The 115,343-nt window shown below is 43.4% G+C and carries 109 protein-coding genes, 4 pseudogenes and 1 riboswitch (1 of these 114 running past the window's edge); of the genes and pseudogenes, 62 read left to right on the top strand and 51 right to left on the bottom strand.

The window, feature by feature from the left end; genetic code table 11:
* The 6 genes from DXC10_RS08985 to DXC10_RS08965 form a co-directional block, all read left to right on the top strand.
* Positions 1-1,028, top strand: partial view of an MATE family efflux transporter gene (locus DXC10_RS08985; RefSeq protein WP_117737709.1) — the 3' portion only. It extends 394 nt beyond the left edge of the window; the window shows 1,028 of its 1,422 coding nt (coding positions 395-1,422); the start codon falls outside the window, past its left edge; it ends in the stop codon at positions 1,026-1,028.
* A 116-nt stretch (positions 1,029-1,144) separates the two neighbouring features.
* The gene (locus DXC10_RS08980; RefSeq protein WP_117737708.1) at positions 1,145-2,206 is read left to right on the top strand and encodes an alpha/beta hydrolase; all 1,062 of its coding nucleotides are present in this window, start codon (positions 1,145-1,147) and stop codon (positions 2,204-2,206) included.
* A 109-nt stretch (positions 2,207-2,315) separates the two neighbouring features.
* Positions 2,316-2,447 carry a hypothetical protein gene (locus tag DXC10_RS16635; protein WP_255419794.1) on the top strand — a complete coding sequence of 44 codons (132 nt, stop codon included), beginning with the start codon at positions 2,316-2,318 and terminating at the stop codon, positions 2,445-2,447.
* Between the two features lie 113 nt (positions 2,448-2,560).
* Positions 2,561-3,097 (top strand): cyclophilin-like fold protein, encoded by a 537-nt coding sequence (locus DXC10_RS08975; protein ID WP_187120676.1) that lies wholly within the window; start codon positions 2,561-2,563, stop codon positions 3,095-3,097.
* A gap of 13 nt (positions 3,098-3,110) precedes the next feature.
* Positions 3,111-3,977 carry a DUF3737 family protein gene (locus tag DXC10_RS08970; RefSeq protein WP_101545197.1) on the top strand — a complete coding sequence of 289 codons (867 nt, stop codon included), beginning with the start codon at positions 3,111-3,113 and terminating at the stop codon, positions 3,975-3,977.
* A gap of 11 nt (positions 3,978-3,988) precedes the next feature.
* Positions 3,989-5,176, top strand: coding sequence for a MalY/PatB family protein (locus DXC10_RS08965; protein WP_101545199.1), 1,188 nt, complete (start codon positions 3,989-3,991; stop codon positions 5,174-5,176).
* A gap of 655 nt (positions 5,177-5,831) precedes the next feature.
* Here DXC10_RS08965 and DXC10_RS08960 read toward each other — a convergent pair.
* The 3 genes from DXC10_RS08960 to DXC10_RS08950 all read right to left on the bottom strand — a co-directional run bounded on the left by DXC10_RS08960 (position 5,832) and on the right by DXC10_RS08950 (position 8,849).
* Positions 5,832-6,842: a GGGtGRT protein gene (locus DXC10_RS08960; protein ID WP_101545202.1), complete on the bottom strand. Its 1,011-nt coding sequence runs from the start codon at positions 6,840-6,842 to the stop codon at positions 5,832-5,834.
* 18 nt (positions 6,843-6,860) lie between these two features.
* On the bottom strand, positions 6,861-7,562 hold the full coding sequence (locus DXC10_RS08955) for an iron-sulfur cluster assembly scaffold protein (RefSeq protein ID WP_101545204.1): 702 nt from the start codon (positions 7,560-7,562) through the stop codon (positions 6,861-6,863).
* Positions 7,563-7,733: 171 nt separating this feature from the next.
* Complete coding sequence (locus DXC10_RS08950; protein WP_117737706.1) at positions 7,734-8,849, bottom strand: polysaccharide lyase family 1 protein; 1,116 nt, start codon at positions 8,847-8,849, stop codon at positions 7,734-7,736.
* A gap of 128 nt (positions 8,850-8,977) precedes the next feature.
* Here DXC10_RS08950 and DXC10_RS08945 point away from each other — a divergent pair, with 128 nt between their 5' ends.
* The 5 genes from DXC10_RS08945 (at position 8,978) to metH (ending at position 14,290) form a co-directional block, all read left to right on the top strand.
* Complete coding sequence (locus tag DXC10_RS08945; protein WP_117737705.1) at positions 8,978-9,478, top strand: DMP19 family protein; 501 nt, start codon at positions 8,978-8,980, stop codon at positions 9,476-9,478.
* Positions 9,479-9,562: 84 nt separating this feature from the next.
* Complete coding sequence (locus DXC10_RS08940; protein ID WP_117737704.1) at positions 9,563-10,357, top strand: hypothetical protein; 795 nt, start codon at positions 9,563-9,565, stop codon at positions 10,355-10,357.
* A gap of 3 nt (positions 10,358-10,360) precedes the next feature.
* Positions 10,361-10,936, top strand: a complete 576-nt coding sequence (locus tag DXC10_RS08935) for a Yip1 family protein (RefSeq protein WP_101545212.1) — start codon at positions 10,361-10,363, stop codon at positions 10,934-10,936.
* A 7-nt stretch (positions 10,937-10,943) separates the two neighbouring features.
* Positions 10,944-11,396, top strand: a complete 453-nt coding sequence (smpB, locus tag DXC10_RS08930; protein WP_101545214.1) for an SsrA-binding protein — start codon at positions 10,944-10,946, stop codon at positions 11,394-11,396.
* A gap of 119 nt (positions 11,397-11,515) precedes the next feature.
* A complete protein-coding gene (gene metH / locus DXC10_RS08925; RefSeq protein ID WP_101545216.1) occupies positions 11,516-14,290 on the top strand; it encodes a methionine synthase in 2,775 nt (924 codons plus the stop codon).
* Positions 14,291-14,549: 259 nt separating this feature from the next.
* Here metH and DXC10_RS08920 read toward each other — a convergent pair whose 3' ends face one another.
* Both DXC10_RS08920 and udk read right to left on the bottom strand, forming a co-directional pair.
* Complete coding sequence (locus tag DXC10_RS08920) at positions 14,550-15,905, bottom strand: transglycosylase SLT domain-containing protein (protein WP_370448212.1); 1,356 nt, start codon at positions 15,903-15,905, stop codon at positions 14,550-14,552.
* Between the two features lie 67 nt (positions 15,906-15,972).
* Complete coding sequence (udk, locus tag DXC10_RS08915) at positions 15,973-16,581, bottom strand: uridine kinase (protein WP_101545222.1); 609 nt, start codon at positions 16,579-16,581, stop codon at positions 15,973-15,975.
* Between the two features lie 103 nt (positions 16,582-16,684).
* Between udk and DXC10_RS08910 the strand changes: the two genes are divergently transcribed.
* From DXC10_RS08910 to DXC10_RS08895, 4 genes are all read left to right on the top strand, one after another.
* Positions 16,685-16,984, top strand: coding sequence for a Dabb family protein (locus DXC10_RS08910; protein WP_101545225.1), 300 nt, complete (start codon positions 16,685-16,687; stop codon positions 16,982-16,984).
* Between the two features lie 29 nt (positions 16,985-17,013).
* Complete coding sequence (locus DXC10_RS08905; protein WP_101545506.1) at positions 17,014-19,068, top strand: cytochrome c biogenesis protein CcdA; 2,055 nt, start codon at positions 17,014-17,016, stop codon at positions 19,066-19,068.
* Entirely contained in the window at positions 19,065-19,724 is a 660-nt protein-coding gene (locus DXC10_RS08900) for a chloramphenicol acetyltransferase (RefSeq protein ID WP_101545227.1), read from the top strand. Before DXC10_RS08905 ends, DXC10_RS08900 begins: the two co-directional genes overlap by 4 nt.
* Before the next feature lie 189 nt (positions 19,725-19,913).
* Positions 19,914-20,525: a DUF2490 domain-containing protein gene (locus DXC10_RS08895; protein ID WP_370448211.1), complete on the top strand. Its 612-nt coding sequence runs from the start codon at positions 19,914-19,916 to the stop codon at positions 20,523-20,525.
* Here the strand turns inward: DXC10_RS08895 and DXC10_RS08890 are convergent.
* Complete coding sequence (locus DXC10_RS08890) at positions 20,522-21,637, bottom strand: DUF4421 domain-containing protein (protein ID WP_117737703.1); 1,116 nt, start codon at positions 21,635-21,637, stop codon at positions 20,522-20,524. The two genes, DXC10_RS08895 and DXC10_RS08890, sit on opposite strands and share 4 nt — an antisense overlap.
* A gap of 110 nt (positions 21,638-21,747) precedes the next feature.
* Here DXC10_RS08890 and DXC10_RS08885 point away from each other — a divergent pair.
* From DXC10_RS08885 to DXC10_RS08840, 10 genes and pseudogenes are all read left to right on the top strand, one after another.
* Positions 21,748-21,969 (top strand): annotated as a pseudogene (locus DXC10_RS08885) (YecH family metal-binding protein); the annotation flags it as partial.
* Between the two features lie 159 nt (positions 21,970-22,128).
* Complete coding sequence (locus DXC10_RS08880; RefSeq protein WP_101545513.1) at positions 22,129-23,028, top strand: glycerophosphodiester phosphodiesterase family protein; 900 nt, start codon at positions 22,129-22,131, stop codon at positions 23,026-23,028.
* Positions 23,029-23,093: 65 nt separating this feature from the next.
* The gene (locus DXC10_RS08875) at positions 23,094-23,585 is read left to right on the top strand and encodes a PaaI family thioesterase (RefSeq protein ID WP_117737701.1); all 492 of its coding nucleotides are present in this window, start codon (positions 23,094-23,096) and stop codon (positions 23,583-23,585) included.
* A 279-nt stretch (positions 23,586-23,864) separates the two neighbouring features.
* Positions 23,865-24,716: an ATP phosphoribosyltransferase gene (gene hisG, locus DXC10_RS08870; RefSeq protein ID WP_101545235.1), complete on the top strand. Its 852-nt coding sequence runs from the start codon at positions 23,865-23,867 to the stop codon at positions 24,714-24,716.
* Positions 24,717-24,776: 60 nt separating this feature from the next.
* A complete protein-coding gene (gene hisD, locus DXC10_RS08865) occupies positions 24,777-26,069 on the top strand; it encodes a histidinol dehydrogenase (RefSeq protein ID WP_117737804.1) in 1,293 nt (430 codons plus the stop codon).
* 23 nt (positions 26,070-26,092) lie between these two features.
* Complete coding sequence (gene hisC / locus DXC10_RS08860; protein WP_101545522.1) at positions 26,093-27,133, top strand: histidinol-phosphate transaminase; 1,041 nt, start codon at positions 26,093-26,095, stop codon at positions 27,131-27,133.
* Positions 27,130-28,278 (top strand): bifunctional histidinol-phosphatase/imidazoleglycerol-phosphate dehydratase HisB, encoded by a 1,149-nt coding sequence (gene hisB, locus DXC10_RS08855; protein WP_117737700.1) that lies wholly within the window; start codon positions 27,130-27,132, stop codon positions 28,276-28,278. The genes hisC and hisB overlap by 4 nt, the downstream gene beginning before the upstream one ends.
* A gap of 128 nt (positions 28,279-28,406) precedes the next feature.
* On the top strand, positions 28,407-29,894 hold the full coding sequence (locus DXC10_RS08850) for a TolC family protein (protein ID WP_117737699.1): 1,488 nt from the start codon (positions 28,407-28,409) through the stop codon (positions 29,892-29,894).
* Positions 29,895-30,014: 120 nt separating this feature from the next.
* A complete protein-coding gene (locus DXC10_RS08845) occupies positions 30,015-31,367 on the top strand; it encodes a sigma-54 dependent transcriptional regulator (RefSeq protein WP_101545242.1) in 1,353 nt (450 codons plus the stop codon).
* A 4-nt stretch (positions 31,368-31,371) separates the two neighbouring features.
* Positions 31,372-32,688 carry a PAS domain-containing sensor histidine kinase gene (locus tag DXC10_RS08840; RefSeq protein WP_101545244.1) on the top strand — a complete coding sequence of 439 codons (1,317 nt, stop codon included), beginning with the start codon at positions 31,372-31,374 and terminating at the stop codon, positions 32,686-32,688.
* Here the strand turns inward: DXC10_RS08840 and aspD are convergent, their stop codons facing one another.
* Together aspD and aspT are read right to left on the bottom strand one after the other, a co-directional pair.
* Entirely contained in the window at positions 32,689-34,299 is a 1,611-nt protein-coding gene (gene aspD / locus DXC10_RS08835; protein WP_101545245.1) for an aspartate 4-decarboxylase, read from the bottom strand. It lies immediately after the preceding gene.
* Positions 34,300-34,416: 117 nt separating this feature from the next.
* Positions 34,417-36,111, bottom strand: coding sequence for an aspartate-alanine antiporter (gene aspT / locus DXC10_RS08830; protein ID WP_117737698.1), 1,695 nt, complete (start codon positions 36,109-36,111; stop codon positions 34,417-34,419).
* Positions 36,112-36,335: 224 nt separating this feature from the next.
* On the opposite strand from aspT, the gene DXC10_RS08825 reads away from it, so the two are divergent.
* From DXC10_RS08825 to DXC10_RS08790, 8 genes are all read left to right on the top strand, one after another.
* Positions 36,336-38,873 (top strand): DUF5686 and carboxypeptidase-like regulatory domain-containing protein, encoded by a 2,538-nt coding sequence (locus DXC10_RS08825; RefSeq protein ID WP_117737697.1) that lies wholly within the window; start codon positions 36,336-36,338, stop codon positions 38,871-38,873.
* Between the two features lie 107 nt (positions 38,874-38,980).
* Positions 38,981-40,270 carry an inositol-3-phosphate synthase gene (locus DXC10_RS08820; RefSeq protein ID WP_101545525.1) on the top strand — a complete coding sequence of 430 codons (1,290 nt, stop codon included), beginning with the start codon at positions 38,981-38,983 and terminating at the stop codon, positions 40,268-40,270.
* A 131-nt stretch (positions 40,271-40,401) separates the two neighbouring features.
* Positions 40,402-40,875, top strand: coding sequence for a phosphatidylglycerophosphatase A (locus tag DXC10_RS08815; protein ID WP_101545251.1), 474 nt, complete (start codon positions 40,402-40,404; stop codon positions 40,873-40,875).
* Positions 40,860-41,387, top strand: coding sequence for a GtrA family protein (locus tag DXC10_RS08810; protein ID WP_101545253.1), 528 nt, complete (start codon positions 40,860-40,862; stop codon positions 41,385-41,387). Before DXC10_RS08815 ends, DXC10_RS08810 begins: the two co-directional genes overlap by 16 nt.
* A complete protein-coding gene (locus DXC10_RS08805) occupies positions 41,377-42,048 on the top strand; it encodes a CDP-alcohol phosphatidyltransferase family protein (RefSeq protein WP_101545255.1) in 672 nt (223 codons plus the stop codon). Before DXC10_RS08810 ends, DXC10_RS08805 begins: the two co-directional genes overlap by 11 nt.
* Positions 42,049-42,070: 22 nt before the next feature.
* Positions 42,071-43,006 (top strand): phosphatase PAP2 family protein, encoded by a 936-nt coding sequence (locus DXC10_RS08800; protein ID WP_370448208.1) that lies wholly within the window; start codon positions 42,071-42,073, stop codon positions 43,004-43,006.
* A gap of 85 nt (positions 43,007-43,091) precedes the next feature.
* Positions 43,092-45,218 (top strand): polysaccharide lyase family 8 super-sandwich domain-containing protein, encoded by a 2,127-nt coding sequence (locus DXC10_RS08795; protein ID WP_158557838.1) that lies wholly within the window; start codon positions 43,092-43,094, stop codon positions 45,216-45,218.
* Positions 45,219-45,340: 122 nt separating this feature from the next.
* Complete coding sequence (locus tag DXC10_RS08790; protein WP_101545259.1) at positions 45,341-46,513, top strand: iron-containing alcohol dehydrogenase; 1,173 nt, start codon at positions 45,341-45,343, stop codon at positions 46,511-46,513.
* A 109-nt stretch (positions 46,514-46,622) separates the two neighbouring features.
* Here DXC10_RS08790 and DXC10_RS08785 read toward each other — a convergent pair whose 3' ends face one another.
* Together DXC10_RS08785 and DXC10_RS08780 are read right to left on the bottom strand one after the other, a co-directional pair.
* Positions 46,623-48,197, bottom strand: a complete 1,575-nt coding sequence (locus tag DXC10_RS08785) for an Rne/Rng family ribonuclease (RefSeq protein ID WP_101545261.1) — start codon at positions 48,195-48,197, stop codon at positions 46,623-46,625.
* Positions 48,198-48,480: 283 nt separating this feature from the next.
* Positions 48,481-48,756 carry an HU family DNA-binding protein gene (locus DXC10_RS08780; protein WP_101545263.1) on the bottom strand — a complete coding sequence of 92 codons (276 nt, stop codon included), beginning with the start codon at positions 48,754-48,756 and terminating at the stop codon, positions 48,481-48,483.
* Between the two features lie 175 nt (positions 48,757-48,931).
* Between DXC10_RS08780 and mutY the strand changes: the two genes are divergently transcribed.
* From mutY to DXC10_RS08760, 4 genes are all read left to right on the top strand, one after another.
* On the top strand, positions 48,932-49,972 hold the full coding sequence (gene mutY / locus DXC10_RS08775) for an A/G-specific adenine glycosylase (protein ID WP_117737695.1): 1,041 nt from the start codon (positions 48,932-48,934) through the stop codon (positions 49,970-49,972).
* A gap of 70 nt (positions 49,973-50,042) precedes the next feature.
* Positions 50,043-50,504: a single-stranded DNA-binding protein gene (locus tag DXC10_RS08770; RefSeq protein WP_101545267.1), complete on the top strand. Its 462-nt coding sequence runs from the start codon at positions 50,043-50,045 to the stop codon at positions 50,502-50,504.
* A gap of 23 nt (positions 50,505-50,527) precedes the next feature.
* Positions 50,528-51,859 (top strand): gliding motility-associated protein GldE, encoded by a 1,332-nt coding sequence (locus DXC10_RS08765; protein WP_101545269.1) that lies wholly within the window; start codon positions 50,528-50,530, stop codon positions 51,857-51,859.
* Between the two features lie 4 nt (positions 51,860-51,863).
* Positions 51,864-52,493, top strand: coding sequence for a 4'-phosphopantetheinyl transferase superfamily protein (locus DXC10_RS08760; RefSeq protein ID WP_101545531.1), 630 nt, complete (start codon positions 51,864-51,866; stop codon positions 52,491-52,493).
* A 9-nt stretch (positions 52,494-52,502) separates the two neighbouring features.
* On the opposite strand, the gene DXC10_RS08755 is transcribed toward DXC10_RS08760, so the two are convergent.
* From DXC10_RS08755 to DXC10_RS08745, 3 genes are all read right to left on the bottom strand, one after another.
* Complete coding sequence (locus DXC10_RS08755; protein WP_101545271.1) at positions 52,503-53,876, bottom strand: tryptophanase; 1,374 nt, start codon at positions 53,874-53,876, stop codon at positions 52,503-52,505.
* A gap of 274 nt (positions 53,877-54,150) precedes the next feature.
* Positions 54,151-54,357, bottom strand: a riboswitch (cobalamin riboswitch).
* A 321-nt stretch (positions 54,358-54,678) separates the two neighbouring features.
* Positions 54,679-56,478, bottom strand: coding sequence for an ATP-binding protein (locus DXC10_RS08750; RefSeq protein WP_101545273.1), 1,800 nt, complete (start codon positions 56,476-56,478; stop codon positions 54,679-54,681).
* Positions 56,453-57,142 (bottom strand): response regulator transcription factor, encoded by a 690-nt coding sequence (locus DXC10_RS08745; RefSeq protein ID WP_101545275.1) that lies wholly within the window; start codon positions 57,140-57,142, stop codon positions 56,453-56,455. The genes DXC10_RS08750 and DXC10_RS08745 overlap by 26 nt, the downstream gene beginning before the upstream one ends.
* Before the next feature lie 211 nt (positions 57,143-57,353).
* Between DXC10_RS08745 and DXC10_RS08740 the strand changes: the two genes are divergently transcribed.
* The 9 genes and pseudogenes from DXC10_RS08740 (at position 57,354) to DXC10_RS08705 (ending at position 66,283) form a co-directional block, all read left to right on the top strand.
* Positions 57,354-58,475 carry a hypothetical protein gene (locus DXC10_RS08740; protein ID WP_158557836.1) on the top strand — a complete coding sequence of 374 codons (1,122 nt, stop codon included), beginning with the start codon at positions 57,354-57,356 and terminating at the stop codon, positions 58,473-58,475.
* A gap of 206 nt (positions 58,476-58,681) precedes the next feature.
* Positions 58,682-58,807: pseudogene (locus tag DXC10_RS16710) on the top strand (hypothetical protein); the annotation flags it as partial.
* 292 nt (positions 58,808-59,099) lie between these two features.
* Complete coding sequence (locus DXC10_RS08735) at positions 59,100-59,411, top strand: hypothetical protein (protein ID WP_117737693.1); 312 nt, start codon at positions 59,100-59,102, stop codon at positions 59,409-59,411.
* Positions 59,412-59,487: 76 nt separating this feature from the next.
* The gene (locus DXC10_RS08730) at positions 59,488-60,645 is read left to right on the top strand and encodes a 6-bladed beta-propeller (RefSeq protein ID WP_117737692.1); all 1,158 of its coding nucleotides are present in this window, start codon (positions 59,488-59,490) and stop codon (positions 60,643-60,645) included.
* 5 nt (positions 60,646-60,650) lie between these two features.
* Entirely contained in the window at positions 60,651-61,277 is a 627-nt protein-coding gene (locus DXC10_RS08725) for a hypothetical protein (protein WP_117737691.1), read from the top strand.
* A 138-nt stretch (positions 61,278-61,415) separates the two neighbouring features.
* Complete coding sequence (locus tag DXC10_RS08720; RefSeq protein WP_370448210.1) at positions 61,416-62,597, top strand: hypothetical protein; 1,182 nt, start codon at positions 61,416-61,418, stop codon at positions 62,595-62,597.
* Between the two features lie 100 nt (positions 62,598-62,697).
* Positions 62,698-63,507, top strand: a complete 810-nt coding sequence (locus DXC10_RS08715; RefSeq protein ID WP_117737803.1) for a DUF3805 domain-containing protein — start codon at positions 62,698-62,700, stop codon at positions 63,505-63,507.
* 41 nt (positions 63,508-63,548) lie between these two features.
* Entirely contained in the window at positions 63,549-65,429 is a 1,881-nt protein-coding gene (locus DXC10_RS08710; protein ID WP_117737690.1) for an ABC-F family ATP-binding cassette domain-containing protein, read from the top strand.
* 17 nt (positions 65,430-65,446) lie between these two features.
* On the top strand, positions 65,447-66,283 hold the full coding sequence (locus tag DXC10_RS08705) for a histidinol-phosphatase (protein ID WP_117737689.1): 837 nt from the start codon (positions 65,447-65,449) through the stop codon (positions 66,281-66,283).
* A 120-nt stretch (positions 66,284-66,403) separates the two neighbouring features.
* Here the strand turns inward: DXC10_RS08705 and DXC10_RS08700 are convergent, their stop codons facing one another.
* The 5 genes from DXC10_RS08700 to DXC10_RS08680 form a co-directional block, all read right to left on the bottom strand.
* Positions 66,404-66,871 carry a thioredoxin domain-containing protein gene (locus DXC10_RS08700; protein WP_101545292.1) on the bottom strand — a complete coding sequence of 156 codons (468 nt, stop codon included), beginning with the start codon at positions 66,869-66,871 and terminating at the stop codon, positions 66,404-66,406.
* Positions 66,872-66,880: 9 nt separating this feature from the next.
* On the bottom strand, positions 66,881-67,177 hold the full coding sequence (gene trxA / locus DXC10_RS08695) for a thioredoxin (protein WP_101545294.1): 297 nt from the start codon (positions 67,175-67,177) through the stop codon (positions 66,881-66,883).
* 68 nt (positions 67,178-67,245) lie between these two features.
* Positions 67,246-69,408: a S46 family peptidase gene (locus DXC10_RS08690; RefSeq protein WP_101545296.1), complete on the bottom strand. Its 2,163-nt coding sequence runs from the start codon at positions 69,406-69,408 to the stop codon at positions 67,246-67,248.
* A gap of 158 nt (positions 69,409-69,566) precedes the next feature.
* Positions 69,567-71,732 (bottom strand): S46 family peptidase, encoded by a 2,166-nt coding sequence (locus DXC10_RS08685; RefSeq protein ID WP_101545298.1) that lies wholly within the window; start codon positions 71,730-71,732, stop codon positions 69,567-69,569.
* A gap of 44 nt (positions 71,733-71,776) precedes the next feature.
* Entirely contained in the window at positions 71,777-73,009 is a 1,233-nt protein-coding gene (locus DXC10_RS08680; protein WP_117737688.1) for an anaerobic sulfatase-maturation protein, read from the bottom strand.
* 133 nt (positions 73,010-73,142) lie between these two features.
* On the opposite strand from DXC10_RS08680, the gene DXC10_RS08675 reads away from it, so the two are divergent.
* Entirely contained in the window at positions 73,143-73,895 is a 753-nt protein-coding gene (locus DXC10_RS08675; protein ID WP_101545305.1) for a DUF4369 domain-containing protein, read from the top strand.
* A gap of 38 nt (positions 73,896-73,933) precedes the next feature.
* Here the strand turns inward: DXC10_RS08675 and DXC10_RS08670 are convergent, their stop codons facing one another.
* From DXC10_RS08670 to DXC10_RS16705, 8 genes are all read right to left on the bottom strand, one after another.
* Positions 73,934-74,692 carry a 1-acyl-sn-glycerol-3-phosphate acyltransferase gene (locus DXC10_RS08670; protein ID WP_101545308.1) on the bottom strand — a complete coding sequence of 253 codons (759 nt, stop codon included), beginning with the start codon at positions 74,690-74,692 and terminating at the stop codon, positions 73,934-73,936.
* Between the two features lie 47 nt (positions 74,693-74,739).
* A complete protein-coding gene (locus DXC10_RS08665) occupies positions 74,740-75,969 on the bottom strand; it encodes a metallophosphoesterase (RefSeq protein WP_117737687.1) in 1,230 nt (409 codons plus the stop codon).
* Complete coding sequence (locus tag DXC10_RS08660; protein WP_117737686.1) at positions 75,957-76,586, bottom strand: hypothetical protein; 630 nt, start codon at positions 76,584-76,586, stop codon at positions 75,957-75,959. The genes DXC10_RS08665 and DXC10_RS08660 overlap by 13 nt, the downstream gene beginning before the upstream one ends.
* Before the next feature lie 4 nt (positions 76,587-76,590).
* Complete coding sequence (locus tag DXC10_RS08655; RefSeq protein WP_101545313.1) at positions 76,591-77,076, bottom strand: RNA polymerase sigma factor; 486 nt, start codon at positions 77,074-77,076, stop codon at positions 76,591-76,593.
* Between the two features lie 85 nt (positions 77,077-77,161).
* A complete protein-coding gene (locus DXC10_RS08650; RefSeq protein ID WP_101545315.1) occupies positions 77,162-78,052 on the bottom strand; it encodes a vitamin B12 dependent-methionine synthase activation domain-containing protein in 891 nt (296 codons plus the stop codon).
* A gap of 11 nt (positions 78,053-78,063) precedes the next feature.
* Positions 78,064-79,416: a dihydroorotase gene (locus tag DXC10_RS08645; RefSeq protein WP_101545316.1), complete on the bottom strand. Its 1,353-nt coding sequence runs from the start codon at positions 79,414-79,416 to the stop codon at positions 78,064-78,066.
* 36 nt (positions 79,417-79,452) lie between these two features.
* Positions 79,453-80,205 (bottom strand): polyprenol monophosphomannose synthase, encoded by a 753-nt coding sequence (locus DXC10_RS08640; protein WP_101545318.1) that lies wholly within the window; start codon positions 80,203-80,205, stop codon positions 79,453-79,455.
* 219 nt (positions 80,206-80,424) lie between these two features.
* Positions 80,425-80,637 (bottom strand): hypothetical protein, encoded by a 213-nt coding sequence (locus tag DXC10_RS16705; RefSeq protein WP_007567577.1) that lies wholly within the window; start codon positions 80,635-80,637, stop codon positions 80,425-80,427.
* Positions 80,638-80,743: 106 nt separating this feature from the next.
* Between DXC10_RS16705 and DXC10_RS08630 the strand changes: the two genes are divergently transcribed.
* The 9 genes from DXC10_RS08630 (at position 80,744) to DXC10_RS08585 (ending at position 84,661) form a co-directional block, all read left to right on the top strand.
* Complete coding sequence (locus DXC10_RS08630; protein WP_004291538.1) at positions 80,744-81,154, top strand: hypothetical protein; 411 nt, start codon at positions 80,744-80,746, stop codon at positions 81,152-81,154.
* Positions 81,155-81,315: 161 nt separating this feature from the next.
* A complete protein-coding gene (locus tag DXC10_RS08620) occupies positions 81,316-81,531 on the top strand; it encodes a hypothetical protein (protein ID WP_004291535.1) in 216 nt (71 codons plus the stop codon).
* An 11-nt stretch (positions 81,532-81,542) separates the two neighbouring features.
* The gene (locus tag DXC10_RS08615) at positions 81,543-81,764 is read left to right on the top strand and encodes a hypothetical protein (protein ID WP_004291534.1); all 222 of its coding nucleotides are present in this window, start codon (positions 81,543-81,545) and stop codon (positions 81,762-81,764) included.
* A 13-nt stretch (positions 81,765-81,777) separates the two neighbouring features.
* Complete coding sequence (locus DXC10_RS08610) at positions 81,778-82,194, top strand: PcfK-like family protein (RefSeq protein ID WP_004291533.1); 417 nt, start codon at positions 81,778-81,780, stop codon at positions 82,192-82,194.
* Complete coding sequence (locus DXC10_RS08605) at positions 82,191-83,522, top strand: PcfJ domain-containing protein (protein ID WP_004291532.1); 1,332 nt, start codon at positions 82,191-82,193, stop codon at positions 83,520-83,522. Before DXC10_RS08610 ends, DXC10_RS08605 begins: the two co-directional genes overlap by 4 nt.
* A 24-nt stretch (positions 83,523-83,546) precedes the next feature.
* Entirely contained in the window at positions 83,547-83,804 is a 258-nt protein-coding gene (locus DXC10_RS08600) for a hypothetical protein (protein ID WP_004291531.1), read from the top strand.
* Between the two features lie 19 nt (positions 83,805-83,823).
* Positions 83,824-84,057 (top strand): DUF3873 domain-containing protein, encoded by a 234-nt coding sequence (locus tag DXC10_RS08595; RefSeq protein WP_004304291.1) that lies wholly within the window; start codon positions 83,824-83,826, stop codon positions 84,055-84,057.
* Positions 83,997-84,299, top strand: a complete 303-nt coding sequence (locus DXC10_RS08590; RefSeq protein WP_005783104.1) for a hypothetical protein — start codon at positions 83,997-83,999, stop codon at positions 84,297-84,299. Before DXC10_RS08595 ends, DXC10_RS08590 begins: the two co-directional genes overlap by 61 nt.
* A gap of 53 nt (positions 84,300-84,352) precedes the next feature.
* Complete coding sequence (locus tag DXC10_RS08585; RefSeq protein WP_004304290.1) at positions 84,353-84,661, top strand: hypothetical protein; 309 nt, start codon at positions 84,353-84,355, stop codon at positions 84,659-84,661.
* A 33-nt stretch (positions 84,662-84,694) separates the two neighbouring features.
* On the opposite strand, the gene DXC10_RS16700 is transcribed toward DXC10_RS08585, so the two are convergent.
* The 19 genes from DXC10_RS16700 to DXC10_RS08490 all read right to left on the bottom strand — a co-directional run bounded on the left by DXC10_RS16700 (position 84,695) and on the right by DXC10_RS08490 (position 98,900).
* Positions 84,695-85,084 (bottom strand): hypothetical protein, encoded by a 390-nt coding sequence (locus tag DXC10_RS16700; RefSeq protein WP_004291527.1) that lies wholly within the window; start codon positions 85,082-85,084, stop codon positions 84,695-84,697.
* Between the two features lie 64 nt (positions 85,085-85,148).
* On the bottom strand, positions 85,149-85,676 hold the full coding sequence (locus DXC10_RS08575; RefSeq protein ID WP_004291526.1) for a hypothetical protein: 528 nt from the start codon (positions 85,674-85,676) through the stop codon (positions 85,149-85,151).
* The gene (locus DXC10_RS08570) at positions 85,673-86,176 is read right to left on the bottom strand and encodes a DUF3872 domain-containing protein (protein WP_004291525.1); all 504 of its coding nucleotides are present in this window, start codon (positions 86,174-86,176) and stop codon (positions 85,673-85,675) included. Before DXC10_RS08570 ends, DXC10_RS08575 begins: the two co-directional genes overlap by 4 nt.
* On the bottom strand, positions 86,173-87,075 hold the full coding sequence (locus DXC10_RS08565; RefSeq protein ID WP_004291524.1) for a toprim domain-containing protein: 903 nt from the start codon (positions 87,073-87,075) through the stop codon (positions 86,173-86,175). The genes DXC10_RS08570 and DXC10_RS08565 overlap by 4 nt, the downstream gene beginning before the upstream one ends.
* A gap of 7 nt (positions 87,076-87,082) precedes the next feature.
* A complete protein-coding gene (locus tag DXC10_RS08560; protein ID WP_004291523.1) occupies positions 87,083-87,658 on the bottom strand; it encodes a conjugal transfer protein TraO in 576 nt (191 codons plus the stop codon).
* Positions 87,659-87,660: 2 nt separating this feature from the next.
* On the bottom strand, positions 87,661-88,647 hold the full coding sequence (gene traN, locus DXC10_RS08555; RefSeq protein WP_004291522.1) for a conjugative transposon protein TraN: 987 nt from the start codon (positions 88,645-88,647) through the stop codon (positions 87,661-87,663).
* 34 nt (positions 88,648-88,681) lie between these two features.
* Positions 88,682-90,034: a conjugative transposon protein TraM gene (gene traM, locus DXC10_RS08550; protein ID WP_004291521.1), complete on the bottom strand. Its 1,353-nt coding sequence runs from the start codon at positions 90,032-90,034 to the stop codon at positions 88,682-88,684.
* Positions 90,015-90,323 carry a TraL conjugative transposon family protein gene (locus tag DXC10_RS08545; RefSeq protein WP_004291520.1) on the bottom strand — a complete coding sequence of 103 codons (309 nt, stop codon included), beginning with the start codon at positions 90,321-90,323 and terminating at the stop codon, positions 90,015-90,017. The genes traM and DXC10_RS08545 overlap by 20 nt, the downstream gene beginning before the upstream one ends.
* A gap of 6 nt (positions 90,324-90,329) precedes the next feature.
* Entirely contained in the window at positions 90,330-90,953 is a 624-nt protein-coding gene (gene traK, locus DXC10_RS08540) for a conjugative transposon protein TraK (protein WP_004291519.1), read from the bottom strand.
* Between the two features lie 31 nt (positions 90,954-90,984).
* The gene (gene traJ, locus DXC10_RS08535) at positions 90,985-91,989 is read right to left on the bottom strand and encodes a conjugative transposon protein TraJ (protein WP_004291518.1); all 1,005 of its coding nucleotides are present in this window, start codon (positions 91,987-91,989) and stop codon (positions 90,985-90,987) included.
* Positions 91,990-91,992: 3 nt separating this feature from the next.
* Entirely contained in the window at positions 91,993-92,622 is a 630-nt protein-coding gene (locus DXC10_RS08530) for a DUF4141 domain-containing protein (RefSeq protein ID WP_004304283.1), read from the bottom strand.
* Positions 92,623-92,645: 23 nt separating this feature from the next.
* Positions 92,646-93,026, bottom strand: coding sequence for a DUF3876 domain-containing protein (locus DXC10_RS08525; RefSeq protein ID WP_004291516.1), 381 nt, complete (start codon positions 93,024-93,026; stop codon positions 92,646-92,648).
* 40 nt (positions 93,027-93,066) lie between these two features.
* Positions 93,067-95,571 carry a TraG family conjugative transposon ATPase gene (locus tag DXC10_RS08520; protein ID WP_004291515.1) on the bottom strand — a complete coding sequence of 835 codons (2,505 nt, stop codon included), beginning with the start codon at positions 95,569-95,571 and terminating at the stop codon, positions 93,067-93,069.
* Positions 95,568-95,900 carry a DUF4133 domain-containing protein gene (locus tag DXC10_RS08515; protein WP_004291514.1) on the bottom strand — a complete coding sequence of 111 codons (333 nt, stop codon included), beginning with the start codon at positions 95,898-95,900 and terminating at the stop codon, positions 95,568-95,570. Before DXC10_RS08515 ends, DXC10_RS08520 begins: the two co-directional genes overlap by 4 nt.
* 10 nt (positions 95,901-95,910) lie before the next feature.
* Positions 95,911-96,228 carry a DUF4134 domain-containing protein gene (locus tag DXC10_RS08510; RefSeq protein WP_002560983.1) on the bottom strand — a complete coding sequence of 106 codons (318 nt, stop codon included), beginning with the start codon at positions 96,226-96,228 and terminating at the stop codon, positions 95,911-95,913.
* Between the two features lie 201 nt (positions 96,229-96,429).
* Positions 96,430-97,158: a hypothetical protein gene (locus DXC10_RS08505; RefSeq protein ID WP_004304280.1), complete on the bottom strand. Its 729-nt coding sequence runs from the start codon at positions 97,156-97,158 to the stop codon at positions 96,430-96,432.
* 16 nt (positions 97,159-97,174) lie between these two features.
* Positions 97,175-97,528, bottom strand: a complete 354-nt coding sequence (locus tag DXC10_RS08500; protein WP_004291505.1) for a DUF3408 domain-containing protein — start codon at positions 97,526-97,528, stop codon at positions 97,175-97,177.
* Between the two features lie 2 nt (positions 97,529-97,530).
* A complete protein-coding gene (locus tag DXC10_RS08495) occupies positions 97,531-97,971 on the bottom strand; it encodes a DUF3408 domain-containing protein (protein ID WP_004291503.1) in 441 nt (146 codons plus the stop codon).
* 2 nt (positions 97,972-97,973) lie between these two features.
* Positions 97,974-98,900 carry a ParA family protein gene (locus tag DXC10_RS08490; RefSeq protein WP_005783105.1) on the bottom strand — a complete coding sequence of 309 codons (927 nt, stop codon included), beginning with the start codon at positions 98,898-98,900 and terminating at the stop codon, positions 97,974-97,976.
* On the opposite strand from DXC10_RS08490, the gene DXC10_RS16515 reads away from it, so the two are divergent.
* The 6 genes and pseudogenes from DXC10_RS16515 to DXC10_RS08455 all read left to right on the top strand — a co-directional run bounded on the left by DXC10_RS16515 (position 98,899) and on the right by DXC10_RS08455 (position 105,565).
* A complete protein-coding gene (locus DXC10_RS16515) occupies positions 98,899-99,063 on the top strand; it encodes a hypothetical protein (protein ID WP_196029218.1) in 165 nt (54 codons plus the stop codon). The genes DXC10_RS08490 and DXC10_RS16515 overlap by 2 nt on opposite strands.
* Positions 99,064-99,444: 381 nt before the next feature.
* Positions 99,445-99,873, top strand: coding sequence for a conjugal transfer protein MobA (gene mobA, locus DXC10_RS08475; RefSeq protein ID WP_004291488.1), 429 nt, complete (start codon positions 99,445-99,447; stop codon positions 99,871-99,873).
* Positions 99,852-101,099: a conjugal transfer protein MobB gene (gene mobB, locus DXC10_RS08470; RefSeq protein WP_004291483.1), complete on the top strand. Its 1,248-nt coding sequence runs from the start codon at positions 99,852-99,854 to the stop codon at positions 101,097-101,099. Before mobA ends, mobB begins: the two co-directional genes overlap by 22 nt.
* Before the next feature lie 30 nt (positions 101,100-101,129).
* Positions 101,130-102,053: pseudogene (locus tag DXC10_RS08465) on the top strand (YWFCY domain-containing protein); the annotation flags it as partial.
* Between the two features lie 640 nt (positions 102,054-102,693).
* Entirely contained in the window at positions 102,694-104,346 is a 1,653-nt protein-coding gene (ltrA, locus tag DXC10_RS08460; protein WP_117578997.1) for a group II intron reverse transcriptase/maturase, read from the top strand.
* 4 nt (positions 104,347-104,350) lie between these two features.
* Positions 104,351-105,565, top strand: coding sequence for a TraM recognition domain-containing protein (locus DXC10_RS08455; RefSeq protein WP_080693086.1), 1,215 nt, complete (start codon positions 104,351-104,353; stop codon positions 105,563-105,565).
* Between the two features lie 131 nt (positions 105,566-105,696).
* Here DXC10_RS08455 and DXC10_RS08450 read toward each other — a convergent pair.
* From DXC10_RS08450 to DXC10_RS08425, 6 genes and pseudogenes are all read right to left on the bottom strand, one after another.
* Positions 105,697-108,951, bottom strand: a pseudogene (locus tag DXC10_RS08450) (P-loop NTPase fold protein).
* 16 nt (positions 108,952-108,967) lie between these two features.
* Positions 108,968-110,098 carry an ATP-binding protein gene (locus DXC10_RS08445; RefSeq protein WP_004291480.1) on the bottom strand — a complete coding sequence of 377 codons (1,131 nt, stop codon included), beginning with the start codon at positions 110,096-110,098 and terminating at the stop codon, positions 108,968-108,970.
* Positions 110,099-110,399: 301 nt separating this feature from the next.
* Positions 110,400-111,005 (bottom strand): RteC domain-containing protein, encoded by a 606-nt coding sequence (locus DXC10_RS08440; RefSeq protein WP_004304269.1) that lies wholly within the window; start codon positions 111,003-111,005, stop codon positions 110,400-110,402.
* 238 nt (positions 111,006-111,243) lie between these two features.
* Entirely contained in the window at positions 111,244-111,666 is a 423-nt protein-coding gene (locus tag DXC10_RS08435) for a dihydrofolate reductase family protein (protein WP_004291474.1), read from the bottom strand.
* Positions 111,667-111,945: 279 nt separating this feature from the next.
* A complete protein-coding gene (locus tag DXC10_RS08430; protein WP_004291471.1) occupies positions 111,946-113,268 on the bottom strand; it encodes a sigma-54 dependent transcriptional regulator in 1,323 nt (440 codons plus the stop codon).
* A partial coding sequence (locus tag DXC10_RS08425) for an ATP-binding protein (RefSeq protein WP_233514943.1) occupies positions 113,261-115,343 on the bottom strand: 2,083 nt, incomplete at its 5' end. The genes DXC10_RS08425 and DXC10_RS08430, both read right to left, overlap by 8 nt.

Genomic DNA, 115,343 nt, shown 5'->3' with positions numbered 1-115,343 from the left:
TTCCCCATTGGTTGGGAGGCGATGTTTCCATACGCCGGGACTCGTCGCTCTATTTCTTCATCTTCTCCCTCTTCCTTCCTGCTTTGCAGATGAATTTCCTTGCAGGTGGCATGTTGCGTTGTAGCGGAAATATGCACGTGCCAAGTCTGTTGGGGGTGGCGATGTGCATACTGGATGTTATTTTTAATTTTTTTCTGATTTTCCCTTCGCGGGAATGGCATGTGGCGGGTATCTCTTTCAGGATGCCGGGTGCAGGATTGGGTGTGGAGGGTGCAGCACTGGGTACGGCTGCTGCCGAAGCGGTGGTTGCCGGGATATTATTGTGGTATCTTTGGACCCGTTCCGATGAATTGAAGTTGAGGGGAGAGCAAGGGAGTTTCCGCCCAGAGACAACAACCTTGAGAAAAGCTCTTCGTATAGGGATTCCTATGGGGATAGAGCATTTCGTGATTTGTGGTGCGCAAATCATGACGACTGTTATCGTGGCACCGCTGGGTGTCTTCGCCATCGCGGCCAATTCGTTTGCCATCACAGCTGAGAGTCTTTGCTATATGCCCGGTTATGGGATTGCTGATGCTGCCACTACATTGGTCGGGCAGAGTATCGGTGCCGGTCGCCGGGGACTGACCCGAAGTTTCGCCAGCATCACCGTACTTATGGGAATGGGAATCATGGGGTTGATGGGCGTACTCATGTATGTGTTCGCACCCCAGATTATCGGTTTGATGACTCCCGTCGGGGAGATCCGGGAATTGGGCGTGATGGCTTTGCGTATCGAAGCGTTCGCCGAACCGATGTTTGCGGCTTCGATTGTCGCTTACGGTGTCTTCGTCGGAGCGGCCGACACGCTTGTGCCGTGCCTGATGAATTTCTTCAGCATCTGGGCGGTGCGTTTGGCACTGGCCATTTTACTCGCTCCGTCATTAGGACTGAAAGGAGTATGGATTGCCATGTGTGTCGAACTGTGTTTCCGGGGTCTGATTTTCCTTGTCCGCCTGAAACGGGAACGATGGATGAAAAAAGTATAAAATGATGTCTGTAATTGGGGTTATGCAATCTGTAATCCATCTACCGGCTTTCTCTGTAATCTGCTGTAACTTTGCAATGTGAAAAGAAAACAAGAAACATTAAAATCACAGCGATTATGAAACGAATTACAATTTTAATTGCCGCTTTTTTCAACCTCTTTGGTCTGACGGAAAGTCTGGCGCAAAACACTCAAAGTAACAGAAATATGGAACAGTTAAATCTGACACAGGAATGGGACAAGACGTTCCCGAAGAGCGACAAGGTGAATCACAAGAAAGTGACCTTTATAAACCGTTATGGTATCACGCTCGCCGCCGACTTGTATGTACCGAAAACGACCGCTGTAGGAAAACTGCCGGCCATCGCTGTCAGTGGTCCGTTCGGGGCTGTAAAGGAACAGTCGTCGGGGTTGTATGCTCAGACACTTGCCGAACGAGGATTCCTGACGATTGCTTTCGATCCTTCGTTCACAGGAGAAAGCGGCGGACAGCCTCGTAGCGTGGCTTCGCCGGACATCAACATCGAAGACTTCTCGGCTGCGGTAGATTACCTTGCGACACGTCCGGATGTGGATGTCGAGCGTATCGGTATCATTGGTATTTGTGGCTGGGGTGGATTTGCCATCAACGCGGCTGCGGGTGACACACGCATCAAAGCGACGGTGGCTTCCACGATGTACGACATTAGCCGCTGTACGGCAAACGGTTATTTCGATGCCGCCGACAATGCGGATGCACGCTACAAAATGCGTCAGGAATTCAACGCCCAACGCACGGAAGACTATCGTACAGGCACTTATCTCCGTACCGTGATGAACCCGAAACCTGCTGACGACGCGCCGCAGTTCATGAAGGATTATTACGACTATTACAAGACTGAACGAGGCTATCATTCCCGTTCCATCAACTCCGGTCTGGGCTGGAACAAGACCTCAAATCTTGCATTTCTCAACACACCTATCCTTTCGTATGCCGATGAAATCCGTAGTGCTGTGTTACTTATTCATGGCGAGAAAGCCCACTCCCGTTATTTTAGTGAAGATACTTTCAAGAAGTTGAAAGGCAACAATAAGGAACTGATGATTATTCCTGGTGCCGTACATACGGATTTGTATGACCGGACGGATATTATTCCGTTCGACAAACTGGAGGAATTTTTCAAAGAGTACTTGAAATAGAGAGAAACTTCCAATATAAAGTAAACCGGAAGAAGATCCTCGTCCCACGATAATTGAGACAATATGTCAGGGTAACGGGAAAAATGTTCTTGTGCTGATGAGTGTCGGTATGCGACAAGATAACACAGACTGTCTGACCTATGCCTGTATCAAAAGGTTGTCCGAGAAAGGACACACCGTGACGAAAGTGTATCTGGGTAGTATGCGTATGCTGGGATGCTGGGGATATAGGGCTTGCTAGCTCAAATTGCACCTGAACATCTTGAAAAAGTCTGTAAAATGGGATTGGAATTGTAAGATCTTACAATAGAATAAGATATGAACAAGTATTTGATTATAATGGTCTTAGCGTCTATGACAGCTATATTTGTATTGACTGTATGCAGTCCGGATGATGAACTTATAACGGAGACTTCTGTCGTGCCCGTTCTTGATCCTGAAGAACCGGGAGACGATGACAATTCTGGAAACGGAAGTGACAATAACGGGAATAATGGTGACGAAAATAATGGAGGGGAAAACGAAATGAACAGAAACATTACAGTCCGTGTGGGCGACTATAGCTTTTCTGTCACACTTGAGGACAATGCTACGGCACGCGCTTTTACCGCTTTGCTGCCTATGACGGTGACGATGAATGAAATGAACGGTAACGAAAAATATCATTATCTGTCGGAAAATCTGCCCACAGACAGCTACCGACCCGGCACAATCCGTAATGGAGACCTGATGCTCTACGGTTCCAGTTGTGTTGTTCTCTTTTATGAAACCTTCTCGTCGTCTTACAGCTACACCCATATAGGACGGCTCGATAATCCGTCAGGGCTGGCTTCGGCTCTCGGAAGAGGCAATGTGAACGTGACTTTTGAAATCAATATGACTGATAACTAAAATAATATTCTAAATGAAACTGATTAAAGATACTGAATTCGGGGGCGAGCGTCCCTTATTCGAGTCCCATGATCTCCGTTTGGAGAATGTGATTATCCGTGCCGGTGAATCGGCCATCAAAGAGTGTAGCAATATCGAAGCTGTAGCTTGTCGTTTCGAGGGTAACTATCCCTTCTGGCATGTACACGGTTTCAAAATCGACCACTGTTATTTCGATGTCGGAGGGCGTTCGGCCTTGTGGTACTCCGACCACCTGAAGATGACCGACACGATTATCGATGCACCGAAGATGTTCCGTGAGATGGACGAAATAAACATTGAGAACGTAACAATGAACGATGCCGATGAAGTGTTCTGGCGTTGCAATGGCATCCGCATCAAGAATCTCAAACTTCATGGCGGTACCTATCCTTTCATGTTCAGCAACGATATTTATGTGGACGGATTAGAGAGTGACAGCAAATATGTGTTTCAGTACGTGAAGAATGTGGAAATTCATCATGCCAAGATCACGACGAAGGATGCGTTCTGGGAAGTGGAGAATGTGACCATCTACGATTCTGATCTCAACGGTGAGTACCTCGGCTGGCACTCGAAGAACCTGCGACTGGTCAATTGCCATATTACCGGTGAGCAACCACTCTGCTATGCACACGACCTCATACTTGAGAACTGTACCTTCGGACCGGATTGTGACCGTGCATTCGAGTACAGCACGTTGCAGGCCGATATTCGAGGAACCATCACGAATATCAAGAACCCGATGTCGGGACGTATTGTGGCCGACGAGTTCGGTTCCATAACTATAGACGAGAATATCAAGGCTCCTGCTGATTGTGAAATCCGTCTCAGGGACGAGCGTACCTGTTTCACCGATTAAGACGAAGACACATGAAATACGACTTCGATGAACGAATTTCGCGACGGGGAACTGATTCCTATAAATGGGACAGTGCCGAGAATGAAAATGTATTGCCGATGTGGGTGGCTGATATGGATTTCCGTACAGCCCCTGTCATCATCGATGCTTTGCGTCGACGTGTAGAACACGGTATCTTCGGTTATACCCGTGTGCCTGACAGCTATTATGAAGCTGTTACGAGTTGGTTCGCACGCCGTCACGATTGGAAGATTGACCGCGAATGGATAATTTACACACCGGGTGTAGTCCCAGCCATATCGGCAGTTATCAAGGCTTTGACCGTGCCTGGTGACAAGGTGCTGGCGCAGACTCCCGTCTATAATTGTTTCTTTTCATCTATCCGTAACAATGGGTGTGAAATGGTCTCTTCGCCGTTGGTCTTTGCAGGTAATACTTACACGATTGATTATGAAGATCTGGAACGTAAAGTCGCCGATCCAAAAGTGAAGGTAATGTTGCTGTGCAATCCTCATAATCCTACCGGAAAGGTATGGAGACGTGAGGAACTGGTACGTATCGGAGAAATCTGTATCCGTTACGGCGTTACGGTCGTTTCGGACGAAATCCATTGCGAGTTGGTTTTCCCAGGACACCGTTACACGCCGTTTGCTTCTATCTCAGAAAATTTCCTACGGCATTCCGTTACCTGCATATCCCCCAGTAAGGCGTTCAATATCGCCGGGTTGCAGATTGCGAACATTGTCTGCTCCGATGCCGAGTACCGGGCGAAAATCGATCGTGCTATCAACGATAACGAGGTATGCGATGTCAATCCGTTCGGTATAATTACTACCCAAGCAGCTTACAATGAAGGGGAAGAGTGGCTGAACCAACTCATCGAGTATCTGCATGCCAATTATCTCTATATGCGGGGGTTCTGTCGTGAACATTTGCCGGGATTTCCTATCACGGTCTTGGAGGGAACCTATCTCATCTGGATGGACTGCCGCAAACTCGGCATATCCTCGGATGAACTCGAACGGAGATTGGTTGCCGAAGCCCGATTGTGGCTCAATGCTGGAACGATGTACGGCGCAGAGGGTGAAGGGTTCATGCGTTGGAATATCGCCTGCCCACGTACTACACTGACAGAAGGATTGAAGCGTTTTAGCCGTTTTATACATAGTAATCATATTGGCGATAAACACTATACGTAACAGGTATATTTATTCCTGTACATACTGTTTGTGAGAATAATGTACTACTTTCTTGAATATTTTGCTGAAACTCTGTGTGCTTTGGAACCCATCAATGTTTCAGTCCGAAAGTCTGGTAGAGATTGAGGAGGAATTCAGAGGTGAAATTCACTTTCAATGTTACATAGCCAAATCTGACTTCTCATAGGTGGAGCCTTCTTAGTAAGTCTCATATCGTATAGAATTAATCTGATACGAAGTTAGTTATATTGTAGAGGGAAACTAATGTAAACTAAATGTTTTTGATTTTGAAGGTAGAGGTGTAAATTAAATAATATAAAGTTGTATGATTGAAGCGATTTCGTCATATGTCATTAATAATATAAGAGTAAGAGGGGTTTAATATGATATGTGTTAATACATAGCTATTTATGAATATTTTACCTTGCTGTGACGGTATAGATACCTCGTCACAAGTAACGTCATAGAATTAGCAATAATGTGGCAATTTGTAGAGAATTTATAGAGTATAATATAGGACACCGTCACAATTGATAAGGTGATGATACTAAATGATAGACAAAGGTGAGTAGAGCAAGGATAGCGTGGAAGTCTGTTAAAACAAGAAGAGCCTTCCCTAAGGAAAGCTCTTCGTTATAATTTGTATATCAGATGATTACTTACTAAGAGCAGTAGCTACGTCAACCGCACAAGCCACTGTACATCCTACCATCGGGTTGTTACCAATTCCCAGGAATCCCATCATTTCTACGTGAGCAGGAACTGATGAAGAACCAGCGAACTGAGCGTCTGAGTGCATACGGCCCATAGTGTCTGTCATGCCGTATGAAGCAGGACCAGCAGCCATGTTATCCGGATGAAGCGTACGCCCCGTACCACCACCTGATGCTACTGAAAAGTAAGGCTTACCAGCAAGAACGCGTTCTTTCTTGTAAGTACCAGCAACCGGATGTTGGAAACGAGTCGGATTGGTAGAGTTACCTGTGATAGATACATCTACGCCTTCTTTCCACATGATGGCTACACCTTCGCGAACGTCATCGGCACCATAGCATTTTACTTTAGCACGAGGACCGTCGCTGTATGCAATTTCCTTCACTACTTTTAATTCACCTGTATAATAGTCGAATTGAGTCTGAACGTATGTAAAACCATTGATACGAGAGATAATCTGTGCAGCATCTTTACCGAGACCGTTCAAGATACAACGTAATGGCTCTTTACGTACCTTGTCTGCTTTAGCGGCAATCTTGATTGCGCCTTCAGCTGCTGCAAATGACTCGTGACCTGCCAAAAAAGCAAAGCACTTGGTTTCTTCACGAAGCAACATAGCTGCCAGATTACCGTGGCCGATGCCAACTTTACGGTCGTCGGCTACAGAACCCGGAATACAGAATGCTTGCAAACCGATACCGATGGCTTCAGCAGCTTCGGCAGCGTTTTTGCAACCTTTCTTAATAGCGATAGCACAACCTACCACGTATGCCCATTTTGCATTCTCAAAGCAAATAGGCTGGGTTTCTTCACACGTCATATAAGGATCAAGTCCATGAGCTTCACAGATAGCGTTAGCTTCTTCGATGTCTTTGATGCCGTTAGCGTTTAAAGCAGCGATAATCTGCTTGATGCGACGGTCTTGACTTTCAAATTTCACTTCTCTAATCATATTCTTTTCCTCCTTATATTATTCGTGACGTGGGTCAATGTGTTTAACTGCTCCCTGTTCGGCTGTTACGCGTCCGTAGGTACCGGTAACTTTCTTCAAAGCTTCGTTTGCGTCAGTTCCCTTCTTGATCTCATCCATGAACTTGCCCAGGTGAACAAATTCGTATCCGCAAATTTGGTCGTCTTTATCCAGGAAAATATTTTTGATGTAGCCTTCTGCCATTTCCAGGTAACGGGGACCCTTAGCCAAAGTACCATACAATGTACCTACTTGACTACGCAAACCTTTACCCAAATCTTCCAAACCGGCGCCAATAATCAAACCACCTTCTGAGAAGGCTGATTGAGTACGTCCATAAACGATTTGCAGAAAGAGTTCACGCATAGCTGTATTGATAGCATCACAGACAAGGTCAGTATTCAATGCTTCGAGGATAGTCTTACCCGGGAGGATTTCAGATGCCATAGCAGCTGAATGTGTCATACCAGAACAACCGATAGTCTCAACTAATGCTTCTTGAATAACACCTTCCTTTACATTGAGGGTTAATTTACATGCACCTTGCTGAGGAGCACACCAACCAATACCGTGTGTCAAACCAGAGATGTCAACAATTTCTTTAGCTTTTACCCATTTACCTTCTTCGGGAATAGGAGCTGGTCCATGGTTAGGCCCTTTCTTTACAACACACATGTGTTCCACTTCGTGTGAATAAGTCATAATTAGCTCTTTTTTAAGTTATAATTAAAAAAACGTAGTTCTACTTTTTCAAATCGGTCACAAAGTTAGTCCTTTTCTTGGTTTCTGCCAACCGTACAGTTTGACTTTTTTATTAAAAATAAGTAATAATAAGTTGTAACTCTGTGGAATGTAAAGTAGAGTTTGCAGTTACTACGGTTCTTTTATTGTCAGAGTGGCACCTGCATTACCTTTTACAACTTCTTCTACTTTTGAGGCATCAATGGTTATTAAGGTATAGGGAGGAGTGAAGCTGCTTCCTGTACCGTTTGTTTCGTTACCGCTGAATGGTGAGATACATTGGTTCAGATATACTTTGGCATCATCGGTATAAGTTTTGTAGATTTTGTCCTTTTTAAATCCTGTGAAGACCGATTTTTCCACATAAATATCTGCTTCCTTACCTGCACCGATACAATGACTGCTGACAGTGCTACTGTAAAGGCAGTTGGCTATGTGTATTTGGGCAAAACGTACGCGTGGCATACGGTCGCGGCAACCTTCATCCCACCAACAGAATTGGAAAGTGGTGTTCAGATGACCACGATCTTCTGTATGGTTGTCACTGTTTCCCCAAAGATTACTGAAACAATGTGCGTCATTTCCACCCGGTCCTCCTGCTAAGGGAGCAATAAGATAACGGAAACGACACCAGGTTACAGCAATATTGTCGGATACATTTTTACAGTCGAAGTTACCATCTACACCATCCTGAAAATCGCAATGATCTACCCAAATATTGGTGGTTCCGTCTATACATAGATTATCCCATCCGTCTACGTCGTATGCACCAGCACTTTTGAATGTAATATTACGTAAGATGAGATTGTTGGATCCTTTTTTGAAATAAAGGATACCTGAACCGTCTCTCGTACGGTTGGGATTGATCAATATAGACCCCGGAAGCCCGAGTAGAGTTTTGTTAGTGGCAAGGACAGAAATGACTTTTTCTATAGTAATAGTACCTTTTATATAAATAATGAGTTTCTCTGTTTTTTTCAATGCATTCGCCAGTTCGGTTGCCGTAGTGACAATAATATTGTTTCCGCCTTTACCTCCGGTAGGGGGAGTGGCCATAGTAGCGAATCCGACGGGGGAGTTGGTGTCATAAATAGAAGTTCCGTAGCTTTCATCATCGGTAGGCTTTTCATCCGACGGAGTTGTAGAATCGGTTGTATCTTCCGGTGTATTAGGTGGAATATCTTGGATAGGGGTAGAAGAGCAATTACATAACAAGATAAACATCAGGAAAATAAAAATCTTATTCATAGTGATATCTTTTGATTATGCAAGCAAAGATAGAGGGCTTTTGAAAGGTTTTTGTCGATATTCTGTTTTTCTATGTGGAAGTTTTGGTGTAAAGTGTTAACTTTGTGGCATAATCAATCGTGGTAATTATGATAGAAGTAACAGATGCTGCATTACGTCAAGCTGCCAATGAGGGAATGGATATCTTTATTCAAGTGTTTACCAATGCTTATAAAAAGGTGATAGGCGGAGAACTTACCGCAGTGACAATGCCTTTACTCACTGCTGAACAACATTCGTTGTTGGCTTATCAGATATTTCGGGATGAAGTGATGGACGGTGGTTTCTGCCAGTTGATCCAGAATGGTTATGGCGGATATATCTTTGCTAATCCTTTTGCCAAGGTAATGCGGCTTTGGAAAATTGGTGATTTGAGTAAATTGGTATATGCAGCTAAGAAGATATATGATGGACATCGTGAAGATTTGGAGTGTGAACGTACGGATGAAGAGTTTATGGCGATGTACGAGCAATACGAAGTTTTTGATGATTTGGAAGATGAATTTTTGGAAAAAGAAGAAGAATATACAACGTTGGTTGCCAATTATGTAGATGAACATTTAGATTTATTTGCAAAAATAATAAAGTAAGTGTTGCAGTATTTTTTTAGTTACTGCATTTATATTATGTAAAATGGATTTTATATCTTTGCAAACTCTAAAAAATAAATGTTTATGAAACAATTGAAATTCTTGATGGTGGCCTTAACCTTATTAATGGGCATTTCTTTAACTTCATGTATGGGAGATAGCGATCCTACTGTAGGGGGGACTTTTATTATGAAGACGGTAAGTACGTATCCCTATACGTTTAGATTTACTAATAGTGAGGTCAATTATGTAGCTGCAAATAGTAGTGAATTAATGGCAAATACAAATTTAAAGTTGAGTACAGGTGATATTGTACAGATAGCATGGTCATATAATTCAGAAGAACAGCCTGTAACTGAAGCTACCAAAGAAGTGAAAGTACAAGTTTCAGGAATCCAAAATTTAAGTACAAGTGCTGAGTGTTGGTCTCTTGAAGATGATGGTGCAGAATCCGGATATCAGAATGCAACAATAACTAAAATAGGTTTTATTAATGATTATGGAATGAGCGATAATAATGGTATCGGTTTCTTTGATAAAAATATTATAGTAATACCGGTTGTATTCTTGGCTAAGTCTACAGACATAAGTAAATACAACTTTACGTTGATATTTGATAGGTCTCAGGCTAAAGCGGAAGATACAGAAATGGCTTTGTATTTGCGTTATAGAACAGAAGAAGAAAAGCCATCAGATGTGGCTAATATATATAAAGCTTTTGATATATCATCTGCATTGAATGATTTTGAGGGTCTAACCGATAAAAAACCGACTAAGATTAAGATTTATGCATTTGAATCTACCAAGTCCGGTTCAAATAGTTTGGAAGATGGTAAGTTATCTGAGCCCTACGAAGTGGAATATAAATTTGACGAATAGTAATTGAACTACAAAGAATTAATTCATATAGCAATTCAATTGATTTCCTCTCCGGTTCGTGCTTGGGAGGAAATTCGTTTGCAAGAGGATAGGCGGAAAGTATTTACAGCTTTTGTCTATCCTATGATTGGTTTATGCGGGTTGTCCGTTTTCATCGGTTCATTGTTGGTGAAGGGATGGGATGGTCCGGAAAGTTTTCAATATGCCATGACGCAATGTTGTGCGGTGGCTGTATCTTTATTTGGAGGATATTTTTTAGCTGCTTATCTTATCAATGGGTTGTGCGTTCGTATGTTTCAGATGAACAATGATATGCTTTTGACGCAACAGTTTGCGGGATATGCGTTGGTGGTGCCTTTTTTGCTCCAAATTATTATCGGTGTACTACCGGATTTTAATATTATAGCGTTGTTGCTTCAATTTTACATTGTCTATGTGGTGTGGGAAGGAAGTATTGTTTTGATGGATGTAACGGAAAAAGACCGTTTACGTTTCACAATTCTTTCCTCTATTTTGTTAATAGCTTGTCCGGTAGTGATACAATTCGTCTTTAATAAGCTGACGGTAATGTTAAATTGATTGGTTTATGAAACAAGCTCCTGTAAATATTAAAAATAAGCGTGCTACATTTGACTATGAACTGGTAGATACTTATACTGCGGGTATTGTACTCACAGGTACGGAAATCAAATCTATTCGGTTGGGCAAAGCGAGCTTGGTAGATACATTCTGCTATTTTGCTAATGGCGAACTGTGGGTGAAGAATATGCATATTGCCGAGTATTTTTACGGTTCGTACAATAATCATAATGCGCGTAGGGAGCGCAAACTTTTGTTGAATAAGAAAGAATTGGGAAAGCTGATGCGTGGAACAAAAGATCCCGGTTTTACCATTGTACCTGTGCGTTTGTTTATCAATGAAAAAGGATTGGCAAAAGTTGTTGTAGCTCTTGCCAAAGGTAAGAAGCAATATGACAAACGAGAATCCCTTAAAGAAAAAGATGACAAGCGTGACATGGCACGTATGTTCAAGCGGTAAGACAAAATTTGAAGTATAAGTGTGAAGCATAAGGTATATAATATCACATTATATCTTATAATATTGTTGCTTATATCTTATGCTTCACACTTATACTTTATATTTTATACCTTATAACAGTGGCTTCTATTGAAAAGTTGGTGCGTGAGCGCATCTTGATTTTAGATGGTGCGATGGGCACCATGATACAACAATATAACTTAACGGAGGAAGACTTCCGTGGTGAGTATTTTGCTCATGTCTCAGGGCAATTGAAGGGTAATAATGATTTACTTTGTCTGACCCGCCCCGATATAGTACAGGATATCCATCGTAAATATTTAGTGGCAGGTGCTGATATTATTGAAACGAATACTTTCAGTTCTACTCGTGTTAGCATGGCTGATTATCATGTGCAGGAATATGTGCGTGAAATAAATAGTACTGCCGTAAAATTGGCACGTGAAGTAGCCGATGAATTTACTGCTCTTACTCCTGATAAACCACGCTTTGTGGCTGGTTCCATCGGCCCTACCAATAAAACCTGTTCTATGAGTCCTGATGTAAATAACCCGGCATTCCGCGCTTTGAGTTATGATGAACTGGCTACTGCCTATCGTGAACAGATGGAGATTATGCTTGAAACAGGTATAGATGCTCTGTTGATAGAAACTATTTTTGATACGTTGAATGCGAAAGCGGCTATTTATGCTGCCGAACAGGCGATGGATTTTACCGGTATTCATGTTCCTTTGATGCTATCGGTTACAGTTTCCGATACTGGAGGACGTACTCTTTCAGGGCAAACTTTAGAAGCTTTTCTGGCTTCTGTACAACATGCGGATATTTTCTCTGTCGGTCTGAACTGTTCTTTCGGTGCACATCAGTTGAAACCTTTTCTCGAACAGCTTGCTGTACGTGCTCCTTATTATATAAGTGCTTATCCCAATGCCGGCTTGCCGAATGGCTTAGGAACATACGATCAGACTCCTATCGAAATGGCCAATGAAATTGGAGAGTATATTCATGAAGGGTTAGTAAATATTATTGGTGGATGTTGTGGTACTACTGACGAATATATTGCCGAATATTCGGCTCTGATTGTCGATGTTGCTCCACATATACCTGTTCCAAAAACAGATAATCTTTGGCTGTCGGGTTTGGAACTTTTGGAAGTGAAACCTGAAAACAACTTTATAAATGTAGGTGAACGTTGTAATGTTGCCGGTTCGCGTAAGTTTCTGCGATTGATAAACGAGAAAAAGTACGATGAAGCTCTGAGTATTGCCCGCCAGCAAGTGGAAGATGGTGCACAGGTCATTGATATCAATATGGATGATGGTTTGCTGGATGCCAAGGAAGAAATGACTATTTTCCTAAATCTTATTGCTTCCGAACCGGAAATTGCGCGTGTTCCTGTGATGATAGACTCTTCCAAATGGGAAGTGATTGTTGCTGGTTTGAAATGCCTGCAAGGAAAATCCATCGTTAATTCTATTTCTTTGAAAGAAGGGGAAAAAAAATTTCTGGAGCATGCCCGTCTCATAAAACAATATGGTGCAGCTGTTGTGGTAATGGCATTTGATGAGAAAGGACAGGCGGATACTTTTGAACGCAAGATTGAAGTTTGTGAACGGGCTTATCACCTTTTGGTGGATAAGATAGGTTTTAATCCTCATGATATTATTTTTGATCCGAATGTGCTTGCAGTAGCTACAGGTATGGAGGAACATAATAATTATGCGGTCGACTTTATTCGTGCTGCAGGTTGGATACGGAAAAATCTATTTGGTGCACATGTGAGTGGAGGTGTCAGTAACCTTTCGTTCTCATTTCGTGGTAATAATTATATCCGTGAGGCGATGCATGCCGTATTCCTTTATTATGCAATCCGTGAGGGGATGGATATGGGTATTGTAAATCCCGCGACTTCTGTGATTTATACGGATATCTCTGCTGATATTTTAGAACGTATCGAGGATGTGGTTCTCAATCGCCGACCGGATGCTGCCGAGCGATTGATTGAGGTTGCTGAGCGTCTGAAAATAGAGATGGAAGCTGCGAAAAAAACAGATTCGAATGATAGCTCTCGGCATTCAACTTTCAATTCTCAACTTGCTTGGCGTGAGGGGACCACATTGGAAGAACGTTTAAAATATGCTTTGACGAAAGGTATCGGTGATTATTTGGAAGAAGACCTTACTGAGGCTTTGGATAAGTACCCTAAAGCTGTGGATATTATCGAGGGACCATTAATGGAGGGTATGAAACATGTCGGTGATTTATTTGGTATCGGTAAGATGTTTCTTCCACAAGTAGTGAAGACTGCTCGTATCATGAAGAAAGCGGTTGCCATTTTGCAACCGATCATTGAATCGGAAAAGCAGGAAGATGCCACTTCTGCTGGCAAAGTTTTGCTTGCAACCGTAAAAGGTGATGTACACGATATCGGTAAGAATATAGTTGCAGTCGTGATGGCTTGTAATGGTTACGAGATAATCGACTTGGGAGTAATGGTGCCTGCTGAAACCATTGTACAACGTGCAATAGATGAAAAAGTAGATATGATTGGATTGAGTGGTTTGATTACTCCTTCATTGGACGAAATGGTACATGTGGCTTTTGAGTTGGAAAAAGCCGGAGCCGATATACCTTTATTGATAGGAGGGGCTACTACATCTCCTTTGCATACTGCACTGAAGATAGCTCCCGTTTATCATGCTCCGGTGATTCATCTGAAAGATGCCTCTCAGAATGCGACTGTGGCGGCACGCTTGATGAACCCAAAGCAGAAAGCAAAGTTAGTAGAAGATTTATCGATGAAATATCAACAATTACGTGAGAAAAACGAGGAGAGACAGGTTGATACAGTTTCTTTGGAAAAAGCTAAAAAAAATAAGTTGAACCTGTTTTGATTGATGAAAGCAAGAATTAAATAAATGGGCATTTAGTAGTTGTATTTGCTAAATGTCCATTTTTTCTCCAAATAATATCCATTAACAGCTCTTCCGTTTTTGATAGGTTCATAGTTTATATGATTTTCTACATTTAAGTTTACTTATTCTATAAATGTAGAAAATCTATGAACATATATTCTAAATGATATTTATTTAGATAAGTTTAATGAAATTAGAGTGTTTAGATACTGATTTCTTGAGATGTACTGTCTTATCTTTACTCCTTAATTTTTTTCTTATACTGTTCAAATCGTAATGTTATATCCCTGACGAAATTATATGTTTCTATTCCACGGAAATAACCATTTTTACAGACAGGATCAGTAAAATACTCTTCGTTGCTTTTCAGCAGGATGAAATTTTCTACATTATCGCGCCAAACATATTTGTTCTTTCCGTATTTCTCAGCCAGAGCCATAGCATCCAATACGTGTCCAATACCGGAGTTGTAAGATGCCAATACGAAGTTCAGTCTCTCCTCTGGGGGAACTGCAGAAAAACTTCTGGCAGTGGCAGCGATATATTTTACTGCTGCTTTGATGTTTTCTTCAGGGTTATGTTCTTTGCCCGGCGGTACTCCCATGGCTCGTGCGGTAGTCGGCATCAGTTGCATCAGTCCTTTGGCGCCTGCCCATGATACTGCCGTAGAATCGAAATTGGATTCTGTATAGGCCAACGATGCCAATAGACGCCAATCCCAATTGATTTCAGGGGCATATTTCTTGAATAAATGATCGTAATGAGAGATTTTTCCTTCTCGTAAGGATAAGATAGGAGAGTGAGGAATAGCTTTGCTGATTTCAAAATAACGTTTCATACTTGCTGTATAAGCAGGCGAAGTCATATTTTCTTCATGCCATTTGTTAGCTGCTGCTGCCAGTTGTGGACAGTTCCTTCTTACAGCCCATGAAGCACGTTGATCAAAACTTATAGAAAGGCTAATGTTTAGGTGGGGATAATAAGTCGTATTTAATTGTGCTACATCATTGTCGGCTACAGTATAAGATATCTTTCCTTGTGAAACCTGAGTAATCAAATCTTCCACAGTAATACTATCGTTGGTTACTTTATGAATATTTATTCCTCCTCCAAGTTCTTTGTCAAGGTTCACTAAACGATCGTAATACTTACCTGGTTTTACATATATGTCTTTCCCGATAAGTTCTGTAACGTCTTTCAGAGGTTTAGTACGTCCATCGGTACGTTGTACAATAACTTGATGAGTAATTACTTCTTCACCACAGTAAATCAGACTGTCTTTCCATTCCTTTGTAATGGGTAGGTTATAAGCAATAAGATCACCTTCACCTGTAAGGAGTTTTTCTATGAGATCATGTACGTTTTTGGCAACCTTAATTTTTAGATTTATCCCAAGACTTTTGGCAAATTGCTCACTTAATTCGTATTGAAAACCCATGTCTTGTCCACGGTAAATAAAATAGGAAGTAGAACTGTATAATGTCAATACTATCAACTCTCCACTATCCTTTATTTGTTGCAAGTCATCACCACTTTCTTCTACAGCGGCATTATGACTACCACGGCATCCTGAAATGCAACATATTATCATCATTGACAATATCGTCCATAATCCGCTTCTCTTTTTCATGGTACAGCAATTAATATCTGATACTTAATATCTATCTTAAGTGTTTCTTAATATACATCGTGAGTATATCAATTGCCACTTGGTTGTTACCACCTTCCGGAACAATGAGGTCAGCATACCTCTTACAGGGCTCAATGAATTGCAAATGCATTGGTTTTAGAATACGGGTATAACGTTCCATTACAGCCTCGGCGGTACGTCCACGTTCAATCACGTCCCGTTGGATAACGCGGATAAGGCGTTCATCGGGATCTGCATCTACAAAAATCTTGAGATCCATCATGCTACGAAGTTTTTTGTCGCATAAAGCAAGGATACCTTCAATGATAATCACTTCACGTGGTTCGATATGGATGGTTTCGGGCTGACGGGTACATGTCAGATACGAATAAGTGGGTTGTTCGATGCTTTTACCATCGCGCAACATGGAAACGTGTTTGGACAGAAGATTCCATTCGAATGCATCGGGATGGTCGAAATTGATATTCTGCCGTTCTTCCACAGGTACGTGGCTACTGTCTTTATAGTAAGAATCTTGCGGCAATAATACCACTTCACCTACAGGGAGACTTTCAATAATTTTACGTACGACGGTGGTCTTTCCCGAACCTGTTCCGCCTGCAATTCCTATTATTAACATCCGTTTAAGTGTATATTTGAAACAAAACCAGTATTTTTGCAGTTGTTAAATACAGCCGCTTCGGCTGACAAATATAGATATAAATCATTTAAATAACAAAGTTATGGTCAAGCACATTGTTTTATTTAAGCTGAAAGATGAGGCTTCGGCTGAGGAAAAGTTAGCGGCAATGAATAATTTTAAGGAAGCTATTGAAGCGCTTCCTGCTAAAATTTCCGTTATTCGTAAGATTGAAGTTGGATTAAATATCAATCCTGCTGAAGCTTGGAGTATTGCTTTGTATAGTGAGTTTGACACATTGGATGATGTGAAGTTCTATGCTACACATCCCGAACATGTGGCTGCTGGTAAACTTATTGCAGGTGTGAAAGAAAGTCGTGCTTGCGTAGATTACGAAGATTAAATTAGCAATAAATGAACCAAAAATTAGAAATGAAGAAAATATTATTCTCTACTTTTTTGTTGCTTCTCGCTATTGTGGTGCAAGCGCAGATACACGAACCTGTTAAATTCAAATCGGAGTTGAAAACTTTACCAGCAGGTGAAGCCGAAATTGTGTTTACCGGTGTGATTGATAAAGGTTGGCATGTTTACTCTACCGATCTGGGTGATGGGGGACCTATTTCGGCCACTTTTAATACTGAGAAACTTTTTGGTGTTGAGTTGGTAGGTAAGCTGAAACCCGTTGGAAAGGAAATATCCGCGTTCGATAAGTTGTTTGAAATGAAGGTGCGTTATTTTGAGAATACAGCACAATTTGTTCAGCAGTTGAAATTGACAGGGGGTATTTACGAAATAGATGGTTATTTGGAATATGGTGCATGTAATGATGAGAATTGTTTACCACCTACTCAAGTGCCATTCAACTTTTCCGGTAAGGCTGAAGGTGAGACTTCTAAGGAAATTTTAGTCGCTCCACAAACAGAGAGTCAGCCTGTGACACAACAAGTTATTACGAAAACTGTTGCGGATACCGCTTCTGTTGTAGCTATCGGTGGGGGGGATGGAATTACTGGAATAAATGTTTCCGATGGAGATATTGATCTTTGGAAACCGGTTATCAATGATTTACATATGTTGGGAGAAACTACTTCCCAGGAGAATATGTCATGGATTTATATCTTCATTACTGGTTTTCTCGGTGGATTGTTAGCGTTGTTCACTCCCTGTGTATGGCCTATCATACCGATGACGGTGAGCTTCTTCTTGAAACGTAGTAAAGACAAGAAAAAAGGTGTTCGTGATGCGTGGACATATGGTGCGTCCATCGTAGTGATATACGTTACCTTAGGACTAGCTATTACGTTGATCTTTGGTGCTAGTGCACTGAATGCGCTTTCAACGAATGCAGTTTTCAATATCCTGTTTTGTTTGATGTTGGTAGTGTTTGCTGCTTCTTTTTTCGGAGCGTTTGAAATAACTCTTCCCTCCAAATGGAGTAACGCAGTAGATAGCAAGGCTGAAAAAACAAGTGGCTTGCTCAGTATTTTCCTGATGGCATTCACGCTCTCATTAGTATCTTTTTCTTGTACAGGTCCTATTATCGGTTTCTTGTTGGTACAAGTTTCTACGACTGGTAGTGTGGTAGCTCCGGCTATTGGTATGTTGGGTTTTGCTATCGCATTGGCATTGCCGTTCACATTGTTTGCATTATTCCCGTCATGGTTGAAGTCTATGCCTAAGTCAGGAGGTTGGATGAATGTTATTAAAGTGACACTCGGTTTCCTTGAACTTGCATTTGCGTTGAAGTTCCTTTCTGTTGCCGATTTGGCTTATGGCTGGCGTATCCTTGACCGTGAAACGTTTCTTGCTTTATGGATTGTACTGTTTGCTCTGCTCGGTTTCTATTTGTTGGGTAAAATTAAGTTTCCGCACGATGATGACGATAATAAGGTCAGTGTGCCGCGTTTTTTCATGGCTTTGACTTCTTTGGCATTTGCTGTTTATATGGTTCCCGGTTTATGGGGAGCACCGTTGAAGGCAGTCAGTGCTTTTGCGCCGCCTATGCAGACACAGGATTTCAATCTGTACAATAATGAGGTACATGCCCAGTTTGATGATTATGATCTTGGTATGGAGTATGCTCGTTTGCATGGCAAGCCCGTAATGCTGGATTTCACTGGTTATGGTTGTGTGAATTGCCGAAAGATGGAACTTGCTGTATGGACAGATCCGAAGGTGAGCGATATCATCAATAACGATTATGTGCTTATCACGCTTTATGTAGACAATAAAACTCCGCTCACTTCTCCTGTGAAGATTATGGAAAACGGAAAAGAACGTACTTTACGTACAGTAGGCGATAAGTGGAGTTATTTGCAACGAGTTAAGTTCGGTGCCAATGCACAACCGTTCTATGTGCTGATTGACAATGAAGGCAGACCACTTAATAAGTCATATTCTTATGATGAGGATATTCCCAAATATATAGAATTCTTGCAAACAGGTTTGGAAAATTATAAGAAAGAGAAAGTTAATCAAGAATGAAACATATTGTAGATATCGATACGTGGGAACGCCGGGATAATTTCGGTTTTTTCCGGAGTTTCGTAAATTCCTGGTATTCCATTACCACTGAAATTGATTGTACTGAAGCACGTTCCGCAGCAAAAATTGCGGGACGTTCCTTTTTTCTCTACTACTTATATGCTGTGCTTCGTGCCGCCAATGAGGTAGTAGAGCTCCGTTATCGTATAGATAAGGAAGGTCGGGTTATCTATCACGATCAAGTTGATATTATTTCTCCGATAGCAGTTCCCGGAAAGACTTTTTATACGGTTCGTATCCCTTATCACGAAGATTTTGAGAGCTTTTATACAGAGGCTTATGCTCTGATAACGAATATCCCGGAAGACGGTGATCCTTATGGGGCGGAGAAAACTTTGATAAAACATGGAGACTATGATGTAGTGCATCTGAGTGCAGTTCCCAAAATGTTCTTTACTGCCACTACTTATACGCTTGCCGAAGTTGGAAACGGATGTAACTACCCTTTGATGACAGCAGGTAAGGCCGTTCTTCGTGAAGGTAGGTTGGTATTTCCTTTATCTATTTATGTGAATCATGCTTTTGTAGACGGTTCGCATTTAAGTACATTCTTTGAAAAAATCGAACAATATCTTAGGGAAATTTCACGTGGATAATCTCTATAGAAACAAGTTTACCGCTTGTAAAAAGTAGAAAATAACGTTTAATTCAGCGTATTACAGATTTATTACAGAATTTATCTTTAGCTTTGTAGTCATAACTAATAGCCAATGATGAATTTGATTAATAAGAATGTAGAAATAAAGAAAAATAATTTTCGAAGGAAAATTGTTTCTGTATTCGTTATGTTATGCGTTACGTCCCAATTTTTGCAGGCACAGGAAGAGGATTTTACCAGTTGGCTTAATGCTGGTTTCGAATATAAAGTGAAACCAGCATTTGTTATATCTACTGATTTAGAGTGGCGTACTAAGAATGATTTAAATAGAACAGATCGTTGGGGAATAGGAGTAGGGGGAGAGTATCTTTTTTTACCTTTCTTGAAATTTGGTGCCGGATATGAACTGCATTATCGTAACCGGGGTGAAAGTGGATGGGAATTTCGTCATCGTTATCGTGTGGATGGAACGCTTTCTACGCATTTGCAGCATCTCAAGTTATCATTACGGGAACGTTTGCAGCATACCTTTGATGGAGAAAATGATGAATTCCGTCTGCGTTCACGTTTCAAATTAGCTTATGATATACCGAAATGTAAGCTGGAACCTTATGTCTCGGTAGAAATATATAACGGGTTAAATTTTGGAGAACATTTTAATGTACAGCGTATGCGTTATCGGACAGGATTGAGCTTTGAGGTAACAGACAATTGGGATACAGAGGTTTTCTATTGTCGTCAGTGGCAACGTGACAGACAGAAAAATATAGTAGGGATAGAATGTTCGTATAGTTTTTAGAATGTGTCTCGTCTTTCGGATTTCTTCTTCCGATACTCTTTTTTAAGATAGAAATTGAAGCCGGCATATACCTGTAATGTACCGAAGCCATTGTTCAGTGAGAAGTTCTTCCGATAGTAATCGTATGTTCTACCTACAAACGAGCTACCCACGAAATATTTACTATTATTATATACTATTCCGGCTCTTACAATGAAGTCAATATTGATATTTTTGTACCATTCGTTTTTTTCTCCTTCTGCTTTTTCAATCCGGGATGTTTTATATGCCACAGCAGGATTGATTGATAGACATGCAAGACAATTTCGTGCAAATACCCAGTTGTAGGCATAACCGAAATTGAGACTGAGATTGGTGTACTTTATGTGCTTTACTTTCATACCCGAATTCATCGTTTCTCGGATAATTTCCGGTAATAAGGTATAGTCAAAGTTCAGATTATGCGTAGATACCGATAGTCCCGCGATAAATGATCCGGCATTTCTGCGTTGGTTGGTAGATTGGCTGAAAGCTGCTGGATAAGAGAAACGTCGGTTATTGAAAATATAGTATAAATTTAATCCCTTCATATCTACTTTCAATCCTCTGAAATCTTCTGAGTAGTCCGAAGGGATATTTGAAAAGCCGGTTACTTTATGTATTTTATAATCATTACCTGTACGACGGTAGAAAATGTCTACTCCTAACTTTGAACTGTAAAGGCTGAGGTCAAATTCTGTTCCTTTCTTTTTCCCACTTTTTTTTCCGAGAAGTGCTTCTGTGTCTACTGACCATCCCAGGAATATCCAGCGCCATCCGAAATAAACACCGATCTTGTTATGAGGTTTAGGAGAGAGGCGTAATCGTTGAGGTTCAGGAATGATGCTTGATATTGAGTAATATTCATAATTTGTGAAGTGGTCGAGCATCAGAGCATAATTATATCGGTTAGGACTGATATAGGTCGTATCGAAATTACTGAAATTAAGGAATTTCTTAATACCCTTTTTGAACCTTTTCTGATGTGTTTCCGGTTGGATACTATCGTTTGCAACGAGAACACTAACTTCATTCTGAGCAAATAAAGGTAGCGGTAACAGTATCCATAAACAGAAAATAAATCTTTTCAGCATCATTTCCAGTCAGTGTAAAATTTTCTTGTAGACGAAGATAGGTAAAAACACTCTATTAGACAAGTATCCTTTTCTATTTCTCGAATTTTACATACGTTTATGATATTGTAATGGTACGTCATGAAGTCCTTCACATGATGGAAGGAAATAGTTATTCTGAGATTTCGTTGAAAGAAGCAATTATTAAGAAGTTTGGTAAACATCGGCGTTTTTATATTTGTTCGATAGAAGATATGGATACTGATACTCTTATTGGGTTTCTTAAAGAAGAAGGAAAATTTATGTCGTCTGATGATGGCTTCGCGGTTAATATAACGAAAATGTGCAATCATTCATTGGGTTGTTGCAATGAAAGATTGCTTTTATTTCTCATTGCAACTTTTTTATTCTATTGAAAGAATATGCAATTGTTCTTTTTATATTTGTTGCCGAAAACATAAATACAAATGATTGTTACTTTAGAAAACAAACAATTTCAAACACGTTATAATATGAAAAAACTACGTTTAATTTTATTCTTATTTTGTTGTTCCTTGTGCTTATGGGGACAAGACCGGGTAACAGTGATACAAAATGATTTTTTAGGTAATAATCCTCACCGGATTTTAGTAGTCTCTCATCGTGCTGACTGGCGTAATGCACCGGAAAATTCTTTGCAAGCTATCCGGAACAGTATTGCTATGGGGGTAGATATGGTAGAAATAGATTTAAAAAAGACTAAAGATGGATATTTGGTTTTAATGCACGATAACTCAATAAATCGTACGATGACTGGGAAAGGTGCGGTTGAAGATTATACTTTGGCCGAACTGAAAACAATGCGGTTGAAGAATGGGGCGGGATGTAAAACGCGGCATCAGATACCTACTTTTGAGGAAGTGATGGAATTATGTAAAGGTAAGGTTATGGTGAATGTAGACAAAGGATATGATTATTTTAAAGAAGCTTACGAGATATTGAAAAAGACCGGGACGGTAAATCAATGTGTTATGAAAGCCTCGTTACCTTATGAACGGGTAAAGGCGGAAAATGGAGATGTTTTGGATAAAATGATTTTTATGCCTGTCATCAATGTAAGTAGAAAAGGTGCGGAAGCTGTTATTGATAGTTATATAACTCATTTAAAACCAAAAGCATTTGAATTGATTTTTAATGATGATGGTCCAGAAGTACAACGCTTAATAAAGAAAGTCTACGATAGTGGTGCTAAGATTTTTATTAATACCCTTTGGCCGGAACTTTGCGGAGGACATGATGATGACCGTGCGGTAGAACTGCAACAACCTGATGAAAGTTGGGGCTGGGTTATAGAACAAGGTGTTAAGCTAATTCAGACAGATCGTCCGGTATTATTATTGCAATATTTGAAAGAAAAAGGATTGCACGAATAAGTGTAGGAAATAAAGGTTGTTATTTTGAAGATTTGTTATCTTTGCTCCATAAAATTAAAGATAGTATGAAGAAGATTATCAATCCATGGAAAAATATGGAAGGTTACAACTGTTTCGGTTGCTCTCCTGATAATGAAGCTGGTGTAAGAATGGAGTTTTATGAAGATGGTGACGAGGTGGTGAGTATTTGGAAGCCGCGTCCGGAATACCAGGGCTGGTTGAATACGCTTCATGGAGGTATCCAGTCGGTATTGTTGGATGAAATATGTGGTTGGGTGGTATTTCGTAAATTGCAAACCGGAGGAGTGACGTCAAAGATGGAAACTCGTTTTCGTAAATCCATATCCACTAATGATACACATGTAGTACTGCGCGCTTTTCTTAAGGAACAAAAGCGTAATATCGCTATTATAGAAGCGAGGCTTTACAACAGTGTGGGAGAACTTTGTACAGAAGCTACGTGTACATATTTTACTTTTCCACAGGAAAAAGCGGAAACAGAAATGTATTTCCATCATTGCGATGTGGAATCAGAAGAGATTTTGCCACTAATTTGAAAGAAAAAACAATTTTTTTGTGATAAATCTTTGGATATTACGATGGGATACTTTACTTTTGTCGCATTGAAATAAAAAACATGAAGAATATCGTTGCACATCATCACCATCATCATCCTGACGAATAATTCGGTGGGCGTATGAGTGTATGTGTATAACGTAGAACATAGATAACGAGGCTTACCGGATATTGGTAAGTCTCGTTTTTTATTTTCAAGTATTTAGGAAAATAATTTGAATACTATATTTAGTAAATAATTAAATTATAAATAAATAGTTATGTTAAGAATTGCCGTGCAAGCTAAAGGTCGTCTTTATGAGGAGACGATGTCTTTCCTGGAAGAATCGGATATAAAATTGAGTGCAACTAAACGTACGTTGCTGGTACAGTCTTCTAATTTTCCTATCGAAGTGTTGTTCCTTCGGGATGATGACATTCCACAAACAGTGGCGACAGGGGTTGCGGACATTGGTATAGTCGGTGAAAATGAGTTTATGGAGAGAAATGAAGATGCTGAAATTATCAAGCGTCTGGGTTTTAGTAAATGTCGTCTCTCATTGGCTATGCCCAAGGATATTGAATATCCCGGCATAAAATGGTTTGATGGGAAAAAAATAGCAACATCCTATCCCGGTATACTTTCCAGCTATCTGAAAGAGCAAGGGGTAAAAGCTGAGATACATGTGATTACAGGTTCTGTAGAGGTTTCTCCGGGTATCGGTTTGGCCGATGCTATTTTTGATATAGTAAGTTCCGGTTCTACTTTAGTAAGTAATCGTCTGAAGGAAGTGGAAGTCGTGATGAAGTCTGAAGCGTTGCTCATTGGTAATAAGAACATGAGTGAAGATAAGCAAGAGATTTTGAAAGAATTGCTTTTCCGTATGGATGCAGTGAAAACAGCTGAAGATAAAAAATATGTGTTGATGAATGCACCAAAAGATAAGTTGGATAAAATTGTGTCTGTACTTCCAGGTATGAAAAGCCCGACAGTGATGCCATTGGCTCAGGAAGGTTGGTGCTCTGTACATACAGTGCTCGATGAAAAATGTTTTTGGGAGATTATCGGTAAGCTGAAAGCGTTGGGGGCAGAAGGGATTTTGGTATTGCCGATTGAAAAAATGATAATTTAGGAACTTTGCCAGGTGTTGCGTCCCTAAATTCTCATTTATATAATGTTAAAACTGATAGATATGATTTTAATAACCAATCCTGATAAATCACAGTGGACCGAGTTACTGGAACGTCCGGTGATGAATACTGAAAATCTGTTCGATACGGTACGGAATATTATTGACTGCGTAAAGTCTGAGGGTGATCGTGCTGTGTTGAACTTTGAAGAGAAGTTTGATAAAGTGAAGTTGTCTTCCTTGATTGTTACAGATGAAGAACAACAAGAAGCAGAAGTTTTGGTGGGTGAAGAATTGAAAGCCGCCATTCGTCTGGCCAAACAAAATATAGAGATATTTCACGCTGCACAGCGCTTTGAAGGTAAGAAGATAGAAACCCAACCGGGAATAACCTGTTGGCAAAAAGCTGTAGCTATCGAGAAAGTAGGATTGTACATACCCGGAGGTACAGCACCTTTATTTTCCACTGTATTGATGCTTGCCGTTCCGGCCAAGATTGCAGGATGCAAAGAGATAGTTCTCTGTACTCCTCCGGGAAAAGATGGAAAGGTACATCCTGCTGTATTGTTTGCCGCAAAAGTAGCGGGTGTACACCGGATATTCAAAGCTGGTGGCGTGCAGGCCATTGCAGCTATGGCATATGGTACTAAAAGCGTGCCTAAGGTCTATAAAATATTTGGACCAGGTAACCAGTATGTCACAGCTGCCAAACAGTTAGTAAGTTTGCGTGATGTAGCAATAGATATGCCTGCCGGTCCGTCCGAGGTAGAAGTATTAGCGGATGAAACAGCTAATCCTGTATTTGTTGCCGCTGATTTGTTAAGCCAAGCTGAACATGGCGTGGATAGTCAGGCAATGCTGATTACTACTTCTGTAAAGCTGCAACAAGCAGTGAAAGACGAAGTAGAGCGCCAACTTGCTTTGTTGCCCCGCAAGGAAATAGCAGAAAAATCACTTGCTAATAGTAAACTTATCGTGGTTCGTGATATGGATGAGGCTATCGAATTGACAAATATCTATGCTCCTGAACATTTGATTATTGAAACTGGTAATTATATGTCTGTGGCAGAACGTATAGTGAATGCCGGTTCGGTATTTTTGGGTTCTTTGACTCCTGAGAGTGCGGGAGACTATGCGTCGGGTACCAATCATACCCTGCCCACCAATGGGTATGCCAAGGCATATAGCGGTGTCAGTCTTGATAGCTTTATACGTAAAATCACATTTCAGGAAATCAAGCCTGAGGGAATACGTATTATAGGAGCTGCCATTGAAGAAATGGCTGCCAATGAGCATCTGGATGCACATAAGAATGCAGTAACCGTAAGGCTTGAAGAGTTGAAACTTAAAAATTAATATTTGATATCGTAAATATCATGATGAAGACATTAGAACAATTGACCCGCCCCAATATCTGGCGTTTAAAACCTTATTCTTCGGCACGAGATGAATATAAAGGTGTAACTGCATCCGTGTTTCTTGATGCCAATGAAAATCCTTATAATTTACCACATAACCGATATCCTGATCCCATGCAGTGGGAACTGAAAAAAGAGTTGGCAAAAATTAAAAAAGTAAGTCCTGAGCATATCTTTTTGGGAAACGGCAGTGATGAAGCGATTGACCTTGTATTTCGTGCTTTCTGCGAACCGCGTATTGATAATGTGGTTGCCATAGACCCTACATACGGTATGTATCAGGTATGTGCAGACGTGAATGATGTGGAATATCGCAAGGTATTGTTGGATGATAACTTCCAGTTTTCGGCAGATAATTTGTTGGCGGCTACAGATGAGTATACGAAACTTATTTTTCTTTGTTCTCCCAATAATCCCACAGGTAATGACTTGCTTCGTAGTGAAATAGAGAAACTACTTTGGAGGTTTGACGGATTGGTAATATTGGACGAAGCATACAACGACTTTTCGGAAGCCCCTTCTTTCCTTGAAGAACTGGATAAGTATCCTAATCTCATCATTCTCCAGACTTTCTCTAAAGCGTGGGGATGTGCTGCTATCCGTTTAGGTATGGCATTTGCCTCACAAGATATTATCACTATTTTTAGTAAGATAAAGTATCCTTATAATGTAAACCAGTTAACACAGAAACAAGCTATTGAAATGTTGCACCGCTATTATGAAATAGAGCGATGGGTGAAGATGTTGAAAGAAGAACGTGAACATTTGGAGGCGGAATTTACAGGATTGCCTTGTACTGTTGAAGTATTTCCGTCAGATGCAAATTTCTTCTTGGCTCGTGTGACAGATGCCGTGACGATTTACAACTATCTGGTAGGCGAGGGTATTATTGTTCGTAACCGTAATTCTATTTCACTTTGTGGAAACTGTTTGCGTGTAACTGTAGGTACTCATGTTGAGAATGAAAAACTGATCGAAGCATTGAAAAAGTATAATATATGAAGAAAGTACTTTTTATAGACCGCGATGGTACACTGGTTGTCGAACCTCCTATAGATTATCAGCTTGATTCGCTCGAAAAGTTGGAATTTTATCCGAAGGTGATGCGCAATCTTGGTTTTATCCGTAGCAAATTGGATTTTGAGTTTGTAATGGTTACCAATCAAGATGGTTTGGGTACGGTTTCTTTTCCGGAAGAGACTTTTTGGCCAGCTCACAACTTGATGATGAAGACATTGGCAGGTGAAGGTATCACTTTTGATGAGGTATGTATTGATCGTAGTATGCCTGAAGATTTTGCACCGACACGTAAACCTCGTACCGGCATGCTTGTTAAATATTTGAATAACCCGGATTATGATTTGACAAACAGTTTTGTAATTGGTGATCGTCTTACGGATGTAGAACTGGCTAAGAACTTAGGATGTAAGGCTATTCTTCTTCAAGAAAATATGAATATACTGAAATCCGGGTTAGAAGGTGGCGGGACGAACTCTGAAGATTTTGGAGAGGTGTGTGTACTCGCAACAAAAGATTGGGATAAAGTGGCTGAATTCCTTTTTGCCGGTGAACGAAAAGCGGAAGTACGCCGCACAACAAAAGAGACAGATATTTATATAGCTCTCAATCTGGATGGAAACGGTCATTGCGACATATATACAGGTTTAGGTTTTTTCGACCACATGTTGGAACAGATCGGTAAGCATGGTGGACTAGACTTGACTATTCATGTGAAAGGTGATTTGGAAGTAGACGAGCATCATACTATAGAAGATACTGCACTTGCTCTCGGTGAATGTCTTTATCAAGCGTTGGGAAACAAGCGGGGAATTGAACGCTATGGATATGCATTACCAATGGATGATTGTTTTTGCCAGGTATGTCTTGATTTTGGTGGGCGTCCGTGGCTGGTATGGAATGCGGAGTTTAAGCGTGAGAGAATAGGAGAGATGCCCACAGAAATGTTCCTGCATTTTTTCAAATCACTGAGTGATACCGCTAGGATGAATCTTAATATCAAAGCAGAAGGACAAAATGAACATCATAAGATAGAAGGTATTTTCAAAGCTTTGGCAAGGGCATTGAAAATGGCAGTAAAGCGAGATATCTATCATTATGAATTGCCAAGTTCCAAAGGAGTATTGTAAATACTCGTTTATCGTCCGTAAATGAACAGGGGGAGTGTCCGATATCGGACACTCCCCCTGTTTTGGCCTTTTCCGGTCATTTGGCACACTCTTTGCTTTTCTTTTCGCGATTATTATTATGCTCAAACATGAAAAACTTTTTTTTACTTGCATTTTATTTTTTTATACCGTCGGTGCTTTTTGCGCAAAACGATTTGATGGTGCATGAACGCGACATTACTTTGGCAGAAGCCATTGCATTGGCGCGTACTCAGTCTGTAGATGCTGCTGTCGCTTTAAATGAATTGAAGACCGCTTATTGGGAATATCGTACATTTCGTGCGGATTTATTACCCGAAGTGAATTTTACGGGTACATTACCTAATTATAATAAATCCTACAGTGCTTATCAGAATTCGGATGGTTCTTATAGTTTTGTCCGTAATAATACACTGGGACTATCTGGTACATTGTCTATAGACCAAAATATTTGGTTCACAGGAGGTAAACTGTCTTTGGCCTCTTCACTTGATTATCTCAAACAGTTGGGCTCTAACGGAGATAAACAATTTATGTCCGTCCCTATTAGCCTTGAGTTGACACAACCCATTTTTGGTGTGAACAATTTGAAGTGGAACCGTCGTATTGAACCTGTCCGCTACGCCGAGGCAAAAGCTGCATTTATCTCTGCTACGGAAGAAGTGACAATGAAGACCATCACTTACTTCTTTCAGCTATTGTTGGCTAAAGAAGCATTGGCCACAGCACAGCAAAACAAAGAAAATTCAGACCGTCTTTATGAAGTAGCGATTGCTAAACGCAAGATGGGACAGATTTCTGAGAATGATTTGTTGCAACTCAAGTTGAATGCATTGCAAGGAAAAGCGGATGTGACGGAAGCAGAAAGTAACCTGAATGCAAAAATGTTTCAGCTCCGTTCTTTCCTTGGGGTATCCGAACAGAAAGGACTAAATCCTGTATTGCCAGCTTCTGTTCCTAACATAAAAATGGCGTATGATTATGTGTTGAATAAAGCGTTGGAACGTAATTCATTTGCCCAAAACATCCGTCGCCGTCAGTTGGAAGCCGATTACGAAGTGGCTACTGCCCGTGGAAACCTACGGAGTATCGACCTTTTCGCCAGTGTCGGTTACACGGGGCAAAACCAAGAATTCTCTTCTGCTTATCAGGATCTGCTGGATAACCAGATAGTGAAAGTAGGTGTGAAAATTCCTATCCTTGACTGGGGAAAACGTCGCGGAAAGGTTCGGGTAGCCAAGAGTAACCGTGAAGTCGTTTTATCTAAGCTCCGTCAGGAACAAATGGATTTTAATCAGGATATATTCTTGTTGGTGGCCAATTTCAATAATCAGGCACAACAATTGGGAATAGCGGCAGAAGCGGACATCATCGCTGAAAAACGTTACAAGACAAGTGTAGAGACATTTATGATTGGTAAGATCAGTACGCTTGATCTGAATGATGCCCAAAATTCAAAAGATGAAGCACGCCAGAAGCATATCTCGGAACTTTATTATTATTGGTACTATTTTTACCAGCTCCGTAGTCTGACGCTTTGGGATTTTGAGCGGAATACAGAGTTGGAGGCGGATTTTGAAGATATCATTAAAGGATAATCGTCACAACAGATTACGTGAATTTATACCGATTATAAGGAAAAATGATAAAAATCCGTATAAATCTGCGTATTCTATTGTGAAATCGTTACTTTTGTCCAATACAAACTACAAATATTTATGATACTGATAGTAGATGATGATAGTGCCGTACGCTCTTCACTTAGTTTTATGTTGAAGCGTGCCGGTTATAACGTGAAAGTAGTTTCTGGTCCTCGTGAAGCTATTGATATAGTCCGTGCTGAGGCTCCTGCGTTGATATTGATGGATATGAACTTTACCCTTTCCACTACAGGAGAGGAAGGACTTACGCTGTTGAAACAAGTAAAAGTATTCCGTCCAGAAGTTCCTGTTATTCTGATGACTGCCTGGGGAAGTATTCAGCTTGCCGTACAAGGTATGCAGGCGGGTGCTTTCGACTTTATCACCAAACCGTGGAACAATGCTGCTTTATTGCAACGGATTGAAACTGCTTTGGAACTGACCGCTGCTCCGAAAGAAGTGCTGGAAGAGCAAAGTAACGTTCTGAACCGCAGTCATATCGTTGGTAAATCTCAGGGATTGATGGAAGTTTTGAATACCGTGGCACGCATAGCTCGCACCAATGCTTCCGTATTGATTACAGGAGAGAGTGGTACGGGGAAGGAATTGATTGCCGAAGCCATCCACATCAATAGTCAGCGAACGAAACAACCTTTTGTGAAAGTTAATCTTGGTGGTATCTCCCAGAGTTTGTTTGAGAGTGAAATGTTCGGTCATAAGAAAGGTGCGTTCACTGATGCCAGTGCTGACCGTATCGGGCGGTTTGAGATGGCAAACAAAGGCACTATCTTCCTGGACGAAATAGGTGATCTTGATCTCTCTTGCCAGGTAAAACTGCTGCGTGTGCTTCAGGATCAGACATTCGAGGTGCTGGGCGACAGCCGTCCTCGTAAAGTGGATGTCCGTGTAGTTTCAGCTACTAATGCCGACTTGCGTAAGATGGTTTCCGAACGGACTTTCCGTGAAGACCTTTTCTATCGTATCAATCTGATTACTGTAAAGCTTCCATCCTTGCGCGAACGTCGTGAAGATATTCCTTTGTTGGCGCGTCACTTTGCCGACCGTCAGGCTGAAATCAACGGACTGCCCCGTACCGATTTCTCAGCGGATGCATTGAACTTCCTTTCACGTCTGCCTTTTCCGGGCAATATCCGTGAACTGAAAAATCTAGTGGAACGTACAATTCTGGTTAGCGGCAAATCTGTGTTGGATGCTTCTGATTTTGACGCGCAGTATTTACGCCATGACGAGCCAGCTAAAGCGGCTGAAGGAACTTCATTTGCCGGAATGACACTTGATGAAATAGAGCGGCAAACTATTCTGCAAGCGTTGGAACAACATAAGGGTAACCTCAGTCAGGTAGCTTTATCATTGGGCATCAGCCGTGCCGCACTCTATCGCCGTTTGGAGAAATACAATATAATCGCTTAATTACATGCGCATTAAATTCTTCTTCTTTATTCTCGTCCTCTTTCTACTCGGTTTGGGTGGAGCGTTGCTATATCTGGCGGGAGGGATGCAAGTCACTCACCTGTATATAGTAGAAGGACTCATTGCATTCATTTTGATTTATCTTCTTGTGTTCTACCGTAAGATTGTAAAGCCCATGAATACCATCGGTAACGGTATGGAATTACTGCGTGAACAGGATTTCAGCAGCCGTCTTAGCCTGGTGGGGCAGTATGAAGCCGATCGTATTGTGAATATCTTCAACCGGATGATGGAGCAATTGAAGAATGAACGGCTGAGAATGCGCGAACAGAACCATTTCCTGGATTTATTAATACAGGCTTCTCCGATGGGAGTTATCATCACTACATTAGACGGTGACATTTCCCAATTGAACCCCATGGCATTGAAGATGCTGGGTGTCCGCTTGGAAGAAGCGATGGATAAGCAACTGGAACTAGTGGATTCTCCGTTAGCGGTCGAGTTATCTGATATTCCCAAAGATACCACGGCGGTCATTCGCCTGAATGACGCTAATATCTATAAATGTACTCATTCTTCTTTTATAGACAGAGGTTTCAAGCATCCTTTCTATTTGATTGAACGCATGACGGAAGAAGTGATGCGCGCAGAAAAACGTGCTTATGAAAAGGTGATCCGTATGATTGCCCACGAAGTGAATAATACGACGGCAGGCATAACTTCCACACTAGATACGGTGGAGCAAGCGCTTTCTACCGAAGAAGGGATGGAAGATATTTGTGATGTGATGCGTGTATGTACGGAACGTTGTTTTTCCATGAGCCGGTTCATCACCCGTTTTGCCGATGTGGTGAAGATACCCGAACCGACCGTAGCTCCTGTCCAGCTGAATGAGTTGGCGGCTATGTGTAAACGTTTCATGGAAGGTATGTGTAACGATCGTAACATTAATTTACGTTTAGAATGTGATCCTGAAATCGGTAAGGTGCGTCTGGATGCTTCCCTTTTTGAGCAGGTTTTGGTGAATATCATCAAGAATGCAGCCGAGAGTATTGAGGGGGTAACTGAAAAGTCAATAGAACATGGCGAAATCATAGTAAGGACCATTGCTCCCGCTTCCATAGAAGTCGTTGACAATGGTCCTGGAATTAGTAAAGAGGCCGAAGCTAAACTCTTCAGCCCCTTCTTTTCCACCAAGCCGAACGGGCAGGGAATTGGCCTGGTGTTTATTAGGGAAGTGCTGAGTCGTCATGGTTGTGCCTTCTCCCTGCGTACTTACAATGATGGGCTGACTCGTTTCCGTATATTGTTTAATGACTGATTATTTTTTCCACTCCTTTGCATACTCATCCAATATTCTTTTGATGCCCTGGCCGATGATGACATAGTCTTTTTCGTTCAGATTGGCAAGCGAGGCACGTATACTCCATTCCGGCCCATCGAAACCGCCACCATTCAGCAATACGAGGGAGGTTTCTTTGGCAAGGCGGAAGACGACATTTAGGGGGCTGTAAGTTTTCTTCAAGTACTCCACAAATTTGTCACCATGGAATTTCTTTGCCCAAACCAACATATCGATTTCAGTATAATAACCTACACGCAGTGGATCTTCTGCTAGGGTGAAACCGGTATTGTCCCATAGAGCATGTAGACGACGAAGAATGATTTCCTGCATTTTCTGCTTATATTTATTCTCTTTGTCGAGCAAGGCAAAAGCTGCGAACAGGCTCATCTGCATCTGTTGCGGCAATGAAAGACCGGCGGTATGGTTCAATGCTACCTGTCGACTGTCTGCTACCATGCGATCAATGAACTTTAATTTCTCAGGATGTAACGTGAGAGTGGAATAACGACGGTTCAAAATTTCCCGTTTTTCTTTTGGTAATTTGGATATCAGCTTGTCGAACAGATTGAACTCGTGTAAAGCTATCACGGCATCACGCCATCCGGTAGCTCCGAAATATTTGGAAAATGAGTAGACACATAGTGTGTTATAAGGGATTTCTGCCATAAATGAACGGAAATGTGGACTAAAGGTACCATAAACATCGTCCGTAATAATCATTAGATTAGGGTTGTCTTCACGTACAATGTTCACGATACGTGCCATGGTCTCTGGGCTAAGGGCATAGCTGGGTGGGTTGCTCGGATTAGTTACGAAAAGAGCTTTGATTGCCGGATTTTTCAGGCGGTCTATATCTTCATCACTGTATTGCCACAAGTGTAGTCCATCCTTTGTCATACGGTTGGCGTGTAGTTCCGTCATCTTGAATTGATAACGGTTCAACTGCGGAATTTCGATATAAGGAGTAAAGGTAGGAACCATGAGAACAATTCCATCTCCCTTATTTAGCAAAAAGTTTTCTTGTAATGAATCGAATATATAGCACATGGCGGCTGTTCCGCCTTCTGTGGCAAATAAATCGAAAGTCCCACGTGGCGGACGGTTGTCACATAGCTCCTGATTTAAGTAGTCGCGTACGAGGATTTCGGTGAAGCTCAGGATACGGTCCGGTACGGGATACTGGTCACCGATAACACTTTCCGCCCACTCGTGAACAAGACTGTCAGGGTCTACGGCATGTTCCATTAGCATGTAATTATAGGTTTGTTCCAGCAGGGAAGCTCCTGGTTTATAGGTATTACTCTTGAGGAATAACTCGAAACGGGAAGCAATACCTTGCTTTTCGGGAATTCCGGCAATACCTTCCGGCATGTACATCACCCGGCGGCATTCTCCCAATCCGAATTGTCCCAAGAGAAAGAATGCTTCGCGTGGAACGGTAGCAATCCAGTTCGGATTACCACGTCCGGCATTCAGCATGGTTCGGGCACTCTTTTTCAGACTTTCGTCTGCCATGTCTATAAGGCGGTTTTTCAGCTCAAAGGGGCTGATATTTTCCATTTTCTTTTCTAATAGCTTGGTATCCATATCAATCTGTTTTTAAGTTCTTATCTATTTATTTCTTGGTTCTCTATAAACTAATTCTTAGTAACTCAATATTTATTTCTTAATATATTCATGGTTAGTTTCTTCTAAGTTTGGCTTTTAAATCAGTAAAACGATGACTACTCCCCATATTATAAGTAAGGTGTTACCTACGGCATATGTCACGGTGTAGCCCAGAGCCGGAGTTTCACTTTCTACTGTATCTTGGATGGCTCCTAAGGCGGCTGTGGTAGTACGTGCACCAGCACAACATCCCAAAGCAATGGCAGGATGGAACTTAAAGAGGTATCTTGCCAGCAGAAGTCCGATAATCAGCGGTAGGGTGGTAGCTGCCGCGCCTGCCAGGAACAGGCTGACACCTACGTCACGGAAACCTTGCACAAAACTGGGACCTGCCGCAATACCTACTACAGCAATAAACATATTCAACCCGACATTATTCAGAACCCATAATGAAGGTTCAGGGATACGTCCGAATGTAGGATGCTTGCTCCGTAACCAGCCGAAGAACAAACCGGCAATCAGTGCCCCGCCACTGGTACTCAGACTGATGGGGACTCCTCCGATATGGATGGATAATGCTCCAAACAATCCACCGATAAGAATACCGAGACCAACGAATATCATATCTGTCTGGTGGGTAGGACGGTCTATGTAGCCCAGAGACTTGGCTGCCTTTTCCACTTCTTGTTTGGTCCCTACCAGTTCTATGACATCACCTGCGTCCAATACAGTCTGTGCCAAGACGGGAATTTCTATTCCTGTTCTTTTGATGCTACGAATACTTACACCATACATGAACTTTTCTCTGCGGACAACGGATATTGTTTTTCCCGCAAATGTTTTTCGGGTTATCATAACCGGTAGAACTTCTGCCGGGAAATCAAGCAATTGTGCGTCTAGAATTTCGGGACCTATCCAGTCTTCTTCTCCGATAACATATTCGCGCCGACCGCTCAATACCACTTCATCACCTATTTCAAGGACTACATTCGGACTTACTTCTTCGATGACTCCCGATTTACGTAATCGTTCCACGAATAACCGTTTATCTTGTTGTTGGAAATGGACTTCCAAGTCAATTACTCTTTTTCCTTTCTTGAACCATTCGTTATCTATCCGGTAAGCTCGGAAAGTTACAGGACGTGCAGCAGGCATAAAACCCGGTTCATCTGTTTGTGAATTGCCCATTTGGGCTTCCAGCTCCTTGCAGGCAGCTTTCACCTTTTCCAGTCCGCCCAGCATTTTGGGGCCGATGGACGATAATACCCATGCCGAACCGGCAGTTCCGAATATATAGGTCACGGCGTATGATACCGGGATGATGTTAGCATAACTTTGCCGTTGTGCCTCGTCCAGTCCCATACCTGCCATTGTATCTTCGGCAACTCCTATTACGGCGGAAATTGTTTGGGAACCGGCAAGTAACCCCGCGGCTTCTCCCATATTATATCCCATCATCAAGGCGAGTAACCAGGTTACTAGTAAAATGGATACACACATCAGTACAGCAAAACCTACCTGTGGTAATCCATCTTTTTTCAACCCACGGAAAAATTGAGGGCCTACTTTATATCCCACCGCAAATAAGAAAAGTAAGAAGAATACCGCTTTGATAGGACCGGGTACGGCAATATTCAATTGCCCCACAAGAACTCCAACAAGCAATACGCTAGTAACAGTTCCTAATGTAAACTTACCGATGCGTAGTTTCCCAAGCCAAAATCCCAGGAAAATCGTGAGGAAGATGGCTAGTTCGGGACGTTCCCTCAATTGATTAAAAATCCATTCCATAATTAAGTTTTTAGGTTGTTCTGATGTCTCTTTACGTCGTTTTCGCTATACAACGGCTTTTAACGGGAAGTGTTTGAATTAAAAGTGGTTTTTTAGAACATTTATTCAGTAAAACTGAACTTTTAGGAAAAGTTTTCTTCCGTACCTTTGCAAACTAAATTGATAAATGGGAATTTAGGAGTATTAGACTCTTGAATCATCATTTAATATAGATGTAGATAGGTATGAGGTTGTATATTAGGGCTTTTCTGTTCATGATAGTTATTGTTATGCCGTTACGTGCGCAATATCTGGTACAAGGAGTTGTCACCGATTCGTTGACGAATGAGCCCTTGCCTTATACATCCGTCTATCTAAAAGGTACTACTGAAGGGGGGATGACCAATGACCGGGGATATTTTTCTTTTAAAACCTATCGTCCGGAAGCTATGTTGGTAGTCTCTGCCGTAGGTTACAATGAATATAATCATCTGATCCATCCTGCACGCGGAGAACATTTCAAGGTAGTGCTTTCTCCTGCTACATACGCGTTGAATGAAATTATAGTAAAACCCAAACGGGAGCGATATAAGAAAAAAGACAATCCGGCAGTTGAATTTGTTCGTGAAATGATTGAACGCCGGGATGACTATGCACCGGATGAACGCGACTTCTGGCAACGTGACCGCTACGAGAAAATGACATTTGCCATTAATAATTTTGATAGTGTGAAGCAACAAAAGTGGTTGTACCGCAAATTCAAGTTTCTGGCCAATTATGTGGATACTTCCGCCGTTACCGATAAGCCTGTGTTGGCTGTGTCAAACCGTGAATTATTGGCAACCGATTTTTATCGTAAATCTCCCCATAGCGAAAAACAATGGGTAAAGGCACGACGTCAGGCAGGTGTGGATGAGATGTTGTCACAACAGGGGATGGAACAAGCTATCAGCGTCACTATGACCGATGTGGATATCTATGAGAATAACATTACTCTGTTTACCAATAAGTTTGTCAGTCCGCTTTCCTCCCTGGGACCTTCGTTCTACAAATATTATCTGATGGATACCTTGGCGGTTGCGGGTAAACCTTGTGTCGATTTGACCTTTGTTCCTTTCAATTCCGAGTCATTTGGTTTTACGGGGCATCTGTATGTCATGTTGGATAGTACGTATTTTGTACGTCGTGTCGTGATGAACTTTCCCCAAAAAATCAATCTGAATTTTGTAGATTATATGAAGATTGAACAGAACTTCGATCGTGCGGAAGATGGTACGCGGCAGCTTGTCAACGAAAGTATTACTACCGAATTTAAGTTGGTAGATAATAGTGACGGTATTTATGCCAAGAGGGATGTTTTCTATCGGAATTATACGTATGAACCTACCAGTGAAGCTCAACAGGCTTTTAAGAAACCGGAAAAAGTGATTGAGGCGAAGGAAGCTTCCACTTATTCTGAAGCGTATTGGGATGCCAACAGGCATGTGGTGGTTAGTAAAAAGGAAACATCTGTGGATAAAATGATGGCTCAGTTACGCAGTTATCCGGTATATTATTGGTCGGAAAAGGTACTGAAGGTTCTGTTTACGGGCTATATTCCGGTTCCCAAAGAGAAAGCTCCTTTATTCTATATAGGAATGATGAACACCACCATCAGTGGAAATACCCTTGAAGGGGTGCGCCTACGTGCGGGAGGAATGACGACTGCTTGGCTCAATCCTCATTTGTTTGGAAGGGGATATATGGCTTACGGTTTTCGTGACCATCGGATGAAGGGGCTGGCAGAATTGGAATATTCGTTCTATAAAAAGAAGGAGTATGCCAATGAGTTCCCCATTCATTCTTTAAGGCTGCGATATTTGTCTGATGTAAATCAATACGGGCAGCACTATCTATATACCAGTCAAGATAACGTCTTTTTGGCTTTGAAGCGACAGAAGGATGACCGTATCGGCTATCAGCGAAAAGCGGAACTCACTTATACAAACGAATTTTATTCCGGTTTTTCCCTGCAATTCACTACCCGTTTGCGGAAAGATGAGTCTTCTCGCCTGATACCTTTTATCAAACAAGATGCGGATGAAACATTTGTAAAAAGTATTTCTACCAGTGAAGTGGAGTTGAAATTGCGTTATGCTCCGAATGAGAAGTTCTTCCAGACCCAATGGAACCGTTTTCCCGTATCACTGGATGCACCGGTATTTACGTTGACACATACCATGGCAGCCAAGGGAGTTTTAGGGGGAGATTACACCTATCATTATACCGAAGCAGGTTTTCAGAAACGTTTCTGGTTCTCTGCTTTCGGGTATACGGATGTGATATTGAAAGCAGGAAAAGTTTGGAATAAGGTACCTTTTCCGTTACTTATCATTCCGAATGCCAACTTGTCTTATACCATCCAGCCTGAATCATATTCTTTAATGAATGCAATGGAATTTATGAATGATGAATATGCTTCCTGGGATGTCACTTACTTCTTGAACGGTTTCGTTTTTAACCGTATTCCATTGTTGAAAAAAATGAAATGGCGTGAAGTCCTTTCGTGTCGTGGACTTTATGGGAATTTGAGTAACCAAAATAATCCGGCGTTGAGTGAAGGATTGTTCCGTTTTCCGGCAGGAAGTACTACGATGGGACATACTCCATATGTGGAGGCTGGGGTTGGAATCGAAAACATTTTTAAGGTGCTTCGTGTCGATTATGTATGGCGTTTGACTTACCGAAATTTACCAAATATTGATAAATCCGGGCTTAGAATTAGCTTGCACATGACATTTTAACTTAAATCTTACTAATAGAACATTAAATCGGATAAAAAGACTAATCCCAATTGGGTAAAATACCCTAAATTTGAGCAATTTTTTAAACTCTAAATATAACAATGGCAATGAAAGAAAACATTAAGCCGGCAACCGGGCGTTTAGGCGTATTGGTAGTCGGAGTAGGTGGTGCGGTTGCAACCACTATGATTACAGGTACATTAGCTGCTCGTAAGGGTTTGGCAAAAGCTATAGGTTCAATCACACAAATGGCTACTATGCGCATGCAGGATGGTAAAGAAAAGCTTATCAAGGATGTAGTGCCTTTGGCTGATTTGAATGATATAGTTTTTGGTGGTTGGGATATTTTTGAGGATGATGCATACGAAGCTGCAATGTATGCTGAAGTTCTGAAAGAAAAAGACCTGAATTTAGTGAGAGAAGAGTTGCAAGCCATCAAACCGATGCCTGCTGCTTTTGACCATAATTTTGCAAAGCGTCTGAATGGTACGCACATCAAGCAAACTTCTACTCGTTGGGATATGGTGGAACAATTGCGTGAGGATATCCGCAATTTCAAAGCTGCTAATAATTGCGACCGTATCGTTGTATTGTGGGCTGCAAGTACTGAAATTTTTGTTCCATTGGCTGAAGAACACCAGTCTCTCGCTGCTTTGGAAAAAGCAATGAAAGAGAACAATACGGAAGTTATTTCTCCGAGTATGTGTTACGCATACGCCGCAATCGCAGAAGGCGCTCCTTTCATCATGGGTGCTCCTAACTTGTGTGTGGATACTCCGGCTATGTGGGAATTCTCCAAAAAAATGAATGTGCCTATTTCCGGTAAGGACTTTAAGAGCGGTCAGACTTTGATGAAAACAGTGCTTGCCCCGATGTTCAAAACTCGTATGTTGGGTGTGAGCGGTTGGTTCTCTACTAATATTTTAGGTAATCGCGATGGTGAAGTTCTTGATCAACCTGAAAACTTCAAGACTAAGGAAGTCAGCAAATTGTCTGTGATCGATAATATCTTCGAACCGGAAAAATTCCCTGATCTGTATGGTGATGTATATCACAAAGTACGTATCAACTATTATCCTCCTCGTAAGGATAACAAGGAAGCTTGGGATAATATTGATATCTTTGGTTGGATGGGTTATCCAATGGAAATCAAAGTCAATTTCCTGTGCCGTGACTCTATTTTGGCAGCTCCTATCGCACTTGACCTGGTTATTTTCAGTGACCTTGCAATGCGTGCAGGTATGTGCGGCATCCAAACCTGGTTGTCTTTCTTCTGTAAGAGTCCGATGCATGATTTTGAACATCAGCCGGTACACGACTTGTTCCAACAGTGGAGAATGGTAAAACAAACTCTCCGTAACATGATAGGTGAAGAGGCACCGAGTTATCTGGATTAAAAAATACGAATAAAGTGATAGGGTGATAGAGTGATAGGGTAGTAAGATACTTTACAGCTCTATCACCCTATTGTTCTATTACTTATTACGCTGGCTACTTTATCACGTTTAATCATCTTATCACTTTTTTAATGAAGAAACCCTCCTTTCTCCCTGTTCTTATCGCTACGGGCTTCGGTTCGGGCTTTTCTCCTTTTGCTCCGGGTACAGCCGGTGCTTTGTTGGCTACACTCATCTGGTTCGGTTTATCTTTGGTCGTTTCGGAAATTTGCTTGATATGGCTGACAGTGGCTTTTATCTTACTATTTACATTGGCAGGTGTATGGGCTGTCAATCGTCTGGAATCCTATTGGGGAGAAGACCCTTCGCGTGTAGTAGTTGACGAGATGGTAGGAGTATGGATTTCTTTGCTTGCTGCACCTGCCGGAAATGTCTGGTATGTACTGGGGGCTTTTATGCTTTTCCGGTTTCTGGACATTTTTAAACCATTGGGTATTCGCCGGATGGAAAGTTTTCCGGGAGGAATAGGGGTGATGATGGATGATATTCTGGCGGGAATTTATAGTTTTGTAGTCTTAATCATAGCGAGATGGTTGTTGGCATAAAGAAAACATCAGTATTTGCCGGTTGGCGTCGTGCGATTTGGGTTTTTATAAAAGCTCAACTTTCGGCGTATGTGGCAAGTATGGTCGATTTTCTTGTAACTATCCTGTTGGTAAAAATGTCCGGCCTTTTTTATTTGTATGCTACTTTTTTAGGTTCCGTGGTTGGTGGTATGGTAAACTGTGTCATTAATTATGGTTGGGTATTTCATGCGGAAGATTGTAAGAAAACACATGTTGCCGTGAAGTATCTTTTTGTCTGGGGAGGTAGTATTATATTAAATACATGGGGCACCTTTGCTTTGACCGAATGGCTGACAGGTATGAGATGGGTGGATGGGTTGCTGGGTTATTATATCAGCGATGTATTTATTCTGTCCAAGATTATTGTAGCTTTGTTGGTAGCGTTCTTTTGGAACTACCACTTGCAACGGATTTTTGTTTATCGTAATCATAATTTTAGGAGATTTCTTCAACATCATTTAGAGACAAAAAAAGACGAATATGAATTATAGAGATTGGTTGCAACAGTTGATTTATAAAATTATAAATCCTGTTGTGCACGGTATGATTAGAATAGGTATTACACCTAATCTCATTACCACTACCGGATTGGTGCTGAATATTGCGGCAGCATGTTTGTTTATATATGCAGGTATGTACAAGCCGGGCGAACTAGCCTATGTAGGCTGGGGAGGAGGAATTGTTCTTTTTGCAGGTTTGTTTGACATGATGGATGGGCGTGTAGCACGTGTTGGTAATATGTCTTCCACATTTGGTGCGCTGTATGATTCTGTACTGGATCGTTATAGTGAATTGATTACTTTGTTCGGTATATTTTATTATTTAATATTACAAGGATATTTATGGGGGTCTATCCTTGCATTTATCGCTCTGGTAGGTTCGATCATGGTGAGTTATGTGCGTGCCCGTGCCGAAGGTTTAGGACTTGACTGTAAAGTCGGTTTTATGCAACGTCCGGAACGTGTGGTATTAACTAGCCTTGGTGCTGTGTTCTGTGGCGTTTTTGGAGATTGCACGGCATTCGATCCTATGTTGATAATGATTGTACCACTAGCTGTAATAGCTGTATTGGCAAATTTGACGGCATTTGCACGTATTGAGCATTGTCGTAAACTTTTAATCTCTCGCTCCTGTAAAGAGGAAGGAGAGTAGTCTGTGTATCAAAAAAAATGAAATGGTGAGTGATAAATTCTTTCCCTCTGTGAAGGAGGGTGTTCTGGTGGTTGTCATAACGGGACTTTTCTTGATATTGACGGCAGTTTGTATTGGTCTTCGTACGGAGCATTTTCTGATGTCTGGGCTTTTTTTTGTACTGTTCTTTGCAGGAAAAACTACCCGTAAATTGGCAGTGGCATTACTGCCATTTATTATTTTCGGTATATCATACGATTGGATGCGGGTATATCCTAATTATCAGGTAAATCCGATTGATGTACAAGGGTTATATGAGGCAGAGAAATCTTTGTTCGGTATCTCAATCAACGGGACAACATTGATACCTTGCGAATATTTTGCACAGAACCACTGTACGATAGGAGATTTCTTTGCGGGGATATTCTATCTTTGTTGGGTACCTGTACCCATTGCCTTTGGCTTATGGCTTTATTGGAAAGGAGAACGGAAAGTATATTTGCGTTTTGCAATGGTTTTCCTTTTGGTGAACCTCATTGGTTTTGCCGGATATTATATACACCCGGCTGCACCTCCTTGGTATGCAATGAATTATGGTTTCGAACCGGTACTTGATACCCCGGGTAATGTGGCGGGATTGGGACGTTTCGATGAACTGTTGGGTTGTTCTATTTTCCACTCTATTTATGGTCGTAATGCCAATGTCTTTGCTGCTGTACCCTCGTTGCATGCAGCTTATATGGTTGTTGCTTTAGCATACGCCGCTATGGGACATTGCAAGAAATGGTTGATAGCTTTATTCGCATTTATCATGGTGGGTATCTGGTGGACAGCTGTTTATTCTGGTCATCATTATCTGATTGATGTAATGCTTGGTATCTCATGCGCCTTGCTGGGTATTCTGGTTTTTGAGAAAGGCTTGATGAAGTGGGGTGCATTCAAACGTTTCTTTGAAAGATACGCTCAGTACGTCAAATGATAATTTAATCATAAATATATAAATTCCCATTTATGAATAAACGGTTATGTCTGATGTGATTTTATTACCAAAAAATTATAACTGTATGTTTATTGAAAAAAGTCTGGCCAGGTTGTTGGGGTGCATTATATTTTTGTTGTGTGCTCAGAGCATAATAGGTAAAAACGATTCGGATATAGAAAAAATACGGAAGAGGTGTATAGAACGGATAATATCTACTAATGTCAACGGGAATATAGTGGATAACCTGCTACAAACACTGCGTGCTGATGGTACATGGCCTGGAATAGATTATGTAGATGTGTCTAGAACAGGATTTCAGCATGCAAGGCATTTGGCTAATATGGTGAATTTAGCGATAGCATATAAGAAACCGGGATCACTTTTTCGGGGAAAAAGAAGTTTGAAGCAGGCTTTTGATAAATCGATGGCATATTGGCTTGAACATGACTTTATTTGTGATAATTGGTGGAATAATCAGATTGACACGCCTGCACGTATGGTGACTATACTTTTACTCATGGACAAGGATTTATCTAAAGAACAGTCTGATAAAATGTTACAAATCATAAGCCGTGGAAATATCAATGCTACGGGGGCTCGTCCGAGCGGTGATCGTATTAAAATAGCTGGTATACAGGCTAAAGCTGCCTTGTATAAAAGGAATGTAGAGGAAGTGGAGATGTTACTTAAGGTGATAGAGAGTGAAATAAAATTCTCTACTAAAATAGGAATACAATATGATTACAGTTTTCATCATAGGGCAGACCGGGTAAATAATACACTGACTTATGGTGTAGGATACGGTAATGCTTTTGTAGAGTGGGCTACTTTAGTAAATGGTACCCGTTTCGGCTTTTCACAAGACTCTATTCGTCTGATTGTAGATTATTATCTTGATGGTATATGCAAGCAGATGATTTATGGCATGATTTCAGATCCTGGAATAGGAAATCGTGATATCACCCGTCCTGGTAAGGCTGTGGTGTGGAGTGCGGATGTCGTTAAGAATATATTGACTCTTACTGATTATAGAAAAGCCGAATTGGAAACTGTAGTCCGTGCCCGGGAAGGAGAAAATGTAATTCCACAATCGTATGCGAAATTCTTTTGGTGTACCGACCATTTCGTTTATCAGCGTCCAAATTTCTACACTTCGGTCCGTATGTATTCCGAGCGTAATGCCAATATGGAAGAGCCCTATAATGGTGAGGGAATAATGAATCATTTTCGTGGTGATGGAACGAATTACCTTTCTTTGGAGGGCGATGAATATAAAAATGTGATACCTGTTTATGACTGGATGAAAATACCAGGGACTACCACCGTACAGTTGGATACTATGCCGTTGAAAGAAAATGTGCAGAAATGGGGGTTGACTAAATTTGTGGGTGCTGTTTCCGATGATATGTATGGTGCAGTAGGTTTTGAATTTAAAAGTCCGCATACCGCTTTAACAGCCAAGAAATCTTATTTCTTCTTCGACAAGGAATATGTTTGTTTAGGTAGTGGTATTACCTCGAGAGTGAAGGGCCGTCCTGTGTCAACAACTATAAATCAATGCGTGCTTTCGGGGGAAGTTCATGTGAAAGATGGACGTGGGGCACATGTTCAATCTCGAGGTGCCGTTAATATTCCTAAAGTGGAATGGGTAAACCATGATAACGTAGGTTATGTGTTTCCCGAAAAGTCCGCTGTTTTTTTGCTTAATCAGGAAAAAACGGGTAGTTGGACTATTGCCAATAAGCAGACGAGTGTTTCTGCCGAAGAGGTGAAATGCGATGTATTTACTCTTGCTTTGAACCATGGTAAAGAATGTAAAAATGCAAGTTATGAGTATATAGTGGTACCTTCGGTTAACCACTATGAAATGGAAGACTATGTACATGTTCTTCCTGTCTCTGTCTTGACTAATACGTCTGAACTTCAGGCTGTGAGGCACAATGGACTACGTATAGCTTATGCCGTATTTTATAAACATGGTACTGTTCATATCACCGGCAATCTATCTGTTACTATTGATTCTCCCGGATTGGTAATGTTAAAATACAATGCGGCAGGTAATGTTACTCAATTGCTTGTTTCCGATCCTACCCGACTTTTAAAGACTATTCATCTTTCAATTAATAGCGGGAGTGGAGTGTTGCAACGTTATGCAATCGACTTGCCCCAAAATGAATATGCGGGTAGGAGTGTGAAAGTAAAATTATAACTTTGTAATGAAGAATAAGATGGTGTACGTATGTAGCTTATTAAGGTAGAAGTTACTTTAGATGAATAAAGGGGTTATCAATTATATATTAATTTAATGTATCTATATACTTAAATGTAAGTATGAATAATTTTGTCTTTTATAGTCCTACCGAATTTGTCTTTGGCAAGGCAACGGAAACTCGGGTTGGCGCACTGGTACAAAAATATGGTGCACGGAAAGTAATGATTGTCTACGGTGGCGGTTCTGTAGTGAGGAGTGGCTTATTGGATAGAGTGAAACAATCTCTGCAGGAATTTGATATTGAATATTGTGAGTTGGGTGGTATTCAGCCCAATCCGGTTGATACAAAAGTATATGAAGGCATTGATATCTGCCGTCGTGAGCAAGTAGATATGCTTCTTCCGGTTGGCGGTGGTTCGGTGATTGATACTGCTAAAGCAATTGCCGCTGGCGTGCCTTATGAGGGTGATTTCTGGGATTTCTTTATTGGTAAGGCAAAAGTAACGAAAGCTTTGAAAGTAGCCGTTGTACTGACTATTCCAGCTGCGGGCAGTGAAGGATCTGGAAATTCGGTAATAACAAAAGTTGCGACTCTTCAAAAATTAAGCCTTCGGGTGCCAGAGTTGTTGCGTCCTGTTTTTTCTATTATGAACCCTGAACTTACTTATACATTGCCGCCTTTTCAAACAGCCTGTGGTATTGCCGATATGATGGTACACATTATGGAACGTTACTTTACCAATACGCAAGATGTGGAAATCAGTGATCGTATTTGTGAAGGTACTTTGCTGGCTATTATCAAAGAGGCTTATTGTGTGAAACAAAATCCCGGTGATTATGGTGCGCGTGCCAATATTATGTGGTGTGGTACTATCGCTCATAATGGAATTTGTGGTGTAGGTTGTGAAGAAGATTGGGCGTCCCATTTTCTGGAACATGAAGTCAGTGCTATTTACAATGTGACACATGGTGCAGGTTTAACAGTGATTGTTCCGGCCTGGATGACTTTCATGGCAGAGCATAATCCGAGAAAAATAGCCCAGTTTGCCAACCGTATTTTTAATGTGCCCGAATCAGATGATTTAGAAGAAATGGCATTGACAGGTATTTCCCGATTAAAACATTTCTTCCGTTATATGGGGTTGCCGGTCAACTTTAAAGAATTGGGTATTGATCATCCTGATATCGATCGTTTGGCAGATAACCTACATCGTAATAAAGGCGAGTTAGTTGGCAATTATGTGAAATTGACAAAAGAGAATAGTAAAGAGATTTATCGTTTGGCGTTGTGATAAGGTATTGTAGGCTTTCATTAGAAACTACATGTGCAGGGAGATTTAGGAAAAATGATATTTTGTTTTAAAAAGACGGCGGAGTATTAATCTTGCTCCGCCGTTTTTTTTATTTGATTTCGATCTCTTCCTTCATGTCAATCTCTTCCCCTTGCGGGTCGTAGAATACATATTGCAGAAACGCGAGTTTCTGGCTGGGAATAATCTTGATACCGAATCCGTACTTCATTTGCCATTTTCGTTTCAGGGAGATAAGGCCTTGATTGATATAGGCAGCGATGTACGGGTGGATGTGTAACGAGAATTTTTTAATCTTCAATTTGTTGACCAGATAGTCAATTTTACTCTCTAAAGTGTCCGTAAAGAGAATGGACGATTTAATGGCACCTTTGCCGAAGCAAGTAGGACAAATTTCTGTAGTATTTACATCCATTGCTGGACGTACCCGTTGACGGGTAATCTGCATCAAACCGAATTTGCTGAGTGGCAGAATATTATGACGTGCTCTGTCCTTTTGCATGTTGGCGCACATACGTTCGTAAAGCTTTTGACGGTTTTCGGCTTCATTCATGTCAATGAAGTCCACTACAATGATACCACCCATATCTCTTAGTCGTAATTGGCGGGCCAGTTCATCGGCAGCTCCCAGGTTCACTTCCAGTGCGTTGGCTTCCTGTCCGTTGGCATTCTTGGTGCGGTTACCGCTGTTCACGTCTACTACGTGAAGCGCCTCAGTATGCTCAATAATCAGGTAGGCACCACTTTTATATGAAATGGTTTTACCGAATGATGACTTGATCTGTTTGGTGATACCGAAATTGTCGTAAATAGGAAGTTCTCCTTTGTACAGTTTTACAATTCCTGCCCGTTCGGGGGCGATAAGTGTTACGTAATCTTTTATTTCGTGGAACACCGCTTCATTATTTACATGGATGTTCTCGAAAGAAGGATTAAACAAGTCACGTAATAGTCCTACGGCACGACTTGTTTCTTCGTAAATCAGAGTCGGAAATTTAGTAGCCTTCTGTACTTTAGTAATGGCATCTTCCCAATGTTTCAGTAATACTTTAAGCTCTCCATCAAGCTCTGCAACCCGTTTCCCCTCGGCAACAGTACGCACGATGACACCGAAATTTTTCGGTTTGATGCTCATCAGCAGCTGTTTTAGGCGGGCACGTTCTTCGCTTGATTTAATTTTTTGTGATACAGAAACCTTATCATTGAAAGGAATCAGTACGAGATATCTTCCGGCAAAGGAAAGTTCGGAAGTCAGCCGCGGTCCTTTGGTAGAGATGGGTTCCTTGACAATCTGCACCACTACTTCTTGTCCCACCTTAAGTACATTGGATACGGTTCCATCCTTTTCAAGGTCGGGAAGTATGGTCGCTTTTGTAATAGGATTTAATTTCTTTTTATCACTTAAAGTTTGCTTTACGTATTTTTCTAACGAGTTAAATTGAGGACCTAAGTCCAAATAATGAAGAAAAGCATCTTTCTCGTAACCCACGTCCACGAAGCATGCATTCAGGCCGGGCATCAGTTTTTTGACACGCCCCAAATACATATTGCCCACAGAAAAGGAAATGTTTCTTCCTTCACTTTGGAGTTCCACCAGGCTCTTATCCTCGAGCAGTGCGATGGAAACCTCTTTAGGCTGTACGTCTACAACGAGTTCGCTTGTCACAATAATTGCTTTAATTAATTATTATTTAGCAGTCAGTAATTGGTAGCAAAGAATGCTACTTGTTACTGATTACTTTTGTTCTTTTAAACAAAGAACAAACTCGCGAGATAATATGCTTCACAAGTTTGTTCTTTATTTTGTCCGTCAGACTAAAAATTACTTTTTGCTTTTATGTCTGTTCTTTCTTAGTCTTTTTTTACGCTTGTGCGTAGACATTTTATGTCTTTTTTTCTTCTTTCCGCTTGGCATAGCTTCAAATTTTATGGGTTAATACTATTGTTTATTATTTCTTCACAGCGATGGTGAATGTTTTAGCAGGCTTGAAAGCCGGAATGTTATGTTCCGGAATGATAATAGTAGTGTTTTTGGAAATATTACGAGCGGTTTTTTGTGCTCTCTTTTTCACTACAAAACTACCAAACCCGCGGAGGTAAACATTTTCATCTTTTGATAAAGATACCTTCACTGCGTCCATGAACGCTTCAACGGTTGCAAGTACTGTCACTTTGTCAATTCCGGTGCTCTTTGTAATTTCGTTTACAATGTCAGCTTTAGTCATTTCTCTTAAAAAAAAATATTATTACTATTGTTTCCTAATTTTTTGGACTGCAAATATATAGCTTTTCCGTGGCTCTAAAAAATATATTTCGGACAATTTTCTAAAAAAGTCGCGGCATTAAGTTTTCTTAGACTGAAAAACAGTACTTTTGTCTTCTTAAAATGCTGTTTTCAACATGAGTATATTGACTGAAACATTGCTGGATTGGTATGAGGAAAACAAGCGTGAACTACCTTGGCGGGAGACTACTGATCCTTATCAGATATGGATATCTGAAATTATTCTGCAACAGACCAGAGTGGTGCAGGGGTATGATTATTTCCTTCGTTTTATACGTCGTTTTCCCGATGTAGAAGCTTTGGCTTCAGCTTCGGAGGATGAAGTGATGAAGTATTGGCAGGGACTGGGTTATTACTCTCGTGCCCGTAATTTGTATGCTGCTGCTAAGAGTATGAATGGTGTCTTTCCCAAAAAATATCAGGAAGTACGGGCATTGAAGGGAGTAGGAGACTATACGGCCGCCGCGATTTGTTCTTTTGCTTACAATCAACCTTATGCGGTGGTTGATGGTAATGTGTATCGGGTACTTTCTCGCTATTTTGGTATTGATACTCCTATAGATTCTACGGAAGGGAAAAGGCTGTTTGCAACTTTGGCAGACGAAATGTTGGATAAATTACATCCTGCCATTTACAATCAGGCCATAATGGATTTCGGAGCTATTCAGTGTACGCCGCAATCTCCTAATTGTATGTTTTGTCCTTTGGCAGACAGTTGCTCGGCTCTGGCAAAAGGCCAGGTGATGAAATTACCTGTAAAACAACATAGAACGAAAACGAGCAATCGCTATTTTAATTATATATATGTACGCATGGGTGCGTGTACTTTTATACATAAACGAACGGAAAACGACATTTGGAAAAACCTGTTCGAACTGCCGTTGATAGAGACAGAGGCAGATTTATCGGAAGAAGACTTTGTGAAAAGTTCTCAGTTCCGTTCACTTTTTGCAGAAGGAGAGAAACCCGAAGTCCGTTCTATTCTCCGGAATGTGAAACATGTTTTGTCACACCGGGTGATTTATACGAACTTTTATGAAGTGGTTTTGCCTGAAACGTCACAATCTTTTTCGGGTTATCAATGTATCAGAACCGAAGATTTGGGACAATATCCGATATCACGTCTGGTACATGCATTCATTGAGAAATATGTATAAAAGTTGTCTGTATTCTTGCATGATGTTGTTATTCTCGTTAATTTTGGCAGCAAATTAAAATAACAAGCTTATGTCAGTAAATAAAGTGATATTGTTGGGAAATGTCGGTAGGGATCCAGAAGTGAGGTATCTTGATAGTGGTGTGGCTGTTGCAACTTTATCTTTGGCTACTACCGAAAGAGGGTATACTTTGCAGAATGGAACTCAGGTTCCGGATCGTACGGAATGGCATAATCTCGTTCTTTGGCGCGGACTGGCAGAAACAGCAGAAAAGTATGTGCATAAAGGGGACAAACTTTATGTAGAAGGTAAAATACGTACCCGTTCTTACGATGACCAGACAGGTGCTAAACGCTATGTCACAGAGATTTTCGTAGATGTAATGGAAATGTTGTCACCTAAAGGTGCCACAGTGCCGGGAACGGCTCCATATACCCCTCAGGCTGGTATGGGCGGACAATCTGCAACTCAGCAACCTATCCCGCAAAATGCTCCTGCGCAAGATAATTCAACGGACGATTTACCGTTCTAATTGTTTAACTAAAACCAAATTCTTTGGACCCAGACGCTTATTTATGCCAATTGGCAGATGTTTTTAACGGTATATCCGTACATGCTCCCTCTATTTCGGCTGTTATAGCTATTATTTTGGCGAGTTTGCTTTTACTTGTTTCCGGTTTTGCTTCGGCTTCCGAAATTGCTTTTTTCTCACTCTCTCCATCAGACTTGAGTACTATTGAAGAGGGAAAACACTCTTCAGATAAGAAAATCCGTAATTTGTTGGATGATACGGAACGGTTGTTGGCTACAATATTGATTACGAACAATTTTGTAAACGTAACCATTATCATGCTTTGTAACTTTTTCTTTATGAATGTAGTTCAATTTCATTCGGTGATTGCCGAGTTTATTGTGCTGACGGTTATTCTTACTTTCTTGTTACTGCTTTTCGGTGAAATTATGCCGAAGATCTATTCTGCGCAGAAAACGTTGGCTTTCTGTCGTTTTGCTGCTCCTGGTATTATGGTTTGCCGTTCCATATTCTATCCGCTATCTTCTTTGTTGGTACGTTCCACTTCTTTCCTGAATAAACACTTTGTACGCAAAAATCATAATATCTCGGTAGACGAATTGTCTCATGCATTGGAATTGACGGATAAAGCGGAACTTTCTGAAGAAAATAATATATTGGAAGGTATTATACGTTTTGGTGGTGAGACAGCTAAAGAAGTTATGACCTCTCGTCTGGATGTAGTCGATCTGGAAATACGTACCCCTTTTAAAGAAGTTTTGAAATGTATTGTAGAAAATGCTTATTCGCGTATTCCGATATATGCGGAAACACGTGATAATATTAAGGGAGTGTTGTATATCAAAGATTTGCTTCCTCATTTGAATAAAGGCGATAATTTCCGTTGGCAGTCATTGATACGTCCGGCCTATTTTGTTCCCGAGACTAAAATGATTGATGACTTGTTACGTGACTTTCAAGCGAATAAAATTCATATTGCTATTGTGGTGGATGAGTTTGGAGGTACATCGGGTATTGTCACGATGGAGGATATCATTGAAGAAATTGTCGGTGAGATACGTGATGAATATGATGATGAAGAACGTACGTATGCAATTCTTAACGACCATACCTGGGTGTTTGAAGCGAAAACGCAATTGACGGACTTCTATAAGATAACCAAAATAGATGAAGAAACCTTTGATGAGGTGGCTGGCGATGCCGATACTCTGGCAGGGCTGTTGCTTGAGTTGAAAGGAGAGTTTCCTGCACTTCACGAGAAAGTTACTTATGACCGTTATGAGTTTGAAGTTCTCGAAATGGATAACCGTCGTATCTTGAAAGTGAAATTCACAATCAATTCAACTCTTGACTGATAACGTGCCTCTTTTTTTTCAAAATACAGAATTTGCCTGCCGGTGGGGCATTTGGAAAATGGATGAAACACTGGAAGAATTGCTTGTTTGTCTTCCTCATCAGGAATATTACAGGCAAAGTATGCAACGGTTTGCTGCCGGTCATCGTCGTTTGGAATGGTTGGCAGTTCGTGTGTTACTGTATACTTTGTTGGGAGAAGAAAAAGAGATTGCTTATTATTCCAACGGTAAACCTTATTTGCCGGACAATTCTGCTTCTATCAGTATTTCGCATACCAAAGGATATGTTGCAGTACTGTTGGGACCACCGGGGAATGAGGTTGGAATCGATATTGAGCAATACGGTGAACGGGTGAGGCGTGTATCGCATAAATTCATGCGTGATGATGAAATTCCGGAAACATTTCAGGGAACTGATATTTGGTCTTTGCTGCTTTACTGGTCGGCAAAGGAAACGATGTTTAAATGTATGAATGCTTCCGAAGTCGATTTCCGGGAACATTTGCGTATTTTCCCATTTACGGTAGACCGACAAGGCATTTTCTCCGCTGAAGAATATCGTACAGCAGAGAAAATGCACTATTCAATTCATTATTATATATATCCGGATTTTGTACTGACTATGAGTCTGTAAAATCACTGTTTACAGTCTTTCTAACTGTATGGTGAAGTGGCGCATCAATGGAGCTTCCCATGCGATACGTATTCCATGCTTAATGCTTTCGCGTTTATCATATACGTTTTTCAGGGCGGCAGCCACCACATTCATGTGATTGTCGGTATATACCCGGCGAGGAATAGCCAAACGCAACAAATCCAAGCCGTCGAAGCGGTTTTCACGAGTAACGGGGTCACGGTCGGCAAGCAGATAACCGATTTCGCAACCACGGATACCAGCTTCCAGATACAGTTCAATGGTTAAGGTTTGTGCCGGAAATTCTTCTTTGGGAACATGAGTCAGAACTTTGGGGGCATCTACAAAGATGGCGTGACCTCCTGCCGGACGTTGGTAAGGTATCCCGTATTCATCCAACTTTTGAGCCAGATATTCCACTTGGCGTATACGGGTTTCGAGGTTATCGAATTCTGTGTTTTCATCCAGACCGATGGCAAGCGCATTCATGTCACGACCATTCATACCACCATAAGTGAGGTATCCTTCAAATTGTACACAAAAACTTTTAGCCCCTTCATACCAGTCTTTCCGGCGGGTAGCGATAAATCCACCCATGTTTACGATACCATCCTTTTTGGCACTCATGGTCATACCGTCAGCAAGGGTAAACATTTCACGAGTAATCTCTTTAATGCTTTTTTCGCTATAGCCGTCTTCTCTCATTTTTATAAAATAAGCATTTTCGGCAAAGCGTGCAGAGTCGAATAATACAGGTTTGCCATACTTATCTGCAACAGCACGAACTTCGCGTAGATTTTGCATGGAAACGGGTTGCCCGCCGGCCGTATTGTTGGTGATAGTAACAATGATAAACGGGATACGGTCATTGTGTTCCTGCAAAGCTTTTTCCAGTTTAACCGGATCTACATTGCCTTTGAATGGAATTTCCAGTTGTGTTTGTTTGGCTTCGTCAATGGTACAGTCCAATGCCGTTGCTTTACGTCCTTCTATATGTCCTTTGGTAGTATCGAAGTGAGAATTTCCGGGAACGATGTCTCCCTCGTGAACCAAATAGGAGAACAGTACATTTTCTGCAGCGCGTCCCTGATGGGTGGGGATGATATATTCAAAACCCGTCAGACGGGTGATGACTTCTTTTAGTTTGAAGAAGGAAGTGGCACCGGCATAACTTTCATCACCCAACATCATTCCTGCCCATTGACGGTCGCTCATGGCACCCGTACCGGAGTCGGTGATGAGGTCGATATAAACTTGTTCCGATTTGAGTTGAAAGACGTTATAGTGGGCTTCTTTCAACCATTGTTCACGTTCTTGGCGGGTACTTTTACAGATAGGCTCCACCATTTTGATTTTCCATGATTCGGCAAATGGGATTTCCATAATCTTTTCTTTTTAGTATTTGACAATAGGTCATTGAAAAGTAGGTTAATTACTTTTTGTGTGCCGAATATAATTATAAAATAGCTATAAAACAATATTTGATCTTACTTTTTGTAAAATAAATGTCCGGGCGAAATCACTTCGACCGGACACTATTCAAATAAACTTGGCAGAGTTTATTGTAATTTTACTTTCTCTGAATCAGGTTTGATGAATGAAATGATGTGGACGATTTGTCCGGCTTCATTAGACTCAACGCTTTTTCCTCGAAAGCAATGATAAATGGTTGCATGGCAGGTCTTCTGACTCGTTTCTGTTACAAACACCTTCCCGGAAGCATGCTTCCAGTGGTATAGAGAGTTGTTGTCTGTAACATTGCATGAAACTTACAGCAGCGGGACTGTTCAGGATTTGCACCTGATTCCCTTTTAATTGCCATCTTTGAAAGAAAAAATGGCAAACCAATGCGTTGCAAAGATAAGAAGAATTTGGGAGAAAACAAGTTTATGAATATATTAAATGTCAGTGGGATGATACCGTTGGAAAGATGGTACAAATCCGTTCATAAGATAGTTTTTGTACGCTAAAGGAGATATTAACCTCATAATTAAGCTTCGTCTCAACCGCCGGGATATATATCTTGGCGGCTAAGATGGCCATCTCGGCAGCTGAGATTTGCATCTCGGCTGCTAAGATATAGTTTATCTTTAGGATGGTGTGCTTTTCTCCTGATGAGAATATATATTTATCAGCAGATTGATATACGTTTTTCAATATAGTGGGGTATATTGCCTGATATGCATCAGTATTTCTCTTTAGCCAATGTGAACACGAACTCCAGTCCTCCGCCTTGGCTGTTCTTGGCGGATATTGTTCCTCCATGTATGATGACGGCGTTTTTTACGATAGCCAATCCTAGTCCGGTACCTCCAAGTTTGCGTGAACGTCCTTTGTCCACCCGGTAGAAACGTTCGAACAGGCGGTTCAAATGTTCTGGTGATACGCCTACTCCGGTATCGGCAAAACTGAAATAATAAAAGTTCTCATCTTCACGGAAACAGCTGATATGGATGTGGATATGCGTTCCCGCATATGCAATGGCGTTATCCGTCAGATTACGGAAAATGGAATAGAGAAGAGAATAATTGCCTCGCAGTTGTATGTTGGGTTTTAAGGAATTGACAACAGTTATTTGTTTTTCTTCCAACTCTAAAGATACTTCGTTGACGATGTTGGTCACCAGCATGCTGATGTCCACTTTCTCCATGTCGATCATATTGGCGGCTTCGTCCATGCGTGTCAATACCGAAATGTCCCGTAGCAGACGGCTCAGACGGTTACTTTGAGCATAGCATCGTTCCAAAAAAGTCTGCATTTTCTCTCGGGAGATGGTTTCATTGTTTACAATGGTTTCCAAATATCCCTGAATGCTGCTTACGGGCGTTTTCAATTCGTGGGCGATGTTCTGAGTCAGTTGCCGTTTCATCCGTATCTGTTCTTCTTCCAGAGTAATATCATTGATGGAAATCTCGAAACTTAAATCCTGAAAGATAATACACTCCACAATAAAGATGCGTCCGTTTTTATTGATATTGACGGACATGCGTTTCTCTTCCTTGCCGGACGGACGTTTTTGTGCCTTGTTGATGAAATCCGTAAGTTTCTGGAATTCACAGATAGCGAAGATTTCTTCCGTTGTTTGCAGGTTGGAGTCAGAAATCAGATTGCTGTATTGGGTGAACAGATTGTTGACAAGTATTTCTTTTTTGTCTTTGGTGAATACCCCTAAACCTTCGCGTGAGGTCTGCAAGTGGGTAATCAGCTTTTCACGTTCGATGTATAAGGCTTCCTTCGTCTCACGTAGACGCTTGTATATCTGGATGATATGTTGGGATATTTCTCCCAATTCATTGTGTGGAAATGCTGATTGCATATCCATTTCTACAGGCTCGTTTTTATCGGCGCGTTTGGCAAACTCGCGTAGATGATTGATTGCTGTTCCGAGCTTGGAGGTGAACTTGTAAAAAACGAACATTAACAGCAGCGTTACAATGACGGTAAACCATATGTAGTGTGGATCTGCTGCCAGGCTGTTTATCAGATTGACATTGTAAGGCAATGCCGAACGGATAATATAGTTTTTATAAAGTGTGGCAGAATAGAAATAGGGCATTCCGGTAGTCTCGGAAGTTCGGCGCAAGTCGTATCCTTTTCCGCTTTTTAATGCGGTTTGTATTTCCTGGCGATTGATGTGGTTGTTGAATTGGCTGTGATTGATTTTATTGTAACTGTCGTACAATACGTCTCCGTGCAAATCCACAATGGTGACACGCAGGTCTCCGGCTATATATCGGGATGTGTAATTATCCAGCAGGGGAGTCCACAGGCTGTCGGGAATGTCCCGTATCTCTTGCTGCAGGCGTTCGTTGTAGTCTTGAAGTTGCGTGTCAAGTAATTCTACCTTGTATTCTTTTTCCCGTTGATACTGATAAGCGATGAAACAAATGGCGAATACAAGAAACAACGAAATTACCGAAAGGAATAACTTCCGGCTGAAAGACAAAAAATGTCCATCGTTATTCTGCTTCGAAACAATATCCATATCCTAAACGAGTTACAATGCATTTACCATAAATACCGATTTTTTTGCGCAGACGGGTAATGTTTACGTCGATGGTACGGTCTAGAACATATACCTCGTCACTCCAGATACGACCCAAAATGTCTTCACGGGAGAATACACGTCCTTTGTTTTGCAGTAATAGGAGTAGAATTTCGAACTCTTTTTTGGTGAGTGGGGCTTCTTCTCCATTTATACTTACTTTCTTTTTGATGATGTCCAGCACCAGTGTCTGGTAAACGAGCTGTTCCGGTATGTGCTCCGTTTCCTCCTGTTGTGTACGGCGTAACACGGCTTTGACGCGTGCAGCCACTTCGCGTAACGAGAATGGTTTGGATATATAGTCGTCGGCGCCCAGGTTGAACCCTGTTACCGTGTCGTTTTCTGTATCTTTGGCTGTAATGAATATGATGGGGACTTTGGCGGTCTTTTTATCCTTCTTCAGCATACTTGCCATTTTAAATCCGGAAATTTCCCCCATCATTACATCCAGTAATAAAAGATTATAGCTACTGATGTCCATCTTCAGGGCTTCTTCGGCAGAATTGGCCGTATCTACTTCGTAACCTTCGTTCTCCAGGTTGAACTTTAAGATTTCGCACAAATCTTCTTCATCGTCCACTACTAAAATCCGGTAATCGTTCATTGCATTTTTATTTATATGTGATGTGGAACTGACAGTTCCTTTATCACAAAGTTAAACTTTATTTCTTTTCTTCGACAAAAGTGCAGTGATTTTGTTACGGGAAAATGAAATAAGTGTTACATTATCATTACATTTGTAGTGAAGGATGTGGTTGGGAATTTATTTTCCAGTCATTCTTTATATTTTCAAACTATAAATGACTGGTTGTACTATGAAAAATTATTGTAAAAAAACGTTATGGAGTAAGATTATATTGGGTATCCTGGCTACAGGATGTATGATTTTTTTGTTATATCGGAACGAATCGCGATTATGTAATGAACAAGCGAAAACAATATTTAGGAAAGCATTAGTACAAGAATTGCAAAAACGGGATACTGTATCTGTTTTTCATTGGACTAATAAAGAAACAACACTTTTTTTGGAAGAAAATATTCCAGATGTGGTAAAGATAGAAACAGAACTTGGTGAAAAAGAATATCGAATACCATCTGAGAAATACCAATATAGTATTGTAAAAGATGAAACTCAACGTGGTTTGCTGACTTACCTTTTAAGTGAAAATCCTTTGAACGTGGATTCTATAAATGTGATATGGGATAGTTTATTAACCACAATAAATCCTGACCTAAAGACTTATACACGAGTTTCCATTACGGATTTGGAAGGATATATAACTTCTTCTTATTCAAAAATAAATTTAAGTTCCATTCCAGCTGATAGTTTATGTTCTTACTATATAGGGGCCCGTTGTGAAATTGAAGTAACGGGTTTTATCTTTTATCATTGGTGGGATATTCTGTCTTTTCGGTATATATTGATAGTGGGTTTACTTTGGCTTTTGATAGGAAGTCTTTTTTATCTCGGGAAAAAAATATATTGTTGGATAAAACTTAAATTAGTTGAAGAAAAGATAGTTATAATAGAGAAAGAAGTTCCGGTTATTCCTGTGGAAACAGAAAAATCATGCACTTATCAGTTGGGTAAAGATTTTTATTTTGATGTAGAGCGGAAAATGCTGAAGAAAGACGGTATTATTAGGAGATTGGCTCCTCAAGTGACTGATTTGTTTGTATTGTTCCTTAGGAATAAATATCATAAAATTTCTGTAAAGGAGATTTGTGCTGCACTTTGGCCTGACAGTAGCGGAACTGTGGAACGTGTACATACAGTAATGCGTCGTTTACGTAAATCATTGTCGAGTATTTCAGAACTTCAGATTAACTATGAACATGGTGAATATCAGTTAATAATTCCCCATTTCATCGAAAAAAATGAAGTTACTGATGATGTGGAAGTAGATGTTCCCGTACTGACTGATACTGGCAAGTAATATATAGTCAGCATTTGTCAGCGTTAAAAATAGGAGATTGATTTTATAGTGCATAATTTTACACCATCATTAATTTATAATATTATGATTTCGTTATGAAGAAAAATGGATTATTTGCAATCTTGTTGTATGTATTGAGTATAATGTGTTTTGACGCCGCCCAATCGCAGAAAAAGCTTGATGATTTGTTCTAAAATAATGTAGAAGCTTTAGCTACTGGTGAAGATGAAGTACCTGTACATTGTTATGGAAGTAGAAGTGTGGACTGCCCTTCTGGTGCTAAAGTGAAATTCGTAATTTCAGGTTTTGGCCTTGATACTCAATGTTGGTAGATATATTAATATTTTAAGAAATGCTTGTTGTTGGACTAATAATAAGGGAGGAGTATTTCTGTTTGTATATAGGTAGGCTGTGATAAGTGTTTATGAAAAGGATACTTATAAAATGTCCTATTTATTATGTGATGGTTAGATGAATTTTATATAGTTGAAAATCAATTAGGTACCTAATAATTTGTTAAGAAAATGTTTAATATAAAAAAGACGCCGATGAAAACATAGAAAGAATGAGATATTTAAATGATTTTTTGTATCACAGATGAAATAATTATAAAAATCAACATTTATGAAAAAAATATATATATTCTTACTTTTATTGATAGTGGCTATTAATATAGGTTTCTCTATATGCGGAGAAATGAAATTTTCAGATTTGGAATTGTTAAAATTAGAAGCGCTCGCAAATCCAGAAATTGATGCAGGAGGAGGAAGAGGACCATTACGTTCGTATGGATGTGTAATTATAGTAAATGAAATTGCCGGACATCATGATGATGGCTCTCCTGTTATTATCCCCGTTGCATACCCTGGAGAACAGGGAAATTGTGAGGGAATTACTGGTTCTTGTTCTCCATATTCATGTACGAAGATTTATTAAATACTACTAATAATCAGGGGGAATTTTTTGTAGAAAGAATAGCTCCTCCTGATTCTTTAATTATTATCTATATACTATGAAACTATTTGTTTTTTGTTTTATTACATGTATTTTGTGTGGGTGTCGTTCCATGACATATGATGATGAATCTTGCGAAAACATAAAAGAAATATTGATAAATCCTGAAGAAGTTGAAGCTTTTTGGGATTTGTCCGTTAGATTGAATGATTCAGTGGATATTATATCTTTGGAAGTAACAGATGAGTGTCTGATTTCTGCTATAGGTAAATTCGAATATTATAAAGATTATATATTTATATCGGATAGGACGAACGCTAAAATTTTCATGTTTTCTTCGACGGGAAAATTTATAAAAAGTATCGGTAATTTTGGGAAAGGTCCCGGCAGATATTCTTCTTTAGGAGACTTCAGTTTTAAAGGTGATTCTATTGTCGTTCAAGATGCCTTCAATGATAGTTATATTATATATGATTTCTTTAGTGATGCTTATCGGGAAGTTTCTTGTGATGTACATGGAGTGGAATTCGTTTTGTTTGATAATATTGCTTATGTCATTTCAAATTATTATCAATCGAAATATGGAAGTTATAATTTGTTTTGTTATGATTTTAATACAGGTAATCTGATTGAACCTGGAATTTCTTTTCAAGAAGAATGGACTAAATTGAGATCAGCGTATGGTTTAAAAAGATATTCTGATAAATATAATGATACTGGTTTATTGATATATCCTTTAAATGATACAATTTATACGATAAATAAAGAAGGAGTATTTCCTTCATATCTCGTTCATTTTACGGAGAGAAGTCTGCCGGAAGAACTGAATATAAAGAACGAAGAACTTTATCGATATGTACACAAGAATCGTTATTTGAAAGGTTTGGAGTTTGTACAACATACGGAAAATTATTTATTGGGATATTATATTGATGGTAATTTTAGATATATATTATATGATAAACGTACATCTAAGGTTGTGGTAGGGAAACAAATGATATTTAATGCTTTAGGGGGAATTCCTGTTTATGATTTTGCAACGGCGGATAATAATGTTTTTTTTGCATTATATTCATCTGATTTTCTATTGTCCTATTGGAATGTTGTTAAGGATAAATGTAAAAGTCATTATAATAAAGAAAAGATGGATTTATTGGTTTCTACGATAAATGAAGATTCGAATCCGGTATTATTGAAATGGTATTTTAAAAATTAGGGGAAATGCAAAAGGGCAGAATTGTATTAGTTGGTTTATTGGTTATTGTATTAGTAGTGATTAGTGTTTATAATTATATTCATTATGGTATAATTGTTGAAAATCAAGAGTTTATATATGATTTAAAAAAGAAATCTGATTTGGAGATAGGTCAAATGGAAGCTTTAAAAGAATGTAGGGCATATGAGATATTTCTTAATGGGACTAGTATTAATGCAGATGCTTCAGTTTTGGATATATATGGGTGTAAAAAAAATATATCCAAGATTGTTACTGACAACATGTTAATTTTACGTTATTCGGAAATGAATTGTGATGTTTGTGTGGATAGTTTAATCAGTAAATTGAATTTATATATGGATTCTGTTGGAATAGAAAATATTGCTTTATTTACTACTTCTCAGAACAAAGGATATATTAGACGATTTAAAAAAGTAAATAAAATAAAATTTGATATTTATGATATAGGATTGAAGTTAGATTCTGTATTGACCGATATTGGTGTACCTTATTTTTTTGTATTGTCGCGTAATAGGAGAGTTAATAATATGTTTGTTCCTCAAAGTGAATATATAGATTTGACGGATAAATATTTACATTCTATTTATATGAAATATTGGATGAATTTATGATAATTATAGCCGTTTCCCTTAAAGATGTAACGTATTGTTTATACAGCCGTATATTCAATAGTGATACAGGAAAAACATGAAATAAATTGTTATATCTTTGTATGATAAATAAACAGTCGTATGAAGAAGCTGATAGATATGTGTAAAGGGTCTCATAAATGGCGTTTGCCGATAGTAATAGTTGTTTTAGCAATAGTGGTGCTCGGTTCTATTTGGCTGAATGTGGCTCCGTTTCGTTCCGGTTTTGAAATAGCGGATGAATTGGGAGGAAATATTTTCCCTTCCAGCATCTTGTCGGTAGCTACCACGGATGCGCAGGTCATAGTTCCGGTGGATTCGATGTATGTGGGAAATCCGAAATCGTGTGTTGCGGTCAGGATACGTTCAGGAAAGCCTTATAGTAAGGTGAGGGTAGAGGTTGCGGAAACTCCCTTCTTCTCCCGTTCTGTATCGGAGTTTGTATTGGAGAAACCCAGAACGGAGTACATTATTTATCCTGATATTATCTGGAATTATGAGGCGTTGAAAAACAATAGCCAGGCAGAACCTATCAGTGTGGCTGTCGCAGTAGAAATGAATGGAAAAGAGCTTGGACAGCGTGTACGCACATTTTCTGTACGTAGTATCAATGAATGCTTGTTAGGATATGTGACGAACGGTACAAGATTTCATGATACCGGTATCTTTTTTGCCGCATACGTTAATGAAGAAAACCCGATGATAGACCAATTGCTGCGTGAGGCGTTGGATACTCGTATTGTAAACCGTTTTTTGGGTTATCAGGGTGGAGCCGAAGTAGTGGATAAGCAGGTGTATGCTTTATGGAATGTGTTGCAGAAACGTAAGTTCCGTTATAGTTCGGTGTCGAATACAAGTTTGTCCAGCAATGTGGTTTTTTCACAACGTGTCCGCACGTTTGATGATGCTTTGCAGTCTTCACAGATAAACTGTGTGGACGGTAGTGTTTTGTTCGCTTCGTTGCTTCGCGCCATCAACATCGAACCGATACTGGTGCGTACTCCCGGACACATGTTTGTGGGATATTATACCGACTCCAATCATAAAGACATGAATTTTCTTGAAACAACCATGATAGGGGATGTTGATTTGGATGATTTCTTTCCGGATGAGCAATTGGACTCTACAATGATTGGAAAATCACAAAACCAAATGTCGCGTATCACTTTCGATAAATCCAAGGAGTATGCCAATAATAAGTATATGCAGAATGAGGAGGGCATTCACTCTGGGAAACTGAATTATATGTTTCTGGAGATTTCAAAAGACGTCCGGAGAAAGATACAGCCGATAGGGAAATAGTATTGCTTTTTGTTTCGATTGTTTGCATATCAACGGTGGTAATGTTACTTTTGCAAGAAATAGTGAAGAAGGGATGCTTCGCGAGTATTATCAATTAAGTATGGAACAAGGTAAGAAATTTATTTCTCCGGGGGCATGGTTCTCCATGACATATCCGGCTGATTGGAACGAATTTGAGGACGGAGAAGGCTCCTTCCTGTTTTATAACCCTAATGAATGGACCGGTAACTTCCGCATTTCGGCATATAAAGGCAATGCGACATACGGTAGGGAGATGCTTCGGCAGGAATTGAAAGAAAACCCTTCGGCCACTCTTGTCAAAGTGGGTGGGTTGGATTGCGCATATAGTAAAGAAATGTTCGAAGAAGAGGGGGAATATTATACGTCTCATCTTTGGGTTACGGGTATCGATGATGTCGCTTTTGAGTGTTCGTTCACCGTCTCAAAAGGACAACCGGTAACTGAAGCGGAAAAAGTAATTGCTACTCTGGAGTTACGTAAGGAGAACCTGAAATATCCGGCTGAGATAATTCCCGTGCGTCTTTCTGAGATATATCAGATTAATGAAGCTTACGAGTGGGTAAGTGCCACGGTTAAAGAGCGATTGAAAAAAGATTTTCAGGGACAGGAGGAAGATATTGCCAACATGCAGCAAATCATTGATAGCGGCAGTATCGGTGCTAAAAAAAAAGAAGCATGGTTGGCAATGGGCATCACCCTTTGTGTTATTGTGACTAATGAGGTAGACGGTATGGAGTGGCGTACGTTGATTGATGGTAATCGCGAAGCACCTGTACTTTTGAATGTTGCTACCGGTGCTCTGATAGATCCTATGAAATTAGTGTGGAGTAAAGTAAAAGCCGGCAGGCCTTATAACTTGGCGGAAACCTATCAAGCTCTCTTCTCCTAACCAATTAATTATCAATTACAAACTTTCAATAATCAATTAATTTGGCAGCTGTAAATTCTATTTTTCAGGTAGAAAACTTGACAAAGTCATTTGGCGACCTGATTTTATTCGAAAATATATCTTTTGGTTTATCAGAAGGCCAGCGTGTCGGTCTGATAGCCAAGAACGGCAGTGGAAAAACTACTCTGCTTAATATTCTCTCCGGTAAGGAAGGGTATGATGACGGTACTATCTCTTTCCGGCGTGATTTGCGGATAGGTTATTTGGAGCAAGACCCGCAGTATCCTGAAGGGTTAACCGTGCTTGAGGCCTGTTTTCATCATGGTAATAGTACGGTTGAACTGATTAAGGAATACGAGCGCTGTATGGAAACCGAAGGACATCCCGGACTGGATGAGATATTGGTTCGTATGGATCATGAAAAAGCATGGGAGTATGAACAAAAAGCCAAGCAAATCCTTTCGCAATTAAAGATCCGTGATTTCAATCAGCAGGTAAAACAATTGTCAGGCGGACAGTTGAAGCGTGTGGCGCTTGCCAATACACTTATCACTGAACCCGATTTGTTGATATTGGATGAACCTACCAACCATCTTGACCTTGATATGACGGAATGGTTGGAAGAATACTTACGACGCAATAATCTCAGCCTTCTGATGGTGACGCATGACCGTTATTTTCTGGATCGTGTCTGTGCTGAAATTGTCGAAATAGACAACCGTCAGATTTATCAATACAAAGGCAATTACAGTTATTATCTGGAAAAACGTCAAGAACGTATAGAGGCTAAAACTGTAGAAGTGGAGCGTGCCAACAATCTTTATCGTACCGAACTGGAATGGATGAGACGTATGCCTCAGGCTCGCGGTCATAAAGCTCGTTACCGGGAGGATGCTTTTTATGAACTGGAAAAAGTAGCCAAGCAACGCTTCAATAATGATAATGTGAAGTTGGACGTCAAAGCCTCCTATATAGGTAGTAAGATTTTTGAAGCAGACCATTTGTATAAGTCGTTTGGCGACTTGAAGATATTGGAGGATTTTTCTTACATCTTTGCCCGCTACGAAAAGATGGGTATTGTGGGAAATAATGGGACGGGAAAATCTACTTTCATTAAAATATTGATGGGAGAGGAGAAGGCAGACTGCGGTACACTGGATATAGGCGAGACAGTGCGTTTCGGTTATTATTCTCAAGAGGGGTTGCAGTTTGACGAACAGATGAAAGTGATTGATGTAGTACAGGATATTGCCGAAGTCATCGAACTGGGCAATGGTAAGAAATTGACCGCATCACAGTTTCTGCAACATTTCCTGTTTACGCCCGAGACGCAGCATAGCTATGTTTATAAGTTGAGTGGCGGTGAACGTCGTCGTCTATACCTCTGCACTGTACTGATGCGAAATCCTAATTTTCTTGTATTGGATGAGCCTACCAACGACCTTGATATTGTAACGTTGAATGTGCTGGAAGAATATTTGCAAAACTTTAAGGGGTGCGTTATCGTAGTGAGTCACGACCGTTACTTCATGGATAAGGTGGTAGATCACTTACTGGTATTCAACGGACAGGCTGATATCCGTGATTTTCCCGGAAATTATACTCAGTATCGTGACTGGAAAGACGCCAAGGCACATCAGGAAAAAGAAAAAGAGGCGGTCAAGCCTCAGGAAGACAAAACTGTTAAAGTCCGTTTGAATGAAAAGCGTCGCATGTCTTTTAAGGAGAAACGCGAGTTTGAACAGCTCGAACAGGAAATAGCTACGCTGGAAGAGGAAAAGAAATCCATCGAAGAAGCCTTATGTAGCGGTACTCTCTCAGTTGACGAACTTACGGAGAAGTCCAAACGCTTGCCCGAACTGACTGATTTGATTGATGAAAAGACATTGCGTTGGCTCGAACTGAGTGAAATAGAGGGATAAACTTATAATTAGAAAAGATGAATCTGACGAATTATCATAGTCATAGTTTGTATTGTGACGGACGGGCTGGCATGGAAGACTTTGTGCGTTTTGCCTTGAGCCAGGGGTTTACCTCTTACGGTTTCTCTTCTCATGCTCCGTTACCCTTTTCCACAGCATGGACCATGGAGTGGGATTGTATGGACGACTATTTGGCAGAGTTTCACCGTCTGAAGACCAAATATGCCGGGCAAATAGAATTGTATATCGGCTTGGAGATTGATTATCTGAATGAAGAAAGTAATCCTTCCATTGCCCGTTTTCGTGAATTGCCGCTGGATTATCGTATCGGTTCCGTACATTTGTTGTATAATGATAAAGAAGAAGTGGTGGATGTTGATGTTACGGCAGATACATTCTGTAAAATCGTAGATGAGCACTTTGGTGGAGATGTGGAGCGGGTTGTTCGTTTATACTATGCCCGATTGATGCGGATGTTGGAATTAGGGGGATTCGACATAGTAGGTCATGCCGATAAGATGCATTATAATGCAGCCTGTTATCATCCCGGTTTGCTGGATGAACCGTGGTATGATGTGCTTGTAAAAGAGTATTTTGCAGAAATAGCTCATTATGGTTATCAAGTTGAAGTCAATACCAAATCTTATCATGATTTAGGTACTTTCTATCCTAATGAACGTTATTTCTCATATTTACATGATTTGGGTATTCGTGTACAGGTGAATAGTGATTCGCATTATCCCGAGCGAATAAACAATGGACGTCCCGAAGCTTTACAGGCATTGGGGAAGGCTGGTTATGAAACAGTAATGGAACTATATGGAGATTCATGGAAAGAGATACCCATTAAATGAAAATGAGAAGATAATATCCTTATCTGTATAACGTTGACCAAACAGGCCATAATATTATGCTGGATGTAATTACCCAATATAATATTATGGCCTGTTTGGTCAACTGCCTGTTGATGGCAATTATTGCTTCAACAGAAATTCGTCGATTGCTTTTTTATAAGTAGCCTTATCAGCTGCTCCACGGAACAGTTGAGGCTCACCTTTTATCGGAATAAACACAAAAAGAGGAATACTGGTAGCATTGAACAATGCTGCCAATTCTTTTTCCTTATCAACATTGACTTTATAAATAACGATTTTGCCCGCATATTCTTTAGCCAATTCTTTCATGATAGGAGCAGTCATACGGCAAGGCCCGCACCAGTCGGCGTACAAATCAATGATAGCCGGTTTATCGCCTTTGTATTTCCACTCTTTGGATTTTTCGTAATCGAATACATCCTTGATAAACATATCCTTATTCATTACGATTACGTCTCCACTCTGAGCTTCTTTCTTTTCTGTCTGATTTTGTTTGGCTCCATCCGTACAAGCATAGGTCAATACACTTGTAAAGATGAGAGCGGCTATAGCTATAAATTTCTTCATCACGTTCAATTATGAATTTTGTTCAATAACAGCTTTCAGCTCTTTGCCGCTGATTACACCCGAATGACGCCATACGGCTTCACCTTTCTTGAATACGATAAACGTAGGTACGGCTTGTATGCGGTATTGAGCTGCCAGTTCTTCATGTTTATCGACATCGATCTTGGTAATACGGGCGGCATCACCGATTTCTTCCTTCAACTCTTCCAATACGGGATGCATGGCTTTACAAGGTCCACACCATGTAGCAAAGAAATCCACCAAAACGGGCTTTTCTGACTGTATTAATTCTTCAAATTTTTCCATATTATTTTCCTTTCTTTTTTATGTGCATAATACATAACAAAAAGTAACCCGTTATTGTTCGGACTTTTTTATTCTGTTATGGTCAACTCCTTGATGATATGTGATGCTCCGGCGTATTTATCTATAATGAATAGAGTGTACCGGATGTCTACACATGCCGCACGCTGTGAAGACGGACGGAAAGCTATATCACCCGTCAGACCCTCATAATTACGGTCGAAGCCGGTACCGATTAATTCACCTTTCGCATTGAATACCGGACTTCCTGAATTGCCACCTGTATTATCCGTATCCACAATGAAGCATACAGGCATTTCACCGTTGGGCATGGCATATCGTCCAAAGTCTTTTGCCTGATACAGCTGTTTCAGTTTGGCAGGAACAACAAATTCCCAGTTATCGGGATCTTCTTTCTCCATGGCACCCTTTAGGGTGGTATAATACGCATATTCCACACCATCGGCAGGTGCATATGGCAATACACGTCCATAAGTCAGGCGCAGGGTGGAATTTGCATCCGGATAGATGGGTATACCTGCATCCTGTTTCATATCTATCATACCTTTTACCCATACTTTGTGGGCGGCATTATAGTTTCGGTTGGCATCCATCATGGCAATAGTGGTCTGTAGCAACCCATCAGTGATAGAGAATTTGAATAGTGTCATCCAGTCATTGGCAATCTTATACAAGCTGGGTTTACGGATAAATTTGGCGAAATTCTCCCTACTGCCGAATATGGAATAATCAAAACAAGCATCTATGAAAGCATCACTGTTTCCCTTGAAACGCTTATCGATGATCTGGAAGATGGCAATCCGTTGTTCTACAGGAATGTACTTCATATAGGTCTGCAACATTTTCTTACCTACTATTCGTTCTACTTCCGGGAAAGGTACAGATGCAAAGTATTTGTCAGCTTCTATCTGCAAGCTGTCGACAGCGGCTTTTATACGCGCCTTGTCTTTGCTTTTCAGTGCGGCAACCAATGTTGCTGTATTGGGGATACGCATGAAATCGAGTCCGGTAATCAGAGCCTCCTGAATGGCTTGCTGATGATAGAGAGCGTTGCGGCGATGCTTCACAATGCCGCGTATCTGGTCGAATGCCTTTTGGTAGGTACTATCCCCTTTTTCACGGCCACGGGCGAGGAGCTGCTCCTGTTGCACACGTTTGGTATCCAATACTTTCAAGCGTACAAGACCTTCGTTCATGCCGATGGCATTTTTCCAATAGTTGGCGGAAGATGCATATTTGCTGGCATAATGGATACGTACGGCATCGTCTTTCAACATTTGCTCCATGAGTGCTTTCTGGCGTACATCACGTACATGGTGGCGCATGAAATTTGTAGTTTGCATGCGTTCTTCCACTTCGTCGGAAATCATGTAGCGCCAATTGCGTCCGGGAAATCCCATGATGAAAGTGAAATCTCCTTCACGATAACCGGCAAGGCTGATTGTGAGATGCTTTTTTACTTGCAAAGGTATATTATCTTCGCTGTAAGTAGCCGGTTGACCATTTTTGTCCGCATAGATGCGGAACAAGGAAAAATCGCCGGTGTGGCGAGGCCACATCCAATTATCCGTATCGGCTCCAAATTTTCCGATAGAGGAAGGAGGGGCACCTACCATGCGGATGTCGCTGTATGTGGTTTTCACAAACAGATAGTACTTGTTTCCGCCGTAGAAAGCTTTTAGTTCCAGCTTTTTGCCTGGAGTCATTTCGATGTTTTCTGCTTGGGCAAAGCGTTTGGCTACAATTTCCAGATATTTGGGAGAAAGATAGTTGGTTCCGTTTGGATCAGGATCTTGCTTTAACTGTGTATTTACATAGTCGGTCACATCCAATATTTGATCGATATAGGTGATGGTAAGGCCTTTGCAAGGCAATTCCTCATCACGAGACATAGCCCAAAATCCGTTGGTCAGATAATCATGTTCTACACTACTATGCTGCTGGATGGCTCCATAACCACAATGGTGGTTGGTCAATACAAGTCCTTCGGCAGAAATGACTTCACCTGTACAGCCGCCACCGAAGTGTACGACTGCATCTTTCAGGGCTATTCCGTTAGGATTGTATATTTCTTCGGAGGGTATCAACAATCCGAGTTCGGTCATAGCGATTTCATTCTGTTTTTTGAGGTCGGTAAGCATCCACATGCCTTCATCGGCTTGTATCAAAAAAATACTAAATGTAAAAATTACTGATAATAAAAATCGTTTCATATAAAAATGTCATTGTAGGGTATTTTGATATGGAAGAATGAGTATACGACTGAATACTATTCAGATACGAGTGAATGACATTCAGTATACAACAGAATAGGGTACATTTGTATACTGGATGATATCCACTCGTATCTCTTCTAGGTAAATATATGAATTTACTCAATAATTGTCATTTCTTTTATCAGGTGCTCGCAACCTCCCAGTTTTTCGAGAATAAAGAGTACGTAACGGATATCAAGATTGATACAACGTTGCAGGTTATTGTCAAAATTGATATCGCCACTCAACGATTCCCAGTTTCCGTCGAAAGCGCAGCCAATGAGTTGACCTTCGGCATTGATAACAGGACTACCGGAGTTTCCGCCTGTGATGTCATTGGTGGTAAGGAAACAAACGGGCATGGTCCCGTCAGGCATGGCATAACGTCCGAAGTCCTTGTTATGAATTAATTCTTTCAGTTTGGCAGGAACAACGAACTCGCTGTCCTCGGGGTTTTCTTTCTCAAGAATGCCGTCTGTGGTAGTGTAATATTTATAATGTACGGCATCGCGTGGACTGTAAGGTTTTACATTACCATACGTCAGGCGGATAGTGAAATTGGCATCCGGATAAGAAGGAACCGGCAGTTTCATTTCACTTAAACCACGGATGTAAGTTTTGTGAAGCAGTTCTAGGTCACCGCACCGTTTCTGATATTCACCGGCAACTTCAAGTCTCTTTTCTATTTTGGAGCGTGAATAAGCGGTTGCAGGATCTTTCTCGATAGCTTTTATAGTAGGTTTCTTCATGAATTTGTCGAAATTCTCACGGTTGGAAAGAATTGAGTTGTCGTAAATATCATCGACAAAAGCGCTATAGTCACCTTTGAACTTATCTTGGATTGTTTTATAGAAAGTAGGCAACTCCTCTGGTGTCAAGGCTTTGGCAAGAGCAGGCAGAATGGCTTTGGCTACAGCGCGATCCACTTCGTGATCGTAGTCTTTATTGTGGATATCATTGTACACCTGCTCTAATTGAACTTTGGAAGCATTGAGCAGGGAGTCGTTCTTTTCTTCAATGCCCTTTTTGATGTTATCCATCACCATATATGGGCTGCCGAATTCGATGGCTCCGTTCAAAGCTTCGAACAAGTAACTTAGTTGGCGGTAAACCGGCATTCTGTTAGTGATGATGGCGTCAATCTTTTCTACGATACCTTCATATTCAGGTTTCCCTTTAGCGAACTCAGCGAACTTCTTCTCTTGTTCGGCTTTGGCACCCAGTACATCATTGTCGATGATGGCTTTGTTCATGCCGATGGAGTTTTTCCAGTAGTTGCTGCTTCCTGCGAATTTATTGGCGTATTGGATACGGGTCTTGTCACTGGCTTCCATTGCTTTTCTCAGAACTTCAAGACGTACACCACGCATATCGATCATGGCCTGATTATCAGCTTCCATACGTTCTTTCACTTCCGATTGGGTGAGGTAACGGCTAGTACTTCCCGGAAATCCCATAATCATGGCATAGTCGTTTTCCTGTAATCCTTTGATAGAAATAGGCAGATATTTGGGGGTTTTCAAAGGTACATTGTCAGCGGAATATTCTGCCGGTTCTCCGTTTTTGTCGGCATAAATACGAAACATGGAGAAGTCACCGGTATGGCGTGGCCACATCCAGTTATCCGTTTCACCACCGAATTTTCCGATAGATGAGGGCGGAGCGGCTACCATACGTACGTCATTGTATACTTTATAATAGAATAGATAATATTTGTTTCCGGCATAGAACGGCAATGCTCTTACTTCGATACCCGGTTTGCCGTTCAAGTCACTCTTTTCTAATTCCTCTTTGGCAAGTTTCCGGAGGAAAGGATAAGTCATGGCATTTGTTTCGGTCACTTCACCGGATTTTATCTTGGAGTTTACAAGGTCGGTGATGTCTACGATACGATGAACGAAGCGAAATTCCAATCCCGGAGTAGGCAACTCTTCATTACGGTTCTTTGCCCAAAAACCGTCAGTCAGGTAATCGTGCTCTACACTACTGTGTTGCTGGATGGATGCGTAACCGCAGTGGTGGTTGGTCAAAATCAATCCTTCCGGAGAGATTATTTCGCCGGTACACCCCCCGCCGAAGATACCTACGGCATCTTTCAAGGACACACCGTTAGGATTGTAAAGGTCGTCAGCCTCGAGTTTCAATCCTTGTTTCTTCATCAAATCGATGGAGTTCTGTTGCTGCATCAATTGCAACAACCACATTCCCTCGTCAGCGTGTGCGGAACACACTGCCATTGCGGCAAATACCGCAACCAGGCATTTTCTAAATTTTAGTTTCATGTTATTTTTCTGTTTAATGATTGACTGTATGGTTAGTAATTGTTTTATTTGAATTCTCCTCTACGGATGGCCTCCATCACATTAGCGGGAGGACGTTGATTCATCAGCTCCTGTTTCATGAAATCCATGTAGGGGGCCACATGTTTGAAAAACTTCCGGTATCCGGCGCAGAGATAATTCAATCCCGGTTCTCCGTCGGCTGTATGCGCAAAACGGTTTTTAGGGCATTCGCCATTGCAGGCAAACAACCACTCACATTCTTTGCATTGAGTAGGGAGTGACTTCTGTTTCATCAAGCCGAAGTTTTGTTGCCGTTCGCTGTACATCATTTCTACCAAAGTTTTCTGGTAGATATTACCTAATTTGTATTCGGGGAATACGAAGTGGTCGCATGCGTATACATCACCGTTGAATTCCATGACACCTGCATGACCACAAGTTTTTGCCATAGAACAGACACCCGGTTGTTCGCCTATCCAGTTGGCAAGGGTGGAGTCGAACAGTTGGATATAATAAGTCCCGACGTCCTCTTTAATCCATTCATCGAATAGAGCACAGAGGAAATTCCCCCATTGCTCAGGACTTACGGAAAAGTCGGCCAACTGTGTGGCGGTTTCTTTGTCGGCTAAAGAAGCAAGATGACGTCCGTCCTGACGGGATGTAATTCGTTCCACAATAGGGGCAAACTGAATATAGTGGCAATCCAATTCCTTGAAAAAGTTATAGAAATCCAGTGGGTAATCGGCATTATAATCGTTGACAACCGCCATACCATTCCACTCAACCCCATGTTTTTTCAGCAGATTAATTCCCTGCATCACTTTGACAAAAGAGGGTTTTCCCAGCTTGTTTTTACGATATTCATCGTGGAACTCTTGCGGACCATCGATGGACACACCTACCAGCCAGTTGTTCTCTTTGAAGAACTCACACCATTCATCCGTCAGTAATGTGCCATTAGTCTGTATGCAGTTGTCGATAGTGCGGCCCTTGGCATACTTCTTTTGTAGTTCCATAGCCCGTTTGTAAAAGGAAAGCGGGCGCATCAAAGTTTCTCCTCCATGCCAGGTAAACAGGACCTGTGGCATGGTTTGTGAGTTTATATATTCTTCGATGAATTTTTCCAGCAGTTCATCGCTCATCACGTGTTTCGGGTTGTTGGTATAGAGCTTAGCCTTTTCCAGATAATAACAATAATCGCATGCCAGATTACATACAGCCCCTACGGGCTTGAGCATTACATAAAGAGGTTTTGCAAAAGGAGCATAAGTTGACATGTATATTTTTTCTATTTTTATTATTTATGATTGTGCAAAAATACGTAAACCAAATGAAAATTCCTTTCTTTCTATCCGGTTTATAAGGAATATTAATACCTTTGCTGCGTGTAATTCATAAATCGTTTCCTGCATGATTAGAATGAGTGTAAACCGTATTTTGCCTCTTTTGCTTTTGCTCGTGTTATTCGTCTCTTGTAGTCGTAAGTACAAAATTGAGGGTAGTTCCTCAGTAACAAGCCTTGACGGGAAAATGTTATTCCTCAAAACTCTTCAAGACGGACAATGGGTAGCTATCGATTCGGCGGAAGTCGTTCACGGCCTTTTCAAGATGAAAGGAAAGGTTGATTCTGTAATGATGGTAACTCTTTATATGGGTGACGAAGGTATCATGCCTTTGGTGCTTGAAGACGGTAAGATTGAAGTTTCCATTTCGAATACGCAACTGACTGCTAAGGGTACGTTGCTTAACAACCAACTTTATGAGTTTATAGACAAGCGTAACGAATTGGAAGTGAAGATTGAAGAATTGGATAGAAAGGAAGCCCGCATGGTGTTGGAAGGTGTCAGATTGGAAGATGTTCATGATGAACTGATGAAAGAGGGCGAAGCTTTGGCAAAGGAAATGAGTGACTATGTCAAAGGATTTATTACCGATAACTATGAGAATGTCCTCGGTCCCAATGTCTTTATGATGGTATGCAGTACTTTGCCTTATCCCATCATGACTCCACAGATAGAAGATATTATGCGTACTGCTCCTCAAACATTTAAGCAAAACCCGTTGGTAAAGGATTTTTTATCCAAAGCGAAGGAGAATATGCGTTTGATTGAAGAACACAAGCGTATGGAACAAAATGCCGCTTCTGAAGCATCTCAACAATAATAAAACTTTTTATTATCCCAAAAGAATGAAGCAAGGCTTTATCGGTCTTGATCTTCGTTCTTAATCATTCCCTTGAATTTTTCCGGTAAGGCACTTTCTACGGCTGTATAGGCTTCTGCCATAGTTGCTTTTATGTTTTCCATGCCTTGCCCTTTTGGGGGGATGGGATCATGGATAGTCAGTATCATACGGTGACGGTGTATCCATTTTCCGGTACGGGGTAAAATTTCGAAAGAACCATCAATGGTGACAGGTACTACAGCCAGTTGTAACTCATCCGCCAATTGAAAAGCACCTCTCTTAAAGTATCCCATATGTCCGCTAAAAGTACGTGCCCCTTCAGGAAATACTACCAGTGACACTCCATTTCTAAGTGAAGACTCCGCTTGTTTCATAGTTGCCAATACTTTCTTGGGACTGGAGCGGTCTACGAAGATATGTCCTGCACTTTCACAAGCTTTCCCTACGAAAGGTATTTTTCTCAAGCTCTTCTTCATCATCCATTTGAAATTTCTTCCCAGAAAACCATAAATCAGGAAAATATCGAATGAACCCTGATGGTTGGGGACGAATACGTATGAAGTATGTTTATGGAGTTTTTCACGTCCATGCACCTTTACCGGAATAAGTAATAGATAGCAGATGAGTTGTGACCATATTTTACCGGGGTAATACCCCCAAATATGAGCACCACCCAGCAATGAACCGATAATCGTTACCAATGCCGTAAGAATTGTCAATATTAAAAGTATGGGCAGCGCAAAGCAAACCTGATAAATATTATAGAGTATCTTCATAGGTGTTGGATTTTGTTGCTACAAAGATAGACGTTTTTTATATTTTGTCATCCATTATCACTGACTAATTTTATGATCGTGATTTCCGGCCAGGCACCAAAGCGGAAAGGTAATCCTACATAGCCAATGCCGACATTGACATACAAAGCTCTTTTCCCATCGTAATACATACCCGACCATTCAGGATATTTAAGCGAGGATAATGAGTGTCCGAACATTTCCATCTGCATGGCGTGGGTGTGTCCGGAGAGCATCAGGTCAATGTCCGAATCTGGCAATACTTCACGTCGCCAGTGGGTAGGATTATGGCTTAGTAATATTTTGAACAACCCCTCTGTTCCTTGTATGGCACGAGGTAAGTCGGCATGTTGTGAGAAAGGAGGTTCTCCGTCATTCTCTACACCGATAAGAGCGATACTGTCCCCCTGATGATATAAGATGGTATGTTCATTGTTCAGCAATTTCCATCCCATCACTTTTTGTTGTTCTAACAGATAGTTCAAGTTTTCTTCCTCTTCTTTCCGGTTCTTCCAGTGAAAATAAGTTCCGTAATCATGGTTACCCAAGATAGAATAGACTCCGTCGGGAGCATGTAGTTCCGAAAGGACATTCCGGAAGTCGTCTAATTCATGGCTTTGCTGGTTCACCAGATCACCGGTAAAGACGATGAGATCAGGATGTTGCTCATTAATCAGATTTACTAATCTTTGAATAGCTCCTTTCTTTTCTTGCCAACTGCCGATATGAATATCAGACACTTGGAGGATACGATATCCATTAAATCCTTTAGGTAGATTGGTCGAATGATATTCTACGTTTTTAATTTCAAAGTGAGTAATGCCCGCCAATGCTCCGTAAAGAATATTGGCAAAACTGATGATACCTAAAGTCAGTCCTAAAACCGTGAATGGCAAACGATGGACAACGAAAGGAAAACATGGTTCTTTGAAAGATGTACGGAAAAGCAGAAATGACAAACAACGGCTGATACCCCGGCACAATATGCCGAGTAGTGAAGAGAACATAAACAGTATTTTAGGAACAGCAAACAACATGACGGCTATTGCCAGTTTTCCGATACTTTGTGAATGACGGGAGAGGGCATTGTCTCCGGTCATATAGATGAAATAAAGATACAGAAGCACCAATATGGCAGAAGGAAGCCAGTAGGCACAACGCCAAAGAATACTACGTGTCCGTTTTACGATGTATACCAGATAGATATATACATCGGGTAGGAGCAGGGAAAGAAGAAGGATTAAAGTTATTCTGTACATATATCTTTCAGTTCTTCTATGTTTTTGTTGATAGAGTCAAGATGCTTGTATATCATCTTTTTATAGATAAAATAAATGATTAAGATATCAAATATCGTAAGGATGCTTATCAGGGTGACTTGTACTATGACGGGCTGCAAATAATACTCCATTACCCAATAAAACAGGATAGTGAATAATACGGCCCATATTGCCGTGATCCAAACCTCAGTACGAGTCCAACTACGGAAAATGGTCATACGGCGGCTTACTTCTGCTACAGACATTTTGTCTATTTCAGTCTTCTTATTCCATTGATAGGTTTTCCAGTCCCACCAAAATCCAACGATAATACTTATAACTATAAATCCGCCAATAATATACAATTTGTTAATCCATTTCTCGTTTTCCACGATATTGGGTAGGAAAATGATGGCAGCGACAATAGCAAGCAGAATAACAACGACACCGATGATGAGTGAAAAGCGTTGAGAGTTCAATATACATCCCATGCTCACACGAGTATTCGCTTTGTATCCGGCAATCAATTCCTTTATACGTTCCTCATCTGCAATAGGTTCCTTTTGCAACTGGGCATCCAGTACATTCCATGATTTTTTCAGTTCATCCAGTTCCATTATGTTATTCCTCCTTCTTCATTTTTTTCAGTTTGTCTTTAATACGGCTGAGTTTGGTGGCAACGTTAGTTACGGTCAGACCGGTAATCTCGGCTATCTCTTCATAACTTTTTTCTTCCAGATAGAGCAGAATGATGGATTTCTCCAGTTGTCCCAGCCGGTTTATCATCTGGTAGAGTTGTCTCAGCATAGCTTGTGTTTCGTCGTTTTCTTCAGTACGGTCAGCTTCTTGCGTCAAAGTTACAATTTCAGGAATATTTTTTTCTTTTCGCAAGAAGCTGATACAGGTATTCAGCGAAATTCGATAAATCCATGTTGAAACTTTACATTCTCTCCTGAATTTAGGAAATGCTTTCCAAATATTGAGTATTACTTCCTGATACAGGTCATTGAGAGTAGCATTAGGTGTGGTGTATAAATAACACACCTTATAGATGACACGCTCGTATTCCCGTATCACGGATAAGAACTCTTGTTCTAAGTTTTCCATTGTTTTTATTCTCAATTCGCTTTTTGTTCTGTTAGTCGCAATGAAAGCTGGAAAATCACCTCTCCAAAGATAAAAACAAAAATAATTATCGGAGGTTCGCTGCGAGGTATTTTCGCATTTCATTGACAGGCATTCCACGCCGTCGAGCATAGTCTTCCAACTGGTCTTCACCGATTTTGCCGACAGCGAAATAATGGGATGCCGGATGAGCCAGCATCATTCCACAAACGGAAGCATGCGGGTGCATAGCTCCGTTTTCAGTCAATGTAATTCCGATCTGCTTCATGTCGAGCAATTCATCCAGTATGAAATTGACCGATTGGTCGGGCAAGGAAGGATAGCCTACAGCCGGACGTATACCTTGGTATTTCTCTACCAGCAAGTCCGGAATAGATAAAGACTCATCGGGCACATATCCCCATGCCCTTTTACGGACATATTCGTGCATTTTTTCGGTTGCGGCTTCTGCCAGACGGTCGCTTAATGTCTGTACGAGCAGAAGTTTGTACGGGTCGTCTTTGTAATATTTTTCAGTTTCTTCCTTGATGGAAGAAGCAAACAACCCTATCGTATCAGTCGTACCCGATGAAAGCGGGCGTATGAAATCGCTTAAACAGAGAAATGGGCTCCCGTCAGGATGTGGCGTTTGTTGTCGAAGTAAAGGGAAAGTCGTTCCTTCTATAATCAGGTCGTCACCATCCGAGTTGGCTTGGCATAACCGGTAAATGCATTGGATGGTAAGTTCTCCATCCAATGCATTCAGCATTCTGCTTGCCTCCTTGAAAAGCTGCATTGCTTCTACAGCCTTCACACGTTCTTCTGCAGGAAAGGTGGTTATCCAAGAGGCACGACAAACATAGCAACCATCTATACCGGCTATAGTTGCAAACCGTGGCTGAAAACCCCATGCATGGAAAAAGTATATCCAGTTGATATAGGGCGTTACTTCGTGAACTTTATAATTGATTACAGGCAAAGGCTGGTAAATTAGGATTTATAATCAAATCTCAACTCTTCTCCCCGGTAAGCCTCGTCCACCTTGTTGTCATTATAAATAAGGTGTCCGTTGGCAAATGTTTTTTCTACTTTCCAATTGAACGTGTGTCCTTCCAGTGGACTCCAGCCGCATTTGCTTAGAATGTTTTTAGTAGTTACCTCCCAAGGAGTATTGGGGCGTACCAACACTAAGTCCGCCTGATAACCTTCGCGGATATATCCTCGCCGGCAGATACCGAATATCTGTGCAGGCGCATGGCACATCTTCTGTACAATCGTTTCCAGGGAGAACACGCCTTGGTCTACCAGTTCGAGCATGCTTACAAGAGAGAATTGTATCATAGGCATACCTGACATTGCTTTCAGTGCGCCTCCCTTCTTTTCACTCAGCAGATGGGGAGCGTGGTCTGTAGCGATGACATCGATAACTCCTGAATTGACTGCCGCGCGTATGGCTCTCTGCTCGATAGGTCTTTTAATGGCAGGATTACATTTAATGCGTGTACCTAATTTACTATAATCGGAAGTTCCGTATATCAGATGGGCTATACATGCTTCAGCTGTAATCAGCTTTTCGGAAAGAGGAGCGTCGCTGAATAGTTTCAACTCTTTAGCGGTAGATACATGAAGTATATGTAATCTTGCCCCGGCAATTGTAGCCAGGCGTACCGCCAGTTCCGAAGATGTATAGCATGCAGCTATGGAGCGGATATTGGGATGTTCCTTGACGGGAATATCTTGTTCCCCCTTATATTTCGCTTTGTATTTCTCTATATTGGCAAGTATGGTTTCCTGATCTTCGCAATGGGCAGCAATCAGCATGTCAGTTCCATTGAATATCTTCAGCAGGCTGTTCATCTTATCTACCAGCATATTGCCGGTACTTGATCCCATGAATAGTTTAATACCGCAAACACGATGTCTGTCTAATTTATCAAACTCGGTATAATTCGTATTGGTTGCACCGAAATAACAAGAGTGATTGACGATACACTTTTCATTCAGCAAATCGAACTTGGCATGTAAGGCATCCAACGATGTAGTGAGTGGATTTGTATTCGGCATGTCCATAATAGAAGTGACACCTCCTGCGGCAGCTGCCCGGCTTTCGGTAAAGATGTCTGCCTTATGGGTCAATCCGGGATCACGGAAATGCACGTGGTCGTCTATAATACCCGGCAACAAGTAGCAACCGGTAGCGTCAATCGTTTCATCACAAGGAGCGGAGAGAGGTTTCCAGTTTGTCAGTACCTCGGCGATACGTCCGTCTTCTATGACAACGGAACCTTGGATGGATTGTCCTTCATTGACAATCATTGCATTATGTATCAGCGTTCTTTTCATTTCTTTGATGGATAATTGATAGTTGATAATGGCTAATTAGTTATCATCGGCCGCTTTTGGGAATTTGTGAAACCAACTGTTCCATTTTAATCTCATCACTCCGAAGACGGCCTCACCGAAAATGCTGCTGTTCATCTTGGAGGTTCCCAATTCGCGGTTGATGAAGATGACAGGCACTTCTTTTACCTTGAACCCGCATTTGTAGGCGGTAAATTTCATCTCAATCTGAAAAGCGTAGCCTTTGAAACGTATACCGTCGAGGTCGATAGTCTCCAATACCCGTCTGCGATAACATACAAACCCTGCAGTCGTATCATGGATAGGCAATCCGGTGATGATACGTACATATTTGGATGCGAAATAAGACATCAGCACACGTCCCATGGGCCAGTTTACCACATTGACACCACTTACATATCGTGAACCTATGGCTATGTCGGCAGCCTCTTCTGCACAAGCTTGGTAGAGGCGCGGCAAGTCTTTGGGATTGTGGCTGAAGTCCGCATCCATTTCAAAGATATATTCGTAATCGTGTTGCAACGCCCATTTAAAACCTGCGATATAAGCCGTGCCCAAGCCAAGTTTTCCTTTACGTTCCACCATAAACAGACGTTCGGGAAACTCTTTTTGTAGTTTTTTTACGATATCCGCCGTTCCGTCGGGCGATCCGTCTTCAATGATGAGAATATGGAAACCGTGCTCCAAAGCGAAGACGGCACGAATTATATTTTCGATATTTTCCCGTTCGTTATAGGTGGGGATGATGACGATGCTATCTGATGTCTGCATATATTCCTGTTAAATATGAGGAGTTGTTAATGGGAACAAATGTAATGCTTTTCTATCATTTACGGATAAAACTAAGGATTATTTAGTATTTTTGCGCCGGGAAGTTACGAAAAGAGTGTAATTTATTGGAAATGAGCGTAGGTTAATTGCTCTTGATAGTAATAGGTTACGATTTAGTTAGTTATCTACTGCATTATCCTTCTGCGCGTTGCGTAACCTTCAAAGAACTCTTCGTATGCAAAAGTAGCTATTTAATTCGAGATTTTGATATAAACTCCCGTTTTTTATCCCCTCATTCATAAGAATTTTCCGTAAAAGCGGTATTGTCCGTCGGCACACCATTGCCCAAAACGAGTTTGGAACAAACGTGTGCCGACTACCGCATAGCTGGAGAAAAGGGCATTGCCTCACGCCTAAACGATGTTTAGACAGATGAAGCAATGCCCCTTTCTTTTGCGCCTATGCCAAGAGGTGCTTTTACGGGTTTTCAAATGATTTTTCTTTTTTCGCTGTCTCTTTTGCCGGAAGCGGAAAGTGAATGCAGAGTGTGTCAGCCTGCCCCATGAATGAAACAGGCGCCCACACACAGCCGGACAAACCGGGAAGAATGATTGTTGCCACCCGGCTGAACAAGTTCCGTCGGATCGGAAACAATCATACTTCCTTTGTTGTGGTTTGCCCTTTTCACGCTTCCGGTGATGTCTTTTTCCTTTTGGTGATTCTTTTTTTTACGGATTTTCCCCTGAAGTTTTTTTCTACACAATCTGCCTCTGTTTTCGTTTACCTCCATTTTGCGCCTTTCAGTAAGCCGCATCAGTCAGTCATTTTCGTTCTGGGCGCAAAGGTAATTCCGGGATTGGACGGGAAAGCAAGGTCAAGCCTCCTGTTTTCGGTAAAAATCTCCAGCCCTGCGGGTAGTATTTTGACCGAAAAACCTTGCATTCCCTAATCCCTACCTTTTCAAGCACCCGAAACGAAAACGACCGATGCGACAGAAAGACGCATAAAAAAAATGTCGGATAAACGAGAGGCAGATAAGATAGTTTGAAACTCAACTCCCTCAGCTCTTGAATCCGCATTAAAAACAAAAAAATCAAAAACAGCGAAGATATGACGGCAACGGCAAATTTCAGACAAATGGCGCAACACATCGGGTTGGCGATATGCGGCTTGATGATGCGCACCGCCTTCGGGGTGTTCGGCATCCTTTGGGGCATCATCAGAGAGATTGTAAACGGAGTGTTCCGAGTGGCGATAGGTGTAATCGTGGCTATCCTTTCCACCATTGCCTTCTTTGGCTTCATCCTTTGGTTATTCACCCTTTAACCCTTACCGACATGGCAAAAAGAAACAGCAAGACGGCAGCGCAGCAGTGCAGATATTACGAGGTGGACAACATCTTCGTGTATATGGTGGAAACGTACATCAACGGCAATTTTGAAACTTTCCGAAGATTGTACCACGAACTGAACAAGGACGCACGGAGGGATTTCATGGACTTCCTTCTCAGCGAGGTAGAGCCGACCTATTGGAGAGAGATACTGAAACAGATAATCTAAAAATGACAGCGATATGAAAGGAACAGACCATTTCAAGAGAACGATATATATGTACTTGGAACAGCGTGCGGAGGAAGATGCGCTATTTGCAAAGAAGTACCGCAACCCTGCCAAGAACATGGACGAGTGCGTGACCCACATTCTGAACTATGTGCAGAAAAGCGGTTGCAACGGTTTCACGGACGGAGAGATATTCGGGCAAGCCATCCACTACTATGAGGAAAACGAGATAGAGGTGGGCAAACCGATGGACTGCCAAGTGGTTGTGAACCACGTTGTGAAACTCACGGCAGAGGAAAAGGCGGAGGCACGTCAGAACGCTGTCCGCAAATACCAAGAGGAGGAACTCCGCAAGTTGCAGAACCGCCACAGACCGTCAGCGAGAAAAGAAAACCAACCCCAACCCTCATTATTTGATTTAGGCTTATGAAACCGAAGACCAAGATACAGAAAGAGGTGGCAAGACTTTCCGCCAACCTTCGCCCCATATCAGCGACACAAATAGATTGGGCATACCGCCACTGCGTTGAGCATATCGGCTACCGCACCAAGAAAGGGAACATCACCTGTTCCGACTGCGGTCACGAGTGGCACAGCGACAGCGGACTATGCGACACCCTTGAAGGCTGCACCTGCCCCAAATGCCATGCCGAACTCAAAGTGCAGGACACACGCAGACGCATCTACAAGGAAACGCAGAATTTCAGCGTGATAACCACCTGCAAAGGGTATCAGGTAATCCGCGTGGCGCAGGTCAGATGCGAGAGCAGGAAAGGCGAACCGATGCGTTTCTACTGCCACGAGGTCGTGCAGCGTTGGATTTCACCCGACGGCAAGGTTACGGACATGGCGTTGCTCCGTGGCTTCCTTTTCTGCTATTGCGATGTGTGGGCATTAGGCAGCGATATGGAGGTAAGACCGCACAACAGCCTATACGATGATGTGGTGGCAAGAAGCTGTGCATATCCAAAGATGAGGATATTGCCCCAACTCAGACGTAACGGCTTCAAGGGCGATTTCCACGGCATCTCCCCCGTGCGTCTTTTCAAAGCCTTGCTTTCAGACCCAAGAATTGAAACCCTTATGAAAGGCGGTGAGATTGAGGTCATGAAACACTTTCTTTTCAATACCCGTACTGCCGATGAATGTTGGGCATCATATCTGATTGCCAAGCGTCACAAGTATCAGATAGACAACCTCTCAATGTGGTGCGACTATCTGCGTATGCTCAAAAAACTCGGTCAAGACCTCCGTAACCCGAAGAACATCTGTCCCGAAGATTTCATGGCGGCACACGACAACGCAACCCGAAAAATTGAAGCCATACACGAGAAGGAAAGAGCCGCAGAGCAACGCCGTTGGGAGATTGAAAGGCGTGAGCGTGAGCAACAGCGACAACTCCAACGAAAGAAAGATGCGGAGGATTTCATCGCCAACAAATCCAAATTCTTCGGCTTGGTAATCACGGACGAGGAAATAATCGTCAAGGTGCTTGAAAGCATAGACGAGTATTACAACGAGGGCAAGACGCAGGGCATCTGCGTGTTTGGCAGTGGATACTACAAGAAAGCCGACACCCTCATACTATCGGCAAGGATTGGCGATGAGATTATTGAAACCGTAGAGGTGGACTTGCGAACCCTCGAAGTGGTGCAGTGCCACGGCAAGCACAACCAGGACACCGAATATCACGAGCGCATCATAGACCTTGTGAACAAGAACGCCAACCTTATCCGTGAGCGGATGAAAGCGGCATAGCATAACCCCTAAAACAACATTGATATGGAAGTAAGAATTGAAAGTATGATTTGTGTGTGGGATGATGCAATCCCCACGATGTTCCTTGAATTTGTGAACCTCCTCACTCTCACAACGAGTGAGGGGGAATTGAGAAAGAGCGTAAAGGAGTTTGCCGAGAAGCACGAACTTGACAAGTTTTTCCTTTACGGCTTCGGCTCACACCATTTCTACCTGCACCAACGCTACACAAGCAACCCCGAAATGGTGATGAAGAACAGAGTTCTGTCAGTACATTTTTAACCATCTAAAAAGCAACATTATGACAACACGAATGACCATCAACGGAGTAAGCACCTGCGCGGAAGCAGGTACGGAGAAATACGAGCGTTTCCAATCGGGTATCGGAAGACGCAGGCGGACACTTGTGCAGTACGACTACCGCCACCCCATAGACAGAGAATTGTTCTCTTGTGTCAAACCCACGTTGGACGAGTGCCGAGCCGCACGGGACAAGTGGCTGAACGCAAAGAAGGGAAAGGAGGACAGACTATGAACACGACCTATCAAACGCTGATAGTCAAGTTCAGCGAACCTATCACGGCATTGGACGGTATCTTTGACGATACCGGAGCGTGGGGAACGGACACCCTCAAGGGGTGGATAGATGATTACGAAAGCACACGTTTCACCGCCACCGACAGCCATACGGCAGTCATCACGAGCGAGTACAATATGGAATGTGTGAAAGAGTGGCTACAACGGCAGACCCCCATTTCCGAAATGCGAGAATTTTGAACGGGATGGCGGTGTCCGCACCGCCAATACTTAAAACCCTAAAAACAAAAGATATGATAGCCAAGACGATATTACAGCAGATAGGCGGAAAACGCTTCACCGCCATGACAGGTAGCCGTGATTTCATAGATATGGGCAACGGCTTACGGATGAGCCTTGCAAGGAACAAAACAAGTGCCAACCGCCTTGACATCATCTATGACGAAGGGGCAGACCTCTACAATATGCGCTTCTACCGCAGGACGTTCAGCAAAAAGACCTTTGAGTGCAAGACAAAGGACATTGCCGTACACGAGGGTATCTATTTTGATATGCTGGAGGAAATGTTCACGATGGTGACGGGACTTTACACACGCTTTTGAGTGGCGGGGCGGCGAGAGCCGCCCTACTTTCTTTCAGTGAGCATGATGGCGGACAAAGAAAGTAGCAAAGAAACCTTTGTCCAATCTGCGATAACTAAAAAATCCGCAAGTAAAACTTGCGGAGGCTATATATTGGGTCGTTATTTTTTGGTGGAGGGGAATGATAATCTCGAACCGTTGAACTACACATTTCTGCTTCGTCTCCATTTCCCCCAACGATTTGATACGTTCAATCATTTTTGTTGTTCCTTTCTGAATTTTCCTAAATACTTTCTTCATAATTTCGCTATACTTTTTATGGTTAATAACTATGTTTTGTATTGCTCTCACAACACTTACAACTTGAAGTGTTATTTGGAAACCGATAGGCAAAAATGGCTCAACGATGTCAATTAACGAGAAAATCCTACGATAATCTATCAAGTGATAGAGCAAAAGACGTGCCAAGTTAAATATGGCACGTCTTTTGCCAGTTTTGTCAGTCCTTTTATGGGATATACAACAGCGCAAACTCCGCCTTTCTCCGTTTGAGCAGCATGGCGTGGCGTTTTCCTTTGTAGTTGCAGAAGGCTATATACTCACGGTAGATGTTCCTGTCACCAGCTTCCAGCTTCTTGATTAAGGTGCTTTTGGGGATTGTTTTGCTGCCTAACAGCTTCGCCGGTCCCACATTGTAAGCTAACGTGCCAAGCAAAATCGAATCAACCCCGAATTTACGGAACATGGCGACAAATTTGCGCAGGTCTTTCCGCAAAAGTTCATCCGCATCCCGTTTTGTCATGGTTCGTGCCGAATACTTCTCGTTTGGCAAAAGTTTGTGACCCCAACCGACGTATGGGTAGTGTTTTTCTGAGTGCCAGCCTTCAAAGTAGCGGCAGCATAAAAAAGCACGTTCCATAAGCGGCAGTCGGTAGATTGCCGCCTGCCCGTCCGTTCCCTCTTGGCGGCTGATCTGCGCGGACACAGAACAGACCGTCAGAAGTGAACAGAGCATTGTCATGAATACACGCATCATTTCAACAAGGGGCTGAAGTTGCCGATGGGAACGATGGTAAGATCGTCGTCCTTTACATTCCTGTTGTTGAAGTCAAATTCCAGTTCGTAGGAGTTGCTAAAGTTATCCTCCACCACCACGATGAAATTATGCGCCTCATCACCCGCCGCCGTGTAGTACAGGCGGAATTTTTCGTTCTCCAGCAGGTAGCGGTCGTTAGGCAGGAAGGTGATGCCGTTATCCATTTTGAGCGAGCCTTCCCCCTCGAACTGGAAATAGCGGATGGTATAGAGCGTACCCGAAAAGTCGCCCTCCTTTTTCAGTTCACAGCGGATTTCCACTGTCTGCCCCTTTACTACCTTGTTCGGCACGGGCATGACCTCCACCGTGAAGGGATAGGACTGCTGGATGTCCATGTCATCGTCACATGACACGAGGGTGAATGACATGGCGGCTATCAGGCATAACGCCACTGCCTTGAATATTGATGTTCTCTTGTTTCTGTTGTTCAGTATGTTCATTGTTCTTCGATTTTTAGATGGTTGTTTTTCTGTTTTTTCGTTGTCAGTTGCAGGTACTCGTTCAAGTCCTTGCAACCGTCATAGAGGGAGGAACGGTCGGTGACACGTTCCCCGTATCGCATGGTAAGTGCGGCAAGCGTCCGCCGTCCGGCTTCGTCACGGTCGAGGAAGCAGCCGATGCGCCCGTATCCGTCCAGCAATCCCGCCGCCTTCTCCACGTTGGCGACTGAGTTCAGCACAAGACAGTCAGCGTTACCGGTTACACCAAGCGTCACGGCAGAGAGAAAGTCCATGAAGCCCTCGAACACGAGGCACTCGTCAGCCGGGATGTCATTCGCCTTTACCAGTGATACAGACTTCGGAGGTATGCAACCCTTGAAATATCGGCTTCTGACTTCATAGCCACCTGCCATGTTCGGAAAGCCAACGGCAAAATACCGTTTCCCACGCACACCGTAGTTCAAGCGGCAGCAGTGACGGGATGCGATGGCGTAAGGGATGCCCCGTTCCTCTAAATACTCCGTCAGCAGTGAGCGGAGCAGCGGAGCGACCTCCACATCCTCAAAAACGGATTCGGTCGGCTTCGAGAGATAGACGGGCTTTTCCCATCCGGCAACCGTCATATTGGCGGCTTCCGCTATGAACTTCGCTTGCTTCATGAAGTCATCGCTTTGCAGAAACTCCCCGGCAAGCGTGAAGATGTCGCCGCCCTTGCCCAAACCGAAGTCGTACCAGAGCTGTTTCGCCACGTTCACACGGAAAGAGGATGTGCGCTCGCCCCTGTACGGGGCAAGATACCACAGCTCGTTACCGCTCCTTCTGACAGGCTCATGCCCCAGCCGTGCGAGAAAATCCGCAAGCGGCATCCTTCTGACAGCATCTATTTCCGTCCTTTCCATGCCCGTGTCAGTTGATGATGAACTTGATACCGACCCCGAACTGCGTGTGGAACTTCCGTGTGTCGCCACCCCAAAGGCAACGCTCCCGCAGGTTGGCAAGCAGGGCGATACGGTCTGCCACGTAACACTCCACATCGAGCGTCAGCGCACCGCCGTAGATGAAGGCGTCCCGGTCGTGCAGCGTGGAGCCGTCATGCAGCACCTTCTTCCCCCAATTTACCGCCTCATATCCGGCGAGAGCCGAAGCCCCGGCATAGACGAAAACAATCTTTCGGGCGTCCGACAGTATCTTGAAGTAATAGCCGCCCTCCGCCGTGAACTGCGCCACGGGTATCTTGGTGTCCTTGTAGGGATTGTTCTTCAACAGGTATTCGCCACCGAACACCCACTTGTTCCCCTTCTTCGTGTAGGTGGAGAGAGCCGCCCCGAAGCTGTACCCGCCGTCCTTGCCGCCGAGATTGAAGCCGTCCGCCATGTCCGCCCTCACCTCGATGCCCTGCATCTTCGGCAGACACCGCTGGGCGTGCGCCTGCCCTGTAAAAAGGGCAAGCGACGCGATGATTATTGCGATGTACTTTCTCATGGTCAGCGTACTTGAAGTTCGTTGATGGTACCCGCGCGTACCAAATCCTCGTTCTCAATCACGAAGGACTGGTGACGGCCGCCGTTCTTCTCGTTCAATTCCACCACGAGGCACTTGTCATCGGGGATGGTGAACTTCGCCATCGTGAAGACCGTGCGCTCGCTCTTTTTGCCCGGCACGAGGGTGGCGTAGTTCTGCGCGCGGAGCGGCAGAATAATCTGCTCCTGCACGGCAGTACGCTTCGCAACCTTCTTGTCCACGATTTTCCAAGTGATGTAGTCCACATCGAAAGGCACGTTGCTCTGGTTCTTTATCTCCGTGTGGAAATAAAGCAAGCCGTTGTGCGTGTAGATGCCTTTCAACAGGTATTGGATGCCGAAACGCTTGCAGCCGATATGCTTCACCTCGCGCTTGTTCTGTTTGTGGATGGACTTCATGATAAGGCGCACCAGCATCGGGCTTTCGCTGCCCAGCTCTTTCAGATAGATTTCCTGCGCGTTGTTCGGGCGGTTCACCGTGCTGCCGTCATGGATGAAGTCGCACATCTCCACGTTGAGCAACAGCGGTTCGGCGGCGTACTTCACGTTGAAGGTGTAGAAACTGCCGTCCTCCGTGATGACGGACATATTCGTTTCGTTGGGAAAATTCCTTACGGTAGCCTTCACACGGATGATGTTCTCCGCTCCGTCGGCTTTCCCGGCAATCAGGTCGGGCGAGCCTAAATCGACATAGCGCACCTCCGCCGGAAAAATGACGTGGACGGTCTTGTCGTAGGTCACTTCCAGACCGTGCGGCGGTATCATGCGGTCGAAGGTCAGCTTGCGTGACAGCCCGTGATATAGGTCGCCGTCCGCCTCCTTCTGCGGATAGACCTCCTTCGTCAAGGTCGGTTGTTCACTTCCGTTGGTCGTTTCAACGGTTACATTCTCCTGCGCGTTGGCAGTTATGATGCCCATAGCGAGGGCAAACATGATGATTACTTTTCTCATTACTTTTGGATTTTAGTGGTAATTTTTATTGTTTTCAATATTTTTCTTGGTAAAGCATGACCCTGTACCCGGCTTTCAGATGCACCTTGACGGTTCGCATCTTTTTGGCGATGTACTGGCTCGTGCCTTGTATCAGCCCCTTGCCCAAGTCGGAGGCGAGCTGCGCCCCGGCATTGGTGGAGATGTTGATGCTGCTTCCCAGCGAGCCGCCCATGTTGGCGGCGACCTCCCGGACGGCGTTCATCTCCATCGAGTTCGGGATGAAGATGCCGGGCTGTCCGTCCGTGTCATAGACCGCAAGCTCCACGGGGATAATCGTGCCGTCGTATTCCAGCGAGGTAATCTCGATGTCGAGCCGCTCACCCTGTATCTTGCCCGTGCCGACCACCACCGCACCCCGGGGTATTGTCCTGCCTGCCACCGCCATAGGCTCCAGCAGGCGCAGCCTTACCGTCTGCCCGTCCGTCACGCTCTGCGCCCCATGCACGCACGCCGGTATGGTGTTCCTGTCCAATACCTCCGCCGTGCCGACAGCCGTGTTGAAACCCCGGTTGCGTTCCTGCGATAAGGCGGCGACAAACTCCGCGTTACTCATAGGCTGTGAGAGTGAAGAAACTACTTGATGCTCCACCTGTCTGATAGGCATTGCCTTGTTCTTCTTCCCTTTCTGCACGGTAGTTGGCTCTGCCCTCTGTTCCGCCGATGGCTGTCCTCCGTTCTGACCGCCCATGTACTTTGCCGCCAGCTCGTAGGACTTCTCCATAAGAGCCACCTGCTCGTCCATAGAGGAAGCCTTGCCCCTCTCGCTTTCCAGTTCCGACTCCAGCGATGCGATGCGCTCCAACAATTCGTCCATCTCCGCATTGTCGTTTTTCGGCTGGTCGTAGAAGTTTCCGAGCGTGGCGTTCAGGTCACGGTAGGCGGCTGCGGAGGACTGGATGGTCTGCGGCGTGGCTGGCTTTGCCCTTTCTTCCTTGCCGCCCGGATTGGCGAGGTCGAAGTCCACTCCGTTCTCCGTTCCCGCTATCTCGCGGTCGAACATGTCGCCCAGCTGCCCGATGGCACGGTTGCGGCTCTCCTGACGCTCTTCCATCTCCCCATGCTCGTAGGCTTTCAGCTTGTCGCCGATAATCTGCCGGTTCGCCTTGTCAGCGTCGGGCATCTCGGTGTTGTATCCGTCCGTTCCCGGCGGTTGCTCCTTGCCGGAGGACGGGGCGAATATCAGCCACATCGCCCCGATGAACACCAACACCATAGCGGGCAGCACGATCATCTTCTGCCGTTTCAGCCGTTGCGCCTCTGTCAGCGGTTCGCGCTCCTTTTTCGGTTTCCCCGTTTCGGGAGCAGCTTTGTTCTCTTTCGTCGGTTCATTCTTTGTCTGTTCCATATAAATAAGGTGTTAAGTGATTGCCTGTTTCCGCCGGGGTCGGCAGTTCCACCCGTCCGGCGTGTCCCGTTTCCATATGTGAGCCGTCGTTCCTGCCGATGTCATAGACGGCTCTGCCGAAGGTGTAAAGGGCAAGCACCGCGAAGGCGGCGAACATCCCCAGCACGATGCGGCGGCGTGTTTCCGGCGGCAAGCCGTCCAGATACCCTTTGAGACTTGCCGCCAAGCGTTTCCGTTTGTCGTGGAGTTTCCAATACATGCCCCACATTGATTTTCTGATACTTTTCATGTCCTGTTACCGTTTGATAGTCTGTAAATCCTTGTTCTCAATGATGGTGAAACCCTCGATGGTAAAACCGTTCGGGTTGTCATCCGACCGCGATGCGTTCAGCAGGCGGCAGGTGGTCACGAGGCTGCGCTCGGTGACGTTGCTCTGCCGGATGATTTTCTGTGTGGCGTAGGTCACGGCACGGTAGGGATAGGCGTTGAAGTCGCACACCACGCTGTCCACCTTCAGCACTTGGTTGATGTTCCCGGCGATGATGCGGTTGTAGTACCCCTTCTCCGCGAAGTCCGAATAATAGTGGTACACGCTCTTGTCCGCCAGCAGCAAGGCACGTTTCACGTTGTGTTCAATCGCGCTTTTTTCAGGTGATAGCGTGAAGAACATCTCGTGGAAACGGCGCACATGTTCCCGTGCCTCCGCCGGGCGGTTCTGCGACAAATCCTGAGACAAGGCGAGCATCAGGCTCTTGCCGTTGTCCAGCACATAGATTTTCTCCCGTTGCTTCTCTGCGAAACGGTAGGAGTTCCACACGCTCCACACCGTCACCACGGCGCACAGCGAGAGGAAGACGATACCGAACAGGCGTATCTGCCTGAACGACGATTCGATGTTTCTAAGTGATTTGAATTCCATTTATATTTTCCAATTTATGATTGCACATTGATTATTTCAGCAATTTGCCGACACGTCCGACTGCGTTTCCTGCGGCTGCACCCGCCACGCTGCCCGCCATGCTTCCGGCTCGTCCCGCCATCTGGTTCACGTTGCGACCGTAACCGCCCATGCCTCCGGCTTGGATAATCCAGCCCGCAACGGTGGGAATGGTAAAGTAGCCGATGATGCCGATGCAGAGGAATACGATATACACCCCGTCGCTCGAATCCAGCGAGAAGTTCGGGTCTGCCTGCATCCGCTCGATGTCGTTTTGCAGCATCAGAACCTGTATCTTCGCCAGTATGGTGCTGAACATGTCCGATACCGGTAGCCACAGATAGACCTGTATATAGCGGCATATCCACTGCGTGAGCGTGTTTTGGAAACCGTCCCATACCGACAGGGCGAAGGCTATCGGACCGAGAATCGCCAGCACCACGAGAAAGAAGGTGCGGACGGTGTCTATCACGAGGGCGGCGGCTTGGAACAGCAGTTCGAGTATCTCGCGGAAGAAGTCGCGGATGCTCTTCTTCATGTTGTACATTCCCCGGTCGATATACATTCCCGCCATCGTCACCATGTCGGAGGGCGACCAGCCGAGTTCCTCCAGTTGCTTGTCAAATTCCTCGTTGGACACGAGGTAGGCGGTTTCGGGGTTGCGTACCATCGCCTCGTATTCCAGTTTGTCCTTCTGCTCCCGGTATCGGTTCATGTCCAGCGTTTCCGCCTCCAGCATCTTTGCCGTGCCCTGTACGACGGGTGAGAGGATGCTGTTTATCGTGCCCAGCACCACAGTCGGGAAGAACATGATGCACAGACCGATGGCAAAAGGACGGAGCATCGGGAATACGTCTATCGGTTCAGCTCTCGCCAGCGACTGCCATACCCGGTAGGCGACGTAGAACAGCGCACCCAGCCCGGCGATGCCTTTCGCCACACCAGCCATGTCCCCACACAGCGGCATCATCTGCTCATAAAGTGAACGTAAAATCTGATGAAGGTTGTCGAACTTCATAGGCTACCAGTATCTTTCGTTCATGTTCCCGTACAGCCCCATGATGCGGTCGAGGTCGTTCTTCTTTTTCGCACGCAGGTAACTCACGGAGATGTTCTTGTTCGTGTAGTAGCTCACGAGGTTGCGGTAACGCTTCATCTTCGAGTGGCAGCGTTCCACCACGTCCATGCGCTCCTTGTCGGTCATGGAGAGCGTGGTGATGTTCACCACGTTCCTGAGTTCCGTCAACACTTCGTTGCTTTCCTCCAGCAGTTTCGTGTAGCCGAAAGCGATTGCGGAAAGCTCTTCGGGTCTGAAATTCCCGTCACGGAGCATCCGTTGGAAACTGTTCACATAGATGTCTGTGATGTCGCCCACCATCAGGATGGTCTGCTGCACCTTGCGGGCGTCCTTGACCAGATTGTTCACCGATTTGAGGGCATCGTAATACTTCTTGCCCTGCTGATAGATTTTCACCGTCTCCTGAAAGTTGCTCACCATGTTCGTGGCGGTCTTGGAGGTATGGATGATGTTTTTGGAGGCATTGATGATGCCCTGCGCTAGATTGCCCGGATCGCTTACGACCCACTGTGCGCTTGCCCTGCCCGCGAAAAGCAGGCACAGGCAGATAATCATTGTTATTCTTGTTCTCATGTTACTTTGGATTTTAGTGGTTGTTATTCTTCGGTCGGATGTCCCGGCTGCGGCTTCACCCGCACATAGTCCCCGTTTGGCGAGAAAGTCAGCACATCCGTGGCCTCGTTGTAGGACACGTCGATGCGGAAGCCGGTGTTCATGAACAGGTTGCCGTTCTCCTCCTGCAAGAGATAGGTTTCCGGCTTGAGCTTGCGGCGCAGACCGCTACGACGGAACACCGTCACTTTGTAGGCTTCGCCCTCCTTGTAGATAAGCACGTCAGGTTTTCCCTCCACGCTCTCCCAGTTCCCGCACAGCATGTCGCGGCGGTTGTCGGCCACGTCGCAGGATTGCAGCATCATGACCGCCAATCCGATAAGGCACTTGCTGACTTGCAGCATTTTCACTTTTGGTAAATTCATACGCGTTTTTCTTTTTTGGTTGATACATTCTGTTTTTTAGTTATTCCTTGTTTCTCCGCCTTTCGGCAAGCTGCCGGATGGCGGCTTCGATGTCGTCGCCCAGCTTCTCCGCCAGACGGTAAACCTCCACTTTTTCCGTTTCCTCGGTGGTGTACGCCAGATACTCTTCCGCGCTGACCTCCGTGGCATAGACCGCCGACTGCGTGCCGCCCAAGCCTATCCACACCTCCTTGTAGAGCCGTGAAGGGTTGTTCGCCATGTTGATGGAGAGTATCTGCGACTTCTCCTTTTCCGTCAGTCCGAGCAACGCCTGTATCTGGTCGAACTTGTTCATATATTTCCTTTGGTCAAGCAGGATTTTACAATCCGAGTTGTTGATAATGCTCTCTTTGACCACCGGAGAACTGATAATGTCGTCCACCTCCTGCGTCACCACGATTGCCTCGCCGTAATATTTTCTGACCGTCTTATACATATAGCGCAGATATTCAGCCATGTTCGCCGATGAGAGGGCCTTCCAAGCCTCTTCCACGATAAGCTGTTTCCGCACGCCTTTCAGCCGCCGCATCTTGTTGATGAAGGCTTCCATGATGATGATGGTCACGACGGGGAACAGTTCGCGGTTTTCTTTAATCGAATCTATCTCGAAGACGATGAACCGCTTGCCGAGCAGGTCGATGTTCTCCGTGGAGTTGAGCAGGAAATCGTAACGCCCGCCCCGGTAATACTGCCGCATGGTGGTGAGCATGTTGTCGATGTTGAAGTCGGACTTCTCCACCTTGATGTCACGCTGTGCCAGTTCCTTGCGGTAGTCGTCACGCATATACTCGTAGAAGGTGTTGAACGACGGCACGATGCTACGGTCGGATTGGATGCGCTCAATATAGGCACTCACGGCACTGCCCAGCTCGCCGCTCTCCGTCTTTGTCACCTTGTCGTCCTCCGACTTCCAGAGCGTCAGCAACAGGGTCTTGATGCTGTCCTTCTTCTCCACGTCGAAGATGTAATCGTCGGTGTAGAACGGGTTGAAGCTGATGGGCTTATCTTCCGTGTAGGTGAAATACACACCGTCCGCTCCGCCTGTCTTGCGTCGGATCATGCCGCACAAGCCCTGATAGGAGTTTCCCGTGTCCACCAATACCACATGTGCGCCTTGCTCATAATATTGGCGCACGAGGTGGTTCATGAAGAAAGACTTGCCGCTGCCCGAAGGACCCAGCACGAACTTGTTGCGGTTGGTCGTGATACCTCGCTTCATGGGCAGGTCGGAGATGTCAAGGTGCAGCGGTTTTCCCGTGAGCCTGTCCACCATCTTGATGCCGAAGGGCGAGAGCGAGCTGCGGTAGTTGGTTTCCTCTGTGAACAGGCACACCGCCTGTTCGATGAAGGTGTGGAAACTCTCTTCCGCCGGGAAGTCCGCCGCATTGCCGGGTATCGCCGCCCAGTAGAGTGTCGGGCAGTCGATGGTGTTGTGGCGCGGCACGCATTCCATGCTTGCCAACTGGCTGCCCACGTCGTTCTTGATATGCTTCAGTTCCTCCGCATCGTCGCTCCACGCCATGACGTTGAAGTGTGCCCGTACCGAGGTCAGTCCGTAGGAATGGGCTTCGTTCAGGTATTGGTCTATCCACTCGCGGTTGATGCTGTTGCTCCTTGAATAGCGAGATAGCGACTGCATGTTACGGGCGGACTTCTCGAACTTCTGCAAGGTTTCCTCACTGTTGTCTATCAGCACATACTGGTTGTAGATATGGTTGCAGGAGAGCAGAAGCCCCACCGGGGAGGCGAATGACAGTCGGCAGTCACTCCGGTCGGTGGAGAGCTTCTCGTAACGGGTGTCGGTAGCCACCTTGCCCGGCAGGTCTTCCGCGTCGGAGAGGGTGTGCAGACACAGGCGGTTGTCGCCGATGCGCATCTCCCTTGCCGAAAGCTCGATGTCCTGCAAGGTGGTGTCACCTTCCGGCATGAGCGAGAAGTAGCGTTCAATAAGTCCCGTCTTTCCCTCAGTACCCACAATCTCATCGGTGGAGAGGCGGCGCAGCCTGACAAGCCCGCTGTCGTTCATGATGCGCTCGAACTGTTCGCAGGCTTCCAAGAACTTGGTCGTGGTTTCCCTGTCCAGCTCCTTCGGGATGATATGTCCCCGGCACAGCGTGCTGAAATTGCTCTGCATCCGGTTACGCTCCTTTGTTGTCTTGGTCAGGTAGAGGTAGCAGGTGTGTTTCAGGTACGGACGCTCGTTGAAGTGACGCTCGAAAGAGCGGCTTAAAAAGCTCATGTCGTCCTTCTGAAGCTCCGGTTTGTAGCGTTCCTTGATGAACCAGTCCTGTTTGTGGACGACGGAGTAGTCCGGCAGCACCTTGATAGCCTTGCACCAGCAACTGTGTATCGCCTCGTACTCCGCACCCGTCACGGTGTAAAGTTCCGGTAGTTCCACCTCGAAAGCCACCGTGATGTCGGCGTCCTTTGAGATGATGCAGCCATGCTCCACCGCTAAAAGTGGGAACCTGTTTTCCAGTGTTGTCATTTTCGATGTATTCCTCATTGTCTTTCTTCCTTTCGTTGTCGTTTGAACAGACGGGTTATCCGCCGCCGGTTGATAAGGTATCGGGGATGGCTCCGTGCCGCTCCTAATTTCATCAGCCCGTGTTCACCGTACCGGGCGTTCAGCGCGAAGGTCTGCCATACAAGGAGGGAGGACGATGCCGCGCCGAAGCCGATACATATCCACTGGTCGATACCGACCATGTAGAGGATGACGAACAGGACGAAGAGAGCCAGCAGACCTCCGCAGAAGATGAAGAGGTACTGTGCCTTCAAGCCCTTGAACTCTACCGGACGGCCGATACCCTTGTTGATTGGGTATTCAGCCATACATTATTTATTAAAGGAAGAATGAGCGCAGGATGGTGGCGGCAACAATCAGGAAGATGCACGCGCCGAACCACGAGGCGGCTGTCTTGCTGGTGTCGGGGTCGCCCGATGAAAACTTGCCGTACACTTTTACGCCCCCGATAAGCCCGACGACTGCACCGATGGCGTATATCAGTTTAGTTCCGGGGTCGAAATAAGAACTCACCATAGAGGTGGCTTCGTTGATGCCCGCGATGCCGTTTCCCTGCGCGAAAGCGGAGGCGGTTGCGGCGATGACAAGTGCCGCGGAGAGGATTGCTTTTCTGTTTTTCAAGATGTTCTTGTTCATAAACTGTTCTTGTTTTTTGCCGTCAAAAGGGTGGATGGTCCTTTGTCGGGCGGTTGATACTTTGTTTCTTTACTTTGGTTTTAGTGGATGCCCGTTTGTTTCCACGGACGTGGGCGTGTCCGTTGCGGATGGGGATGCGCCTTGCGTTTCCTCGCCGCGTGGGTTGATGTCATTCTTTCATGTTCATTTCTTTTATTGTTGTCATACATAGTTGCGAATGTCGAACTCCTCGATGTTGTCCGGCACGACGAACTCCTTTTCAGATTTCTTCAGCCGAATCTCGATAAGCCCCTTGATGCGGATGCCTATCTCCGAAGAGCCTTCCATCATTTTCTCGTACAACTCCGTGCCCTCCATGTCGGTGAACACCTTAGCCGCCTTTTCACGTTCCGCCTGTGTCGCGTCCGGGTTTTTGGCGGTCTTGCAGGCGTCGTCAATCTCGTCAAAGCTGCTGCCCGAAGCCCGTGGCGTGTCCGAGGCGTCCTCTTCCGGTTCGTCGTCCCCGTATCCCAGTTCCTCCGGCGGTATGCTCGTGAAGGTCTCATCGAGTTTTTCCTCCGGGACTTGTGCCGGGCGGGATGCGTTTCCCGTTTTTCCGTCGTCAAAAGTAGCCTCTTCCTCCGACAGCTCAATGCCTTTTTCAATAGTGGCGGCTTCTTGCGTCGGTATGGCAGCGGTTGTCCGGGTGGATGCCATCCTGAAACGGCTCTTGCCGATGATGTCCGCCTTTTCCGCAGGGACTTCCTCGTGTGCCGCTATGCGTTTAGCCTCATTCCCGTCCAGTGACCGCCATAATCCGACAATGCCCTTGAAGAAGCGGACAATCCGCGTGTCCATGATGCGCTCGTAAAGGAGCAGGAACAGGAACCAGAGGTTGCAGCCGACCGATACCGCCAGCAGAATGTCTGTCATGCTGATTGTGTAATTCATATCCTTCCGTTTTTGGTTAGAATACTGAATTGTAATTTCGGGCATAAAGGCTCTTTATCGCATCTTCGCACTGGTTGAAGTGGTGCGTCAGCACATGGTCGATGTAAGCGGACAGCGTAAGCCGGTCATGCCCGATTACACGGGTGATACGCATGATACGCTCGTGGTACTCCGGGCGCACATACGCCATCTTCCCCTCACGTGCCTTTACTTCCGGGTCGCGGATGAACAGGCGTTCATAGTCCTTCTCACTGCATTTGCCGCTTACCGGGACAGGCGACAGTATTTCCACACTCGCCTGCACTTGGGTAAACATACCTCCGCAGTCTTGCTGTGGTCTTTTTTCATTCGGTGTCATTTCTTTTTCCATTTTCAAATCAGATCTTCACGTTGTTTCTTGTACAGTTCGTTGATTCTCTCCTTGTGCTGTTCCAGATGCTGGCGCAGCACGGTATCCACATATCCGCCTACTGAGATTTCCCCTCCGGCGATGTCGTTCACGATTCTGAGGATCTTGCCGTGGACGTCACGGCTGATATAGACACATTGGCGGGTCTTTATCTCGTTGCGGCGCAGGAATAGCTCGTTGTAGTCCTCGTCCTGCCTTTTCCGGCGTCCACTTTCCCTCTGCGCTTTTTCCCGTGTTACGGGTTGCACAGGAGATGGTTCCGGTGCGGCGGTGTCCTCTTCGGTCGGTGCAGCTGCGGGTACTTCCTGTGCGGGGCGCAGTGTCCCGTCCTGTGTGCGCCGCCCGATGGAGGCTAACAGCAGTTCCTCGTCGATGCCTTCCGTGTTCACTTTCCTGCTGCCCATGCTCACTGCGGTCTGATGATGTCGCTTATCTCTTCGGAAAACTCCCGGATGCCACTCCCTTTCAGCAGTGCCGTGTCCATCGGGAAGATGGTGGAGCGGAAAACGCTCTTGCGCTCTTCCGAAAGGTCACGGCGGAACTTCTTGCTGTCGGGCAAGCGGGTGGAAAGTACCGGAAAGCCCATTTCGGCTATCACTTCCTCGTAGATGCCGTACAAGTCGTTCCTCTCCCTGCCGTCCACCATCGTCCAGAACAGATGCAGCCCCTTTGTTTTCGCCTGTCCGGTAGTCATCAGCCTGTCGCGGAACATCGTGACGAATTTCAGGGTACTCTCCACGACAAAGCGGTCGGCACTCAGCGGAGTGAAAATGTAGTCCATCTGCGAGAGCGTCTTTATCACGCCGTTGCTTCGGAGTGTGCCGGGCATGTCGAAGAACACCACGTCGGGTTTCACGTCCTCAGTGGCAATCATCCTCTCGGCATCGTCGAGGGCGTTCACCGCATTGCTTTTGACGATGGTGTAGGCGTTCTTTTTGATCCGGCGGAAATGGTCGCAAGCGAGAGCCTTGAAGTAGGTGCTGCTGTCGATAAGCCCCATTTCGTGTTCGCGCAGCCCGTGGATGCTGTGCTGCGGGTCGTCGCAGTCCACGACGGCGACATTGTAGCCTTTCACGTTGTGCAGGTAGCTGGCGGCAAGTGCCGTGACAGTGGATTTGCCGATGCCACCTTTCTGTGTTGCGAATGCAACGAAGATTTCCTTACTCATAGTTCCATTTATTTTAATTGTTGATGATTTGTTTTTCTGTTTCCATACGGATTTGGCTGTCGCACCATCCGCTTCCGTGACTACACACGCAGGCGGGTCGTCGCGTATCCGGTTCTGTGGTGAAGCGGTGCGTCGGACAAATGGTGATTGACGACATTGCGTCATGAAGTCATTGAATCCATACGTCACCGAATTGTCGGAGAACCGGGTTTCCGACGGTTCGGGTATCCGTTTCGGCAAGTATCCGAAGAAGCGGATTTCCGGGTATTTGAATGTTCCGTTTATCATATCTTCAAATCGTTCGTTTCTTGAATCATGCTGCAAATAAACAAGTATATTTTGGAACCTGTATCACTTCTCCGGCAAGTGGCGGCACGTTGCGCCGGTTGGCAGTCATTGACCGGGTCAAGCATCTGTCCGATACCGCTTTAAGGGCGTAACTTTGCACCCGGACAGCAGGGTTCGCCGATGACGCGCGGCCCGGAGTCCTGAAAGGTATTTTCCCAATCCGTCCCCTGACGGATTTTTATGTTCACCTGAACATAGCAAGATGTCTTTTCAGCCGCTCAAAATATTTTGAGCAGCCACGAAAAGCACTTGCCCTTGCAGGGGGCGGGCTTTCCCTCCGAAGTCGGGAAGCCTTTCAGAACTGCGGTGCTGTAATCCGAAGCGGCGGCTTATGCCGTCAATCCGCTAAATCCAAAGTAATATGAAAGAGAAAAGGAAAAGCAAATCAGGGAGAAATCCCAAACTTGATCCGGCGGTGTACCGGTACACCGTCCGTTTCAACGAGGAGGAACACAACCGTTTCCTCGCCATGTTCGGAAAATCGGGTGTCTATGCACGGTCTGTTTTCCTCAAAGCGCACTTCTTCGGGCAACCGTTCAAGGTGCTGAAGGTGGACAAGACGTTGGTGGACTATTACACCAAACTGTCGGATTTTCATGCACAATTCCGTGCCGTGGGTACGAATTACAACCAAGTCGTGAAGGAACTGAGGCTGCATTTTTCAGAGAAAAAGGCGATGGCGTTGCTCTACAAATTAGAGCAACACACCGTCGAACTCGTGAAACTGAGCCGCCGGATTGTGGAACTTTCAAGGGAAATGGAGGCAAAATGGTCGCAAAAATCAGTGTAGGAAGTTCGTTGTACGGCGCGATTGCCTACAACGGGGAGAAGATTAACGAGGCGCAGGGGCGGCTTCTCACCACCAACCGCATCTACAATGACGGTTCGGGAACGGTGGACATAGGCAAGGCGATGGAGGGTTTTCTCACCTTCCTGCCACCGCAGATGAAGATCGAGAAGCCGGTGGTGCATATCTCTCTCAACCCGCACCCGGAGGATGTGCTGACCGATATTGAGTTGCAGAATATCGCCCGCGAGTATCTGGAAAAACTCGGTTTCGGAAACCAGCCTTATCTTGTATTCAAGCACGAGGACATCGACCGCCACCACCTGCACATCGTGACGGTCAACGTGGACGAGAACGGGAAAAGGCTCAACCGGGATTTTCTCTACCGCCGCAGCGACCGTATCCGCAGGGAACTGGAACAGAAGTACGGATTGCATCCGGCAGAACGTAAAAATCAGAGATTGGATAATCCGTTGCGCAAGGTGGCCGCATCGGCAGGTGATGTGAAGAAGCAGGTAGGCAACACCGTGAAGGCTCTGAATGGGCAGTACCGTTTCCAGACGATGGGCGAATACCGTGCGCTCCTTTCCTTATATAATATGACGGTGGAGGAAGCGAGGGGCAACGTGCGCGGACGGGAGTATCACGGGCTGGTCTATTCCGTCACGGACGACAAGGGTAACAAGGTGGGCAACCCGTTCAAATCCTCGCTTTTCGGGAAGTCCGCAGGCTATGAAGCCGTACAGAAGAAGTTTGTCCGTTCCAAATCGGAAATCAAGGATAGGAAACTGGCAGACATGACGAAACGCACCGTCCTTTCCGTGCTGCAAGGCACTTATGACAAGGACAAATTTGTATCCCAACTCAAAGAGAAGGGCATCGACACCGTACTGCGCTACACAGAGGAAGGGCGCATCTATGGGGCTACCTTCATCGACCACCGCACGGGATGCGTGCTGAACGGTTCGCGCATGGGTAAGGAGCTTTCGGCGAATGCCTTGCAGGAACACTTCACCCTGCCATACGCCGGACAACCGCCGATACCGCTATCCATCCCTGTGGATGCTGCGGACAAGGCACACGGGCAGACCGCCTACGACAGTGAAGATATATCGGGCGGTATGGGCTTGCTCACTCCCGAAGGTCCGGCGGTAGATGCCGAGGAAGAGGCTTTCATCCGGGCGATGAAGCGCAAAAAGAAGAAAAAACGCAAGGGCTTGGGTATGTAATCAGAGTATCAACAATTAAAAAATCAATGTATGTCACAACAAGAAGACGATTTGAGGGCATTGGCGAAAATCATGGATTTTCTGCGTGCCGTGAGTATCATTTTAGTGGTCATGAACGTGTACTGGTTCTGCTACGAAGCCATCCGGCTGTGGGGCGTGAACATCGGCGTGGTGGACAAAATCCTTCTGAACTTCGACCGCACGGCGGGGCTGTTCCATTCCATTCTCTACACGAAGCTGTTTTCCGTCCTTTTGCTTGCCTTGTCCTGTCTGGGTACGAAGGGTGTCAAGGGTGAGAAAATCACTTGGGGGAGAATCTGGACAGCATTTGCCGTCGGGTTCGTGCTGTTTTTCCTGAACTGGTGGTTGCTGCCCCTGCCGCTGCCGCTTGAAGCGGTGACGGGACTGTATGTCCTTACCATTGGAACGGGCTATGTCTGCCTGTTGATGGGTGGTCTGTGGATGAGCCGCCTGTTGAAACACAATTTGATGGAGGATGTTTTCAACAACGAGAACGAGAGTTTCATGCAGGAAACGAGGCTTATCGAAAGCGAGTATTCGGTCAATCTGCCGACACGTTTCTATTACAGGAAACGCTGGAACAACGGTTGGATCAATGTAGTTAATCCCTTCCGTGCGTCCATCGTGTTGGGTACGCCGGGCAGCGGCAAGTCCTATGCCGTGGTAAACAATTTTATCAAGCAACAGATTGAAAAGGGCTTTAGTCAATACATCTACGATTTCAAGTATCCCGACCTATCTACTATTGCCTACAACCATTTGCTGAACCACCCGGACGGCTACAAGGTAAAGCCGAAGTTCTATGTGATCAACTTCGACGACCCGCGACGCTCTCATCGGTGCAATCCCATTCACCCGGATTTTATGGAAGATATTACGGATGCCTATGAGAGTGCCTACACAATAATGCTCAACCTCAATAAAACGTGGGTGTGACCTGAAAAGTCACGTAATTAATTGTTAAACAGCAATGTATATTGCAAGATTTAACCCGCTGTTCCGTCAGCGGTAGCCTACTATAAGGTGCATCTCCAGTGATGGGTTGTGCTAAGCTTATAGGACAAAGTACACTTTCCGAAAGGACAAGACTGAACCGTGAGGGAACGTCAAGGGCGGTTAGTATCATACCGTCGAGTGGCGAGGCTGGATAGCATGGTTAACGTAATGTGAACTGACTTTAGCCGTCGTAAGGTTTGAAGGAGCGCAAGAGACTTTAGCTCTCACCAAAAGGTAAGCAGTCGGATAACCCTCGCCCATGTTGGGGTTACACGGACATAGCACTGCCGGCGGACTTGGCAGAACCTAAACTATCCGTTTGTCAATTGCGTGGAACAGGGCAAGCCTGTATCTCTCTCGTAATAATGCGAGTAAGCGAACCGCAAGGCAAGCCGAATGGGGTGCAGGTATGAGATAACGGAGAAAGCGAATGCCGCCCTGTAATGGGGAGGATACGGATTGAACCAACATCACGAGTTAATGAGGGTAACATCATCCGACACGAAAGTGGGCAGACTTCCGTATATGGTAACTCTTTACAAGATAACTTTTAGAACTTTCAAAAGGAGGAAAGCAAATGAACGAGATTAAAACATCGTGTGCGCCTGCTGACAGCAGGAATCTGACTTGGGACGGTATGAACTGGTCTAAGTGTGAAACCTATGTCCGAAAGCTACAAGCGCGTATTGTAAAGGCTCAGAAAGAAGGCAGACATAACAAGGTGAAAACCTTGCAGTGGATGCTTACCCACTCTTTTTACGCCAAGGCATTGGCAGTAAAGAGGGTTACTTCCAACAAAGGGAAGAATACGTCTGGAGTAGATAAACAGCTTTGGGACTCTCCCAAGCGCAAGTACAAAGCAATCGGTGAACTTAGACGTCGTGGCTACCATCCACAGCCGCTCCGTAGGGTTCACATCAAGAAAAAGAACGGTAAACTCCGACCGTTGGGAATACCGACCATGAAAGACAGGGCGATGCAAGCATTATATCTCATGGCATTGGAACCGATAGCCGAAACGACAGGCGACCGTTTTTCTTACGGCTTCCGAAAGAAGCGCAGGACAATGGACGCAATTCGTCAGATTGATACGGTTCTAAATCGCCAGCATTCCCCCGAATGGATTTTGGAGGGAGATATTAAGGGTTGCTTCGACCACATCAGTCACGGCTGGCTTATTGAAAATATCCCTATGGATAAAACAATACTCAGAAAATGGCTGAAATGTGGAGCTGTATTCAATGGTAAACTGTTCCCGACAGAAGAGGGTACACCACAAGGAGGTATCATATCACCGACACTTGCAAATATGGCACTTGACGGACTTCAACCACTCTTGGCTGAAAGATTCAAAAGACGTTTCATCAACTATAAGACATTCCACTACAAAGTGAATCTTATCAGGTATGCGGACGACTTTATAATCACAGGTCGAGATAAGGAATTATTGGAAAACGAGGTCAAACCAATGGTGATAGAATTTCTCAAAGAAAGGGGTCTTACCTTATCCGAAGAGAAAACTACCATTACGAACATATACGATGGATTTGATTTCTTAGGTTTCAATGTAAGGAAGTTCGGCAAAAGGCTGTACACATCTCCGTCCAAAGATGCACAGAAACGCTTTAGGGCAAAAATCAGTGACATCGTTAAAGGACATAAAATGTGTAAGCAGGAATCGCTGATACGAATGCTCAATCCTGTGATAACAGGTTGGGGAAACTATTACCGATATGGTGCATCAACCAATGCTTTTCACGGTTGCGACAATCACATTTACAACCTCACAAAGAAATGGGCTTTACGTCGCCACCCAAAGAAACGCAAGTCTTGGGTTGCAGATAAGTATTGGCATGAAATTCGGGGGCGTAAATGGACGTTTGCATGGAAATATGAAACAAAAAGCAAGAAAGTGAACTACCTGACCCTTAAAAGGTTGTCGGATATACATTATACTCCGTACAAGCAAGTCAAGGGGGAGGCAAACCCTTTCGACCCGGAATATGATGATTATTTCTTTCAGCGAAAGGAGCAACAAATGCTGGAATCTCTCAAAGGACGTAAGTCACTCTTATATTTATGGAACAAGCAGAAGCGGACTTGTCCGTTATGCGGCAAGGAGATAGATTGTACAAAAGCATGGAACGTCAATGAAATATCTGTTGGTGGTTCAATTGTACGGCAACTTGTCCATAACAACTGCCACAAGCGAAATAAACGAAACTGTTGAAAGTATGAGCCGATTTCTAACAACAAATAGAAATATTGAGTTGCTTGAGCCGTATGAGGGGAAACTCTCACGTACGGTTCTTAGGGGAGAAGGGGGCAGTAATGCCCTTGACTTACCCGATGTGCAAAAGCAGGGCGACTTCTTCGTGGAGTCACCTATCATTCTGTTTGCCAGTATTATCTGGTATCTCAAAATCTATCAGAACGGGAAGTTTTGCACGTTTCCCCATGCTATCGAGTTTCTGAACCGCCGTTACGAGGATATATTTCCGATACTGACCTCTTATCCGGAGCTGGAGAACTACCTTTCGCCGTTCATGGATGCGTGGCTTGGAGGGGCTGCGGAGCAGCTCATGGGTCAGATAGCGTCGGCAAAAATCCCGCTTTCGAGGATGATTTCACCGCAGCTCTACTGGGTGATGTCAGACAGCGAGTTTACGCTGGACATCAACAATCCCGAAGAGCCGAAAATCCTCTGCGTGGGTAACAATCCCGACCGTCAGAATATCTACGGTGCGGCACTCGGTCTGTATAATTCCCGTATCGTGAAGCTCATCAACAAGAAGGGGATGCTGAAGTCATCGGTCATCATCGACGAGTTGCCCACAATATACTTCAAAGGGTTGGACAATCTTATAGCTACCGCCCGAAGCAACAAGGTTGCCGTGTGTCTGGGCTTTCAGGATTTCAGCCAGTTAGTGCGTGACTACGGGGACAAAGAGGCGAAAGTGGTGATGAACACTGTCGGCAATATTTTCTCCGGTCAGGTGGTGGGGGAAACAGCCAAGACGCTCTCCGAGCGGTTCGGTAAGGTGTTGCAGAAACGGCAGTCCATCTCCATCAACCGGCAGGATGTTTCCACCTCCATCAACACGCAGATGGACGCGCTCATTCCACCGAGTAAGATTTCCGGGCTTACGCAGGGAATGTTTGTCGGTTCTGTATCCGACAACTTCAACGAGCGTATCGAGCAGAAGATTTTTCATTGCGAGATTGTGGTGGATGCCGAAAAGGTGAAACGGGAAGAAAGTGCCTACAAGAAAATTCCCGTCATTACAAACTTCACGGACGAGGACGGCAACGACCGCATGAAGGAAACGGTGCAGGCGAACTACCGGCGCATCAAGGAAGAGGTGAAGCAGATTGTGCAGGAGGAACTGGAGCGTATCAAAAACGATCCGGTGCTGTGTAAACTGCTACCAGATAATGAGACTGTCTAACAAGTCCCCAAAATTGAAAATTATCCCTATCGAAGTTTGAAGTGACCCCCAAAAGTTGGATACAATTTTTTTGGGGGGCACTTCAGTTCTGACGGGTAAAATCGTAAAATTCGGACTTGTTAGACAAATACTTACGCGGTTTCAACCTCAGGTACTGAATCTATCGAATTGACAAATTTAACCAATTGCGGATCTGAATCTTTTTGTATGAGGTTTCGGAGACTCTTTTTCAATTCATAAGCATCATCCCCTGCTGTATTTATTAAATCCATATAAAAATCTTTGTTTTGCAGAATCAATGAACGGCATGCCCCATCGGAAATTACAGGTTTCACTATTTTATCAATAACGTCTCCAGCTTGACTTTTCAAATTACCATGCGATCTAAGCCATGTTTCGAAAAATTGAAACTTTATTGCATTGATAGTCTTTTTACCGATGCAGAAATCATTTCTTATATCGGTAACTGTCGATTTAATTTTTCGTTTATCCAATCTTTCAACTATATTCTTGAAACAATTAGGGAAAGGATTCAAACTTTGAGTTCCAGAAGCAATATCCATCAGAATCTTTTTGCCAAATTCAGTCAAGTTATCTGGCAAGGATTTGATTTTAGCCAGTAAATGTTTTATTGCGACAAACCAATAATATGATGTATGTGCTGTTCTTTGGGCGTATAATGTATCAACACTTATTTCAGACAACGCTTCGAACGCTATTTTATTGATATGATCGGTCAGGACATTGCTTATTTTAGTGGTCAAATCGTAAAAAGATGCGTCAGGAATTACATCTTTAATATTGTTCTTAGTGATATACTTATCCAAATCGGTATTCCACTCTGCTAAATGCTCGATAAATACCTCATCCGTTACACCTATTCTGTTCTTAATATCTTCAAATTGGGGCAATATGTCTGAGAGCAATAATTTATAGCCAAGTTTATGATTTACCATGTATTGTAGTGTTTCATTTAATAGCGGTATATTCCATCCCACACTATTTACTAATAAGTCTCCATGATCCACATAATAGTCCATGAGTTCTGCAACATATTTTATATCTCCACCCTCTATTAAGGAAACGGAATGACCATGTGCCAATTGCATGGCGACTAAATCGTAATATCCAGACTCTTTAATGTTTCGGCCATCAGTTTCTAATTCAGAATGCAACTGATTTATGTAGGTTGAATCTAACGTTACAGGTAAAGGTCTTTCTTCGTCAGATGCCAATAAACGATAGGTTGTAAATATAGCCCCTATATTATCTTTATTTACATTCTGTTCATCAATGCAATTCGTGATCGCTTGCAAAAGCGTTGGAAACGTATAGGTAGAATTATCTTTTAACGTTTTTACAATATCTGCATGGTCGAAATTATCGGGTAGTAAGTTTGCCAAATAATTATCGAGCGCCTCCGAATTTGTTGCTACTTGATAATATTTATATGCTTTAGTTGTCGCGTTATCCCGATAGGCAGCATCTGTTGCATTTGCAGCTTGAATATAATCGATAAATGTATTTGGCTTGACTGTTTTTGCTTCAATCAATGACGTAAAATCGCACGCCAACTTATTTTGCGCAATAAACCTGTCTATTGCATCTAACGTTTTGAAATAGTCGCCGCCATTGAAGTCATTGAACCGAACTATCTTCTTATATAATTGAGCAATCACATGGTTTTGGCTTTCCGTGTCTAAATGCAACAGCAGTTCTTGGTATTCGACAGGGAACACCTGCTTCTCTATGGATTCTTTTAATTTCAATTGTGCTATTCTTTGCCATACACGCAGAATAACATCGCTCTTTCGAGTTAATTTATGCAAACAATGTATAATCTTATCGATAAGCGCATTGTCCATACATTGTATAACTTCTTCTAATACAGTGTCAAATTGTTTATTAGTCTCTGCATATTGATTTATGTCGTGGTCTTCTTCTCCGTTGATGCAGCCTTCAATATATTTTTTCAATGGAATTTGTCGAGCATCTTCAACATCGACACCATATACCAAAGCTGCAATTTCGCGTTGTGTTTGCAGATCATTGTTAATTATTGTTTGAATGCCATTCAGATAGTCGCCGGACAATATTTGTTCTACTGGATTTGCCAGAATATCCGTCTTCTTCAAACAGAACAATGCTATGTTTATCATCAAAATTTCGTTACACCACTCTTGTTTAAGAGCGACCATCTCATTGATATATGATATAATTTCCCTAACATTGGCATTAGGATTTACCAATCTGAATATCCGATTTATAGTTTCTTTCGCTTCATTTTCTGTTTCTCCAAATGCTTCAACAAACAGTTTGTTGAATATACTTCGATAGTCGGTAATAACAGGAGGAGCAACACGATAAACAATAGGGAAAGTTTTATTGATAAAATACTTGGTCAGTTGTTTCGTTTGTTCGTCGGTCTCATCTCCGAATGCACAAGCTAAATGTGTTTCATCGAAAGGAATAACAGCCCAAACATTTTCAAAACCGCTATCGGCGAAGAACGTATGGATAGAAGATCATAATTCTTTTACTTTTTCAGCGGGGAGACGATCCATGTTGTCAAAAACAAGGACTAATTTACGTTGTCCTTTTTCCTTGATAAAATCAGAAATGTCTTGCATCCATGTTTTGAACTCGTAAACCGTTGGTTCGTCTTCGCTCAAAGTCTCATAGCAAACGTCCTTTTCGACTTTATCTTGATAAATAGCTAACATATAACTCCATCCATATTTATGATCTTTGCTATATGCCCATTTCCAAACGCACAATGCAATAAGAACTGGCAGTGCAGCTATGATAATAGACAATAAAGAAAACCACCATGTTGTGGGTGTAGGTTTTACTGCATACGCAATAAATGTAAATATCGGAGTTAAAACTGCAACCAAAAATGCCGCAACCATACCATTACTGATAAGGGGATATTTTTCGGTTACGGTCTCCGTTTTACGGGCTAATAAATATTTCAGCTTTTCAGACCATGATACGGTTTTCGTACCTCCACCTTTGACTTTTATTGTTGCATTTCCAGATAGGATACCATCATCAATAAGTTTGCTTGTAAGCAATTCCAATATAGAGCGGCGTTGCAAGTCCTCTTGATGTCCCCATGCGTCATACTCAAAAAAGTAATAGTCGTCTGATAATTCACGTTCCAACATTTTAACCACGTTGGATTTTCCAGATCCCCAAATACCTTCGATGCCGATAATTCGAGGTAAAGTACATTCCTCATCCAATGAATCATTCTGACAAAAATGGCGAGCAATAGTTTTTGCCAACCTTTCTTGCGAACCTCCATCGAATTTGTCAATACCACACGGTTTATTTTGGATAAACCGCGGATATTGCTGTTTGGATTGTAGTTTTGTTTCCATATACGTAATTTATTGATTATACGAACTCCAAATAATTCTCCCGATTTACCACATGAAACTCGGCATAGGGATAGGCTTCTTGGAAGGCTTTCGGTGCGGCCGGCATTTTATTTCCCCACTTGAACTCCAAGGCGGTAAGACTGTCGGCACTCTCCTCAATCAGGTCGATTTCCTGTTTGTCGTAGGTGCGCCAGAAATAGAACTCCCTGTGCAGTCCCTCATTGAAGTTCGCTTTGCGCCGCTCTCCGATGATGTAGTTCTCCCACAGCGCACCGACATCCTGCCGAATGGCCAGCGGTGAGAAAGCCCCGATAATGGCATTGCGAATGCCGTTGTCGTAGAAGTACCACTTGCCAGCTTTTGTAACCTCCTTGCGTAGGTTACGCGAATAAGCCCCCAGACGATAGATAACGAAGACCTTTTCCAATAGGTCGAGGTATTTTTCAACGGTCGTCTTGCTCATGCCGAGTTGTTTACCTAACTCTTCGTAAGAAACTTCGCTGCCCAACTGAAAAGCTATCAATCGCAGTAGATCGCGCATCTTGCTCGAATTTTTTAAGCCGTCAATTGCTAAGATATCTTTAAGCAGGTATGCACCGACAATATCACGTAGGTAGTCTGTTTTACGTTCATAGTTCTCCATCATTACTACTTCGGGATAGGAACCGTAAATCAAGCGCGCTTCGAGGTTCTGGCGGGTTTCAAGTGCCGTTTCCGTCTGTGCGATTTCCCGTTGCGAGAATGGTGTAAGGAGAAATTGCGTACTGCGGCCGACCAACGGTTCACCAGTCTTATTCAGCAAATCGAATGACGAAGAACCACTTGCCAAGACACTTATTCCCGGTATTTCATCAACTATCAACTTCAGAATACTACCGATTTGTGGTATGTTCTGTGCCTCATCAATAGCCAGCAAATCAATACCATCCAATAAATGCCGATAATTGGCTATTGAGCGATTCTCCAATAGTGCTAATGTGTCGTAGTCTTCGCCGTTGAGCATCATCGTCCTACCTGAATAGTTGTCCACAATTTTACGCATCATTACCGTTTTACCAACACGGCGAGCACCAAAAATCAGTACTGCTTTATTGGGCGCGATTCGTGCTGTAATCTTCTCTTGAAGTATTCTATTTACTGTTTCCATACCTTATAAAATATAATGCAAAGATAATCATATTTTTTTAATTGGCGAATTTTACAAAAAAAACGGGCTATTAAATGGCGATTTTTACAACCACAATCTTATGGAAGTTGTTTCATTGTTTTTAGTAATGATATATGTTCATACTATGATGACTCAATAATTTACCAGACATACGTTTCTGAAATTTGTCCTTATAGGAATGAAAAACTCACATATATTGTGCTAATTAATATATAATTAAATGAAAATAAAAAGACAGGATACGAGTATTCCTGTCTTCTCATATGTAATGGATATTTTTTTATTTTCTCATCCGCTCCAACTCCTCATCACGCAACATTCTCTCGTTCAGTTTTTCCTGCATCCTGTCAATGAAATAGGTGCGGCTTTCGTTCTTCCGGCGTTTGATATCAGTGTAGAAGCGGTAGCAGTCTTTAGAATCAACCCCGAATATCTTATAGAGAAGTGGGGCGAGCTGTTTGAGCGGCATATTGCCGTTGTTGATGCAGCCCATCACGTCTATGCCGTAGATAAGTTCCACGAGGTCGATGGCATTGCCCGTCCATTGAAGAAGGCTGGCGGTGGTTTCTGTTGCGTTGTTGGCGGATATTAGTGGTGGCACTTGGGGCGTGGCAAGGAATTTCTGCATCTTTCTTACGAAAGACAGAGCCTTGCTGACGTAGGCGGCAATCTCTCTTTTTTCTTCTGACAGATTACGTACGGGATGGTGCTGCAACTCGATTTCGATGTAGGCAAGCGCGATGACGGTAAGGTTCATGTCCATGCCGCCGTTGCACAGTTCGATCACTTGGGTGGCGAAAGCCGTGTATGCCGTTTCCATATTGCAGTCGCCGGCTTCGTTTATCAGGCGGAAAAAGTCGGTTTCCGCCAGCAAGAAATAATTCATGGTTCTGTCAATTTTGAAAATTACACTTTGTTTTCTGCGTGCGCACATGAATATAATTGGCAAAAAACGCGGCAGAAAATAAAAAATCCAACACTCAATTTTACAAAGTGCTGGATTTCAGAGGTATAAAATTCAGTATTTTTTCACAAGGACAAATTATCTCCGACTTAAATTGTTTGTAATCGGAACATTTATTCTATTCCTGAAAATAGAAATGTATGCTTGCCGCACATTTTGGCTATCTTGCTTTTTTATCAAGGATATAGATAATGCGACATACACCGTTGGGATAGCTTTTCAAAGAGGAAAGCGTCCAGTGTTGCTCTGGCAGAGCCGACTTAAAAAAATGTCGTCCGCTTCCGGATATGAAAGGAACGGTGTATAGTATGATTTCATCCACAGCGTGCATCCGCAGCAGTCCGTTTATATAGTCTGCCGTGTCCGGTGTGGCTTCCGCGAGGTAACGGATGTTTGTGCAGTCTTTTCTCCATTCGTGCAGCATTGAAATGGAATAGTCCGGTGTCACACGGTAAAAGGCTTTCTTCCTGATTTCATCAAGACCGCAACGGTCAAGGCACAAATCCTGATGTGCTTTATCATATAACTCTGAAGAAAGACATCCGTCCATCGTCAGTACGGCGAGAATCTGAACTTTACCCATAATCGTTTCCTTTCGTTAGGCAAGGGTAAAAAAGTAGCGTGCAATTCACACTACCTTCAAGCGATGGCTCTGGTAAAGCCTTTACGGAGAGTACGTGAATGCACGCTATGCGTAAGCATAGCATAAGCATCACGCAATCGTCTCCGTAGTTCCAATTTACCAGATTTTCGCTTGAAACGCCTTGCGGTCTTATCCTATATGTTGGCGGCGAAAAGCTCCTGCCAATCGCCGTTTTTCTCAAATGTTATGCAAAGATAGCCAAATTCAGTGAATTACGGGCTATGATTGCTTGAATTTATATTTAAGTCCATACTCTTCAAGTTTGCTGTATAGTGTTGTCCTGCCTATGCCGAGCAGTTCTGCGGCGACACTCCGGTTGCCGTTTGCCTGTTTCAACGCACGCAATATCCGCTCCTTATCCTCCGCGTCATTGCGCAAGGCGAAGCTGACAGTAGAGGTCGGTTTCGTCACGGCAAGTTCCAGATGCTCTTTCATGACAACACCTTCCTGCGCCTGCAATACAGCACCCATAACTTTCTGCCGAAGTTCCCGCACGTTGCCCGGCCATGCGTGTGTCAGCAACGCTTTACGTGCTTCGGAACTGAACCCGCTCACGCTACACTCCAGCTCTCTGTTTGCCATATCACGGAAGAACTCTGCCAGCGGCATAATGTCTTCTTGACAGTCACGCAACGGAGGAACGGTTATCCCGAAGTCGTGCAGGCGGTACAGAAGATCCTGCCGAAAACGCTTTTCATTCACCGATACCTCCAAATCTTCATTGGTAGCAGCGATGATGCGGACATTGAAATTCCGGTCTGCCTTGTCTCCGACCGGGCGATACCGCCTCTCCTGTATGGCACGGAGCAACATCTGTTGGGTTTCCAACGCGAGGTTTCCTACCTCGTCCAGAAACAACGTGCCGCCTTCCGCCTCATGGAAATATCCTTTCTTGGCATTGTCCGCACCTGTAAATGCACCTTTGACGTGTCCGAAGAAAGCCGACGGTGCAAGCTCTTTGGAGAGTGAACCGCAGTCCACCGCCACAAATGGCTTGCCTGCACGTTTGCTCTTGTCATGCAACAGGTGGGCAATATGCTCCTTGCCCGTGCCGTTCTCACCAAATATCATCACGCTCATATCGGTGGCGGCTACCAGCCTTATGCGGTGCATGATTTTCTGAAAGGCGGAACCTTCACGGGCGAATATAGGCATACGGCGTTGTCCTGCCTGACGTTCTTTCAGTATGGAACGGATCAGGGGGACAAGTTTATCCTCCACAAGCTGTTTGGGAATATAGTCTATCGAGCCGAGTTTCATGCTTTCCACGGCGGTATTAACTTCGGCGTAGTCGGTCATAATGATGAAGGGCTGCATCTTTCCCTCCTTTCGCATCCAGCACAAAAGGTCTATGCCACTGCCGTCAGGCAGACGCAGGTCGGCAACCACGATATCATTATCTGTTGCCTGTTGCAGATGTTTCTTCGCGGTTGAGAGGTGGTAAGCCTTCATATTGCGGTAGCCCTCCCGTGACAGCATATTGCAGACATATTCGCAATACACGATGTTGTCTTCCACCACAATTATTTTTGTCTTATTCATCTTCGTATTTTCTCCTTTCCTCTTCTGCCAACCGTATTATTTCCACTCCCTTATCCAGCACGGCAGTCACGGCATGGCTTAACGCTTCACCATCCGGGAGAGCATCGCCACGAAGCAATCCGTAAAGTACATTCAGCGGTTGGTCGGCACGGAGCACCTCCCACGAACTGCGCAGGTGGTGGATCAGGGAATCCAGCTTTTGCAGGTCTTTTTCTTTTGCTGCATCCCGTACCGCCTGCATTTCCTTTTCTGTTTCAGTTATCAACTTTTCCAGCATGACGGCTTCATTGCCATAGGACAATAAGGCGGAAAAGTCCGGTTTCCCGTCCGGTGTCGCTTTTATGGCACACCTGTCGGAAACCTCCATCAGTTCCGATATGGAGAACGGTTTGAACAGGCATCCGGCAAAGCCTTTTGCCAATAGTTCCCCTTTGTTACAACTGCCCGAAGCGGTTGCCACAACCACCGGGATTGTTGGTGAATTGCCCACGTTGGACGAACGCAACAGTTCCAGCAATTCGAAACCGTTTATATCGGGCATATTCAAGTCTGTCAGCAACAGGCTGTATTCTTTCTGGCGTATCATTTCCATCAGTGCCGCAGCATCGGTGCAAGTGTCGCAGTGTATTCCTTCTTGGGAATACATCTCTTTCAGCATCAGAAGTAATACCTCATCATTGTCAATGGCGACAACATCATGGAATTTATTGTTATGATAAACAGGTGTATTGCTTGTATATCCAAGCTGTTCTTCAGCTTCCTGCATAGAAATTTCAACTGTGAAACGACTGCCTTTCCCTTTCTTGCTGTCTAAACGGATTGTTCCGCCAAGCATCGACACAATATTACGCATTATGGCAAGCCCAAGCCCGAAACCCTCCTTTGCGGCGGCATTTGATAGACGTTCAAACGCACCGAACGCTTGTTTCTGTTCCTCTTCTGTCATGCCTGTACCTGTATCTTCAACGACCAGTGTCAGAACTCCATTATCATATTCAGTAATCAAAGAAACACCGCCTTCTTCTGTGAACTTGACAGCGTTTGACAGCAGGTTATTCCCGATTTGTATTATTCGCTCTTTGTCGGTCAATACAATGGCATCGTGTCCAGTCTTCACGGACAAGGACAGCCCTTTGTTCACGGCAACAGGCATGAACTCCGTTTCAAGTGTGTGCGTGATTGCTGAAATCCGGCAGGGTGACAGACGGGGCTGTTCCTTGCCGTTGTCCAGGCGGAAGAAGTCAAGCAAAGTGTTAAGCATATCCCGCATACGGTCGGAGGATTGCAGTATGTTTTGGATATACTGCCCGGACTTATCCTCACACTGTTCTTTCCGTATCAGTCCGGCATAGCCTGTTATTGCTGTCAGCGGTGTGCGCAGTTCATGGGTGATAGTATGTACCGCCTTCTTCCTTGACGTTATCAGTGCCTCGTTCCGTTGTACGGATTGTTCCAGTTGCCTTATCAAATCAGTTGTCTTGTGCTTGTATTGTTTAATGCTTTTTGCATCACGATGTATGATGATGTAGGAAATTAACAACAATAGAAGAACGAATCCCATTAAACCGCCTACTTGCATAAATGACTTTTCACGCATGGCAACTATTTCGTTTTCCCGGCTTTGCAGTTCGGTTTGTACCTTTTCTTCTATTTGGCAAATCAATTCTTGCAGTTGTCTGTTAAGTTCTGCATTACGAGCTGCAAGGCTGTCGGCTTGTTCCGACAATTGGCGATCCTGCACTTTCTGTTCGCTGATTACGTTTCTATTGACCGAATGAAGGATAGTGGTTGATACTGCTGGAGTTACTTCCTTTTTTTTGCCGAATATGCCTAAGAAACCTTTTCGTTTTGGCTTTTTGGACTGTTCCTGCACACTTTTCTGTACAATAACCGGAATTTGATTGGCTATCTTCTTGTTAATAGATTGTTGTTCATCCATTAACCGGACTATCTGGAACATCTGTCGTTCCTTATCCTCTAAAAGACTGCGCACACTATCGATGCGCTCTGCTGGATAGGTGGCCTTGAAACGGCAGAGCATACTGTCCATTGCCATACGCCGTGCATGGTAATGC

This window comes from Bacteroides sp. OM08-11, assembly GCF_003438665.1.
GTDB classification, from domain to species: Bacteria; Bacteroidota; Bacteroidia; order Bacteroidales; family Bacteroidaceae; genus Bacteroides; species Bacteroides cutis.
The sequence above is the reverse complement of the archived record's forward strand: the minus strand, read 5'-3'. Positions and strand labels throughout refer to the sequence as shown.

Excerpts from the sequence above, each read along its gene's own strand:
- DXC10_RS08980 (WP_117737708.1), top strand. The coding sequence starts at position 1,145 with ATGAAACGAATTACAATTTTAATTGCCGCTTTTTTCAACCTCTTTGGT.
- DXC10_RS16635 (WP_255419794.1), top strand. The coding sequence starts at position 2,316 with ATGCGACAAGATAACACAGACTGTCTGACCTATGCCTGTATCAAAAGG.
- DXC10_RS08975 (WP_187120676.1), top strand. The coding sequence starts at position 2,561 with ATGACAGCTATATTTGTATTGACTGTATGCAGTCCGGATGATGAACTT.
- DXC10_RS08970 (WP_101545197.1), top strand. The coding sequence starts at position 3,111 with ATGAAACTGATTAAAGATACTGAATTCGGGGGCGAGCGTCCCTTATTC.
- DXC10_RS08965 (WP_101545199.1), top strand. The coding sequence starts at position 3,989 with ATGAAATACGACTTCGATGAACGAATTTCGCGACGGGGAACTGATTCC.
- DXC10_RS08960 (WP_101545202.1), bottom strand. The coding sequence starts at position 6,842 with ATGATTAGAGAAGTGAAATTTGAAAGTCAAGACCGTCGCATCAAGCAG.
- DXC10_RS08955 (WP_101545204.1), bottom strand. The coding sequence starts at position 7,562 with ATGACTTATTCACACGAAGTGGAACACATGTGTGTTGTAAAGAAAGGG.
- DXC10_RS08950 (WP_117737706.1), bottom strand. The coding sequence starts at position 8,849 with ATGAATAAGATTTTTATTTTCCTGATGTTTATCTTGTTATGTAATTGC.
- DXC10_RS08945 (WP_117737705.1), top strand. The coding sequence starts at position 8,978 with ATGATAGAAGTAACAGATGCTGCATTACGTCAAGCTGCCAATGAGGGA.
- DXC10_RS08940 (WP_117737704.1), top strand. The coding sequence starts at position 9,563 with ATGAAACAATTGAAATTCTTGATGGTGGCCTTAACCTTATTAATGGGC.
- smpB (WP_101545214.1), top strand. The coding sequence starts at position 10,944 with ATGAAACAAGCTCCTGTAAATATTAAAAATAAGCGTGCTACATTTGAC.
- DXC10_RS08920 (WP_370448212.1), bottom strand. The coding sequence starts at position 15,905 with ATGATGATAATATGTTGCATTTCAGGATGCCGTGGTAGTCATAATGCC.
- udk (WP_101545222.1), bottom strand. The coding sequence starts at position 16,581 with ATGTTAATAATAGGAATTGCAGGCGGAACAGGTTCGGGAAAGACCACC.
- DXC10_RS08910 (WP_101545225.1), top strand. The coding sequence starts at position 16,685 with ATGGTCAAGCACATTGTTTTATTTAAGCTGAAAGATGAGGCTTCGGCT.
- DXC10_RS08905 (WP_101545506.1), top strand. The coding sequence starts at position 17,014 with ATGAAGAAAATATTATTCTCTACTTTTTTGTTGCTTCTCGCTATTGTG.
- DXC10_RS08900 (WP_101545227.1), top strand. The coding sequence starts at position 19,065 with ATGAAACATATTGTAGATATCGATACGTGGGAACGCCGGGATAATTTC.
- DXC10_RS08895 (WP_370448211.1), top strand. The coding sequence starts at position 19,914 with ATGTTATGCGTTACGTCCCAATTTTTGCAGGCACAGGAAGAGGATTTT.
- DXC10_RS08890 (WP_117737703.1), bottom strand. The coding sequence starts at position 21,637 with ATGCTGAAAAGATTTATTTTCTGTTTATGGATACTGTTACCGCTACCT.
- DXC10_RS08880 (WP_101545513.1), top strand. The coding sequence starts at position 22,129 with ATGAAAAAACTACGTTTAATTTTATTCTTATTTTGTTGTTCCTTGTGC.
- DXC10_RS08875 (WP_117737701.1), top strand. The coding sequence starts at position 23,094 with ATGAAGAAGATTATCAATCCATGGAAAAATATGGAAGGTTACAACTGT.
- hisG (WP_101545235.1), top strand. The coding sequence starts at position 23,865 with ATGTTAAGAATTGCCGTGCAAGCTAAAGGTCGTCTTTATGAGGAGACG.
- hisD (WP_117737804.1), top strand. The coding sequence starts at position 24,777 with ATGATTTTAATAACCAATCCTGATAAATCACAGTGGACCGAGTTACTG.
- hisC (WP_101545522.1), top strand. The coding sequence starts at position 26,093 with ATGAAGACATTAGAACAATTGACCCGCCCCAATATCTGGCGTTTAAAA.
- hisB (WP_117737700.1), top strand. The coding sequence starts at position 27,130 with ATGAAGAAAGTACTTTTTATAGACCGCGATGGTACACTGGTTGTCGAA.
- DXC10_RS08850 (WP_117737699.1), top strand. The coding sequence starts at position 28,407 with ATGAAAAACTTTTTTTTACTTGCATTTTATTTTTTTATACCGTCGGTG.
- DXC10_RS08845 (WP_101545242.1), top strand. The coding sequence starts at position 30,015 with ATGATACTGATAGTAGATGATGATAGTGCCGTACGCTCTTCACTTAGT.
- DXC10_RS08840 (WP_101545244.1), top strand. The coding sequence starts at position 31,372 with ATGCGCATTAAATTCTTCTTCTTTATTCTCGTCCTCTTTCTACTCGGT.
- aspD (WP_101545245.1), bottom strand. The coding sequence starts at position 34,299 with ATGGATACCAAGCTATTAGAAAAGAAAATGGAAAATATCAGCCCCTTT.
- aspT (WP_117737698.1), bottom strand. The coding sequence starts at position 36,111 with ATGGAATGGATTTTTAATCAATTGAGGGAACGTCCCGAACTAGCCATC.
- DXC10_RS08825 (WP_117737697.1), top strand. The coding sequence starts at position 36,336 with ATGAGGTTGTATATTAGGGCTTTTCTGTTCATGATAGTTATTGTTATG.
- DXC10_RS08820 (WP_101545525.1), top strand. The coding sequence starts at position 38,981 with ATGAAAGAAAACATTAAGCCGGCAACCGGGCGTTTAGGCGTATTGGTA.
- DXC10_RS08815 (WP_101545251.1), top strand. The coding sequence starts at position 40,402 with ATGAAGAAACCCTCCTTTCTCCCTGTTCTTATCGCTACGGGCTTCGGT.
- DXC10_RS08810 (WP_101545253.1), top strand. The coding sequence starts at position 40,860 with ATGGTTGTTGGCATAAAGAAAACATCAGTATTTGCCGGTTGGCGTCGT.
- DXC10_RS08805 (WP_101545255.1), top strand. The coding sequence starts at position 41,377 with ATGAATTATAGAGATTGGTTGCAACAGTTGATTTATAAAATTATAAAT.
- DXC10_RS08800 (WP_370448208.1), top strand. The coding sequence starts at position 42,071 with ATGGTGAGTGATAAATTCTTTCCCTCTGTGAAGGAGGGTGTTCTGGTG.
- DXC10_RS08795 (WP_158557838.1), top strand. The coding sequence starts at position 43,092 with ATGTTTATTGAAAAAAGTCTGGCCAGGTTGTTGGGGTGCATTATATTT.
- DXC10_RS08790 (WP_101545259.1), top strand. The coding sequence starts at position 45,341 with ATGAATAATTTTGTCTTTTATAGTCCTACCGAATTTGTCTTTGGCAAG.
- DXC10_RS08780 (WP_101545263.1), bottom strand. The coding sequence starts at position 48,756 with ATGACTAAAGCTGACATTGTAAACGAAATTACAAAGAGCACCGGAATT.
- mutY (WP_117737695.1), top strand. The coding sequence starts at position 48,932 with ATGAGTATATTGACTGAAACATTGCTGGATTGGTATGAGGAAAACAAG.
- DXC10_RS08770 (WP_101545267.1), top strand. The coding sequence starts at position 50,043 with ATGTCAGTAAATAAAGTGATATTGTTGGGAAATGTCGGTAGGGATCCA.
- DXC10_RS08755 (WP_101545271.1), bottom strand. The coding sequence starts at position 53,876 with ATGGAAATCCCATTTGCCGAATCATGGAAAATCAAAATGGTGGAGCCT.
- DXC10_RS08750 (WP_101545273.1), bottom strand. The coding sequence starts at position 56,478 with ATGGATATTGTTTCGAAGCAGAATAACGATGGACATTTTTTGTCTTTC.
- DXC10_RS08745 (WP_101545275.1), bottom strand. The coding sequence starts at position 57,142 with ATGAACGATTACCGGATTTTAGTAGTGGACGATGAAGAAGATTTGTGC.
- DXC10_RS08740 (WP_158557836.1), top strand. The coding sequence starts at position 57,354 with ATGAAAAATTATTGTAAAAAAACGTTATGGAGTAAGATTATATTGGGT.
- DXC10_RS08735 (WP_117737693.1), top strand. The coding sequence starts at position 59,100 with ATGAAAAAAATATATATATTCTTACTTTTATTGATAGTGGCTATTAAT.
- DXC10_RS08730 (WP_117737692.1), top strand. The coding sequence starts at position 59,488 with ATGAAACTATTTGTTTTTTGTTTTATTACATGTATTTTGTGTGGGTGT.
- DXC10_RS08725 (WP_117737691.1), top strand. The coding sequence starts at position 60,651 with ATGCAAAAGGGCAGAATTGTATTAGTTGGTTTATTGGTTATTGTATTA.
- DXC10_RS08720 (WP_370448210.1), top strand. The coding sequence starts at position 61,416 with ATGTGTAAAGGGTCTCATAAATGGCGTTTGCCGATAGTAATAGTTGTT.
- DXC10_RS08715 (WP_117737803.1), top strand. The coding sequence starts at position 62,698 with ATGGAACAAGGTAAGAAATTTATTTCTCCGGGGGCATGGTTCTCCATG.
- DXC10_RS08705 (WP_117737689.1), top strand. The coding sequence starts at position 65,447 with ATGAATCTGACGAATTATCATAGTCATAGTTTGTATTGTGACGGACGG.
- DXC10_RS08700 (WP_101545292.1), bottom strand. The coding sequence starts at position 66,871 with ATGAAGAAATTTATAGCTATAGCCGCTCTCATCTTTACAAGTGTATTG.
- trxA (WP_101545294.1), bottom strand. The coding sequence starts at position 67,177 with ATGGAAAAATTTGAAGAATTAATACAGTCAGAAAAGCCCGTTTTGGTG.
- DXC10_RS08690 (WP_101545296.1), bottom strand. The coding sequence starts at position 69,408 with ATGAAACGATTTTTATTATCAGTAATTTTTACATTTAGTATTTTTTTG.
- DXC10_RS08685 (WP_101545298.1), bottom strand. The coding sequence starts at position 71,732 with ATGAAACTAAAATTTAGAAAATGCCTGGTTGCGGTATTTGCCGCAATG.
- DXC10_RS08680 (WP_117737688.1), bottom strand. The coding sequence starts at position 73,009 with ATGTCAACTTATGCTCCTTTTGCAAAACCTCTTTATGTAATGCTCAAG.
- DXC10_RS08675 (WP_101545305.1), top strand. The coding sequence starts at position 73,143 with ATGATTAGAATGAGTGTAAACCGTATTTTGCCTCTTTTGCTTTTGCTC.
- DXC10_RS08670 (WP_101545308.1), bottom strand. The coding sequence starts at position 74,692 with ATGAAGATACTCTATAATATTTATCAGGTTTGCTTTGCGCTGCCCATA.
- DXC10_RS08665 (WP_117737687.1), bottom strand. The coding sequence starts at position 75,969 with ATGTACAGAATAACTTTAATCCTTCTTCTTTCCCTGCTCCTACCCGAT.
- DXC10_RS08660 (WP_117737686.1), bottom strand. The coding sequence starts at position 76,586 with ATGGAACTGGATGAACTGAAAAAATCATGGAATGTACTGGATGCCCAG.
- DXC10_RS08655 (WP_101545313.1), bottom strand. The coding sequence starts at position 77,076 with ATGGAAAACTTAGAACAAGAGTTCTTATCCGTGATACGGGAATACGAG.
- DXC10_RS08645 (WP_101545316.1), bottom strand. The coding sequence starts at position 79,416 with ATGAAAAGAACGCTGATACATAATGCAATGATTGTCAATGAAGGACAA.
- DXC10_RS08640 (WP_101545318.1), bottom strand. The coding sequence starts at position 80,205 with ATGCAGACATCAGATAGCATCGTCATCATCCCCACCTATAACGAACGG.
- DXC10_RS08630 (WP_004291538.1), top strand. The coding sequence starts at position 80,744 with ATGCAGAGTGTGTCAGCCTGCCCCATGAATGAAACAGGCGCCCACACA.
- DXC10_RS08620 (WP_004291535.1), top strand. The coding sequence starts at position 81,316 with ATGACGGCAACGGCAAATTTCAGACAAATGGCGCAACACATCGGGTTG.
- DXC10_RS08615 (WP_004291534.1), top strand. The coding sequence starts at position 81,543 with ATGGCAAAAAGAAACAGCAAGACGGCAGCGCAGCAGTGCAGATATTAC.
- DXC10_RS08610 (WP_004291533.1), top strand. The coding sequence starts at position 81,778 with ATGAAAGGAACAGACCATTTCAAGAGAACGATATATATGTACTTGGAA.
- DXC10_RS08605 (WP_004291532.1), top strand. The coding sequence starts at position 82,191 with ATGAAACCGAAGACCAAGATACAGAAAGAGGTGGCAAGACTTTCCGCC.
- DXC10_RS08600 (WP_004291531.1), top strand. The coding sequence starts at position 83,547 with ATGGAAGTAAGAATTGAAAGTATGATTTGTGTGTGGGATGATGCAATC.
- DXC10_RS08595 (WP_004304291.1), top strand. The coding sequence starts at position 83,824 with ATGACAACACGAATGACCATCAACGGAGTAAGCACCTGCGCGGAAGCA.
- DXC10_RS08585 (WP_004304290.1), top strand. The coding sequence starts at position 84,353 with ATGATAGCCAAGACGATATTACAGCAGATAGGCGGAAAACGCTTCACC.
- DXC10_RS08575 (WP_004291526.1), bottom strand. The coding sequence starts at position 85,676 with ATGATGCGTGTATTCATGACAATGCTCTGTTCACTTCTGACGGTCTGT.
- DXC10_RS08570 (WP_004291525.1), bottom strand. The coding sequence starts at position 86,176 with ATGAACATACTGAACAACAGAAACAAGAGAACATCAATATTCAAGGCA.
- DXC10_RS08565 (WP_004291524.1), bottom strand. The coding sequence starts at position 87,075 with ATGGAAAGGACGGAAATAGATGCTGTCAGAAGGATGCCGCTTGCGGAT.
- DXC10_RS08560 (WP_004291523.1), bottom strand. The coding sequence starts at position 87,658 with ATGAGAAAGTACATCGCAATAATCATCGCGTCGCTTGCCCTTTTTACA.
- traN (WP_004291522.1), bottom strand. The coding sequence starts at position 88,647 with ATGAGAAAAGTAATCATCATGTTTGCCCTCGCTATGGGCATCATAACT.
- traM (WP_004291521.1), bottom strand. The coding sequence starts at position 90,034 with ATGGAACAGACAAAGAATGAACCGACGAAAGAGAACAAAGCTGCTCCC.
- DXC10_RS08545 (WP_004291520.1), bottom strand. The coding sequence starts at position 90,323 with ATGAAAAGTATCAGAAAATCAATGTGGGGCATGTATTGGAAACTCCAC.
- traK (WP_004291519.1), bottom strand. The coding sequence starts at position 90,953 with ATGGAATTCAAATCACTTAGAAACATCGAATCGTCGTTCAGGCAGATA.
- traJ (WP_004291518.1), bottom strand. The coding sequence starts at position 91,989 with ATGAAGTTCGACAACCTTCATCAGATTTTACGTTCACTTTATGAGCAG.
- DXC10_RS08530 (WP_004304283.1), bottom strand. The coding sequence starts at position 92,622 with ATGAGAACAAGAATAACAATGATTATCTGCCTGTGCCTGCTTTTCGCG.
- DXC10_RS08525 (WP_004291516.1), bottom strand. The coding sequence starts at position 93,026 with ATGAATTTACCAAAAGTGAAAATGCTGCAAGTCAGCAAGTGCCTTATC.
- DXC10_RS08520 (WP_004291515.1), bottom strand. The coding sequence starts at position 95,571 with ATGAGGAATACATCGAAAATGACAACACTGGAAAACAGGTTCCCACTT.
- DXC10_RS08515 (WP_004291514.1), bottom strand. The coding sequence starts at position 95,900 with ATGGCTGAATACCCAATCAACAAGGGTATCGGCCGTCCGGTAGAGTTC.
- DXC10_RS08510 (WP_002560983.1), bottom strand. The coding sequence starts at position 96,228 with ATGAACAAGAACATCTTGAAAAACAGAAAAGCAATCCTCTCCGCGGCA.
- DXC10_RS08505 (WP_004304280.1), bottom strand. The coding sequence starts at position 97,158 with ATGAATTACACAATCAGCATGACAGACATTCTGCTGGCGGTATCGGTC.
- DXC10_RS08500 (WP_004291505.1), bottom strand. The coding sequence starts at position 97,528 with ATGGAAAAAGAAATGACACCGAATGAAAAAAGACCACAGCAAGACTGC.
- DXC10_RS08495 (WP_004291503.1), bottom strand. The coding sequence starts at position 97,971 with ATGGGCAGCAGGAAAGTGAACACGGAAGGCATCGACGAGGAACTGCTG.
- DXC10_RS16515 (WP_196029218.1), top strand. The coding sequence starts at position 98,899 with ATGAAGTCATTGAATCCATACGTCACCGAATTGTCGGAGAACCGGGTT.
- DXC10_RS08490 (WP_005783105.1), bottom strand. The coding sequence starts at position 98,900 with ATGACGCAATGTCGTCAATCACCATTTGTCCGACGCACCGCTTCACCA.
- mobA (WP_004291488.1), top strand. The coding sequence starts at position 99,445 with ATGAAAGAGAAAAGGAAAAGCAAATCAGGGAGAAATCCCAAACTTGAT.
- mobB (WP_004291483.1), top strand. The coding sequence starts at position 99,852 with ATGGTCGCAAAAATCAGTGTAGGAAGTTCGTTGTACGGCGCGATTGCC.
- ltrA (WP_117578997.1), top strand. The coding sequence starts at position 102,694 with ATGAACGAGATTAAAACATCGTGTGCGCCTGCTGACAGCAGGAATCTG.
- DXC10_RS08455 (WP_080693086.1), top strand. The coding sequence starts at position 104,351 with ATGAGCCGATTTCTAACAACAAATAGAAATATTGAGTTGCTTGAGCCG.
- DXC10_RS08445 (WP_004291480.1), bottom strand. The coding sequence starts at position 110,098 with ATGGAAACAGTAAATAGAATACTTCAAGAGAAGATTACAGCACGAATC.
- DXC10_RS08440 (WP_004304269.1), bottom strand. The coding sequence starts at position 111,005 with ATGAATTATTTCTTGCTGGCGGAAACCGACTTTTTCCGCCTGATAAAC.
- DXC10_RS08435 (WP_004291474.1), bottom strand. The coding sequence starts at position 111,666 with ATGGGTAAAGTTCAGATTCTCGCCGTACTGACGATGGACGGATGTCTT.
- DXC10_RS08430 (WP_004291471.1), bottom strand. The coding sequence starts at position 113,268 with ATGAATAAGACAAAAATAATTGTGGTGGAAGACAACATCGTGTATTGC.